This window comes from Sphingobacteriaceae bacterium GW460-11-11-14-LB5 (assembly GCA_002151545.1).
Taxonomy (GTDB): domain Bacteria; phylum Bacteroidota; class Bacteroidia; order Sphingobacteriales; family Sphingobacteriaceae; genus Pedobacter.
Window position 1 is genome coordinate 1,672,472 of record CP021237.1, and the last position, 115,343, is coordinate 1,787,814.

The 115,343-nt window shown below is 39.9% G+C and carries 79 protein-coding genes (2 of these 79 running past the window's edge); 54 read left to right on the forward strand and 25 right to left on the reverse strand.

The features are described 5' to 3' along the window. Both CA265_06760 and CA265_06765 read left to right on the forward strand, forming a co-directional pair. Window positions 1-13, forward strand: the final stretch of a protein-coding gene (locus CA265_06760) for a glycoside hydrolase (GenBank protein ARS39367.1). It extends 1,406 nt beyond the left edge of the window; only the last 13 of its 1,419 coding nucleotides appear in the window; the start codon falls outside the window, past its left edge; the stop codon is at window positions 11-13. Between the two features lie 223 nt (window positions 14-236). Beyond that, window positions 237-584 (forward strand): hypothetical protein, encoded by a 348-nt coding sequence (locus tag CA265_06765; GenBank protein ID ARS39368.1) that lies wholly within the window; start codon window positions 237-239, stop codon window positions 582-584. Between the two features lies 1 nt (window position 585). Here CA265_06765 and CA265_06770 read toward each other — a convergent pair whose 3' ends face one another. Next, on the reverse strand, window positions 586-867 hold the full coding sequence (locus CA265_06770) for a hypothetical protein (protein ARS39369.1): 282 nt from the start codon (window positions 865-867) through the stop codon (window positions 586-588). 267 nt (window positions 868-1,134) lie between these two features. On the opposite strand from CA265_06770, the gene CA265_06775 reads away from it, so the two are divergent. The 8 genes from CA265_06775 to CA265_06810 all read left to right on the forward strand — a co-directional run bounded on the left by CA265_06775 (window position 1,135) and on the right by CA265_06810 (window position 17,290). Beyond that, the gene (locus CA265_06775; protein ID ARS39370.1) at window positions 1,135-1,458 is read left to right on the forward strand and encodes a competence protein TfoX; all 324 of its coding nucleotides are present in this window, start codon (window positions 1,135-1,137) and stop codon (window positions 1,456-1,458) included. 145 nt (window positions 1,459-1,603) lie between these two features. Further along, window positions 1,604-5,722, forward strand: coding sequence for a hybrid sensor histidine kinase/response regulator (locus CA265_06780; GenBank protein ID ARS39371.1), 4,119 nt, complete (start codon window positions 1,604-1,606; stop codon window positions 5,720-5,722). Window positions 5,723-5,813: 91 nt separating this feature from the next. Then, complete coding sequence (locus tag CA265_06785) at window positions 5,814-7,358, forward strand: N-acetylgalactosamine 6-sulfate sulfatase (protein ARS39372.1); 1,545 nt, start codon at window positions 5,814-5,816, stop codon at window positions 7,356-7,358. 42 nt (window positions 7,359-7,400) lie between these two features. Beyond that, the gene (locus CA265_06790; GenBank protein ID ARS39373.1) at window positions 7,401-9,506 is read left to right on the forward strand and encodes a chondroitinase; all 2,106 of its coding nucleotides are present in this window, start codon (window positions 7,401-7,403) and stop codon (window positions 9,504-9,506) included. A 167-nt stretch (window positions 9,507-9,673) separates the two neighbouring features. Beyond that, window positions 9,674-12,823, forward strand: a complete 3,150-nt coding sequence (locus CA265_06795) for a SusC/RagA family TonB-linked outer membrane protein (protein ID ARS39374.1) — start codon at window positions 9,674-9,676, stop codon at window positions 12,821-12,823. Window positions 12,824-12,855: 32 nt separating this feature from the next. Further along, window positions 12,856-14,856, forward strand: a complete 2,001-nt coding sequence (locus tag CA265_06800; protein ARS39375.1) for a RagB/SusD family nutrient uptake outer membrane protein — start codon at window positions 12,856-12,858, stop codon at window positions 14,854-14,856. 19 nt (window positions 14,857-14,875) lie between these two features. Further along, the gene (locus CA265_06805; GenBank protein ARS39376.1) at window positions 14,876-15,910 is read left to right on the forward strand and encodes a hypothetical protein; all 1,035 of its coding nucleotides are present in this window, start codon (window positions 14,876-14,878) and stop codon (window positions 15,908-15,910) included. Between the two features lie 48 nt (window positions 15,911-15,958). Continuing rightward, window positions 15,959-17,290, forward strand: coding sequence for a glucuronyl hydrolase (locus tag CA265_06810; GenBank protein ID ARS39377.1), 1,332 nt, complete (start codon window positions 15,959-15,961; stop codon window positions 17,288-17,290). A 72-nt stretch (window positions 17,291-17,362) separates the two neighbouring features. Here the strand turns inward: CA265_06810 and CA265_06815 are convergent, their stop codons facing one another. After that, a complete protein-coding gene (locus tag CA265_06815) occupies window positions 17,363-18,580 on the reverse strand; it encodes a hypothetical protein (GenBank protein ARS39378.1) in 1,218 nt (405 codons plus the stop codon). Between the two features lie 315 nt (window positions 18,581-18,895). Here CA265_06815 and CA265_06820 point away from each other — a divergent pair, with 315 nt between their 5' ends. Next, the gene (locus CA265_06820) at window positions 18,896-20,776 is read left to right on the forward strand and encodes a gamma-glutamyltransferase (GenBank protein ARS39379.1); all 1,881 of its coding nucleotides are present in this window, start codon (window positions 18,896-18,898) and stop codon (window positions 20,774-20,776) included. A 46-nt stretch (window positions 20,777-20,822) separates the two neighbouring features. On the opposite strand, the gene CA265_06825 is transcribed toward CA265_06820, so the two are convergent. The 6 genes from CA265_06825 to CA265_06850 form a co-directional block, all read right to left on the reverse strand. Continuing rightward, window positions 20,823-21,803 carry a hypothetical protein gene (locus CA265_06825; GenBank protein ID ARS39380.1) on the reverse strand — a complete coding sequence of 327 codons (981 nt, stop codon included), beginning with the start codon at window positions 21,801-21,803 and terminating at the stop codon, window positions 20,823-20,825. 18 nt (window positions 21,804-21,821) lie between these two features. Continuing rightward, complete coding sequence (locus CA265_06830; GenBank protein ARS39381.1) at window positions 21,822-22,766, reverse strand: hypothetical protein; 945 nt, start codon at window positions 22,764-22,766, stop codon at window positions 21,822-21,824. 38 nt (window positions 22,767-22,804) lie between these two features. Continuing rightward, window positions 22,805-23,497 carry a hypothetical protein gene (locus tag CA265_06835; protein ID ARS39382.1) on the reverse strand — a complete coding sequence of 231 codons (693 nt, stop codon included), beginning with the start codon at window positions 23,495-23,497 and terminating at the stop codon, window positions 22,805-22,807. 26 nt (window positions 23,498-23,523) lie between these two features. Next, window positions 23,524-26,439, reverse strand: coding sequence for a hypothetical protein (locus CA265_06840; GenBank protein ID ARS39383.1), 2,916 nt, complete (start codon window positions 26,437-26,439; stop codon window positions 23,524-23,526). An 869-nt stretch (window positions 26,440-27,308) separates the two neighbouring features. Next, window positions 27,309-28,328, reverse strand: coding sequence for a hypothetical protein (locus CA265_06845; protein ID ARS39384.1), 1,020 nt, complete (start codon window positions 28,326-28,328; stop codon window positions 27,309-27,311). Next, a complete protein-coding gene (locus CA265_06850) occupies window positions 28,321-31,053 on the reverse strand; it encodes a hypothetical protein (GenBank protein ID ARS39385.1) in 2,733 nt (910 codons plus the stop codon). The genes CA265_06845 and CA265_06850 overlap by 8 nt, the downstream gene beginning before the upstream one ends. A 477-nt stretch (window positions 31,054-31,530) precedes the next feature. On the opposite strand from CA265_06850, the gene CA265_06855 reads away from it, so the two are divergent. The 9 genes from CA265_06855 to CA265_06895 all read left to right on the forward strand — a co-directional run bounded on the left by CA265_06855 (window position 31,531) and on the right by CA265_06895 (window position 43,706). Then, the gene (locus CA265_06855; GenBank protein ARS39386.1) at window positions 31,531-32,910 is read left to right on the forward strand and encodes a hypothetical protein; all 1,380 of its coding nucleotides are present in this window, start codon (window positions 31,531-31,533) and stop codon (window positions 32,908-32,910) included. A 26-nt stretch (window positions 32,911-32,936) separates the two neighbouring features. Continuing rightward, the gene (locus CA265_06860; GenBank protein ARS39387.1) at window positions 32,937-34,151 is read left to right on the forward strand and encodes a hypothetical protein; all 1,215 of its coding nucleotides are present in this window, start codon (window positions 32,937-32,939) and stop codon (window positions 34,149-34,151) included. A gap of 41 nt (window positions 34,152-34,192) precedes the next feature. Next, a complete protein-coding gene (locus CA265_06865; protein ARS39388.1) occupies window positions 34,193-34,651 on the forward strand; it encodes a hypothetical protein in 459 nt (152 codons plus the stop codon). Between the two features lie 686 nt (window positions 34,652-35,337). Then, window positions 35,338-36,420 (forward strand): efflux transporter periplasmic adaptor subunit, encoded by a 1,083-nt coding sequence (locus CA265_06870; protein ID ARS39389.1) that lies wholly within the window; start codon window positions 35,338-35,340, stop codon window positions 36,418-36,420. Between the two features lie 24 nt (window positions 36,421-36,444). Then, a complete protein-coding gene (locus CA265_06875; GenBank protein ARS39390.1) occupies window positions 36,445-39,615 on the forward strand; it encodes a hydrophobe/amphiphile efflux-1 family RND transporter in 3,171 nt (1,056 codons plus the stop codon). Continuing rightward, window positions 39,608-41,041, forward strand: a complete 1,434-nt coding sequence (locus tag CA265_06880; protein ID ARS39391.1) for an RND transporter — start codon at window positions 39,608-39,610, stop codon at window positions 41,039-41,041. Before CA265_06875 ends, CA265_06880 begins: the two co-directional genes overlap by 8 nt. A gap of 458 nt (window positions 41,042-41,499) precedes the next feature. Continuing rightward, on the forward strand, window positions 41,500-41,841 hold the full coding sequence (locus CA265_06885) for a hypothetical protein (GenBank protein ID ARS39392.1): 342 nt from the start codon (window positions 41,500-41,502) through the stop codon (window positions 41,839-41,841). A 259-nt stretch (window positions 41,842-42,100) separates the two neighbouring features. Further along, complete coding sequence (locus CA265_06890; protein ARS42907.1) at window positions 42,101-42,505, forward strand: glyoxalase; 405 nt, start codon at window positions 42,101-42,103, stop codon at window positions 42,503-42,505. Window positions 42,506-42,569: 64 nt separating this feature from the next. After that, the gene (locus CA265_06895; GenBank protein ID ARS39393.1) at window positions 42,570-43,706 is read left to right on the forward strand and encodes a serine hydrolase; all 1,137 of its coding nucleotides are present in this window, start codon (window positions 42,570-42,572) and stop codon (window positions 43,704-43,706) included. Between the two features lie 19 nt (window positions 43,707-43,725). Here the strand turns inward: CA265_06895 and CA265_06900 are convergent, their stop codons facing one another. Then, window positions 43,726-43,950, reverse strand: coding sequence for a hypothetical protein (locus CA265_06900; GenBank protein ID ARS39394.1), 225 nt, complete (start codon window positions 43,948-43,950; stop codon window positions 43,726-43,728). Window positions 43,951-44,251: 301 nt separating this feature from the next. Here CA265_06900 and CA265_06905 point away from each other — a divergent pair, with 301 nt between their 5' ends. The 6 genes from CA265_06905 to CA265_06930 all read left to right on the forward strand — a co-directional run bounded on the left by CA265_06905 (window position 44,252) and on the right by CA265_06930 (window position 49,550). Then, window positions 44,252-45,463, forward strand: a complete 1,212-nt coding sequence (locus CA265_06905; protein ARS39395.1) for a hypothetical protein — start codon at window positions 44,252-44,254, stop codon at window positions 45,461-45,463. Window positions 45,464-45,566: 103 nt separating this feature from the next. Next, complete coding sequence (locus CA265_06910) at window positions 45,567-45,743, forward strand: DUF3606 domain-containing protein (protein ARS42908.1); 177 nt, start codon at window positions 45,567-45,569, stop codon at window positions 45,741-45,743. A gap of 10 nt (window positions 45,744-45,753) precedes the next feature. Then, the gene (locus CA265_06915; protein ID ARS39396.1) at window positions 45,754-48,450 is read left to right on the forward strand and encodes a DNA ligase D; all 2,697 of its coding nucleotides are present in this window, start codon (window positions 45,754-45,756) and stop codon (window positions 48,448-48,450) included. Window positions 48,451-48,498: 48 nt separating this feature from the next. After that, window positions 48,499-48,795, forward strand: a complete 297-nt coding sequence (locus tag CA265_06920) for a transcription-repair coupling factor (protein ID ARS39397.1) — start codon at window positions 48,499-48,501, stop codon at window positions 48,793-48,795. A gap of 133 nt (window positions 48,796-48,928) precedes the next feature. Beyond that, window positions 48,929-49,249, forward strand: coding sequence for a hypothetical protein (locus CA265_06925; GenBank protein ID ARS39398.1), 321 nt, complete (start codon window positions 48,929-48,931; stop codon window positions 49,247-49,249). Window positions 49,250-49,295: 46 nt separating this feature from the next. Then, window positions 49,296-49,550, forward strand: a complete 255-nt coding sequence (locus CA265_06930) for a hypothetical protein (protein ID ARS39399.1) — start codon at window positions 49,296-49,298, stop codon at window positions 49,548-49,550. Between the two features lie 216 nt (window positions 49,551-49,766). On the opposite strand, the gene CA265_06935 is transcribed toward CA265_06930, so the two are convergent. Further along, a complete protein-coding gene (locus CA265_06935; GenBank protein ID ARS39400.1) occupies window positions 49,767-52,169 on the reverse strand; it encodes a TonB-dependent siderophore receptor in 2,403 nt (800 codons plus the stop codon). Window positions 52,170-52,328: 159 nt separating this feature from the next. Here CA265_06935 and CA265_06940 point away from each other — a divergent pair, with 159 nt between their 5' ends. Next, a complete protein-coding gene (locus CA265_06940; GenBank protein ARS39401.1) occupies window positions 52,329-53,498 on the forward strand; it encodes a hypothetical protein in 1,170 nt (389 codons plus the stop codon). 120 nt (window positions 53,499-53,618) lie between these two features. Then, entirely contained in the window at window positions 53,619-54,764 is a 1,146-nt protein-coding gene (locus tag CA265_06945; protein ARS39402.1) for a hypothetical protein, read from the forward strand. A 55-nt stretch (window positions 54,765-54,819) separates the two neighbouring features. Here the strand turns inward: CA265_06945 and CA265_06950 are convergent, their stop codons facing one another. After that, the gene (locus CA265_06950; GenBank protein ARS39403.1) at window positions 54,820-55,809 is read right to left on the reverse strand and encodes an L-glyceraldehyde 3-phosphate reductase; all 990 of its coding nucleotides are present in this window, start codon (window positions 55,807-55,809) and stop codon (window positions 54,820-54,822) included. Window positions 55,810-56,202: 393 nt separating this feature from the next. Here CA265_06950 and CA265_06955 point away from each other — a divergent pair, with 393 nt between their 5' ends. Next, window positions 56,203-57,375 (forward strand): galactose-1-epimerase, encoded by a 1,173-nt coding sequence (locus tag CA265_06955; protein ARS39404.1) that lies wholly within the window; start codon window positions 56,203-56,205, stop codon window positions 57,373-57,375. A gap of 72 nt (window positions 57,376-57,447) precedes the next feature. Here the strand turns inward: CA265_06955 and CA265_06960 are convergent, their stop codons facing one another. Then, window positions 57,448-58,113: a haloacid dehalogenase gene (locus tag CA265_06960; protein ID ARS39405.1), complete on the reverse strand. Its 666-nt coding sequence runs from the start codon at window positions 58,111-58,113 to the stop codon at window positions 57,448-57,450. A gap of 222 nt (window positions 58,114-58,335) precedes the next feature. On the opposite strand from CA265_06960, the gene CA265_06965 reads away from it, so the two are divergent. Then, a complete protein-coding gene (locus CA265_06965) occupies window positions 58,336-58,944 on the forward strand; it encodes a hypothetical protein (protein ARS39406.1) in 609 nt (202 codons plus the stop codon). Here the strand turns inward: CA265_06965 and CA265_06970 are convergent. Next, window positions 58,941-59,573, reverse strand: a complete 633-nt coding sequence (locus CA265_06970) for a hypothetical protein (protein ID ARS39407.1) — start codon at window positions 59,571-59,573, stop codon at window positions 58,941-58,943. The genes CA265_06965 and CA265_06970 overlap by 4 nt on opposite strands. 549 nt (window positions 59,574-60,122) lie before the next feature. After that, window positions 60,123-60,443, reverse strand: a complete 321-nt coding sequence (locus CA265_06975; protein ID ARS39408.1) for a hypothetical protein — start codon at window positions 60,441-60,443, stop codon at window positions 60,123-60,125. Between the two features lie 225 nt (window positions 60,444-60,668). On the opposite strand from CA265_06975, the gene CA265_06980 reads away from it, so the two are divergent. The 19 genes from CA265_06980 (at window position 60,669) to CA265_07070 (ending at window position 90,010) form a co-directional block, all read left to right on the forward strand. Continuing rightward, complete coding sequence (locus CA265_06980; GenBank protein ID ARS39409.1) at window positions 60,669-61,886, forward strand: sterol desaturase; 1,218 nt, start codon at window positions 60,669-60,671, stop codon at window positions 61,884-61,886. After that, window positions 61,876-62,568, forward strand: a complete 693-nt coding sequence (locus CA265_06985) for a lysoplasmalogenase (protein ID ARS39410.1) — start codon at window positions 61,876-61,878, stop codon at window positions 62,566-62,568. Before CA265_06980 ends, CA265_06985 begins: the two co-directional genes overlap by 11 nt. Window positions 62,569-62,979: 411 nt before the next feature. Continuing rightward, on the forward strand, window positions 62,980-63,588 hold the full coding sequence (locus tag CA265_06990) for a hypothetical protein (protein ID ARS39411.1): 609 nt from the start codon (window positions 62,980-62,982) through the stop codon (window positions 63,586-63,588). Next, window positions 63,585-64,694, forward strand: coding sequence for a hypothetical protein (locus CA265_06995; protein ID ARS39412.1), 1,110 nt, complete (start codon window positions 63,585-63,587; stop codon window positions 64,692-64,694). The genes CA265_06990 and CA265_06995 overlap by 4 nt, the downstream gene beginning before the upstream one ends. 18 nt (window positions 64,695-64,712) lie before the next feature. Further along, on the forward strand, window positions 64,713-66,497 hold the full coding sequence (locus CA265_07000) for a hypothetical protein (GenBank protein ARS39413.1): 1,785 nt from the start codon (window positions 64,713-64,715) through the stop codon (window positions 66,495-66,497). A 3-nt stretch (window positions 66,498-66,500) separates the two neighbouring features. Further along, window positions 66,501-67,946: a hypothetical protein gene (locus CA265_07005; GenBank protein ID ARS39414.1), complete on the forward strand. Its 1,446-nt coding sequence runs from the start codon at window positions 66,501-66,503 to the stop codon at window positions 67,944-67,946. A 22-nt stretch (window positions 67,947-67,968) separates the two neighbouring features. Next, window positions 67,969-68,403 carry a phage tail protein gene (locus CA265_07010; GenBank protein ID ARS39415.1) on the forward strand — a complete coding sequence of 145 codons (435 nt, stop codon included), beginning with the start codon at window positions 67,969-67,971 and terminating at the stop codon, window positions 68,401-68,403. A 5-nt stretch (window positions 68,404-68,408) separates the two neighbouring features. Then, on the forward strand, window positions 68,409-68,867 hold the full coding sequence (locus CA265_07015) for a glycerol acyltransferase (GenBank protein ARS39416.1): 459 nt from the start codon (window positions 68,409-68,411) through the stop codon (window positions 68,865-68,867). Between the two features lie 176 nt (window positions 68,868-69,043). Beyond that, window positions 69,044-69,763: a hypothetical protein gene (locus tag CA265_07020; GenBank protein ARS39417.1), complete on the forward strand. Its 720-nt coding sequence runs from the start codon at window positions 69,044-69,046 to the stop codon at window positions 69,761-69,763. Between the two features lie 6 nt (window positions 69,764-69,769). Beyond that, the gene (locus CA265_07025) at window positions 69,770-71,497 is read left to right on the forward strand and encodes a hypothetical protein (protein ARS39418.1); all 1,728 of its coding nucleotides are present in this window, start codon (window positions 69,770-69,772) and stop codon (window positions 71,495-71,497) included. Between the two features lie 2 nt (window positions 71,498-71,499). Continuing rightward, window positions 71,500-71,778, forward strand: coding sequence for a PaaR repeat-containing protein (locus CA265_07030; protein ARS39419.1), 279 nt, complete (start codon window positions 71,500-71,502; stop codon window positions 71,776-71,778). 1 nt (window position 71,779) lies between these two features. After that, window positions 71,780-72,199, forward strand: a complete 420-nt coding sequence (locus tag CA265_07035) for a hypothetical protein (protein ARS39420.1) — start codon at window positions 71,780-71,782, stop codon at window positions 72,197-72,199. Between the two features lie 3 nt (window positions 72,200-72,202). Continuing rightward, window positions 72,203-75,292, forward strand: coding sequence for a hypothetical protein (locus CA265_07040; GenBank protein ID ARS39421.1), 3,090 nt, complete (start codon window positions 72,203-72,205; stop codon window positions 75,290-75,292). After that, window positions 75,293-79,240, forward strand: a complete 3,948-nt coding sequence (locus tag CA265_07045) for a hypothetical protein (protein ARS39422.1) — start codon at window positions 75,293-75,295, stop codon at window positions 79,238-79,240. Window positions 79,241-79,251: 11 nt separating this feature from the next. Next, window positions 79,252-82,914: a hypothetical protein gene (locus CA265_07050; GenBank protein ID ARS39423.1), complete on the forward strand. Its 3,663-nt coding sequence runs from the start codon at window positions 79,252-79,254 to the stop codon at window positions 82,912-82,914. 4 nt (window positions 82,915-82,918) lie between these two features. Beyond that, window positions 82,919-84,406, forward strand: coding sequence for a hypothetical protein (locus CA265_07055; protein ARS39424.1), 1,488 nt, complete (start codon window positions 82,919-82,921; stop codon window positions 84,404-84,406). Then, complete coding sequence (locus tag CA265_07060) at window positions 84,400-85,752, forward strand: AAA family ATPase (GenBank protein ARS42909.1); 1,353 nt, start codon at window positions 84,400-84,402, stop codon at window positions 85,750-85,752. Before CA265_07055 ends, CA265_07060 begins: the two co-directional genes overlap by 7 nt. Before the next feature lie 2 nt (window positions 85,753-85,754). Continuing rightward, entirely contained in the window at window positions 85,755-89,468 is a 3,714-nt protein-coding gene (locus tag CA265_07065; protein ARS39425.1) for a hypothetical protein, read from the forward strand. Between the two features lie 2 nt (window positions 89,469-89,470). Beyond that, window positions 89,471-90,010 carry a hypothetical protein gene (locus CA265_07070; GenBank protein ARS39426.1) on the forward strand — a complete coding sequence of 180 codons (540 nt, stop codon included), beginning with the start codon at window positions 89,471-89,473 and terminating at the stop codon, window positions 90,008-90,010. 9 nt (window positions 90,011-90,019) lie between these two features. Here CA265_07070 and CA265_07075 read toward each other — a convergent pair whose 3' ends face one another. The 5 genes from CA265_07075 to CA265_07095 all read right to left on the reverse strand — a co-directional run bounded on the left by CA265_07075 (window position 90,020) and on the right by CA265_07095 (window position 100,681). After that, window positions 90,020-91,000, reverse strand: coding sequence for an N-acetylmuramoyl-L-alanine amidase (locus CA265_07075; GenBank protein ID ARS39427.1), 981 nt, complete (start codon window positions 90,998-91,000; stop codon window positions 90,020-90,022). 142 nt (window positions 91,001-91,142) lie between these two features. Beyond that, window positions 91,143-93,524: a penicillin-binding protein 1C gene (locus tag CA265_07080; GenBank protein ID ARS39428.1), complete on the reverse strand. Its 2,382-nt coding sequence runs from the start codon at window positions 93,522-93,524 to the stop codon at window positions 91,143-91,145. Between the two features lie 139 nt (window positions 93,525-93,663). Further along, window positions 93,664-94,344, reverse strand: a complete 681-nt coding sequence (locus tag CA265_07085) for a hypothetical protein (GenBank protein ARS39429.1) — start codon at window positions 94,342-94,344, stop codon at window positions 93,664-93,666. A 16-nt stretch (window positions 94,345-94,360) separates the two neighbouring features. After that, window positions 94,361-94,819: a transposase gene (locus CA265_07090; protein ID ARS42910.1), complete on the reverse strand. Its 459-nt coding sequence runs from the start codon at window positions 94,817-94,819 to the stop codon at window positions 94,361-94,363. 270 nt (window positions 94,820-95,089) lie between these two features. Further along, window positions 95,090-100,681, reverse strand: coding sequence for a hypothetical protein (locus CA265_07095; GenBank protein ARS39430.1), 5,592 nt, complete (start codon window positions 100,679-100,681; stop codon window positions 95,090-95,092). Window positions 100,682-100,894: 213 nt separating this feature from the next. Here CA265_07095 and CA265_07100 point away from each other — a divergent pair, with 213 nt between their 5' ends. Beyond that, entirely contained in the window at window positions 100,895-101,317 is a 423-nt protein-coding gene (locus CA265_07100; GenBank protein ARS42911.1) for a DUF4440 domain-containing protein, read from the forward strand. Window positions 101,318-101,368: 51 nt separating this feature from the next. After that, on the forward strand, window positions 101,369-102,523 hold the full coding sequence (locus CA265_07105; GenBank protein ID ARS39431.1) for an AAA family ATPase: 1,155 nt from the start codon (window positions 101,369-101,371) through the stop codon (window positions 102,521-102,523). A gap of 48 nt (window positions 102,524-102,571) precedes the next feature. Here the strand turns inward: CA265_07105 and CA265_07110 are convergent, their stop codons facing one another. Both CA265_07110 and CA265_07115 read right to left on the reverse strand, forming a co-directional pair. After that, the gene (locus tag CA265_07110; GenBank protein ARS42912.1) at window positions 102,572-102,976 is read right to left on the reverse strand and encodes a hypothetical protein; all 405 of its coding nucleotides are present in this window, start codon (window positions 102,974-102,976) and stop codon (window positions 102,572-102,574) included. Between the two features lie 95 nt (window positions 102,977-103,071). After that, a complete protein-coding gene (locus tag CA265_07115) occupies window positions 103,072-105,633 on the reverse strand; it encodes a DNA topoisomerase I (GenBank protein ID ARS39432.1) in 2,562 nt (853 codons plus the stop codon). A 545-nt stretch (window positions 105,634-106,178) separates the two neighbouring features. On the opposite strand from CA265_07115, the gene CA265_07120 reads away from it, so the two are divergent. Further along, on the forward strand, window positions 106,179-106,691 hold the full coding sequence (locus CA265_07120) for a glutathione peroxidase (GenBank protein ID ARS39433.1): 513 nt from the start codon (window positions 106,179-106,181) through the stop codon (window positions 106,689-106,691). A 71-nt stretch (window positions 106,692-106,762) separates the two neighbouring features. Here the strand turns inward: CA265_07120 and CA265_07125 are convergent, their stop codons facing one another. The 3 genes from CA265_07125 to CA265_07135 form a co-directional block, all read right to left on the reverse strand. Further along, a complete protein-coding gene (locus CA265_07125) occupies window positions 106,763-107,470 on the reverse strand; it encodes an aquaporin Z (GenBank protein ID ARS39434.1) in 708 nt (235 codons plus the stop codon). Window positions 107,471-107,812: 342 nt separating this feature from the next. Next, window positions 107,813-108,649: an MBL fold metallo-hydrolase gene (locus CA265_07130; protein ID ARS39435.1), complete on the reverse strand. Its 837-nt coding sequence runs from the start codon at window positions 108,647-108,649 to the stop codon at window positions 107,813-107,815. 46 nt (window positions 108,650-108,695) lie between these two features. After that, the gene (locus tag CA265_07135; protein ARS39436.1) at window positions 108,696-109,139 is read right to left on the reverse strand and encodes a MarR family transcriptional regulator; all 444 of its coding nucleotides are present in this window, start codon (window positions 109,137-109,139) and stop codon (window positions 108,696-108,698) included. Between the two features lie 170 nt (window positions 109,140-109,309). Between CA265_07135 and CA265_07140 the strand changes: the two genes are divergently transcribed. Beyond that, on the forward strand, window positions 109,310-110,542 hold the full coding sequence (locus CA265_07140; GenBank protein ID ARS39437.1) for an MFS transporter: 1,233 nt from the start codon (window positions 109,310-109,312) through the stop codon (window positions 110,540-110,542). 978 nt (window positions 110,543-111,520) lie between these two features. Here the strand turns inward: CA265_07140 and CA265_07145 are convergent. After that, the gene (locus CA265_07145) at window positions 111,521-112,540 is read right to left on the reverse strand and encodes a hypothetical protein (GenBank protein ARS39438.1); all 1,020 of its coding nucleotides are present in this window, start codon (window positions 112,538-112,540) and stop codon (window positions 111,521-111,523) included. Window positions 112,541-113,000: 460 nt separating this feature from the next. Between CA265_07145 and CA265_07150 the strand changes: the two genes are divergently transcribed. Then, a protein-coding gene (locus CA265_07150; protein ARS39439.1) for a hypothetical protein crosses the window boundary here: on the forward strand, window positions 113,001-115,343 show its 5' portion. 855 nt of this gene lie beyond the right edge of the window; 2,343 of the gene's 3,198 nt are visible here — the first part of the coding sequence; its start codon is at window positions 113,001-113,003; its stop codon lies off the right edge, out of view.

The following is a 115,343-nucleotide window of genomic DNA, read 5'->3' on the forward strand; positions in this document are numbered from 1 at the left end:
CGCAGATAAATAATTAAGGGTTCCCCTAAGCATTAAACCTTTGGCTGTACTTCGGTTAGTCAAGCCCTGCTATGCCCTCAAGTGTCTGTTTAAGGCTTTTCTACTTAAACGTTTACGCAAATAAATACGTCTAAATCCAATTAAAGGCCTGCTTTTTTTAACAACTTCGCTATACCATAATTACTACGGAGGCAATAAGCCGGAAAATAGTAACACTGGTGAGCGGAAAGGAATATATGTTAAAAACGATAAACGTATTGGTTGATTTACCCGATTTTGGTATTGTAGAATTACCGCTGGTTTATGTTATGGAAGGCGATAAGACAGGCGTTTGTTTAGTAAACTGTAAGGTGATGTTGAGTGCCGAAAATCAGCCCGAATGGCTATTAACAACCGCTTTTAATATTGTTTATACCCACGCTGAGGCGGATAACGCAAACATTGTTTCGGTAAGTACCGGTAACGGAACCACAAACCGCTATCATGAAATTATGCTGAGCATTGTATCGTCATACATTAAGCTCAAAGAAGATCGCATTGATTCAAATCAGTCCTTAACAACGACTTCAAGTGTAGTTGAATAAGTTATTGTAATTCAGGCTGCTGTTCTCTTTGTGTAATTTCAGTCATTGCAACAGCGATTTCGTTAAGGGTTTTGACGCTGAAAACATGTCTGCCGGTTAACCACCTTTTGATTTCATCAGGATTAATATCCAGTATAGTCGCAAGATCGTTTTCTGTTGAACTCTTTTCTGCAAGTATGTCTCTGGTTTTATGGGCAACTTCCAGGTTTAGCTGCGTGAGTTGCTCAATTGCAGGATTTCCGGTTTCTTCCAGCCAGATCGAAACAAAATCGTTTTCTTCCATTTTATTCTTTTTTTACGGTTTAGAACAACAATGTACTTAACCATCAACTGTTCATTTGGGCGGCAAATTTAGTGATTAGCCCCATTATTGCAAACCAGAATTAAAAGAAAAGCAATCAGCCGGTGATTAGTCTGCCTGTAGGTTTAATTTAATGGTTGATTGTGCTTATCTTAGTGCAGTTGACTAAATTTGATCTTATATGCACTTAAAAGCTGCTTTTTGATTATTCTTCAACCTTACTCATATTCCAATTAGATCAAATTACAAATGGCATCAGACCAGAAATTCGTAGACTTTATAATAGATCAGATAGATTATTCCGAACAGGTTAGCTATAAAAAAATGTTTGGCGAATACGGCTTGTATTTTGATGGTAAGTTGTTTGCCCTGGTGTGCGACAATAAGCTGTTTATCAAACCAACTTTATCTGGAAAGGCCTATATAAAAGATGTGGTGGAAGCACCGCCTTATCCCGGCGCAAAAAATCAGTTTCTAATCGAAGCACAATTAGAAGATCGCGATTGGCTGAAAAAACTGGTAAGCATCACTGTAGCCGAACTGCCTGAACCCAAACCCAAAAAAAAGAAATAAGAATAGAATTTTGCTTGATTATAAGTAGACGATTTCTCAAAGATGGCATAAGAAAACCGTATAACCTGGTTGATGTATTAGGTATGATGGAAGTATTTTTTGACAAGTCAGGAAAATCTCTATTTTTATTCCCTGAATCAAACCAATGACAAACCGACTGCCCAAACCTATACTCATCTTCAGTGTGCTGCTGCATTTAAGCTTCTTATGCTTGATGAAACCGGTATTTGGACAGCTTTCCTTCGATCACCTATCGGTAAACAACGGGTTGTCGCAAAGTACAGTGCTTTCCATTTGTAAAGATAGCCGTGGTTATATGTGGTTTGGTACACGCGATTGTTTGAACAGATATGATGGGAAGAGTGTTAAGATTTACCGCACAGATCCAGACAATCCAGCCTCTATCAGTACCGAAGATTATATTTATGCCTTGGAGGAAGACCGGCAAAAAAATCTCTGGATAGGAACACAAAACGGTCTAAACCGTTACATTCCCGAAAAAGATGCTTTTGAAAGGATTGCTTTTGATCCAAAAAATGCCAACAGCATTAGCGATAAGATTATTCTTTCTATCTACGCCGATAGGAGCGGAAAAGTATGGTTTGGTACAAACCAGGGCCTAAGCATGCTCGAGAATGGGAGCTCCCGAAAATTTAAAAAGATCTACCAAAAAGACGGTCTTGCCGGAAACTCGGTGTACACTATTTTTGAAGATAGTAAGGGGAATATCTGGGTGGGTACCACCACAGGCCTGAGCCGGTTATCGTTCAAGGAGGGTAAATATCATATCCAGTCCTTTTATCATCGGGCAGGAGATCCCGGTAGTATCAGCGGCAATTCCATCCGCACTATTGCAGAAGATGGAAAAGGACGGATCTGGATTGGGTCAGAATCTGAAGGTTTAAATCTTTTTCTTCCTCAATCGCATTCATTTAAAAGGTTTAGGTACAGTGCACTACAGCCAAATGCTTTAAGTAACGATATTGTCCGGAAAATTATGCCCGATGGAAAGGGTAATTTATGGATAGCCACCATGAATGGCCTCAACATTCTTGATACGCAAACCCTGGGTTTTACTTCCTATAAACATGACGCCGATAACCGGAAAAGTTTAAGTGATAACTCTATTAAAGAGATTTTTCAGGATGATCAGGGATCCATTTGGATAGGGACGATGTTTGGTGGGGTAAATGTAGCCCATCGCAATACAATTCCATTTACCGTATTCAAATACAGTAAGTACCGTAACAGCATCAGTAGCGATATTAGTAGTGTAATAGCGGCTGATAATGATCAGAATTTATGGATCGGAACAGAGGGGCAGGGATTGAATTTCTACAATGTTAAAACCGGACTATTCAAAAAATATATAAACGATCCCCGCGATCCGGGCAGCCTTAGCAATAACACCATAAAAGCTATTTTTAATGATCGTAAGGGCCGGATATGGATCGGACTTTACCAAGGCGGATTAGAACTTTTTATTCCCTCAACAGGTAAATTTAAGCATTATCCGCCCGGCAGAAACGGATTGAGTCAGGGTTACCTCAGCAGCATTAGTGAAGACGACCAGGGAAGGTTATTGCTGGGTACTTCTTCCAAAGGACTGAATATCTTCGACCCTGAAAAAGAAAGTTTCCAGCTCATTGATGATCAACCTGGTCATGGCTTAAAACTAAGCAGCAGTTATATCAGGTTTGCTTATCAGGATACCAAAAAGAATCTTTGGGTGGGTACACCAAGAGGTTTGAACTTTTTACCACCCGGAGCAAATCATTTTAGCGTTTTTTCTAGGGATGATAAAACTAAAGGAAGTCTTAAATCCAGTCAGATTACCTGTTTATGGGAAGATCGCCTGGGACACATCTGGGTGGGTACCATGCGAGGAGGACTAAGTTTATATCATCCCGACTCCAAATCGTTTAGCACTTATACCAGGGCCCAGGGGCTGGCCAGCGACAATATCATCGATGTTTTAGACGATAATGATGGAAATCTGTGGATCAGTACTGATAGAGGACTTAGTAAGTTCGATTATAAGCGTGGTGTATTTAAAAATTACAATACTGGAGATGGCCTTCCAACCAACGAGTTCAATGTAAATTCAGCCTACAGAGATATCCATGGTAAGCTTTATTTCGGGAGTTATGATGGATTGGTGGTGTTTACGCCAAGAGAAATAACCGAGAATACACTTATACCCCGCACGGTTTTTTCAGGATTGAAACTTTTTAATAAACCGGTAGGCATCAATGAGGATAACGGCCTTTTGAAACAAGACATCAGTTTTACCAAAGGGATTACTTTTACCGCCGAACAAAACATCTTTAGTTTAGAGTTTGTATCGTTAAATTATGTGCAGCCACAACGTAACCGTTATGCTTACAAATTAGAAGGCTTTGAAAAAGACTGGAATTATGTAACTATCCCATCAGCAAGTTATACCAATCTTCCATCAGGTAATTATAAGTTATTGGTAAAGGGGAGCAACAATGATGGCTTATGGAGTAAAGCGCCCGTGGTAATGGAAATCCGGGTACTTCCGCCACTGTGGCAAACCTGGTGGGCTTATACCTTGTATTTTATTGCAGGCGGTTTGCTGCTTTATTTTGTGCTCCGCTTTACCAGAAGGCAGCAGAAACTGAAAACAGAGTTGTATTATGAACACCTTAACAGTGAACGCCAGAGCGAACTTTACCAGATGAAACTGGATTTCTTTACCCGTATTTCTCATGAGATCCGTACACCTTTGACCTTAATTTTTGCACCCTTAGAAAAACTGATCAAAATAACCGCTGAAAACGGTGCCGTTAACCTCCAGTTGCAAAATATAAAAAGAAATACCGATCGTTTGGTGCGGCTCATTAGCGAACTTCTTGATTTTAGAAAAATAGAAAGTGGAAATTTGAGCTTAAAAGTTTCAGAAAACGATCTGGTTAGCTTTTGTCGCCAGATCTATGAATCTTATCTCGGCCTTGCAGAAATTAAGAATATAGATTATCGTTTCGAATGCGAAGCAGAATCGATGTTGGTTTACTACGATCCGGCACAAATGGAGAAGGTATTTTATAACATCCTTTCCAATGCTTTTAAATTTACACCTGATAATGGAAAAATAACCTTTAGCCTTAAACAATCAGATGGGCTTGCCAAAATAGCCATAACAGATACTGGAATTGGCATACCTGCCGACCTGCAGGATAAGATATTTACAAATTTTTTTCAGGTAAAAAACGGAGCTGCTGCGACCGAAGGCTGGGGTATTGGTTTGGCATTAGCTAAGAATATTTTAGACCTTCATAAAGGAGAGGTTAATGTATACAGTGAGCCTGCTAACAATAAACGACAGGGCATTACCATTCTTCACGTAAGCTTGCTTTTAGGTAAAAATCATTTTAGCGATGAACAAATTGCATCCAATCCGATCGTGACAGACAAACCTGTAGCGGTTGGCTCATTAGATCATGAATTGGCTAAAATACAACTGGTAGCGCCTGAGGATAAAAAACGACATACAGTGCTGGTGGTTGAGGATAATGATGAACTCCGTGACTTTATTGTACAATCGTTAAAGCATACCTATCATATTTTAGAAGGCAAAAATGGCTTAGTGGGCTGGGAAGTAGCTACGGAACATGTGCCCGATATTGTGGTAAGCGATGTAACCATGCCTGAATTGAATGGCTTTGAACTTTGCCAGAGATTAAAGCAGGAAGAGACCACCAATCATATTCCGGTGATTATGCTAACGGCAATGGCTTCACACGTTCATCAGATAGATGGACTAGAGGCAGGTGCAGACGTATACATTACGAAACCTTTCAGTATTCAGGTACTCGAACTGAGTATCCGCAATTTGTTACAGGGGCGTGAGGAGCTCAGGCAGAAATACATCAAGCAGATTATGCTTAATCCACGGAAATTGGAAACCGCTTCGCCAGAGGAGAAGTTTTTAAACCGGCTGATGCAGTTGATTGAAGATGGAATGGAAGACCCCGAATTTAATGTGGGCGGCCTGGTTGATCAGATCGGCATGAGCCAAACTGTGTTGTATAAAAAAATAAAGGCCTTAACCGGATTATCTATTTCAGATTTTATTAAATCCCAACGACTAAAAAGGGCAGCACAATTACTAAACGATCATAAAATGAATATTGCTGAAGTAGCCTATTCGGTTGGCTTTAACGATAGGAAGTATTTTAGTAAGGAATTTAGGAAGCAATTTGGAGTGGCGCCATCAGAATACCAGCAAAAAACAGATTAATCCCCCTTTTTAAACCGATTTTTCCTCCTTTTTTTATCCGTTAAATTCAATATTTGATCTAAATGAAATATAAATTCACAAAAGATTAAATATGAAAGACCTTTTCATTGCCTTCTCAAAGGCCTGTAGCAGAACATTGATTAATTCTTTTCGAATATTATTGAACTTTTGCGGTCAGGGTAAAAGCCTACATGCGCTTGATACTACTTTTATAAAATGTAAGCGTAGTTATATCCTTATTATATCGGTTCTATTCGTAACATCAGTACCAGGTATTGCGCAAGTAGCCCATCCTGATAAACCCAATGTTATTCTAATTGTAAGCGACGATGCAGGTTATGCAGATTTTGGTTGTTATGGCGGAAAGGAAATACCGACTCCGAATATCGATGCTATTGCCCGTCACGGTGTTCGTTTTACCAGTGCTTATGTTTCAGCTTCAGTATGTGCACCCTCCAGGGCAGGCCTTTTAACTGGCCGTTATCAGCAGCGCTTTGGCTTCGAGCACAATACCTCAACATTGGTTTCGCCTGGCTATACCCTGGCTGATGTAGGAATGGACCCCGGTGAGCGTACCATTGGCAACGAGATGCAGGCCAACGGATATCGGACAATTGCTATAGGTAAATGGCATCAGGGGGATGAAGAACAGCATTTTCCATTGAAACGGGGATTCGATGAATTTTATGGGTTTACCGGTGGTCAGAGGAGTTTTTTCGCCTATAAAGCTAAGCCTGCGCGGGAGAATTTGCTCTACGATAACCATGAACCTGTTCCCGAAAGTAAGATTACTTATCTAACGGATATGCTAACCGACAGGGCGACAAGGTTTATTGAGGAAAATAAAGATCGTCCATTTTTTATGTACCTGGCGTATAATGCCGTGCATAGCCCCATGAACGCCAAAAAAGAACTGATGGCCCGTTATGCCAATATTCCTGATAGTGGACGAAGAGCCTACGCCGCCATGATGACTTCTCTTGATGATGGCATAGGCAAGCTCATGGCAAGTCTAAAAGCGCAAGGACTAGATAAAAATACCCTTTTAATCTTTATTAACGATAATGGTGGAGCGACCAACAATTCATCCGATAATGGTGTGTTAAGGGGAATGAAAGGATCGAAATGGGAAGGCGGTATCCGTGTGGCGATGATGATGAAGTGGCCCGATCACCTTGCAGCAGGTAATATTTATGCCAAGCCCGTAAGCGCATTAGATATTTTGCCAACAGCTATTGCCGCTGGTCATGGCACTCAAAAAGGCATAAAGAAACTTGATGGCGTAAACCTGATTCCTTATTTAAAGGCAGGTAATCAAAATACACCACACCAGGCCCTTTTCTGGCGAAGGGGAATCGCAGCCGCCATGCGAACTGGCAACTGGAAATTGATCCGCGTTAGGGAAAACAGCAAACTCGAGCATGTATTGCTTTTCGATCTCACTAATGACCTCTCCGAAAGCACCGATTTAGCGGCTAAGTATCCAAAACAGGTTAAACTGATGTTGCATAGTCTTGCACGGTGGGAAAATGACCTGGATACACCTCATTGGGGCAGTTCTTATGGTGGCAAGAACCAGATTATGAAACACCGCATGGAAACAAAAGGCAGGGCTATGGAAAGACTGTATCCTTAATCAATCATAAAATAATACCAACTAACCAACCACAAAACCAAAATGAATAAATTATTGAATACCGGTCTGCTTTTTTTATGGATGTGTTTGCCAAACGTAATCAGGGCACAGCAAACGGAAACGACCAAATTAATCATGGACAGGATAATAAACGATCTTAAAAGACCGGCAAAATCTGTTGATGTCGCAGCTGCTGTAAGTTTGAAGACGATACAAGCTGACGGAAGCTGGAAAGATATTCCCTATCAGGATAAGGAGATTACCAAATGGCAACCTGCCAGGCACCTGGTTAACCTTGAAAACCTGATACAGGCTTATGTTGGAAAAGAAAGCCGCTACTTTGAAGATGAAAAAGTATTTGATGGCATTGGCAGGTCATTTCAATATTGGTACGATCACGATCCCAAAAGCAGCAACTGGTGGCACAATGAAATAGCTACGCCACAGGCCTTGGGCGAAATGCTCATTATGATGCGTTATGGAAAGGAACATTTAGATGTGAACCTCGAAAATAAACTGATTGAGCGGATGAAACGTGGAGATATTGGAAAGCAGACCGGAGCTAACAAAACAGATGTAGCTTTACATTATTTTTATCGCGCACTGTTAACGAATAACCAGGATTTGCTTCGTTTTTCTACCGATCAGCTTTTCGAGCCTATCCAGTTGGTATACCGTAAAGAAGGCCTTCAGTACGATTATTCCTATCTGCAGCACGGGCCACAGCTCCAGATATCCAGTTATGGTTCTGTGTTTATCACCGGAGTATTAAAACTGGCTAATTATGTAAGGGGAACTGAGTACGGCCTGAACGGTGAAAAACTGGAGCTGTTCTCGAAATATTACCGCAATAGTTATTTAAAAGCAATACGTGGAAGTTATATCGATTTTAATGTAGAAGGCAGGGGAATAAGCAGACCTAACATCCTGGATAAAAGCAACGAACGAAACAGGCTTCTGGTTGCACAGTTACTGGATTTTAAAAATACCAGCGATTGGAATGCAGCCATTGCAAGGACCGAAAATAAAGAAACGCCAGATTACAAAATACAACCTTATCATCAACATTTCTGGAACGGAGATTACGTTCAGCACGGCAGAAGTACTTATGCCTTTAATGTACGGATGGTTAGTAAGCGCACCAAACGAAGCGAATCGGGCAATAAGGAAAATCTTTTGGGTAGATACCTATCTGATGGAGCCACCAATATACAATTGCGGGGCCCCGAGTATTATAATATTATGCCTGTATGGGAGTGGGACAAAATACCGGGCGTTACCAGTAGAGATTATCTGGTAGACCGGCCGTTAACCCAATTCTGGGGAGAACAGGGTAGCAATGATTTTGCAGGTGGTGTATCTGATGGTGTATATGGTGCCAGTGGGTATATGCTGGATTACGATAGTTTACAGGCAAAAAAATCATGGTTCTTTTTTGATAAAGAGATTGTTTGTCTTGGTGCAGGTATAAACAGTAATGCGCCTGAATCGGTTACGACGACCGTTAACCAATGTTGGTTGAATGGAGAGGTGCTGGGTGCTGATCATGAGCAAATTGCTGGCGGGAAGGTTGCTGTGTTTAACGATAAGCACCCCAGCTGGTTGCTGCACGATGGAGTTGGTTATTATTTCCCTGAGCAAAACAACCTTACTTTGAGTACCGAAACCCAAAAGGGGAACTGGTACCACATTAATAATGCCCATGCTAAAAGCGATGTTTCGGGGCAGGTTTTTAAATTATGGATAAATCATGGCGCTAAACCTGTCGATGCCAAATATTCTTATATCATTTTACCTGGTATAACTAAAGCAGGAGAACTCAAAAACTTTAAAGCCAGTGATCTGATTATTGTAGCCAATACTGAAAAAATACAAGCAGTTTACCATAAAGCCTTAGACATTTTCCAGGTTATATTCTATCAGGCAGGCACCATAACTTTGGCGGGAATGGAAATCAGTACAGATAAAGCCTGTGCGCTAATGGTTAATCATGTTAATGGAAACCAGCTATGGTCAGTTGCTGATCCTTTGCAAAAAGAACTTTTGATTAATATGATTTGTAAAGATGTTAAAACAGGAAAGATAAAAAAACTAAGCGCTGAACTTCCACAGCGGGAACTTGCTGGCTCAACAGTTTTATTACACTAAGACTTTTTCTGAAAAAATCGGTTAATTATGCGCATTAGCCACATGTTAACTTATTATTACCCTTATATAAATTAATTTATACCCCTCGTTTCAGTCGGTTGCTTTGCAAATTTGATGGATTAATCTGCGGATTGATGATGAGAAAACCAAATTTAAACAAATGAAATATGAGAAAGATTTACCTCTTTTTAATGTGTATGATCTACGCCCTCGGTGCCTTTTCACAAACCCGAAAGGTGGAAGGAACGGTGACCGAGCAGGGATCGGGGATAGCCCTTGTTGGGGTGAGTGTATCGGTAAAAGGAACCAAAACTGGGGCCTCTACCGATAAGGACGGTCATTATGCCATTCAAGTCTCCACCAAGGAGAAAAGCACGCTTGTTTTTAGCTATGTAGGCTATCTTCAAAGAGAAATGCCGGTGGGCGATAAGGGCGTAATCAACCTGAGCCTCGCCTCTGACGAAAAAGCACTGGGCGATGTAGTGGTGGTTGGTTATGGAACAAGTAAAAAGGGCGATTTAGTAAGTTCAGTCGGGCAGGTCGATATGAATGATATGGCCAAAGCACCTGTTCGTTCCATTGATGAGTCGCTTGCAGGACGTGTAGCTGGTGTGCAGGTTAATTCTTCTGACGGCCAGCCTGGATCATCCGTAAATATTGTAATCAGGGGTGCGAACTCCATTACCCAGAACAATAGTCCGCTTTACGTGGTTGATGGTTTCCCGATTGAAGGCTTTAACCTGAATGTATTCGATCCACAGGAAGTAGAATCTATTGATGTGTTAAAAGATGCCTCAGCCACGGCTATTTATGGAGCAAGGGGTGCTAATGGCGTAATTATGATCACCACCAAAAAAGGAAAGATGGGTGCACCAGTTATCTCTTTCAGTCCAACGGTAAGTTTTGATAACAATATTAAAACCATGGAGCTGATGAACAGTTACGATTTTGCCAAAATGCAGCTCGAGCTGGTTCCAGGTGCACCAGGTTCGGCAAACGATCCTACACCGATTTATATCTTACTCACCAGACCCGGTAAAACCCTTGAGGATTATCGAAACGCACCGGCAACCGATTGGCAGTCGCCTTTTTTTCAAACCGGTTTAAGGCAAGATTATTCGCTTGCCCTTAGGGGAGGAACTGATAAAACCATTTATGCTTTATCTGGTAACCTGAACGATCAAAAAGGTACCATTATCAATACCGCCTACAAAAGATATCAGGGGAGGATAACCCTCGATCAAACCTTAAGTAAAAAAATAAAAGTGGGTGTAAATGCCAACTATGCTTATTTACTTCGTTCAGGAAATTCGGCTGCGCAAGGCACTGGTGGTAGTGGAACAACCAATATTTTATACAGTGTATGGGGTTATAGTCCGCTAAGTGAGCTCACCGAAGATGAAGCTATTGATGAAACCACTGCCAGCGGTGTAGATTATAAGTTCAACCCGATCATGAACCAGAACAACCTGCTTCGGAATAATAAAACACATAACTTAAATGTAAGCGGGTATTTTGATTATGCCATTACCGATAATTTAAAACTGAAAATAACTGGTGGGATCAATAATACCAGGGTAATTAGCGAAGAATTCAATAATTCTAAAACTTATCCCGGAAGCCCTAATACCACGCCTGGCAGAACCAGCGGTGTAAATGGATCTATTGCCGAAGCCAATACAAACAACTGGTCGAATGAAAATACCTTAACCTGGACCAAAACCTATAATAAAAGCCATAACCTGAATATTTTAGGCGGTTTTTCTACACAGGGCAACACCAGTAACGCTTTTGGTTTCGGGGCTACATTTTTGCCAAACGAAAAATTAGGTCTTAGTGGTTTAAACGAGGGGATTCTGAATCCGGTAACGATAGCAACCAGCTCATTATGGACTTTATCTTCTTTTTTTGGAAGGATTAAGTATAATTTTAAATCTAAATATTACCTCGAAGCCTCTTATCGCGCTGATGGTTCTTCTAAATTTGCCGATGGCAATAAATGGAGTTATTTTCCTTCAATCGGTGGCTCATGGCGTTTTATTAAAGAAGATTTTCTTAAAAATAGCAAAGTATTATCAGAAGGTAAATTACGGGCCAGTTTCGGAAAAACAGGTAACAATAGGGTAAATGATTTTGCTTACCTCTCTTCTAATGATGTAGTGCCTGGAAACTCTTACCCATGGAACAACAGTTATGTAAGCAGTATTATTCCTACCTCACTGGGCAATCCCAAAGTAAAGTGGGAAACTACCGATCAGTACGATGCGGGCGTTGACCTTGGTTTTCTGAAAAACAGAATTTCCTTAACTGCTGATGTGTACAAGAAAAACACCAAAGATCTTTTGCTAAGGGCAACATTGCCTACCTCATCAGGCTATACAAGTGCATTTAAAAATGTAGGTGCTGTTGCTAACCGCGGTCTAGAAATTAGCCTGAGTACAATAAATATCAGCAACAAGAATTTTCAATGGAACAGCAGTTTTAATATCTCCTTTAATAGAAATAAGGTTTTGGCACTTGCCGAAGACCAGCAAACTTTACTTTCGACCACAAATTGGGATAACGCTTATACCAATATCCCTTCTTACATTGCGAAAATCGGCGAGCCTTTGGGGCTGATGTACGGGTTTATATGGGATGGCGTATACCAGTACAGCGATTTTAACCGGACCTCAACAGGAGAGTACCTGTTAAAAGACAATGTGCCCGCTAATGGCAGTGCCCGCCAAAACATTCAGCCCGGAGATATCAGGTACAGAGATCTTAACGGCGATGGGAATGTAAATGCCTCTGATTATGCTGTTATCGGAAATAGTTTGCCGCTGCACACCGGTGGTTTTAGCAATAATTTTACCTATAAACAATTCGACCTGAATGTTTTCTTTCAATGGTCGTACGGTAATGATATTCAGAATATTAACCGGCAGGTTTTTGAAGGAAATGCACTAGGTAAAAGATTTCTGCAGCAATATTCAAGCTATACAGACCGGTGGTCGCCAGAAAATCAGGCATCATCTAATTACCGGACCGGTGGTTTCTCTGTTGCAGGTTATTCATCCAGAACCATTGAAGACGGATCGTTTCTCCGTTTAAAAACGGTTTCACTAGGTTATAATATTCCTAAACCGTTGTTAGATAGGGTGAAAATTAAAACTGCACGTATTTTCGTATCGGGGCAAAACCTCTACACCTGGACTAAATATACAGGATTAGACCCTGAGGTGAGTACTTACAGCTCGGTGCTTACCGGTGGCTTTGATTATAGTGCCTATCCAAGGGCCAGAACCATCGCTTTTGGCGCTAATGTTACTTTTTAAGAACGGAAGACATTCACAGAAATTCAATTGACATGAAAAAGATATTATATTTTCTCCTCATTATATCTACAGGTTTAGGCTCCTGTAAAAAGTTTTTAGCTACGGTACCGACCGACAATCTTTTGCCGGAAGAATACTACGATTCGGAAGCGAAGTTACTTAATGCGCTGGCTGGCGTGTATTATCCATTAGAAACCTCAGCGTTGTATGGGAATTTCCTTAGCAGTGATTATAATATTTCTGATGAAGCATTTTATCAGCGAAGTGCGCAAACTACTGGTGTATCGGTTTATAATTTCGACTATTCTGATGCCAGCGTTGCCGCCTTGTGGCAGCAGTGTTATGTTGGTATTGAACGGGCAAACATGCTTATTGCCAATATCAATGTGGCCAATATTGCAGAGAACAAACGTGCGCCGATTTTAGGAGAAGCGCTCTTTTTAAGGGGCTATTATTATTTCTTACTGGCCAGTAACTATGGCGATGTTCCCCTTAAAACCCTACCTACAAAATCGCCCTCAGCAGAAGATGTACAGGTTCCGCGTACACCATTAAAACAGGTATATGCACAGATACTTGAAGATATGACCAAAGCCGAAGGATTGACCAGTAAAATAACTGATCTGGGCTTTAGCGGCAGGGTAAGCAAAACCACTGTTGAAGGTATATTGGCCAGGGTTTGTCTGACTATGGCTGGTGCTCCGCTTAAAGACGAATCTAAATATGCTGATGCCAAAGCCTGGGCTTTAAAAGTGAAAGAATCAGGCGAACACCGTTTAAATCCAAGTTATAAACAGCTTTTTGTAAACATGCATCAGGATTTGTACGACATTAAAGATAGCATGTGGGAAGTAGAATTTAAGGGTAATGGTGCCGATGGATTGGGCTCTAATGGCAGGGTAGGCAGTTTAGGCGGTATTCAAATGCAGGTTGCAACTGGTATAGGGCTGAAAATCGGATACAGTTATGGCTTTTTGCATACCACCGCAAAACTCTTCAACCTTTTTCAGCCGGGAGATTTAAGAAGAGATTGGAACCTTGCACAGTTCAATTATATTGCCACTTATCCCGATCGATACTACTATAACTATTATACGGCTGCCCAGATATATAACCGCGACGCCGCTAAATTTAGAAGAGAAGCTTATGTGCTGGATAACAAAAACCAGAATACCACACCGATCAATTATCCTTTATTGCGGTATTCGGATGTATTGTTAATGCTTGCTGAGGCAGAAAATCACCTTAATGGACCAACAGCCTTAGCCTACGATGCCATTAACCAGGTTAGAAGAAGAGGATATGGAGTAGATGCGGCAACTGCTGGCGCAACCGTTTCAGTGGTAAACAACATGACGTTAGCTACTGCAGGAAATACCGGATACCTCACCACGGTGAATAATATTCCTGTAACATTATCAGGCGGTGGTGGTACGGGTGCAACTGCCGATGCAACGGTTTCGGCCAGTACAGGTAAAGTAATCGCTCTTGCTGTACTTAATCCAGGCAAAGGTTATACTGCTGCTCCAACGGTAACCATTGGGATGCAATGGCTAAGCAATACAGATTATGCGGTGGGTACACAAATCTTTAATGGAAACAATGTTTATACGGTTACAACGGCTGGTAAATCTACTGCGACGGCACCGGTACAAACTTCAGGGGCTTCTGCTGCGGCAACAACCGGAGCGGTATTTACCTGGACTGGTACACGGGCTACTGCTACGGCTACTATCGCAACAACAGCGGTTGATCTGAGCGGATTAAGCCAAAGCAGCTTTCAGCAGGCCATTGAAGATGAACGTTCGAGAGAATTGTGTTTTGAGGCACTGAGAAAACCCGATCTCATTAGATGGGGTAAGTGGGTTGAAACGATGAATAGCATTGGCGCTGAGATTAGGGCAAACGCTGGTGCTACTTTTTCTTACGGTGGTTTGGCCGGTTCAAACGTATTATCCAAACATCAACTGTTCCCGATTCCGGCAGCAGAAATTACGGTAAATAAGCAGGCTACCCAAAATCCAGGTTGGTAAATTTTAAATAGAAAAGATCATGAAATTATTAAATATCATCATGTTAGCAGGGGTACTAACTTTGGCCGCATGCGAAAAAACGATTGAGTCAAAACCAGTTGTTTTTGATGTCTTCAGTACAAAAACTAATGGCCAGTCTACCGCTACATTTAAAACAACAGACACTATTGTTTATCAGTTGAGTGGCAATGCCGATATCATCACTTTCTATTCCGGAGCAATAGGTCAGCGATATGCGTTTAGGAACAGGACCACAGCAAATGGTACGCCTCAGCTTCAATTTAGTTCGCTGAGGGCTAATGGTACACAAACAAATTCTATACAGTTACTCATCTCTTCTGATTTTAAAGGTGTGGTAGCCAAATCGCAGACCATTACAGGTGTGATTACCAGGGATACAGCGGCAACTAATGCAAATATTGCGGCTGCAGGCTGGACAGATATTTCGGCCCGGGCAACATGGTCAGCAGGAGGAATAACAGCAACGGCATCTGGTATCATCAACCTGTCTGATTACGCCAAACAGGAAAAACCAGTGTTTATCGCTTTTAAGTACAATGCTGCTGCAGGTAGTATCCAGAATAAATGGACGATTACCAATTTTTCACTAAATAATCTTTTGGAAGACAACACCATTTATACACAGGCTAATTTTGCCGCTTCCAATCAGTCTATCACTAATTATGGTGTAAATACCCCGGGTTTAGGCTGGCTTAGCATACTCGATGAAAAAGTGAATGCAAACAAGTACGCCTGGGTGTATACTACCGGTGTTGGAACGGCTGGTTCGCTGGTCATTACAGGTGCTTCAACGGTGGCTACGGCAACGGCTTCTGCTGAAGCTTGGGCCATAGTTGGTCCGGTCGACCTGCGAAAAGTAACGCCTGATGCAGGGGTGGGAATCAAAGATATTACGGCTAAGGTAGCGAGTTATACTGCTGCAACTGTATACCCAGTAGGTAATTACAAGCCAACTTTTGTAGCGACTAATAACACCGTTGATGGAACTTCAGCTGTTGTAAAAGAAATCCCTTTAACAATCATCGCTCCCTAGCCCAATATTCATCATAATCTTTTTTTGAAATTTAAAAATATTACATCTATGAAAAAAAAATATTTTAATAACAGGCAATTGGCTTTTTTCCTTACCCTGTTGTTAATGGTTGCAGTTAGCGCCTCAGCATTTTTATCGCTGTCGCCAAAAGAAGAATTGATCAGGAAAGATTTTAGCGTAGCCGAAGAGCAGTATAAAACCTTACTTAAAACCTCTACCGATCTGACCAGTTTTCCGAGGACAACCAAAAAAGATGGAACGGTTAAAGGAACTGATGTTTGGGATTGGACAGGCGGCTTTTTTCCGGGCGGTTTATGGTATATTTATGAGTATACCAAAAAGCCGGAATGGAAAGCTGCTGCTACAAAATGGACCGAAGCATTAGCACAGGGACAATTTATAACCAAACACCATGATGTAGGTTTTGTAATGTATTGTTCTTACGGCAATGCCATGCGTTTAGAAAAAGATCCGCAAAAATTAGAAAAATACCGTAAGATCCTGATCCAGTCGGCCGAATCTGCACTTACACGTTTCGATCCTAAAGTTGGACTGATCAAATCCTGGCAAGCTAAAAAATCATGGGACAATAAAACCACCTGGCAATATCCGGTAATTATAGATAATATGATGAACCTGGAAATGTTGTGTTATGTTTCGAAAATTACAGGTAACCCTAAGTACAAAGATGTGGCCGTAAGCCATGCATTAAATACGATGAAAAACCACTTTCGTCCTGATTTTAGCACTTATCATGTGGTCGATTATGGTGTCGGAGGCAAGGTGCTGCATCAACAAACTAATCAGGGTTATTCAGATAATTCTACCTGGTCTAGAGGGCAGGGATGGGCCATATATGGCTTTACCATGATGTATAGGGAAACAAAGGATAAACGCTTTTTGCAGGCAGCAGAAAAAGCTGCCGATTTTTATCTGGGGCATCCTAACCTGCCAAAGGATAAGGTTCCGTACTGGGATTTTAATGTTGGCGAGAAAGGTTATACACCAGATTGGGATTATGCCTCACGGAAACTTTCATATATCCCACGTGATGCCTCAGCTGGTGCTTTGGTAAGTTCGGCCTTGTTAGAATTGAGCACATTTTCTGCACAGGGGAGCAGGTATTTTAAATCAGCAGAGCAGATGCTCGAATCGCTTTCAGGAAATGAGTATTTGGCAAAACCAGGTGCTAATTCGGGCTTTATCTTAAAACATAGTGTGGGTAGTTTTCCTCACAACTCCGAAATCGATGTTCCGCTTATTTATGCTGATTATTATTTTCTGGAGGCCTTGTTGAGGTACCAAAAACTGAAAGGACAATCACCCGCACTCAGCGAAACCGGAAAGGCAATCAACTCATCCAATAAATACCAGAAGTAGGTTAGTAGTTATAGTCACTTCATCACTTTAAAAGATAGCAGTCATTAAAAATGGCTGCTATCTTTTTTTTATTTAATAATTGCCAGATTGGTTAATGCCTGCTTTAAGGTTAAGTATACCGTAATCATTGGTGTAAACTCCTCCATTTGCGGCATTAAAATTAGCAACATTAAGGTTATTCCCCGCAAAACTAATGGTTCCATTCGTTACCAGGTTCCCTTCAATGCGGAAAGAATATTCAGTACCTGTGGTATTATCGCGGTAGTAACCTATTCCATGATAAATATCATTAACATTAGTGCCAATATTAATGGTATTGTTGAGTACAATAACATTGTTTAAATACGGATACGCGGGCGTATTTGCATATTCGTAAAGTAGAATCCCTGAGGTATTAAAAGTATTGCCAGAAATGGTTACCTGTTGTCCGTTTCTTGCTTTTACCGCACCACCATCGGCGTTTGGCGGCCACCCTGAAATCGTATTGCCGCTTATTGTTAAACCATTAAAGCTATGGGCATAGATGCCATGGTCGGTTTGTGCTAAATCGGTGTTTAAAGCGGGGTTTCTATTGGCTACATTGTTGATGATCAGGCTATTGCTTTCGCTGTTGTCGTTAATTGCAGTAACAAAATAACCCGTTGTGCCGCCATTGCCAAAGGTGCAATTTAAAATTTTACTGTTAGTGGTGCTTTTTAGCCAGATCCCTCTTCCACTATTATTCTCCCTTCGTGAAAAAGTACAGGTATTGATCAATGAAGAATCGGTATCACTGAATTGAAGGTAAGCATCCGAATAATAGCTTTCAGTGGTTCCAGCCTTTCTTCTTCCATAATCAAAAATGCAGTACTTAAAGGTTACTTTAGCCGCATTGGCTATTACGAACCTGTAATTCCAAAAAGTGATCCCCGAAAAAACACAGTTGCTTAGTTCTGTTCCATAACTTGCAGCGAGCAGGTCGGTAGTGGTTGCTGTAGCATCAAAAATAGGGTTGGTGGCCGTTTTTTTAGCCAATATCACACCGGTTTTCATTACCACTTTACCGGTAATAGCATAGGTGCCGGCTTCTACCCAAACTGTATCTCCGGCTATTGCAGCGGCAATTACCTGATTAATCTGTGCAAGGGTCATTCCGGTGTTAATGGTTAAATCGCTCACCGAACTTGTCTGACTTTCCATCATCGATACCTTTTTTGCATCGAAGGTTGTGGCCTGCTCCTCATTTTCTTTTTTGCAGGATAATAAGAGAAGGCTTAAAGCCAGGCATAGAAATTGGGTTTTTCTTTTCATTGTTTTTTGAGATTAGTATTTGGTTAAGTTTTAATTGGTTGCGTATGGATGGTACACAATGGTTGTGGCTGGCAACCAGGGTGATATACTAATTTCAATGAAAAGCCAAAAAGCATAGGGTCAGGAATCGGTTTAATGAGGGGGATAAATCATCACCATACGCGAAAGGGTAATGTGCTGGTGAAGATGCATGTGTGATGATAATTTGTCTGCATAGCACTTAAATTTGTAACAAGCTTGTTTTAATGCGCTAAATGGAGGAATGGGGTTTGAGTATAGTACAGCTATGGTTCATATTTTGGCTATATTGGAGCTATGAAAAATTTAGCCATGTTTCTGCTATTATCACTCTCTCTTCAGCCTTTATTTGCACAGCAAACGCAAAAGCCAATGCTTTACGGCAACAGTTGGATGGCCATTACCGGAAAGCCGATGGCCGCAACGGCAGGATCGATGATCTTTCAGCAGGGTGGGAATGCCGTTGATGCGGCATGTGCCATGCTGGCTGCCACTTGCACCATGTGGGATACCCTGAGCTGGGGAGGAGAAACACAGGCGCTGATCTATAACCCGAACACAAAAAAGGTGATCGCCATTAATGCCATGGGTGTTGCGCCAACAGGTGCAACTGTAGCCTTTTTTAAAGCGAAAGGTTATAACTTTCCACCGGAATATGGTCCTTTAGCCGCAACTACCCCAGGTACACCCGGCGGACTGATCTACATGCTCAGTAAATATGGCAGCATGAGCCTGGGGCAGGTGCTGGCACCTGCCATGCATATGGCTGCAGGTTATGCCATAGAAGCACAGGCGGCAAACAGTATGGAGCGTGATAAAGAACTAATTAAAACCTGGCCTTACAGTAAAAAAGTGCTGTTGCCACATTTGGGCGAAAAACGTGAAGCCCCGGAAGCAGGAGAGGTTTTTATTCAAAAAGAATTGTTGGCCACGCTAACCAAAATGGTTGAAGCAGAGCAGGCTGCGCTGAAGAAAGGTCGCTCGCGACAAGAGGCTTTAATGGCTGCTTATGATCGTTTTTATAAAGGAGATATTGCACAGGAGTTTGTTCGTGGAAGTAAAGAACAAGGTGGCTTAATCACCATGGATGACCTAGCTAAATGGAAACCGGTTGAAGAAGAAGCACTAAGTACCGATTATAAAGGCATTAAAGTATATAAATTAAAACAGTGGACACAGGGACCGGTTTTACTTCAGGCTTTGAATATATTAGAGAATTTCGACCTAAAAGCAATGGGTTACAATAGCTCAAAATATATCCATACGGTTTATCAGGCCATGAACCTGTCTTTCGCTGACCGTGATTTTTATTATGGCGATCCAAACCAAAATCCTGCTGAGCCGATAAAAGGCCTGTTGAGTAAAGATTATGCAAAACAACGGGCATCGCTTATTCAGACTGATAAAAATGATGCAAGCATTGGCCCTGGCGATCCTTACCCATATGAGGGCAGGAAAAACCCGTACTTAAATCTGTTAAAAAGCAGAGGTTTTAATCCCGATACAGCTAAACGGAACTTTGCACCGAAACACGACCTGGGTAACCATACACCAAAAGAAATTTATGAAGACCGTTTATGGCGGGGAACAACATCGATAGAAGCTGCCGATAAAGCGGGTTGGGTGGTATCGGTTACGCCAAGCGGAGGCTGGCTTCCGGCCTGTATTGCTGGTAATACAGGTATTGGGATGAGTCAGCGCATGCAAAGTTTTGTGCTCGATTCTGCCTTAAATCCCTTTAATGTTGTTGCACCGGGCAAACGGCCAAGGGTAACCTTGTCGCCCTCATTGTTTATCAAAGACGGCAAACCTTTTGTATCGGCAGCAGTGCAGGGCGGAGATACCCAGGACCAGAATTTGCTGCAGTTCTTTTTAAACATGGCTGAGTTTGGGATGAATGTTCAAAGGGCAACCGAAGCGGCTAATTTCAACACCAATCAGCTTTGGCTTTCACTTGGTGGGACTAAAACGAGTGATAGGGAACCAAAGCCCGGTCAGATCTTGTTAAATACCAATACTAAAGAGGAGGTACGTAGTGAACTGAAAAAAATGGGTTATACGCTCAGTTTTTCAGAGCGCACCAGCGGGCCTATTAATGCCATTTATTTTGACTGGAAGCACAATAGTTTGCAAGGCGGATCGAGTAACCATGGCGAAGATTATGGTATTGCATGGTAGGGGATTAATTTAATAAATGATCTGTATCTCCCGCTTTCATTAAGCGCTAAAAATAACACTTTGGTCTTCGGCTCTTTTTGGTTTCGATGTAATAACCGACTGAGATTTCGTGCGATCCGTAATCATAATTGCTCAGTTTGTTGAGGCTGTAATCATAGCCATAGCCAATGCGTAAATTAGATCTGATGAATAATTCGCTGATGAAACCAACGGCGGCTCTGCTGGTTAATCCGCGCTGCAGGTTCTCTTTCGGGTAAATTTTTACCGAAGTGCGATAAACTGCCCCTAACCAGAAACGCTCTTTTACCAGTAGAAAGGCATTTAAATCTAACGAAGTTGGTCCGTGTAAATCGTCTTTAATTAAAAAGGTTGGTTTAAAAACAAAATCATCATTTACCGGTAAGGCCACTCCTGCACTGAGGTAAAAATGCGGTTGAATTTTTACGTTAAGTGAATTATAATCGCCAAATACCGATAAGGGTTTTGATAAGAGGTTATTTGCCGAAAAGCCAATAAAAAACTTCTCATTTGAATAATGGATGCCAGCGCGTATGTCAGGCATGGTCTGGCTTATTGATCCCGTAGGGATGCGGTTATCGCCCATTTCAATAGGATCTAACATACTGCCATTTAGAGAGGCTTGTATTACGCCTACGCCTAAACCGAAAGCAAGGATGTTGGTTTCAGTACGATCGAGTTTTATCCGGTAAGCAAAGTTTGCCGATGCATTCAACGTATTTTGTGCCCCTATTTTATCTTTGGTTACAATCATCCCAATGCCAAGGCTTTCATCATTTACAGCTTCATCAGCCGATATAGAAAGCGTTTGTGGTGCACCCCGAACACCAGTCCATTGTGCTCTGGCAAAAGCCTGGAGGTAAAGCTCTTCCTTGTAGCCCGTGTAGGCAGGATTGATGTACATGCCATTAAAAACATATTGCCCAAACTGGGCATCTTGCTGCGCAAAAACCTTAACAGCTGATATCGTAATGATCAAAACAAAAAATATCCTTTTCAAAATGTTCATGTCTGTATTTCGTTTTATTTACCTGATTACGGTTACATAACCTTTGTAATCTTGCCAGGTGGCTGTTCCATTTCTAACCTTAACCACGTAGAAGTAGGTTCCGTCTGTTAGCCCCGGAGCAGTCCAGTCGTTCTGGTAGTGATTGGATTGATAAACCGTACTTCCCCAGCGATTGATGATCGTTACTTCGTTCGATTCAAAAGATTCCAGGTGTTCAATATAAAAAGTGTCGTTCTTGCCGTCCCCATTGGGCGTGAAAACATTTGGTATTCTTAAGCCTGAAATCTCTTTATTATCGGTTGATGTATTGTTAGCCAGATTAGGATCAAATTCTGTTGCCGTTACAGTGGCGGTATTACTCACCATTCCTGATTGTTTAGATTTTACCCTGATGATCAGTTCGGCAAACTTACCATTGGCGAGTAACGGAATGTTCCAGTTGATGGTTCGGTTTAGCTGATCGTATGTGGCTACTCCATCTGTGGGCTGGGCCAGGTTTTCTAAAGAAAGGTTATCCGGAAGTGCATCTTTTATCACCAGCTGGGTGGCATCATCTGTACCATTATTTCTAACATTCAGGTAATACTCAAAAACCTGATCGCTCACGACAATCTTTGATTCTGATCGCTTTGTTATGGCTACATCTGCAATAAGCTGTGGCAATACCATCACTTCTATTTCATCTGAGATATCGGAGGTACAACCAAATTTATTTACCGTAGCAACTTTATAAATACCAGCGGTTGCCGTAATAAGTGTTGCTTTATTCTGGCCGTTCACTAACACATCATCCTTGTACCATATATACGAAGCTGCCCCAACCGAATTTGCGCGCAAAACCACTGACGACCCTTGCCTGATCGTAATGCTTTGCCGCCCTTTGGGAGCAATCTGGCTTATCGCTGTTTGAATAAAAAACAACATCAAAGCCAATGACAGAAAGGAGGATATCCTTAGCTTCATTGAAACAATAATCTTCAGAAAACGAACGAAACTTTAGCCTAGAAAGTAACTGCTGTTGCTGTACCGGTGATGGTTCCTGGCGTAATGGTTGGTTTTACAGGTTTAGCCGTTACCGTAACATCATGATCGGCCATCTGTGCACAATATTTATTGCCATTGATTACATAACCTACTTTTAAGCGATGCGTTTTTGTTCCAACTGTCGCCGGCGCCGATGGTGTATAATCTTTTGTTGTAGCACCTGATATAGCCGTTTCTACCCCGCCGGTTACGGTATACCATTGATAGGCCAGTGAGGTAATCGTTGGATCTTCAGGATTGGTCACTGCACCAACCTGGGCTAATGGACTTTCAAGACAGAAATTAGCTGGCGTAAAATCAACCACTAAAGGTTTAAGCACATACACCGGAATTTCCTGTAATTCTGACTCGCAAGATCCTGGTGTGGTTGATTTAGAACTTAAATAATAATAACCTGTGTTTAAATCGGCTGCCGCAATTTTATTTCCCGAAACTAAAGTAATACCGGTACTGGGTGTGGTGGTTTGCGTTGCGCTGTATTTAACAATCCAGTTTTCTCCGGATGGTGCAGCAGGTAAAGTAAGGTCAGACCCTTTGCAAAATAAACTTACGCCACTTGTGGTGGGTAATACCTGGGCCGATACTGTTGAAAATGTGCAGATTAACAGAAAGGTAATCGCTAAAATTGTTTTTGTAATTGAATTGTTCATGGGGACGATTTTTTTTGTTTGTTTAATTAATATTGTGATGAAGTGGGCACCAATACATGTGGTGCTGATGGTTTTGGATTTATTTTAATGTTAAAATTAATTTGCGTACTGCAACCCGCCGGATTTTTAATGGTCAATATGCCAGAATGAATCCCTAATGCTGCATTTGCAGGGATGCTAATCGGAATGTTTCCTGCGGGCAAAGGCTGGTTGTTAACCGGATCAAAACCTGCCGTATTCCAGCTAATGTTATAGGTTGTGGGGTTGTTTAATGCATTGGTGTAACTGAGCGATGAAGTGGTAAAACCCTGGCATATTTCAGGATCATTGCCTAAGGTTAAGTTGGGTAGTGCACTTACGGTGACGATAAAATCGGTTGTTTTCTCCACACAGCCTTTTGCGGTAGCCGTTATGGTGGCTGTCCCTGTAAATGTATTATCCCAGGTTACTTTTCCACTGTTTGCATCTATAATACCTGCCGCTAAAGGCAATATGGAATAAACGATGCTTGTGGCATTTGTTGCCGTTGCAACATAAGTATCAGTTCCGCTACCCGTACAACGTTTATCCGTTAATCCATTATTAAAAACCGGACTGCTTACATTTCCGTTTACGGTTATCTTTCCCGTTGTAGTGAATGGAGTTCCTGTAGTGTTGGAAACCGTATAAGTCATTGCCGGACCTGCTGTAGTTGGCGTGCCTGAAATGGTAAGTTTTCTAGTAGATGAATTATAGCTCGACGTTATTCCGGTTGGTAAACCTGTAACTTGAATACCGTTTGAGCCTGATGGAATATTGATGATGATATCGTCTATGGCTGTACCCACACAAACTTCTCTATCTTTAGAACCAGTTATGGTACTCACCGAGCTCTGATCGTTATTGGTTACCTGATCGGGTTGCGAGCCAGTAATCGTTGCTGTATTAATATTAGTTCCTGTTGTTACAACTTTTGCGGTGATGCTTAAGGAAATACTGGCATTACTGGCCAAATCGCCAATGGTCCATATACCTGAAATAGGATCGTAACTCGTGCCTGATGGCGCTACGCTAGATACATAAGTGAAACCACTGGGAAGCAGGTCGTTAACCGATACTCCAACCGCATTACCATTACCTAAATTTTCGGCCTTAAGCGTAAATACGACATTGCTGTTCAATTCCGGATAAGCTACATCAACCGTTTTAGTAATAGAGCGGTCGATATTACAAAGGGAAACCTTTAAGGGTAGAGAAGGTGCACTCAGTCCGCAATCTAAACTATAACTAACCGAATAATTACCCGAAGCACTAGCTACATAAGTATTGGAGTTTGCTCCATTTATCGGGCTTTCGTTAAGGTACCACTGATAATTGGAAGCATTGGGATTTGCTATAAGAGTTGCTGATGCGCAATTGGTTTGAGATACCAGTGGTTGATCGCCCTTTTCAGGGAAACGGGAAATAAAGTTCGACATCGAGAATCCATCACCTTGTTGCACCATCGAAACCGTGAGCCGCTCTGCACTGGTAATGGTGATTGCCTTTGGTGAGCCAATATCCGCTTTTGTAAAACTGATTAAATATAAGCCCGAAGTTCCCAGTGTTTTACGGTTTCCTATACCTGCTATACTTTCAATATCAGTATTGGTATAATTGGTTGTACCAAACTGGGTTGTGAGGTAGATTTTGGCCGTGCTTTTTGTAATGATGTAACCAAAATAAGATAAATCACTATTGTTATAATCGGTAAACTTATTGGTTTCAACTTTTTTAGATCCCGAACAGCTGGATATTGGTACCAAAGTAGCAACATCTACCTCGCAACCACCGCCGCCAGAAATACCAGCTGTACCTGAAAATACACCCACATTTTTAGTGGCTTCAATTCTTGAAGATGAATACCTCCCTGTATTTATGCCCGGCGGATTTGCCGCGCTATAGGTTCCGGAAACAAAACCATGCTCGAATGTTTTAAAATCGCCAGCTTGTGCCAGTGTAAAGTTAGTGGTAGTTTTCTGAGTACCGTTAAGGTCAAAACTGGTAACCGTAACCACGGTGTTAGCCTCTGTTGCAATCACTGTTGTTTGCTCGGCAGTTGAATTACCCTCGCCTCTAACCACTACATACTCCCGGCCTAGTGATGCTATTGGTGGAATTGGATTGTATGCACCATCTCCACAGCCTCCGGGAGCATCCAGATCTGCAGCGGTATTCATTACAGCAGCCCCTGAAGATTCTACCAAAGTTCCCATAGGCGCAGTAAATAAATAACTCTGTCCGGCATTTAATGTTGCCTTTGCTACACCAGCTATTTTAACAATCGTGTTATTTTCGGTAGCCATAATGCTATAGATCGGTGGATGTGTACTGGCAAGATTACCATTCCTATAGTAACCTACGCGGAAAGAGGTTCCGATTGCGGCATCACCAAAGCTGAAAAGAGAGGCATTACCCTTAATATCCGTATCCGTACCATTAGTTCCTAAATCATCTGATGCTACATTTCTTAAATTCACTGAAATAGATCCGGTAGCTTCTACTATTAATCCGGCTCCGGTTAGTACAGTGTTTAGCTGATGCGCAGGTACATCTTTAGGTAGTCCGGTAAAGCGATAAACAAAAGGCGTTCCCTGCACACAGGTAAAAGTGGTAACAACAGTACCGTCGCTTTTATATATTGTTCCGGTAACGGTTCCGATATCTGATGTAATCACAATTTCATTGGCCTTACTCCAATATTGCCAGGGGGCAGGCGCAATATAATGTTTAGTGTAACTAATTGCAGGTAAGTTTTTTATGGTTCTGGCACTAGCTTTTGAAGGAGAAGGGATTGGTAAATTGCTAAAGCCCGCGTTGGTTACGCTTTTAATTTCATGGCGCGCAAATGCAATATTTGCTGAGCATAGCAATATTAATCCCAGTAACCCGTTAAATAAAAACAGCAGAAAAGCCTTAATCATAAATAACCTGTTGTTAAACCCATATGTTGCTTAACATGGACCTAATCATTCATTAAAGGCTGATGGCGTTTTAATAAATTTTAGCATAATAAATCACTTGCCTATGTAGGTTAGGTTTGATTTATCGTGTAGTTCGAATGTGTCAGTTTGTTGGGTTCTTTGGTCGAAAGTAATTAAAAAAATGCACTAAAAATTACCCTCAATATTAATTTTTAATGCACTTTAAAGCTGTTTAAAGGCATTTTTTGCATAAAAATTAGCACCTGTATTTCTACTGATACACCTTTAATTAAAAACCGATTATCTTCTTTTAGATTATTAGAATTTGATTGATGGGTAACTGATTTGTAGTCAATTAATTATGATGCTGTAGCAAGTCTAAAACTACAGCGGAAAGCGTTTGTATGAGAAAAAATGATTTTTTTTATAAAAACTGGAAAATTAAAAGAAAATATGAGCTCATTTTTCGAGCCCAGATTGTTAATTTTCATTTCGAATAAACCAAAGGTTTATAATGATCTTGCGTTGGTAGTTGATCAGTTTTGTTTAGTTCACGCTAAAAAGTCAAACCGAAATTTCTTGACGTAACAAGGTATAATTCACCCCAGTTTAATTGAAGATTAATTTTAGTTGGTGTTGTCCGGCTCAGGCGTATTGGGCGTTTCATCTAAGGCTTCTATTCCGCAAGCTGCCCAGATAAATTTAAAAATATTTAGGAATTCACATTGGATATCCCTGTCAGATTGTATTTCGTTTTCCATGTTGTGCCGCTTTAATCTTTATCGAAACAAAGAAAGGCTGGTTTTGTGTTAACGAAGGTAATCCTTTAATGTAAGTTTACTGTTGTCTAAATGTTAAGGATCATGTTTTTAACCATTAACCGTTTCGGTGTAATATTGATTTAACTGGCTGACCTTATTCCGGAAAATCTGCCGGAACCATTGCTGGTAATGCGCACTAGCAATGCTTTCTGAATGTCCTTTGCTCAAAATGCCGGCAATCGTATCGGCCGCAAAAATGCCCGACATTGCAGACATCAATATTCCCTGACCAGATGAAGGATCTAATAGTCCTGCTGCATCGCCACATAAGAAAGTGCGATTGCTATAAACCTGATCGTATAATCTCCAGCGCATGCTATGCACTTGAATTGGAGAAACCAGCAGGGCATTCGATAAAACTGCCGGAACCTCGTAGACTTTGTTTTTAGTAGATGATACCTGTGTCCAGGTGCAATAATGATTAATTTCTGGTGCCAGCCATAGCCAGTTCTGCCTATCTTTCTGGAAAGATGTTTTTAAGCTGGCCATCAGCTTGCTATCGCTTATCCGGCTAAGTCCGCTCCAGCAAATAATTGGATTGGAAAAGTTGGTTTTACTGATTTTAAATAACTTGCCTGCCAGCTGCTCTTTACCGCTGCCATCGATCATAAATCTCGATCTGATCTGGCTTCCATTTGACATGCTTACCTCGATATAATCTTTTTCCCTTCTGATGGTTCTGATCTTTTCATCAGTTATGGTAGCTAATCCATAAGAAAGCGCAACCGCAAAAAGGCTTTTTACAAATCCAGGTTTATCGATATGAGTTCCGGTCCAGGCGCCATTTTCATCCCGCCCCAATTCCTGAAAAGATTCACCGTCATAAATCCGGGTATAACTACCTCTGGCATTTAAAGTAATTGCTTCATGGGCAGAAAGCATGTTCATAATCGTGTCCAGGCCAGGATGAACACTCTCAGCAGGTGTAGACTGAAAAGGATAATCCAGCCTGGTGATATCTTTGGTTATCATCACACAGGTCAAGTCCTGTTGCAAACAGCGTATGGCCGCAGAAATACCTGCGGTGCCTCCACCAATAATAATAACATCGTAACATTTTTCAGGCATACTTCCAATTGAGTTGAGGCTGGCCACCAAGATCTTTAGGGAGGAGTTTACACCAGGCTAAGCGATTTTGGGTAACCTGACAAATAACCAGGTAGTCAAAACCCATTCTTCTGCGTTTGCTATCAGGTGCTACCCAATGGTAAGTTTGCGGATCATCCTGTTTATCATATTGCGGTTGAGCGAACAAATAAAGATACCCGCTGCCTTGAATGCCGTCTTTTGCCTGTGTTGACCATTGTTTCGACAGGCCAATCAGATTGTCAGGTATGCCAATTCCAAGCGCGCCCGTGCCCCAATCGGATACTTTTTCAGCACTAATTAGCCAGTGTTTTGAAAATCGAAAGGTATTGCCCTCCACAGCGGTTTTACATTTTCTAAGGCATTCTATACGGGCCATCAATTCCTGGCAATCCATATTTCTGATTAAGGACATGTTGAATCCAACGGCAGGATTTAGCAGGTTTTCTACATAGTCAGCTCGCCCGATATCGGTAAAATTGATCTGGAAACTACCCTTAGTATATTCTAAAAAAGGACCTTGTTCTCCATCCCAGCCATAACATTCCTTAAGCTTCGTTCTGGGGTCAAAAAGCCCGGGATGCCCTTGATGGATGCCGATTTCCTCATCAAGTAACGGAATAGCTGTAGGCGGAACGGTTGTATCGGTTAAATGAAGTCCTTTTTTTTGTGGGGTAGGCAATGCCGATAAGGAACCTTGAAATGTTCTCGCCGCATCGGGCGAAGCCACAGGCCACATGCCATTGGCTGCCGCACAAAGTTTCATATCCTCTGGAAAGGGCGAACCCAATCCAAATGTGGCGAGAAAGGGATGATTTTTGTCATTATCCGGAGAAGAATAGGACGCTTCCCAGCCTGGGGCAAATACAAAAGCTGCGGTATCGGGCAGAAAACTGGTGGCCATATAATCACGTAACTCAGGTGATTGATATTTCGCATCACCCTCATAGTTGGCATTACAGGTTTTTCCCGCACTAGATACGATGGCCAGCATGGTATGTTGAAGCTGATAGGCATTAAGGTTTTCCTGAGCCGAAAATGCAGGCTTGCTTTGGTTAACAGGATCTACAATGGATGGGTTTGGCTGAAGACGGCAATAACTCAAATTTTCAATTCCACCTTCTAAAAAGCTGGTGTCAGTTTGATCATATTTAGTCAGGTCGTAACTATCGGCAAAAGGGAAGAAATCTGGTGCAGCAACAAGCGAATATGCCGGCAGGATTTTATCGTCGAGGTTTACCGCCGGGCTTCCCTTTATCTTACAGGAAATACTGCCTTCACAAATATTGTCTTCAAATAAGGCGGTTTTATAATTGCCATTTTTAATTTCAGATTCAAAATTACTGGTACCTGCGCCCATATTTTTATATTGCCGGGAATCTGCCGAGACTTTATTCCTGATGTTTAAAAACATGGGAACATTTCTGGGCGCATTAAACCGGGTGGCTTTTAAACTCGGATAAATTCCCTCCGTGAGGATGTAGTCAAGGATGTTTAAATTTTTATTTTCCAAAAGTTTAAGCGATGTATATCTTCTGTCAGACCTTAATCCTGTACCTTGCTTCGGTTTTACATTAATGCTTACAATTAATCCATCTTGTTTGGCAACTGATAATAATTTGGAAGGAAAAGAACTTACCAGCAAAGAAGAACCCTGCTTTTCAAGATCAACCAACTGGTTGTTGCTTGCAGGTTGTAAAGTTCCATCACTGCTCGATCTGCTTTTGCGAACAAATGGGGCTTCATTGGTTCGGTAAGCAGCAGACATGTCTACCTGTTTGCTAACAGCCAGTTTTCGTAGTTTTTCGTTCAGGTGTGTCTCGTAAAAAACAAGTTCCCCGCCGTTAATTAATAGGTCTGAGTTAAATACCTTACGAATGGGCTGTAAGAAGCTGCGTTGCCGGAATAATTTATAATCATCAGATTCTTCGCTGTAAAGTTTGACTGCCCTGCAAGGAACAACCTTTGCAATGAAAAGCCCAAATCTTGATGGTGTTACTGCTATTGCTTTCTGATCGATGCCGTCAGATGGGGCATTAATAAAACAACGTTTTTCGGCATCATAGTTTTTGCCATATTCGCCGATTCTCGAAATACCCGTTCTCGAAAAAACCAAATCGGCATAGGGTGCTTTATCGGGTGTTTTATACGCCGGACGGTATTCGTAGGCAAACATGGCCAGCACATAACCTGTCGGTAATTGGTTTAACGGGTATTTAAAGGTCTGTAACGAATAAATATAATCTTCCAGCTGATCAATTTGCTGGAGTGAGGGATATTGTGCAGGAGTAAATGGGACACCATCCAAAGTTGGACGTACCCGTGGACTGGCCAGTGCATGGTATAACAAACTCATCGAAGGGCGGCCAGCTTCAATCAAACACATCCCTGCAAAATCTTCAAATCCTGTTGGAGTACCGATGGGCTGGAAGGGCTGTGTCAATTTATGGGCAAGTTCAGTATCCAATTCATCGAGTTCAATGCCTGTGATATTTTTAAGATAGGCAATCCATTGATTGTTTTTCAACCATGCTAATAGTGAGATAAAATTTGCATGCACCACTGCAGGAGAGGTAGAGGATGTTAAAAATTCAAAAATATCATCCTCCTTCTTCGCCTGAGAGCTGGTTGCCAAAACTGCTGAAGGAACTGCGCCAGCGAGCGTCAAGCCAATTCCTAAGTCCTGAATAAATTTTCTGCGTTTCATTTAGTTGTTGGTTTAAGCGCGTTAGAGTTTAAATTTTAATGATGCCTGTGACTGAAAGTTGATCAGCATGATAACGAATAACAACGGTCTGTTCCGGTTTGTCTCCTGCATTATTCTAAGTTATCGTCAGGCATAACAGTAGTATGTATTGGTTAGGCCAATTTAACCAATGTGGTGCAGAATGCAAATACCCAATAGCCGGTATTTACGGTATTTTTTCGATACGGTACAAATGGATTTATACCCAGTAGCGGGTATTGGAATCTATCAGCTGTTCCGTTATATTTACGTATTCGATAACTGTTCACTTTTAATGTAGAAGCGTCACGTTATCTGCCGTTTAAGTGCTGTTTTCTTTTGAATTAATGTTACCAGTATATCCCCAAGCGGATTTTGTGCAGTGCCTTAGGGCGTATTTCATCTAAAACCTTTCAGCTCATGAATATCTCCATTGCAGATTTACATTGCCATCCTTCGATGAAACCTTACGGACGTAGCTTTCCCGATAGGATACCTGGTGCAGACCCTTTGGTAAAAGACTGCATATATTACTATGGTAATCCGCCCTTTGTTAAAAAGATTCTCAATAAAATTTTAGGTATCACCAGCTTTCCCCAGGCAGGTATTCAGGCACTTGAACAAGGAGGCGTCGGACTTGTTTTCTGTTCACTTTATCCTTTCGAAAAAGGATTTGTGCGGAAAAATGCCTTACCTGGTGATTTGGTTACAGATAGTGTAAATCTGGTTACTGGCATTGGAAAAGAACGCATACATTATATCCAGGATCAAAACAATGGGTATTTTACCGACCTCGAAAATGAATATGCTTTTTTAAAGGCTTTAGATGGAAGGGTATTCACCTTTGGATCGAAGAAACTTAGGTATGTATTATTAATTGATTTCCAGCATATCGCCCAGAGCACCGATGATGAGGTGTATACCGTGTACATTGGATTATCTTTTGAAGGGATGCATGCGCTTTACAATCGATTTGAGGATGTGGGAAGCGATGATCCTTTGGTAAAACAAAGTTTAATGGATAACCTGGCTAAGGTAAAAGCATGGCCACACTGCCCTTTGTTTGTTACTTTTGCCCATCATTTTTATAATGGTTTATGCGGGCATGCAGCTAGTTTAACCGATTTTTCTGTGAAACTGATCACCAATCAAAGTGTGATGCTTGGAACAGGTCTCAATGCATTGGGCAAGGATATGATCAGGGCTTTGTTGGCTAAAACAAACGGTAAGCGAATCCTGATCGACATTAAACATATGAGCGTTGCGGCCAGAAAAGAATATTTCGAACTTTTAGACGAGGAATATAAAAATGAGCACATCCCCATAATCGTTAGCCATGGTGCAATATGTGGCGACGAATATGCTTACAATTGGTTTTTAAGTGCAGATATCAACTTTTCTGATCGCGAAATTGTACGTATCGGGCAAAGTGAAGGGCTGTTCGGGATACAGTTAGATGAACGGCGTATTGCCAGTAGTCATGAAATTGCTCTCTTTAGAAAGCACCTTGGGACAGAGGCCATCTTGCTCCATGCGGCACTATTTGTGTGGCGGCAGATCCGTTATATGGCGGTGCTGCTTGATATCAATAGACTTCCGGCCTGGGATATCCAATGTTTGGGGAGCGATAATGATGGTATTGTTAATCCTATTGATGGGATATGGACTTCTGCTGACTTTGGATTGCTCAAAGACAGACTTCTTGTTCATGCAAATGCCTTTGTTGAAAATCCAGATTACAGCATGTCGATGCCAGGCAACCTCATATCAGGAGCGGAAATTGTAGAGAAGTTTATGAGCAGGAATATGCTCAGCTTTATGGAGAAAAATTTCAGGTAATCACACATTAACCTAAAGAAAATGATATGAACAACGATCTTGAAACCATGGACCCTAAGATAAAAAAAGAGCTTATCGGTAAACTGCTCAATAACAAAATTTCGGTTAGCGAACTCATTAAACTGCGGCCTGAAATTAATGAGTTTGATCTCTCTGAAATTATTCAACACATCTACGACCTTAATCTGGAGCAGGTACGGAAAATAGCGGCACTGGAACCCGTTATGGCTAAAGTAGATGCATTGAAAAACAGTCAGCGTAATACCCGTTTTATCAAAAAGGTAAAAAATAACTTTCGTAAACATACGGCCAAACATAATGGACTTAAAAACAGGGTGGTGGTAGTAGAGGGCGATTCTTGGTTTAATTACCCCATTCTTTTGAGCGATGTGATCGACTGGGTTTCTATGGAAGAGAATATGGCGGTTTATAGCCTGGCCTCAGGAGGCGACTGGCTGATGAATATGGTAAGTGCCAAAAAATATGTCGAACAGCTTTCTACGCTGCAACCGGATGTATTTATCATTAGTGGGGGAGGAAACGACCTGGTTGGAAACCGAAGGATAGCAGCCATGGTTACCCATAAAGGAGACTCTAATGAATTTGAAAATAGTGAATTCGCTAAATATCTGTATCAGAACGCGGCTAAGGCGCCCGATAATCCAGCAGATTTTAAGCGGGGCACCCAGTTCATATCTAAAGATTTTTATGCTTTGCTGGCTTTTTTTCAGCTTCAGTATTACTTTATTATAAATGGAATTCTCACCGGAGGTAAAGGAAAAGGTGAAAACGGGAAATTCCCGGGCATACAGATTATTACACAAGGTTACGATTACGCCATTCCCAGTGATAAAAAGATAGCCGGATATAATCCACTCAAATGGTACCGGTTGTTTGCACGAACTTTTCTCGGCCATGGCGGATGGCTAAAAACACCCTTACAACTCAGGGGAATTTACAATCCGGAAGATCAGCGAAAGATTGTTTATGCTATGATTTATCTCTTTAACGAAATGATGATCGATATCGGTCGCGTTTTTAGCGAAATGTTAGGGGAGAATCGGGTATTCCATATCGATTCAAGAGGGTCAGTTGGTCAAAACGGTTGGACAGATGAATTGCATCCATTACCTGCTCACTTTAAAAAAACAGCAGCAGCCTTTATCCATTGTATAAATTATCCGAATAAAAGCGGAAGTGCAGTTATCGAAGTGGTAAAACAGGAAGGAGGCCAGCGATGAAAAAGATATTGATTTTAGGATTGATCATCGTTTGTGCTGTGATGTCCTTTCAGGGAAACATCCTTCAGCGCTTTAGTGGGAAAGGAATTGTCAGCTTAGAGCTTGCCAATAAAGGTACAGGAGTAGAAATTATTGGGCTTTGGAGCGATACGCTTTATGGCGACCAGACACTTTTAAACCTGGCTCAAAAGAATACACACCTAGATTTTCTGTTTATTTTGGTATATGTGCTGCTGATCATGACTTTATCCAATGCGCAGATGCAAAGAGAAAAAACAAGCTGGCTAAATGAATTGCTGCGGCTTAATTTATTCCTGGCATTTTTGATTGGCGCACTTGATGTTATTGAGAACATCAGGTTACTCCACAGTTTTCATCACCCGGGAAATCTGGATGAATTTTGGCGAACAGATTTTATCGCATGGCCTAAATTTGTGATGGCTGGCTGGGTAATTCTGGTCTATCTTTTCTCCGTAATTAAGGGCTACTGGCGTAAGTGATTTTGGTTGTTGTGGATCATTAAGAAATTAAGATTATTGATGTAATTCTGGTCTAATGTTAAATAGCCCTGATCGCTTAGCAGCCCTGTGCTCCAGTAATCCATCGGGTCCGCTATCATTGACAGACCCTAATAGAATGATCGTCATTCCCGCGCAGGCGGGAATCTTATAGTTTATTAGATTACGATTCCTTAAAAATGTATTAATTCAATTCATTAAAATTCACTGTCATTCGTATTCATTTTTATATAAAGATGATGTTTGTAGGTTAACTTATGTAAGCTTATCGTCAATAAATCCAATTTATTCTTCATTCTGAAAATTACTCAAAAATGGTTTGGGACGGAGCCATTGTATTAAAAATCGTAATTTCTCTATCTAAATCTTTCTGTTAATTAACAATCCGTTCAAAAAAGTAGGTTTAATGTGCTGGTTGTATCAATAAATCATCTTTTGCTTGATTTAAACACAATTTCGCTCATCCAAACCTGAAGTTCAACTTCATTATAACTTCATAAATCTGTATTTATTTCGCTTTCGAATTAAATCATTGCGTAACCATAATTTATTGAAGTCAATTGGGTATCTGCACATCGGTTGTAGGCTACTTTTCATCATAAATTGGTTGCCAAGGGAAACTAATTAGAAAAAAAATAAATCAGATTAAAACCATTCAACAAAAAAAGATGAAAAGAGTTGTCATGTGCTTAGGCTTATGTACTTTGCTTTACGTAACGGGTTGTACTTCGAAGAAAGAAGAAAAAGAAGAAGTAGCTACTTATGCGGTAACCACGCCGTTAAAAATGGATACTTCGTTTACCAAAGAATATGTTTCGCAGATTAAATCTGTTCGGAATATCGAAGTTAGGGCCCAGGAAAAGGGTTATCTCCAAAATATTTATGTAGATGAAGGTCAGCATGTAAAAGCAGGCCAGCTGTTGTTTAAGATTATGCCTAAAGCAGCACAATCTGAGCTGTTAAAAGCACAGGCAGAAACAAAATCGGCAGAAATTGAATTAGAAAACACGAAACTATTGTCTGATAAAAACATCGTTTCTAAAAATGAACTGGCTATGGCTAAAGCCAAGCTGCAATCGGCAAATGCCGAAACTTCATTGGCCAAATTTCATTTATCCAATACCGAAATCAGGGCGCCTTTTGAGGGTACCATCGATCGTATTCCTTTAAAACTGGGTAGTTTGGTTGATGAAGGTGCATTATTGACCAGCCTCTCAGATAACAGTCAGGTTTTTGCCTATTTTAATGTTTCAGAGCCAGAATACCTGAACTACCAAAGTACAGCAAAAGCAAAGGGGCAGCAGGAAGTTAGCCTGTTATTGGCGAATAATGAGTTGTTGAAATCGAAAGGAAAAGTTGAAGTAATTGAAAGCGAATTTGATAACGAAACAGGAAACATCGCTTTCAGGGCCAGGTTTAACAATTCTGATAACCTATTGAGAAACGGTGAAACGGGCAAGATCCAAATGGTAGTGCCTTTAAAAAATGCCTTGGTAATTCCGCAAAAGGCTACTTATGATATTCAGGATAAAACTTATGTTTTTGTGATTGATAAAAACAATAAAGTACATTCCAGAGCAATCACCATCGCAGGCGATCTTCCTGATTTATACATTGTAGGTGATGGCATCACAACCGGCGACAAAATATTGCTTGAAGGTGTGCAGAAAGTTAAAGATGATGATAAAATCGCTTTCAAATTTCAGCAGCCTCAGGAAGTGATGAAACAATTAAGATTGAAAACAGAATAATCCAGCACCCTCCATACTTATTTTATGTTTAGTAAATTCATACAAAGGCCCGTCCTTTCTATTGTCATATCGCTTATCATTGTGTTTCTTGGGGTGTTGGCCATCAGCTACCTGCCTGTTACACAATTCCCTTCTATTTCGCCGCCTAAAGTTAATATTACGGCAGAGTACCCAGGGGCAAATAACGAATTGTTGATCAAATCGGTGGTTATTCCACTCGAACGTGCACTCAACGGTGTACCGGGCATGAAATATATCGCTTCTGATGCCGGTAACGACGGTGAAGCCTCTATTCAGGTGGTATTTAACTTAGGTACTGATCCGAATCAGGCCTCGCTCAATGTGCAGAACCGTGTAGCGGCTGTTACCAACAAACTTCCTCCTTTAGTGGTTCGTGAGGGGGTAAAAATCACCCGCGAGGAGTCTAACATGTTAATGTACATCAATTTGTACAGTAAAGACCCTAAAATGAACCAGAATTTCCTGTATAATTATGCCGATATCAACTTGCTTTCTGAGTTGAAAAGGGTTGATGGTGTAGGTTTTGCCGATATTTTGGGTGATAGGGATTACGCCATGCGGATCTGGCTTAAACCAGATCGTATGCAGGCCTATAAAATCTCTGTGGATGAAGTGATGAAAGCACTGGATGAGCAAAGTTTAGAAGCTTCTCCGGGTAAAACCGGCGAGAGTTCTGGTAAACGCTCTCAGGCTTTCGAATATGTGTTAAAATATTCCGGACGTTTTAGTACCAAAGAAGGGTATGAAAATGTGGTGCTAAGGGCCAGTGCAAATGGCGAATTACTGCGTTTAAAAGATGTGGCAGATGTAGATTTTAGTGCTTCTGCTTACAATTTATATTCTACCTTAAACGGAAAGGCTTCAGCAGCTATTGTATTGAAACAATCTTATGGTAGTAACGCCAGTCAGGTAATTAAAGATGTGAAAGCGAAAATGGCCGAGATCAAATCGAGCTCTTTTCCTAAAGGGTTGGATTATGAAGTAAGTTACGACGTTTCCAAATTCCTGGATGCCTCCATTGAAAAAGTGATTCACACCCTGGTTGAAGCCTTTATTTTGGTGGGTTTGGTGGTGTTCCTGTTCCTTGGCGACTGGCGGTCAACGCTCATTCCGGCTATCGCTGTTCCGGTATCCTTAATCGGAACCTTTGTGTTTATGCAGTTCTTCGGTATTACGCTCAACCTGATTACCTTGTTCGCCTTAGTATTGGCCATTGGGGTAGTGGTAGATGATGCGATTGTGGTAATTGAAGCGGTGCATGCCAAGATGGAGCACAACAGGAAGCTCTCCGTGCTGAAAGCTACGCAACAGGCTATGAAAGAAATTGGTGGGGCAATTATCGCCATTACCTTTTTAATGGCATCGGTATTTATCCCGGTTGCTTTTATGTCGGGGCCGGTGGGTATTTTCTACCGTCAGTTCTCGATCACCATGGCAACGGCAATTATCCTTTCGGGTATTGTGGCATTAACACTAACCCCGGCATTATGTGCCATCATGTTGAAGAATAATCATGGATCGAAGAAAAAGAAAACGATTATCGATCGCTTTTTAGACGGTTTCAACAATGGTTTTGCTAAACTTTCGGGTAAATATGAACTGGTATTAACCAAGGTAGTAAGTCGCAGGATCTTAACTTTTGGAATCCTGATCGCCTTTTGTTTAGGTGTTTGGGGATTAAGTGGAAGTGTGCCATCAGGTTTTATTCCGAATGAAGATCAGGGGATGGTGTACGCCATTATCCAAACCCCTCCGGGATCTACTTTAGAACGTACTGATCAGATTTCAGAGAAACTGCAGAAAATGTGCGAAGATATTGATGGTGTAAAATCCGTTTCATCTCTGGCCGGATACGAAATTCTAACAGAAGGTACCGGATCGAATTCGGGTACCTGTTTAATCAACCTGAAAGATTGGAGCGAGCGTAAACACTCGGCCGTAGAGATTATTGAGGAGCTTGAAGAGAAATCCAAATCTATTCCAGGTGCAACCATCGAATTTTTCCAGCCACCAGCTGTTCCTGGGTATGGTGCTGCGGGCGGTTTCGAGCTTCGTTTACTCGATAAGGCAGGTAGCGGCGATTATAAAAAAATGGAAACTGTTGCCAACGATTTTGTAAAAGAGCTGAATAAACGTAAAGAACTATCATCGGTATTTACTTTTTACAGTGCAAGTTTCCCTCAGTACATGTTAGATGTCGACAACGATATTGCGCAACAAAAAGGGGTGAGTATTGATAATGCCATGAATACGCTATCAACTTTTGTAGGGAGTAATTATGAAACCAGTTTTATTAAATACGATCACCAGTATAAAGTAATTGTACAGGCATTGCCTCAGTACAGGGCCTTACCAGAAGATATTTTAAAACTTTCGGTTAAAAACGACCGCGATGAAATGGTGCCTTTCTCGGCCTTTATCAAAATGCGGAAAGTGTACGGTTTATCTGAGATTACGAGACACAACATGTACAATGCCTCGGAAATCAGCGGACAATCTGCTCCTGGTTACAGTTCTGGTGAAGCCATCAAAGCCATTACTGAAGTTGCCAAGAAGTCACTTCCAAGAGGATTCGGTATCGACTGGGCGGGTATTTCAAAAGATGAAGTATCAAGAGGCAACGAAGCTATTTATATCTTCCTGATCTGTTTAGGGTTCGTTTACCTGGTGCTCGCAGCCCAATACGAAAGTTTTATCCTGCCACTTTCTGTGATCCTTTCTTTACCTGCCGGTATTTTTGGCGCTTTCTTGTTCCTGAAATTATTGGGATTGGAAAACAACATTTATGCGCAGGTGGCGATGGTGATGTTGATTGGCTTACTCGGCAAAAACGCCGTATTAATTGTGGAGTTTGCTGCACAACGGCATGCCCAGGGTGCATCGGTATTAAAAGCAGCAATGGAAGGTGCAAGTGTACGTTTCCGCCCGATTTTAATGACCTCTTTTGCCTTTATTGCAGGTTTAATTCCTTTAATGATTGCTTCCGGACCAGGGAAAATCGGTAACAGAACGATTGGCTCGGCTGCTGCCGGTGGTATGCTTTTCGGTACCATTTTCGGCGTGGTGATTATTCCCGGATTGTATTATGTATTTGGAACAATAGCAGCCAGGCACAAGCTGATCAAAATTGAAGAAGAACATCCATTAACTGAAGAAGTAGAAGATAATGTTTAAGAATAATATTTATAAAGGCCTTGGTTTAGTGCTGATATGCGCCGCATATACTGCCTGTAGATTACCAGAAGTGGCCCAACGCACCGAAAATAAAAATGTTCCTGTGGCCTTTGGTAGCGCGCAGGATACTGTAAGTACAGCCAGTATACAATGGCGTAAGTTTTTCACCGATCCAAATCTGGTCAACCTGATCGATACAGCATTGAAAAATAACCAGGAGCTGAATATTACGCTGCAGGATATCGAAATTGCGAAAAACGAAATCAAAGCGAAAAAAGGAGAGCTCTTGCCAAGTGTAAACTACCGTGTTGGCGCTGGTCTGGATAAAGTTGGCCGTTACACCAGTTCGGGTGCCGGCGATGCTTCAACAGAAATTACACCGGGCAAAGAAGTTCCTGAAATATTGCCGGATTATACTTTTGGTTTGCAAGCCAATTGGGAAGCCGACATCTGGCACAAATTACGCAATGCGAAAAAAGGAGCTATAAGTCATTATTTAGCGACAGTAGAAGGTAAAAATTTCGTAGTAACCAATTTAATTGCGGAGGTTGCAAATTCATATTACGAGCTGCTGGCTGCCGATAATCAGTTAGAGACGGTGAAAAAGAACATTGAGCTGCAGAAAAACGCCTTAGAACTGATGAAAATCCAGAAAGAGGCCAGTAGGGTTAACGAACTTGCCGTGCGTAAATTTGAGGCTGAAGTGTTAAGCTCTAAGAGCCTGGAATTCGATATTCAACAGAACATTACCGAAACGGAGAATAAAATTAATTTCCTGCTAGGCCGTTTTCCTCAGCTCATTATAAGGGATAAATCGAGTTTTACTGACCTGGTACCACCAACCGTTCAAACAGGTTTACCTTCACAATTATTAGCCAACCGACCCGATATTAAACAGGCGGAGTTAGAACTCGCTGCGGCTAAATTAGATGTTAAAGTGGCTAAAGCTCAGTTTTATCCTTCTTTGGGTATTTCGGCAACTATTGGTTATCAGGCATTTAATCCATCGTATTTATTAAGAACGCCAGAATCTTTAATCTATTCATTAGCAGGAGATTTGGCTGGACCGCTAATTAACCGCAACGCCATTAAAGCGGAGTATTTAACCGCAAATGCAAAACAATTGCAGGCCGTTTACGATTACGAAAAAACGATTCTGAACGGTTATATAGAAGTGGCCAACCAGATGTCGAAGATCAGTAACCTGCAAAAAAGCTACGATCTAAAATCGAAACAGGTCACTGCACTAACCCAGTCGATCGATATTTCTAACGATTTGTTTAAATCGGCAAGGGCTGATTATTTTGAGGTATTGATGACCCAGCGCGATGCTTTGCAATCGAAGTTAGAGTTGATCGAAACCAAAAAACAGCAGTTAAATGCTGTAGTCGATATTTATCACGCCCTTGGTGGGGGATGGAATTAGAAGAATAATCACAATTCATATCGTTATATTTCTGTTAAGGCTGCTTAGGGTTATTGAAGCAGCCTTTTTTTTGTTTTAACACAGGGCACATTGTTGCTATGGATAAAACTTTGTCACCCTGAGCGGTCAGTTTTAGAAAAAAAACAAAGGACTTGGATGACAGGTTAAGATAAATCGTCATCTCGACCGCAGTGGAGAGATCTTTTAACATAGACCAAAGATCTCTCCACTGCGCGTTGCTCCGGTCGAGATGACGACCGATTTTCTAAACCTGTCAATGGTAATGTAGTTGAAGGGCCCTTACTGATTTCTATGTTAAACCTATTTCAGAAGATCGCAGACTAAACGCGTTGATTTTTTCTTCTCACAGCGTCTTCCTGAACTTGTTTCAGGATCTTTCCAACTCTGGTATTAAACATAAAATTATTTAGGTGTACATCCTTTTTATCTCCCGAAATATGCTACCGTGTGGACACATCTTTTTTAAGAATAGTTTAGGCATAATGCTAACCAACTTTAATAAAGCACGGGTTTTAACCAAGTACGCTGTCAATCCCAAGAGCCGGAAAAATCAAAAAAACAGGTGCTGTCTAGGTCAATTAGTACTAACAAGCCTGAAACGCAGTGGTTTTGTGTTCACTAACGATGATTTAACTTTTTTTAAAAAAAAAATATTGAACACAAAACGAAGTGCCGCTGTTTTTTTGATGTGCATGGGATTGTGCAAACGGCTCATTGCTGGATTGACAAAGCGTTTTGGGTACTTTGGCGCTCCAAAGTACCATGCCGCCGCGGCATAGAGCGGAAAATAAATAAATATTGGTGTCGACACTCGATAGTTTTTTTAGAATGAGGGGAGCCTCCGTAGCATGACGATCGATCTAGAGAACGACGCTAAAAACAAATGTAAATTAACAGAAATGAGTCCATACAATAGGAAAGATCAGGAAAGAATGTTTAACTTTTATTAAAATTATTCCTTTATAAATTTGATATTTAAACATGAAAAAAATCTTCCTGTTTACCATCATCTTATTTTCTATCACTTTTCAGAAAGCCATGGCGCAAAATAAAATCGAAAATTTACCTGCTGTTTTAAATCATATTGCAGTTTATGTGGCTGATTTGAGCAAAGCAACCACTTTTTACGAAAGTGTGTTCAACCTTAAAATCATTCCCGAACCTTTTAAAGATAACCGCCATACCTGGTTTAGTTTAGGCTCAGCCGGACAATTACATTTAATCCAGGGTGCAAAAGGAAATGAAGTTTTCGATAAAAACGGACATTTATGTTTCAGTGTTCCATCTGTTGACGATTTTGTAAAAAAACTGAATGCCAAAAATATCAGCTTTGAGGATTGGGCCGGGAAAGAGAAAGGAATCACATTACGCGTAGATGGCGTAAAGCAGATTTATTTTAAAGATCCCGATGGACATTGGCTGGAAGTAAACGATGCCAGATAAATTTCCGGTAGCGCAGTGCTTTGTTTTAGCAAAACATTTCTATTTATTTCTTATCCCATAAGCTATGAAACTTAAATATTTTTATGCATTTATCCTGATCGTTGGTTTAATCACGCAATCAAAAGCGCAAAATGAAAAAGCTGAAGCAGATTTCAGGCAAATCATGGAGAAATTTAGTGCGGTAGGAGCTGCTGTAGCCGTGGTTAAAGATGGCAAGATCATTTATACCCATGCTTTTGGCTTAAAAGATTTAGAAAATAAAAAGCCTTTAACCGAGCAGGATATTTTCAGGATTGCTTCGATCTCTAAATCTTTTTCGGCAACATCCATTATGCAACTGGTAGAAGCAGGTAAAATTTCTTTAGATGATGATTTTGGTGATCTGGTGGGATTTAAAATCAGGAACCCAAAATTTCCAGATAACAAAATTACCTTAAAAATGGCTTTGTCACATACTTCAAGTTTAAACGATTCGCAGGGTTATTTAAACCTGGATGTGATTAATCCGGCTAAAAACCCAAACTGGGCCAAATGTTATAACGATTATGCTCCTGGAAGCAAATTTGATTATTGCAACCTGAATTTTAACCTGATTGGCACCATCATCGAAAAGAAATCGGGTGAACGCTTTGATAATTATGTGAAAAACCACGTATTGAAACCATTAGGACTTTACGCCGGTTATTGCGTCGATTCTTTAGATAGTACACGTTTTGTTAATTTATATGAGTATCATGCCGATACGAAGACTTATACACTCTCACCAATGGCATATGCGCCACGAAGGGCAGAAATTGCAAATTATATCATGGGTTATAGTACACCTGTTTTTTCACCCACAGGGGGCATGAAGATTTCGGCAACTGATTTAGCTAAATACATGATCATGCACATGAATTATGGTCGATCAAATGGTGTGCAGATCATTAGTAAAAAGAGTGCAAAAAAGATGCAGACTGCCTTAACTGATGAGGAAGGATATGGCCTTGCCATCAGGACTGCTGACCAGCTTATTCCAGGTGTAAAACTGAAAGGACATACAGGTTCAGCTTATGGCCTGTTCAGCACCATGTTTTTTAATCCGAAAGAAAAGTTTGGCTTCGTTATCATTACAAACGGTATAAACGCCACTTATACCGATGGCTTCCCTGATTTTAGCAGGGCGGCTATCAATAGTTTATATCAGGCCTTTATTAATTAAACTGAAATTAATTTTAAACCTATGAAGGGTTAAGAAAACGTTGATAAGCATTTCCGGATTTAATTTTTTCCATTGTTAAATATTCTTTTACAATAGAAAATTCCATGCTCTGGATCGCTTTAACTACCGATTTTAATTTTTCAGCTGTAATGCCTAATCTGGCTGCCCAATAATTGCGATCCTGCTCATCAGCGATCTCAATAAACTCTTTTCTGGCATTCATCGAATTAATTTGATATTCCATCTTTTACCGATTTTTTGGTTAGTTAATATGTGATTACAAACACCGCTAATTCTGATTTGGTTTTGGAGTTTTGCCAAAAGATTGTCAAATATAAAGCTACAAGGGCTTTAATAGTTAACGATTTGGATCGGAATCGAATGTTTATCTTAAACCAATTGCCAAACTGTTCTTGAAAATCGATTTAGGTGTGTCATTTAAAGCAGATATTTTTATCCTAAAAAAGAGTAACATTTTCCTTACAAAAACACTTGGTTTTGTCATTTAACATATTTATTATTGTATTGTAATATAATTTTTACAAATGTTAAGCCATCCCATACCTGACACTCCCGGTCTATCTCCGCGTCAAAAATTTTATCAGGACAATCGTTTTGTATTATTCCTTTGGGTACTCATCACACTTATTTTTGTGATCGATTCGTGGGCAACACACAGGTATAATAACTACCTCATTTTTGAGAATACCTTCAGGAATCTTCTTCAGGAAAAATCTCTTTACGCCCCTTATCCGGCTTATCACGAAGATGCCAATCATTACGGCCCCGTTTTCAGTATTTTAATGGCGCCCTTTGCTTTAATGCATAACTGGGTTGGCTTACTCTTTTGGAACCTGTTTAATTGTTTCCTGCTCTTTAAAGCTGTTCAAACTTTACCTTTAAGCGAGGATAAAAAAGTTATTATCGGTTATATTGCCATTCCCTGTTTAATAGAATCGATGCTGAATCAGCAGTTTAATGCAGGTGCCGCGGCCTTAATGATACTAAGTTATACGCAAATAAATAAAGATAAAGGAATATGGTCTGCCCTTTGTATTGTGCTGGGTACATTTATTAAACTTTATGGTATTGTAGGTTTAGTATTCTTCTTTTTTGCGAAGAAAAAGCCTGTTTTTGTTTTGTGGTTAATCATGTGGTCGATAGTGATATTCTTACTGCCGATGTTATTGGCCGATCCGGATTTTGTTGTACAAAGTTATATCGATTGGAAAAACTCGCTGATCGGGAAAAATATGCTTAATGTTTCAGGTGAAGGAATAGATATTTCGATTATGGGTTTCTTTAGGCAGCTTTTTGATCAGCCGGGAATATCCAATTCTCTCTTTTTAATCATCGGTTCTTTGATATTTATGCTGCCTTTTAGTCGTACAGCAAGTTTTTCGAAAGCTAAGTTTCAATTCATGATCCTGTCTTCAGTGATGCTGTTTCCAGTATTATTTAGTACCGGAGCTGAAGATTGTACTTTTATTATTTCAGTAATAGGCGTGGGCATCTGGTATGTTAAAGAAAATAATAAGGCCATGAAAAAAGTCTTGTTACCCGTTTTACTCGTCATTACCTGCAATTTCCCGTTATTGCTGTTCCCATCCTTTGCAAAAGCCCATCCCTTGTCGCTCGCGATCATTAGCTTTCCTTATTTTTTGGTGTGGTTAAGGGTCATTAATATGGCCACCATGAATAAGTTCGCATATGAGGAAGAAACCAAACCAGAGATGGTTACTGCGTTTGTAGATTAATATTTAAATTTTATTTTTTTAAGGTTTTAATATCCGTTTGTAAAAAATGGCTGTTAAAACCTTTTTTGTTATTGGGCTGTTTTATAACCGTCTAATCAAAATAATTATGGATGATAAACTAAAAAACGGTAGTGCTGATCGGGCTAAGATCAACATTAACGAAGGTTATGAGCTGGATTATTGGTCTAACAAATTTGGGGTGAGCAAAGATAAACTGAAAGCCGTGGTGCAAACAGTTGGTACCTCTGCCCGTGAAGTGGAAAATTATTTAAAAAAGTAAAACCTGGGTTATGAGTCTGAAAAAGTATGTTGCCAAACGCGATTTCTCCAAAACTACCGAACCAAAATCGGGCAAAAGCAGCGATCGGAATAAATTACATTTTGTAATCCAAAAACATGATGCTTCGCGGCTGCATTACGATTTCAGACTCGAAATGGAAGGTGTGCTAAAAAGCTGGGCCGTACCGAAAGGCCCCTCAACCGATCCAAAAACCAAACGTCTGGCCATGATGGTAGAGGATCATCCATACGATTATAAAGATTTTGAAGGCATTATCCCACAAGGCGAATACGGTGGCGGAACCGTTATTGTATGGGATGAAGGAACTTATGAGCCTATTGAAACGATTAAGGGCAAAAAAGCACAGGAAAAACATTTATTAGGTCAGTTAAAAGATGGTTCTTTAAAAATCAAGCTCAACGGAGAAAAACTTCATGGCGAGTTTGCACTTGTGAAAACCCATGGGATGGGCGAAAACGGCTGGCTGTTAATCAAACATAAAGATGATTATGCTTCTGTAAAAGACATTACCAAAGAAGATAAATCGGTGCTTTCTGGAAAAACAATCGAAAAGATGGAAAAAACATCCGATAAGGTTTGGAAAGAAGGGAAGGAGCAGGATTTAAAAACTGAAAAAAAAAGCCCGAAAGGAAAAGTAAAGAAAGAAACCAAAGCGGTGGGTGATGACGTCGTGGTAGATGTAAAAGCCATACTGAAGAAAGCCCCTAAAACCGCTATTCCAAAAGGCATAAAACCCATGCTGGCCACCTTGGTTGACGAACCTTTCGACGATCCTGATTGGCAATATGAGGTAAAATGGGATGGTTATCGTGCCCTGGCCTTTGTCAATAAAGGAAAGGTTGATCTGTTGTCAAGAAATAATAAATCCTTTAACGAAAAATTTTATCCCATTTACGATCTGCTTTTGGGCTGGAAAATGAATGCGGTATTGGATGGTGAGATTTTGGTTTTAAATAGCAAAGGTGTGTCTAATTTTGGCTCGCTGCAGAACTGGCGAAGCGAAGCTGACGGAGAACTTGTTTTTTATGTGTTCGATATTCTCTGGTACGATGGTAAAAACCTGATGGAACTGCCACTTTACCAGCGACAAGCCATATTGAACGAGGTACTGCCAACTGATGATGACCGTGTGCGCCTTGGGAAAGTTTTTAAAGCCAGTGGAGTAGACTTTTTTGATGCGGCCAGCAGAATGGGCTTGGAAGGCATTATTGCCAAAAAAACGGATAGTATTTATGCAACAGACCGGAGATCGAAAGAATGGCTGAAAATTAAGGTACAGAAGCGGCAGGAAGTGGTTATTGCCGGTTTCACCAAAAACGCCGATACTGCTAAATCTTTCAGCTCTTTACTATTAGGCGTGTATGAAAAGGGAAAACTACAATATGTGGGCAAAGTAGGGACTGGTTTTTCAGATAAACTTCAGAAAACCATGATGGAGCAGTTTAAGCCGATTATTATCGATAAAAGCCCCTTCGAGAGTATTCCTGATGTAAATAAACCCTCCCGCTTCAGGCCAAATCCACCAAAAGCACAAGCCACCTGGTTAAAGCCAGAATTGGTATGCGAGGTTGCTTTTACTGAAGTAACGGAAGATGGTGTTTTCCGTCACCCGTCTTTCCAGGGCATGCGTGAAGATAAAAAAGCCAAAGAAGTGGTAAGGGAAGCCGAAATGCCTACAGATCAAATTGTCGACGACACTAAAGAGAAAAGTCCCCATGCAGCGGCAATAAAAGCTCCAAAAGGTAAAGAACCTAAAACTTTGTTAAATCCGAAAGATGAAACACAGGTCAGGAAAGTTAAAGGCCACGAACTTAAATTCACCAACTTAAGTAAAATATATTGGCCCGAAGATAAGGTAACCAAAAGAGATATGTTTAACTACTATTACCAGGTTGCTGAATATATAATGCCTTACCTGAAAGACCGGCCTCAATCGCTTAACCGCTTTCCGGGTGGAATACATGGTCCGAGTTTTTACCAGAAAGATGTAAAGGGAAAAGCACCAGACTGGGCCGAAACTTTCCCCTATGAAAATGGCGAAGGTGAAAAAAAAGAATACCTGGTGGGAACGGATGAAGCTTCATTACTCTGGATGGCCAGTTTAGGCTGTATAGAAATGAATCCCTGGTTTAGCCGGGTACAAAGTCCCGATAATCCAGATTACTGTGTAATTGATTTAGATCCCGATAAGCATACTTTTGATCAGGTGGTACAGGCCGCTCTGGAAACTAAAAAAGTATTGGATGCCATAAATGTTCCCGGTTATTGTAAAACCTCAGGTTCAACCGGAATGCATATTTACATTCCCTTAAATGCCAAATATACTTATGAGCAAAGTCAGATGTTTGCTAAAATAGTGGTCAACCTGGTGCACAATCAAATCCCTGAATATACTTCGCTCGAGCGGATGGTGGCGGCCAGAAAAGGTAAAATGTATTTAGATTTTTTGCAGAATAGGCCAGGGGCAACCATTGCCGGACCTTATTCATTGCGCCCGAAAATTGGTGCAACCGTATCAATGCCTCTGCATTGGGATGAAGTTAAACCTGGCTTGAAAATGAAAGATTTTAATATTTTTAATACCATCGATCGCTTAAAAGTGGAGGGAGATTTGTTTAAAGGTGTACTGGGCAAGGGAATTGATTTAATGAAGGCCATTGATAAAGCCAAAAGTGTTTTTGGATAAAACTTATGATCTTTTCCGGCTTTCCTTATATTTGGAAAAAATTAAAAAATGATCGCACACCACGTTTTATTCTGGCTCAAAGCCGATACCACCGATGAGCAGAAAATTGCTTTCCGCAATAGCTTACAAACATTAGAGAACATTGAAGTTGTAAAAACTTTTCACATTGGCGTACCGGCACCGATTGAGCGTGCTGTGGTAGATACCACTTATACCTTTAGCCTCATTCTTTTCTTTGAAGATTTGGCTGCACATGATGTTTATCAGGTACACCCACTACATAAAGCTTTCCTGGATGAATTCAGGGTTTATTTCGAAAAGGTTGTCATTTACGATGCAGCATAATAGAAAATACCTCCGATGAAAATCGGAGGTATTTTTTTTTGGCTTTTATTTATAAATTGAATTTATTATTTGGAATTATTCTAAATAATAAGATATTTGTTAAATCTATCGATCAATATTAAATGTAAAGCCCATGTGTAAAACAACTGTACTTGCTCAAAACGAAAATATCACCATCGCACAATGCAATAATTGTAAAGTTTTAAATATATGGCGCTCGGGTGTTTTAATGAATTTTTCTTTTGATCAGTTTGATGCTTTTTATGTGGCTACCAAAAAACTCGATTTCGATGATTATTTAGAGAACAGGCCAGATGGGAGGCAGGTTGTGATTTTATCGACACCTTTCCCTGACATCAGTTTAGTCTTTACGCGGGAAGAATGGTATGAGTTTTTTACCAAGATAGACGAAGCCTTATACATGAAAAGAGTTTATGAGATTGTGTATTGCTAATTAACACTACAATTTTGTATGTTTGATACTTATTAGTAGGTAATTTATGAAACTACAAAACCTAATGGTTTTTAGTTACGTAAATACTTCAAACTGCAATCTTATGGAAAAAACAGCTACATTAATTAAAAGAGCATCCCTTAACGTAAATCAGTTAGATAACATTAAAATTGGCGATTTATTAGCTGATGAGTATGGCAAATCGGGTAAGGTATGCGAAATTGAAAAAGTCAACCGCCACGGGGAATATCACTACTATTTTAAACTGCTGAAGTCAGGCACCATCCTGATTATTCTTTAATTCTTTCTTAGCTTAACAAATGGATAGTGTGGTTATGAGGATATGTCTTGTAACCATTGGCTTTGCTTTGCTCATCAGTGAGGTCATTAAAGCATAAATTCAGCCATCGAAGACCACATACCAGCAAATGGATATTTGAGTAATAGGCCAACCACGTAAAAAGCAAAAAGCTCCAGATCAACCGACCTGGAGCTTTTTATTTAACCTATTTTTTGATTAGAATCTATAAGACAGGGTCGTTACAAACTGGCGTGGGGCAATAGGGTTTACGCTATAGTTTTCGTGAACGAAATAATTCAGCTCATTGGTAATGTTCGAAACTTTAGCAAGAAGCGAGAATTTTTTCCAGTTATATCCTGCAGAAAAATCCAGGGTGGTAAATGCACTTAGTGGAATTAACCTCAAAGTTGGTGCATTTTTAGCATCGTTCCAACCTCCATTACGTTTGCCCGTATAAAATGCAGAGGCACCTAATTTTAAGCCTTTAACCGCACCGTCCTGGAAAGTGTAAAATAAAGTCGCATTCGCCGTGTTTTTGGTTGTACCTACTAAACGAACATCCTCAATCATCCCGGTAACATCAGCTGTATTGGTGTAACGCATAAAGTTATAACTATAACCTAATAAAAAGTTGAGTCCTTTAGCGAGATTTCCGTTAACATCAAGTTCCAATCCATCACTGGTTGTTTGACCGTTTAATTGTTTATAAACACTGCTGGTCGTTCCGTCTGGAAGTATAGCGGCCTGTGAAATATTATCATTGATTATTTTATAATAAGTTAGATTGGCTGATAACTTCCCGCCGAAGAAATCATTTTTAAGTCCAGCTTCGTATTGATTTACAGTTGATGGTGGAAGTGCATTATTGTTAATATCAACACCCGTATTTGGAATAAAGTTATTTGCATAACTCACATACATTGACATGGTTTTGAGGGGTTGATAAATTAAACCCAATTTCGGAGAAAAAGCATCATCAAACTTTGTAGCACCTGGTGCTGTTATTCCACTTTCTATGTTTAAAGCCCTTGAACTTGCATTTTTCTGATCTGTATAACGTAAGCCTGCCAATACTTTAAATTGTTCAGTTACTTCGATTAAATCCTGAAAGAAAGCACCATATCTATAAATTGGTGCAAGTGTGCTTGTTATGGCAAATGCTTCAGGCATTAATCCCGAACCGTAATAAGTAGATTCATCGAAAACGTTAACATTACCATAATTTAAAGTAGTAATGTAAGCACCTTTAGCATCTTTGCCATAAGCGAATGCATTGCTGGTTACTCTCGATTGATCTGCATCTACCCCAAACAAAACAGTATGTTTAATGCTTCCTGTGCTAAAACTTCCGTTAATGTTAATTTGTTGGTTGTAAGTATATTCTTTACTTAGTGCTCTGGAAAGATTTCTTGCAGAAATACCTGCTGTATTGGCCTGGATGCGGTCTGATCCATAATAATTACGATTATAAGCCTGGAAAGATCCAATTGCATTTAATTTCCAGTTTTCGTTAAATTTATGCGTTAAATTGGCTTGGGCAGTAGTGGTATTTGTTTTATTGTAAGCCCAAGGGGTATTAATGAATTTATCGCGGCCAAAATCTACAATCTGACTATTCACCGATCCTACACCAAAATCTGGAGTGAAATCGCTTTTCAAATAATCACCTTGAACCAAAACCTCAGTTTGCTCACTTATCTTATATAATAATGATGGGTTAATGTAAATACGTTTTGATTTTACATAATCTCTAAAGCTTCCGGCATTTTCGTAAGTACCAATTGCTCTAAAAGCAAGTTTCTTTGATATTGGACCATAAAGATCAACCATTGGTTTGTATTGATCATAACTACCTGTTCTCATACTTACCTCACCACCGTTTTCAAATTTAGGTTTCTTGGTAACCATATTCACAACAGCTCCACCACTAACACCACCATAAAGTAAAGCGGCACTTCCTTTTAAAACCTCTACCGATTCTAATGTACTTGCCTCAGGGCTGCCACCAATAGTTGTTCTTGCTCCATTTTTGAAAATGTTATTGCTTCCTAAGCTATAACCCCTTGCAAAGAAATTTTCGCCAACTGCACCACGATTAGCACCTAAGGCTACACCATTCACATTTTTCATTACGTCGCCCAAACTATTTACCTGCTGATCCGTAATGATCTGCCTTCCAATAATCTGCACTGCCTGTGGAAGATCCATAGGAGCAATGGCGATTTTACCTAAGTTAGCTGGCTTTCTGTTAGGTGTTTTGTATCCGTTAATGGCGACTTCGTCCAATTGCGATGAAGATTCTGCAATGGTGAAATCAGCATTTGCAGTCGCACCAGCAACAACAGTAACTGATTTTTCCTGTGCAGCTACACCTATAGCTGATGTTTTAATGGTATAAGTGCCTGGTATTACATTTTTGATCGTGAAATTACCTTTCTCATCAGTTTGTGTCGTTTTACCGGTATTTTTTAAACCCACACTTACATAACTTGCCGGATTGCCATCGCTGGTTTTAACCGAACCTGAAACAGATCCGTTTTTGCTTTGTGCCATTGTATTTCCTGCTAAAAGCAGAAAAAAAGCTATAATATTTAAAAAAAAAGTAAATTTTTTATCCATTTTTATTTAGATTAATTCTTAGTTGGCGCAAAGGAAGGGTTTTTGCGTCTAAATAGCAAAATTATTTTTATTTGTTCTAAATAAGATTTGTTATTAGTCTCCCGATTAGAAAACTTAAATTTTTCTAATGCGTATATTAGAGCTGTTCCATATTCAATTATGTCAAATAACGAAGATCATTTCTATTCCAATCTGCCCGTTCATAAAATGCCTTTGCATCAGTTATTGATTCAAAATCGATTATTTGAAAAAGTGGTTGCAAGCTGGTATGTCATCATCACTGATATCAAAAGTTCAACAGCTGCAGTCAATCTGGGACTGCATGAAAATGTAAATCTGGTGGCAACGGGTAGTATTGTTGCGGTACTTAATATTGCGTTCAAAGCAAATATTTCGGTACCATTTTTCTTTGGTGGCGATGGGGCCACTTTTATTGTTCCGCCCGGTATTGTGGATGATGTGATGAAATCGCTGCTGAAATACAAAGACAATACCTTGCAAAATTTTAACCTCGAATTAAGAACTGGTATTATACCTGTTGCCGAAATTTATAAAGAAGGCCACAGCCTTAACATTTGTAGATTTAGTAGTGCTGAAACGTTTTCCATACCCATTGTTTTAGGCGATGGCCTGGCCTATGCAGAACAGGTTATCAAGGGAGAGCATTACCTGCTAGCCGGCCATGATACCGCAAGCGATGAAATCGATTTAAGTGGTATGCAATGCCGCTGGGACAAGATCGAACCACCCGAAAACAGTGATGAAGTAGTTACGTTGATTGTTATAGCTTCAGAAACGGAGCAACAGGCCAGCGTTTTCAGCAAAGTGATCCATCACCTCGATCAAATTTATGGCAGCCCGGAAAAGCGTCAGCCCATTTCTGTTTCTAAATTGATTTTCAAAACGAGCTTTAATAGTTTAGGGAAGGAGATGAAACACCGGCTTGGAAAAATTAAGTTTTTTGAACTCCTAAAATCGTGGTTCATTAATATTTACGGATATATCTATTTCCGAACAGCGCGTGGTAAAAAATACCTTAAACAGCTTGTAGAAATGTCGGATACGCTGGTGATAGACGGAAGGATAAACACGGTCATTACCGGAACTGCACAGCAGCGCCTGGCATTACAGAAGGAGCTTAACCAGCTCGAAAAGGATAATAAAATTTTATATGCCCTTTACGTCAGTGGCGAATCGATTATGTCTTGTTATGTTAGGGACCTGGAGGATGACCATATCCATTTTGTTGACGGAGCAGATGGCGGATATACCCAGGCCGCAGGCATACTTAAACAGAAAATACGCGATAAATTAAGTGCCGGCCAATAAAATTTAATAATAAAACGGGACTAACCAAACATTTGTAGGGCCAACTTGTATGATAAGGAGTACGATTTCATTTTAATCAAAAAAATATCAGCATAGTCGGGTTTTAATTTTAAAATATAAATGGGAAGTTATTCAAAGGTTTTAAATAATAATCAACTTTTAGAGGTGCTTTCCTTATCAAAAGATGCTACAGCCATATACACATCAGAGCAAATTGTAATCGAAATGGCCAACGATGCGATGATTGCTTTTTGGGGTAAAGACCGCTCGGTAATCGGTAAACCTTTAGAAGATGCCGTGCCTGAGTTAAAGGGGCAACCTTTTATCAATATGCTGAAAAATGTGTTGCTAACTGGGATTACAGATAAAGGTGATGCTATTCCGGCTGAAACAATAAGAAACGGGACGTTACACACCGCTTACTATGCCTACGAATACCGGGCCATTAAGGATGAAACCGGACTGCCTTATTGTATTCTACATACCGCAAGTGATGTGACCGATATGGTTAAGGCTAAAAATGCCATTAGAGAGACTGAATTACAGCGGGAGGCACTAGATCAGGAACAGGTTTTAATCAGCATAAAGGAAGAGCGGCAAAAGAATGATTTTATCAGCATGATAAGCCATGAGTTAAAAACACCCATAACCTCTATTAGTGCTTATGTTCAATTAATGCAGAACCGAAGTTTAAACGATCTTTTTATTGTAAATACTTTAGATAAGGTCCAAAAGCAGATCCGGAAAATGAGCACCATGATCAGTTCTTTTTTAAACGTATCCCGTTTAGAATTTGGAAAAATCCATTTGAACCTATCCGATTTCGATCTCAGTAAACTGATTTTTGAGGTTGTAGAAGATTTGGGATTGATCCATTCCACTAATCAGATTACTTTTGTAGCAGGAGCGCCTAAATTGATTAATGCTGACAGAGATAAAATAGGTTCAGTGATTTCAAATTTGATTAGTAATGCCGTAAAATATTCAGATCATGGCAGTACTATTTTGGTCAAATCAGAAGTCATAGGAGATAAAATGCATGTTTCTGTAACCGATAACGGTATAGGTATTCAGTCTCATGAGCTGGACAAACTTTTTGACCGGTTTTACCGGGTAGAAAACCAGCAAACTAAAACCATTTCGGGCTTTGGGATAGGCTTATACCTGAGTGCAGAGATTATAAATTTGCACAATGGTAAAATCTGGGCAGAAAGTGATTATGGTACTGGTTCAACCTTTCACTTTTCACTACCTGTAGGTCAGTGACAAGTGATTTTTAAAATCGTCATCCTCAATAGCTTTGAGAATGACGATTAGTTTTTTAACTTAAAATTTCATCAATCAGTTTTACTTCCGCATCACTAAATTCGATATTATCTAAAGCTTTAATTGAATCCGTAATCTGTTCTGGTTTACTGGCACCTATTAAAACTGTGGTAATTCTATTGTCTTTCAATATCCACGATAAAGCCATATGTGCTAATTTTTGTCCGCGTGATTTGGCAACATCGTTTAATTTGGCAATGACAGCTAATTTTTCGGGTGTGATGTTGCTTTCTTTCAGGAAGATACCACTGGTTGCTACTCTCGAATCGGAAGGAATACCGTGTAAATATTTATCGGTAAGTAAACCTTGTGCCAATGGTGAAAATGGAATACAGCCTACACCATTTTGGGCCAAAACATCAAGCAAACCATCTTCAACCCAACGTTCAAACATCGAGTATTTAGGCTGGTGGATTAAACAGGGCGTGCCGTTATCTTTTAAAATTTTAATTGCTTTTGCAGCTTCTTCTGCCTTATAATTCGAAATACCAACATACAAAGCTTTTCCTTGCTGAACCAGGAGACTTAAGGCACCCATGGTTTCTTCAAGCGGGGTTTCAGGATCAGGACGGTGGTGGTAAAAAATATCAACATAATCCAGTTTCATGCGTTTTAAGCTTTGATCTAAACTGGAAACCAAGTATTTTTTCGAACCCCAGTCGCCATAAGGACCATCCCACATGGTATATCCGGCTTTGCTTGAAATAATCATTTCATCACGATAACCTTTAAAATCTTCGTGAAGGATTTTTCCGAAAACTTCTTCAGCCGACCCGGGAGGGGGACCATAGTTATTGGCTAAATCGAAATGGGTAATGCCATTGTTAAAAGCGGTATAAATTAAGTTTTTGCTGTTTTCAAAAACGTTTACATGTCCGAAATTATGCCATAAACCCAACGATATTGCGGGCAATTTTATGCCGCTGTTTCCACAACGGCGATATAACATTTTGTCGTAACGATCTGTTGAAATGTTTTGATTCATATTTGGGATTTGATAGCAGCAATAATAATCAGTTTTAGTGGATTTTAATTGATATTAGTTAATATATTATCTTCAAATCAATAAAATTCAGAAAGTTCAATTCAAACGTATGATCCATCGTCACGCTAAACCTTTCATTATCTTTTCCTCATCTTCTTAAGAAAACTGAAATAAATCCGATCACTATCCGATCAGGATATAAATAAATCAAAGATTATTAATCATTCTACATTTTGTTATCACCACTTCTACAAATTGTATCATGATGGGTGTGTAAAAAAATTATTCTCCAACTTATGCATTTGGATTCTTCTAAATCGTTTTATTTATCAAGTTAAGTGCTATCTTTATATTTAAAACTTAATTAAAAAATCTAAACCAAGTATCCATTTTATGAAATTACAATCATTCACCAGCCTCGGTGTACTGGCTGCAATAGGCTTTGCATCTTGCCAATCCGGAACCCACAAGACTTCATCAACAGATAGCTTAAAAAGCGACTCGGTAGCAGTTGTAAAACTTGTGGCCGATTCGTTTAAAAAGGAAATTGATGGTAAGCAAACCGCATTGTATACCTTAAAAAATAAGAATAATGCGGAAGCTATTTTTACCAATTACGGTGGGCGCCTGGTTAGCTTATTGGTACCTGATAAAGCTGGTAAGTTAGTTGATGTGGTAGTGGGTTTTAAAAGTGTTACTGATTACGAAAAATCAACCGAGCCGTATTTTGGGGCAACTATTGGTCGCTATGGTAACCGCATAGCAAAGGGTAAGTTTACGCTTGAGGGTAAAAGCTACTCATTATTCACCAATAACGGGCAGAATACCCTTCATGGTGGAAAAAAAGGTTATCAATATGTAGTTTGGGACGCCAGTCAGCCCAATGATAATACTTTGGTGCTTCATTATTTATCAAAAGATGGTGATGAAAATTTTCCGGGTAATTTAGATGTTAAGGTAACTTATACTTTAACGGATGATAATGAGTTGAAAATGGACTATGAGGCTAAAACCGATAAAACCACTATCGTAAATTTAACCAACCACGCATTCTTTAATTTAAATGGCGATGGAAGCGGTGAGATTTTGAACCACAAGGTGCAGATTTATGCCGATGAATATACACCGGTTGATTCTACCTTGATCCCGACAGGAAAAATTGAAAAGGTTAAGGGAACGCCGTTCGATTTCACCACAGAAACGACTATTGGTGCGCGTATAAATGATAAAAACGAACAGTTAACTTTTGGGAAAGGTTATGATCATAACTATGTGCTGAATAAAACCAAGGCAATGGGCATGTTTCATGCAGCTACTGTTAAAGGAGATCAGTCGGGCATCGTGATGGATATTTATACACAGGAACCAGGCTTGCAATTTTACAGCGGAAACTTTATGCAAAGTAAAAATACCTTTAAAACGGGTGCTAAAGATGATTTTAGAACAGCAATTGCATTAGAAACACAACATTTTCCAGATTCACCAAATCAGCCAAATTTCCCATCAACGGTTTTAAAGCCTGGGCAAGTGTATAAAACGAGCTCGTTATATAAATTTACCAAATAATTATTTTGGTGATCACCATATTCCAGCAATGAAAAAATAAAAACGGCCTGTAGAAATGCAGGCCGTTTTTATTTAGAAAAGCTCCTGTAAAACAGGATCTGTATAATTGTCTATAAAAGCTATAATGTTCGTGTAAGCTGCAAATTCTTCCTTGGTGTGCATGGTTGTCAGTGCAACACACCTCATTCCGGCATGCAGTGCTGCTTCAACACCTTTTGGTGCATCTTCAAAAACAATACATTCGCTGGCTGCAACACCTAAAATTTCAGCCCCTTTGCTAAAGGTTTCAGGATCTGGTTTACTGTTTACCACATCTTCGGCGCTTACTATAGTTTTAAAATAAGAGCGGATATTTAAATTATCGAGTACGAAGTTGATATTGAAGGGAATAGCTGCCGAACCAATTGCCATTTGAACGCCTGATTGTTTTGCTTTTTCTAAAAAATCACCCAGTCCGGCTATTAACGTCAAATGTTTTTTATACGCAGCCTGATACCTGTGTTCTTTTTCGATAGAAATCTGATCAATCTGTTCCTGTGAGAAATGACCAACACCAAAAACACGTTCCAACAAATCCTGGTTTTTACCATACATCTGTTTTTTAACGGCATCGAAGCTTATGCTTGCACCTAAATCCTGTGTAAGGATATTATGCCAGGCATGGTTGTGGAAAGCCATATCATCAATCATGGTTCCATTCAGATCGAAAAGGAAAGCTTTAGGTTTATTGTTCGTCATGGCGGCAAAATTATCAGATTTTTTTTAGGATTAAGTCAAAATACCGTGATCAAAACGAAAATTTAATGAATAATTTATTCCTTAAAGTGGTGCCAAAAACAAATGTTGTGGAAAATAAATTTTCCACAACTGTAATTTTTAGGTTGTTATACTCGTTTTCATATTTGGAAATCCGGTATTCAAGTAATAGCTTGCATAGTTTTAAAACCCGGGATAAATATTATGACCGCTGCCCATCATGAAAGTGATCCGCTTATCAAGTATTTAAATGAGTTGCAGCCATTAAAAAAAGAAATAATAGAGCGGGTAAAAACCGAAACATTTAAAATCTCTGTTCGCAAAAACGAGGTTTTGCCTAACCTGAGCGATATCAGTGGCGATTGTTTATTCTTTATTGTTAAAGGGCTGGTACGGGCTTTTGTGCTTGATGAGGGGAAAGATATTACCGCATGGTTAACCGACGAAAACCATCTGATTGGCAGTATTCGAAATCCAGGGACACTTACGCCAACTTACCAGGAAGAATATCAGGCACTGGAAGATTCGGAATTACTTATACTTCCATATCGTTTTATTGATGACATGTACGCACAATTTCCTGAAACGAACATTTTAGCTAGAAAATTATTGGCTATACATTACCATATGTCGCAAGAGCGATCTATCTTATCCCGAATCCCTTCAGCAGAAATCAGGTACAAACAATTTAAGATCGGATATCCTACAATAAAGTCCAGGGTTCCGTTAAAATTTTTGGCCAGTTATCTGGGAATGCGGATTGAAACCTTAAGCAGGATCAGAAAGAAAGAAAAACTGGAAGAAAAGCGTTAATCTGTTTTCTTCTTGAAGTAAAAATAACAAAGCGGGAAAAGGCAAATTAAACCCAGCAGAAAACCACCAACGGTATCCGTAAACCAGTGTGCACCTAAATAAATTCTGGATGGGGCAATGGTAATCATCAAAAATGCTGATAAATAAGTGACTATATTTCTGGTGAGCTTAGGCATGTTTTTCAGCGTATTCATCAAAATAATTAAGAAGCCAAAAAAGAGCGTATAAGAAAGTACATGTCCACTGGGATAGCTCTGAAACCGGTTTACCTCCACCAATCGTACATAAAATGCAGTAGGACGTGGGCGGTTAATTACATTTTTAATCCCCAGGATAATTAATCCGGATAGTAAAACCGTTGAAATGAATAAACCTTCGCGTTTATATTTCTGCTGATAGAATATAACAGCCACCACTACTACTGAAAGTAATGAATAGGGGAGTTCGCCAAAAAAACTGATGGCCAACATCAATTTATCCAACCAATCTGCATGGTATTGCTGAATAAATAACGATGTTTTAATGTCAAAATCAAATAGGGGGTGCTGCGCAATAAAAAAACTTAAATAAGTAAAAGCAGCAACCAGTATGATGAGTATAAAAATGAGTGTATTTCGTTTTAAAAGCATAGGTATAGGTTGATGAAAAACCAAAACTATGGATTTTATGGCAATAGATGCAAAATTTTCAGCTTTTTAGCAATGGTGCGATTTGCTCATCTAATTCATGAAAGGGTGACTTTGAGTATAAGAAAAACTACAAGACCAAAAATATTCATCAAGGAAATAAAACGATTCATCAAGGAAATATGCCTATCTGTATAATCTGTTATGATATGTAAAAATGATTTTTAATCTTCGAATCAGATAATAAGGATATCTATGCTTACGAGGTTGGCAGGATTAATTTCCTGCCGACTGAAGAGGCACTCCATTCGAAAATTTAAACATAAATTATACTTTTTGTATTAACGCTCCAGCCGAAGCCTACCTCCTTTCAATGAGGAGGTGCTTAGGTTGATTCATATGGTGCCCTTTCTACCACCAATTTTCCGCAATTGATGCTGTGTTTTTCTGAGGTACGGAGCTTAGACAATATAAAGATGAGCGATTAAAGCCGCGCGGAGGAAAATGTGCTGGTTTTTACGCCACAGCACTAGAAATTATATGATGGTTTAATTATTTTACAATAATCTGCTTCGGATCGGTAACTAAAATCTGTTTTTTGCCCTTGTAATCAGATACGATTCCGGTAACACAAATTTTATTTCCCATAAACATGCTTGAAGGTTCTGAAGGAAATTTACCCAGGTCTTCTTTATTGATCACTACAGTAATTAGCTCTTTTGGATAGGCTCCACCTAAATTAATTAAGGTTAATTTATCTAAAGCCTTTGCACTATATACCGAATCGCAAATAGTTACATTTTTACCGATATATTGAGCGGCGTCTTTGGCTAATACCAGCGTTTGGCTCTTTGCATAAAATGCTGTCGCCATTAGCAAAAGAAGGAGAGATAATTTTTTCATAGATGGGATGATTTAAATGAAAATTTAATAACGCCAAAAGCATGAGTTTAGCCTTTCAAAGGTAAGGTGAATTTGACAGAAATCAATAACTAAAACCAAACAAGCACAAATATTACAAGAATTAGATTTTAGGTTGACCTGAAAATTTTCTAAATTGTAAAGTTAATATCGCTGGCCAAATATTTTTTTGTTGATATGAAAGTAGACTACATCGCCTTATCTGTACCGGTTTTTTTTATACTGATCGGAATAGAATTGGCTTATAATTTTTATAAAAAACTAAATTATTACCGGCTTAATGACAGTATTGCGAATTTAAGTCAGGGTATAGGGCAGCAGCTCACCGGGATTTTTATGAAAACCGCATTGTTTTTTGGCTACAAATATATTTTTGAACACTGGCGTTTATTTGAATTACCCAAAACAATATGGGTTTGGATACTGCTGTTTATTGGAGTCGACTTTTTCTATTATTGGTTTCACCGGATGAGCCACGAAGTAAATGCTTTATGGGCAGCGCATATTGTACATCACCAATCAGAAGAATATAATTTAACCGTGGCTTTACGTCAAAGTTGGTTTCAGGGCTGGTTTAGTTGGGTATTTTATCTCCCTTTGGCATTTATTGGTTTTGATCCGATCATGTTTTTAACCTTAAGTTCGTTCAATACGTTGTATCAGTTCTGGATTCATACCAGGGCCATTAAAAGTATGGGCTTTTTAGAGTATATTTTAAATACCCCTTCACATCATCGCGTACACCATGGTTCTAATCCGAAATATATTGATAAAAACCATGCCGGTACGTTAATTATCTGGGATCGCTTTTTTGGAACTTTCCAGAAAGAAGAAGAAGAGGTTTATTATGGAATCACCAAACCGCTGGCCAGTTGGAATCCAGTCTGGGCAAATCTTCATTATTGGGACGATCTGGTTAAAACTGCAAAGCAATCGCCAAAGTTCAGCGATAAAATTAAAGTTTTTCTTAAACCACCGGGCTGGTTTCCTTCACACCTCGGTGGGTTTCAATCTGCACCTGAAATAAATGTAGAAACCTATAAAAAATATAATCCAGTATATCAATCTAAGCTTACAGCTTATGTTTTAATGCAGTTTTTGATTGCTTTAAGTGCAGGCGCTGCGATATTGTTTGCTTACCATAAAATGGAAACCATTACTTTGGTATCTGGAGCTGTTTTTACCATATTCACCTTAATTACCTGTGGTGCTTTATTAGAACAAAAGGCGTGGCAAATCAGGTTTGAGTATTTTAGGTTATTGTTTGGTGTTTTGCTGGTTTTGTTTTTGAAATTTCCAGTCGGATATCAAGTAATTTTTGTGGCTATCCAGTTAATATCCGTAATTTGGTTTTTTAATTTGCAAAAGGCAAATCCCGACCCTGATGAAGACTAAGCTATTTTCATTTATATTTTTCCTTGTATTTGTAATTCAGCTATATGCAGAATATGCCAATAACATCGAATTACGTAATTTCTCCAAGCCACTAATTGTAGTAGTACTTTTAGTATGGCTATACCTCAGTACAAATTTGAAGGGGCGTTTCCACAAAAGAATTTTTACAGGATTAATTTTTGCCGGAGTTGGCGATATTTTGCTGATGCTTCAAAGCGGTAAACCAGGTTTTTTTATTTACGGGTTAATCGCCTTTCTAGTCTGCCATATTTTTTACATCAGGGCATTTACACTCGATCATAAATCCAATCCCAGTCACAAAACGCCTTATTTTTTATGGGCAGTTGGGGCCTTTGCTATTTTCTGCTCAGGCTTATTTTTTTACCTCCAGCCAAAATTAGGTGCACTACAGTTTCCGGTGCTGATGTACGCGATCATTATTTGTGTAATGGCACTTATGGCGGTTAACCGTTACGGGAAAGTGAATATTTTTAGTTTTAAACTGATTCTCTATGGTGCACTGTTTTTCTTATTGTCAGATAGTGCATTAGCAGTGAATAAATTCGCTCAACCCATCCCACAAAGTGGCGCTTTAATTATGGCCACATACATGATTGCGCAGTACCTGATTGTTTATGGAACAATTTCTCGGCAGCTGGTGGTTAAAAGGACCGAAATTTAGTTTTGGTCATTATCCGTTTGTTATGTAATTTGTTGATAATTAACGATATAGTTGGTTTTAATCATTCTTGAGTAGTATTTCTAATACGTGTGATATCTTTTTTGTTTCAGTTTAAGTAAGTTTTATTTGCTCAAATTTGTAATTGGTAGAAGTAATCAAGCTCTTTTGCCATCAAAAAGTATTTATTCCTGTGTGTTGTTTTTAACAAATTGATTTTCAGTGTGTTAAAAACTGACTTCTTAGTAAGTTTATTTTTCATAAAAATTACGTCTGCGTCTTCCAATCGCCACTTTTCAGTTAGCGAATCTGTTAATAACTTTTTTTTGTAATTGTTAATAACTATCGGTGTTTTCCTGTCTAAGTTTATGTTAATCCTTTGAATACCAATAGTTCCAAAACGAATTTTTATCTATGATTAACGCAGCATTAGATTTTTTTTCGAAAGAAATTAATGGCTATCTAAACAATATCGCCAACACCACAGGTGAAGATTATATCGTGGTGAGCAGTGTGGTTTCGGAAGGAAAACTTGCTATACCCGAAAAAACGATGGGCATCACTTTGATGAACATTGAAGAAGACAGGGTTGTTAAAGATCAGCGCGTTACGGTCAAAAATATGCTCGGTGATATTGAAACAAGAAACCCCGATATCTACCTCAACCTTTACGTACTCATTTCAGCAAATTTTAACCATGCTGATACCGAATCACCAACCCTCGATTATTTGGAAGGTTTAAAGAAACTCTCACAGGTAATTGCTTTTTTTCAGGGTAAAAATGTATTTACACAGGCCAATTCGCCTTTGCTGGCCACTATTGATAAAAATATTGAACGTTTAAGTATCGAGCTTTTCAGTTTCAATTTTGAACAGATGAACCACTTTTGGAGCATCATTGGTCACAGTTACCTGCCATCGGTGTTGTATAAAATCAGGATGATTACCGTGCAGGAAAATGTACAGCTGGCACCAGATGGATTAGTTGAAAACATTTTGTTAAACACAAGAACCAAGTTATGAGTGCATACCGTAAATTACTTTCTGTTGGTGTAAACCACAATTATTACGAGGATAACCTTTGCGATGATTTTGGATTCATGCCTACCAGTGCCTCAATAGCTATCATGCGCAATCAGCGCTGGTTATTTAAAACATTTGGCTCGGGGTTTAGCGTGATTACAGAAATAGGCGCCGACTTAAAAAATAAGATCGATCTTTTAGATACCACGCTGCATTTTGGTATCAACTTAAATAATGCCGCCAAATTTTTAGCCGTTACACAATTAAATGAGATCGCACCGAATAAGGATTTTTTGAGTAATAAAAAGGTTTATTTTTCTAATAATGCGTTAAATCCCAATCTCGAATACCAGATTATTGACAGCATTGTTGGCGACCTGATGAATCTGAACTTTACACTTCCACCTGTAAATACAGAAGTAACGCTAAGGGTAAACTCCCTAACTGAAAATAACCTAATAGTGGATTTCGACAGCGAGGGACTACCTGTTAACGGTCCTTATAAAATTAAGCTCAACGGCAATAAGGTTTTCGAAAAACCGATCAATTTTGGCAAGTTGCCCGATGGACTTTACCATATATCCATCAAAAATGCAGCCGATACCGGTAACGATTTGTTGAGTTATAAAATTTTTAAAAGCAACGAATTAAGTGCACAGTCTATTTTTGGTGTACTGGAAATTAAAATGCCTGCAAGCAATGCCGTAGTTACCGAAACCAGGTTTTTGATCAGTTTTTCAAGGAAATCAACCATCTGGAAATATTATATCATTAACCAGAGCGGTATCGATTTGGATGATTTTGATTTGTTTGTAAAAGATAAGAGTCAGGATGGTACACCAAGCGGAAATCCGGTTTATGCCAAATATACCTTTACCGGAAATCCGGTGCCTGCCAATGATCCCGACCCGATAAATAAAATTGCCGATGCCGATATACTGCTTTTTAAAAGCAATGTAAAGATCCCTTTTTTTCAAAAAGTAAAACTGGGTATAGAGCTGAGTAAAAAAGACACCGGCGCAGAGGTGGTACTAACCAGGAATTTGCCCAATCCGGTACCCGAAAAGCAAGCAGGTGATGAGAGTAAAATATATGTATATGTTTAAAAAATAATTAATCATGATATGGCGCTAACATATAAACATCCAGGGGTTTACGTTGAAGAGATTTCGACTATCCCGCCTTCTATTGCACAGGTAGATACGGCCATCCCCGGCTTTATCGGTTATACTGCAAAACGGGAAAAAAATGGTGTAGCCTTTGCTGCTAATACACCGGTACGCATTACCTCATTATTAGAGTTTGAGGTTTTCTTTGGTGGTGCCTTCCCTGAAGTACTCGAAGTAACCATCAATGAGCCCGAAAAAGGTAAATTGACACCAAAAATTGATGTAAGCGCCGCAACAACAGTTACGGGTGTTTCGGGCTATATTTTATACTATCATGTAAAAATGTTTTACGAAAACGGCGGCGGTCCATGTTGGGTAATTTCTGCAGGTACGTACAATAGTACGCCGGCAATAACCAAGGCTGCTTTAAAACTCGGTTTGCAGGCCTGCGAAAGGGAAGATGAAATTACCCTGCTGCTCATCCCCGAAATTACAGCATTAAGTTCTGCTGCTGATATTAAAGAATTAAACGATGGCATGCTCGCACAGTGCGCCAAACTGCAAGATCGTTTTACCATTATAGATGCCCCACAGGTCAATTTATCAACAACCTATTCGGATGCCGATAAATTCAGGAACGACCTGGTAAGTGCCGATAACCTTAAATATGGCGCCGCATATTACCCGCAGGTACAAACTGGTGCAAGTTATGGCCGGGTAGCCAATGAAGATATTAAAATAGCGGCCGATAACCGAACAGGTGCCAATAATGGAATTTATAAAAAAGTTGGCTCTACTAAAAAAGCAATTACGAAGATTACCGATAAATCTGTAGCGGCTGTAAAAGCTTCGGCAACCATCACCTTTGATGGTTTAGCCATAACGGGTCATTCGATTTCCATAGCCGGCTTTAGCTTTACTTTTGGTCCGACTGGAATTGCAATCGGTGCAAGCACAAGTATAACGGCGACGGCTTTAAAAACGGCAATTGATGGCAATACAGAACTGGCTGCGCTGGTAGAAACTTCGGTAACAACATCGGTATTAACTGTAAATGCTAAAACTGCAGGTAACGAAGGCAATGCAATTTCCATTGTTTACGATCCAAAAGGAACTACGCCTCAGATTACCTTAAGCAGTTCATTGCTAACCGGAGGCTTTGATAGCACAGACTTTGGCTTGTTTAATCAGATCCAGGCAGCGCTTGATGCTTATACCGTTCCGCTTTATCCTTCGGGCATTATAGCTGGGGTTATGGCACGCGTTGATAGCGACCGTGGGGTGTGGAAAGCGCCCGCAAATGTAAGTTTATTAACCGTTGATAAACCTTTACTTACCGTAAGCGATGAGGAGCAGGATTATCTTAATGTAGATGCCACATCGGGCAAAAGCATCAACGTAATCAGGAAATTTGCTGGCCGGGGAACTTTGGTTTGGGGAGCCAGAACATTGGCTGGTAACGATAACGAATGGCGTTATGTTCCTGTAAGGCGTTTTTTTATCATGGTAGAAGAATCGATCAAAAAAGCAACGGAGTTTGTTGTTTTCGAACCAAATGATGCCAGAACATGGATGCGCGTAAAAAACATGTGCCAAAATTACCTCACGGTATTATGGAGGCAGGGTGCATTGGCCGGAGCCAAAGCCGAAGATGCATTTTTTGTCAATGTGGGTTTGGGCATCACCATGACCTCGCTCGACATTCTGGAAGGACGCCTGATCATAGAAATTGGAATGGCCGCCGTTAGACCAGCAGAGTTTATTGTCCTTAAATTTTCTCACCTATTAGCAAAATCTTAAATTATGGCAACCAATTATAAAACCCCTGGCGTTTACATAGAGGAAATAAGTAAACTGCCGGCATCAATAGCAGCAGTTGAAACGGCTATTCCTGCATTTATCGGCCGTACCGAATTTGCCAAAGATGAAAATGGGAACGATGTTTTACCTGCTGCGCCAACGAAGTTGCCAACCCCCATCCGGATTACTTCGTTTCTTGACTATCAAAAATATTTTGGCGGTGCCAATTCAGAAACAACGGTTTTCGAAACCAGTGGTATACCCACTATAACCGACACTGAAGTTGACGGTAAAATAGTAAAACGGGTAATAAGCTGTGATGCCAAAAAAAGCGAGACGAGCGGTAAATACATGTATTATGCGATACAAATGTTCTATGCAAATGGTGGCGGAGCCTGTTATATTGTTTCGAGCGGAAGTTACAGTACCGATTTAACCACAGATGCTGCCAAAGCGGGTTTAGATGCAATTGCAAAAGTTGACGAACCAACGATGCTGGTATTTACCGATAAGCATAAATTATTAAATAGTACCAAATCAGGCTATAAAGATGTTTATGATTATGCATTAATGCAATGCGCGAAACTGCAAGACCGTATAGCCATTTTTGATGCCTGGGTATTATCCGATTCTCCCTATGCCGATGCCGGTATTGTGCGGAACGATATTGGTACAGCAAATTTAAAATATGGTGCCGCTTATTATCCCTGGCTGCAAAGTACATTAAGTTATGCCTATAACGAACAGGTAAAAGTAAAACACCAGGTAAATGCCGGTAACGGACCTTATAACGATCTAACCTTAGCTGACATTAAAGCCCTGGATTTAAGTACCTATCGTGCACTGGTAAACGAAATGGATAAAAATGTAATCGATTTGCCGCCTTCGGGCGCAGTAGCAGGGATAATGGCAAGGGTTGATAACAACCGTGGCGTTTGGAAAGCACCGGCTAACGAGAGCGTAAACCTGGTTACTGGCCCCTCATTAAAAGTTACCGCACAACAGCAGGAAACACTTAATATAGACCCAACTACGGGTAAATCAATTAACGTAATCCGCTTTTTTACAGGCAAGGGAACTTTGGTTTGGGGAGCACGTACCCTGGCAGGAAACGATAACGAATGGCGGTACATTTCGGTAAGGCGTTTTTATAATTTTGTTGAAGAGAGCGTTAAAAAAGCCACTGAGTTTGTGGTTTTCGAACCCAATGATGCCAATACCTGGCTGCGCGTAAAAACCATGTGCGAGAATTTCTTAAACCAGCTCTGGCGTCAGGGGGCATTACAGGGCGCAAAACCCGACGACGCCTACTTCGTGCGCATTGGTTTGGGGGTAACCATGACCTCGCTTGATATCCTCGAAGGCAGAATGAATGTAGAAATCGGCATGGCAGCCGTGCGCCCGGCAGAATTTATCATCTTAAAATTCTCACATAAATTACAAGAATAATTCATCATAAATTATAAAAATTATGGCAAATACTTATCCATTGCCGGTGTTTCACTTTCAGGTGGAATGGGGCGGTTCGCGAATTGGTTTTACAGAGGTTAGCGGTTTAACCGTTGAAACCCAGTCTATTGATTATCGCGAAGGAAACTCGCCAGAATACCATGTTACCAAAATGCCCGGAATGCAGCAATATACTGCCATTTCGATGAAAAGAGGCATAACAAAAGGCGATAACGAACTTTTTCAATGGTTTAATACCGTGAGTTTGAATAAAATTGAACGCAGGGATTTAACAATCAGTTTGCTTAACGAAAGTCACGAACCGGTGGTGGTTTGGAAAGTTAGGGGCGCATGGCCGTCAAAAGTAGACGGGCCAACATTAAACTCTACCGGTAACGAAGTCGCCATAGAAACGGTTGAACTGGCACACGAAGGTTTAAGTATTGAGTTTACCTAGCTGTTATGAAGATTGTAAATCCTCCTGTTGGTTTCCATTTTTTGCTCCGCATAGAAGGTTTATCTCCACAATATGATGGCCTGCCCGATATTGGTTTTACGGATGCAACGGGTTTTGAGGCAAATATTGCGACAGAAGAGTATAAAGAAGGAGGAGAAAACCGCTTTGCACATAAATTGCCAACTGCGGTAACTTACAGCAACCTTACATTAAAAAGGGGATTGTTGATTGGCTCGGCAGCAATGAAATGGTTTAAAGAATCGGTAGAGGCGTTTACATTCAACCCTAAAGATATTACCCTGATTTTGCTGAACGATGCACATGTTCCCCTGCAGGCCTGGAATTTTGTAAATGCTTATCCTGTAAAGTGGTCGGTAGAGGGTTTTAATGCACAGCAGAACGGCCTGGTAATAGAAAGTATAGAGTTTGCACACCAGTATTTTAGAAGGATCGAAATTTTTTAACCACAAGTACACATGCCAGTAGAAATTAGGGAACTGAATATTACAGCAACCGTAACCAACAATGTTGCCAGATCTGCGCCACCAAGTGCAACCGGACAAACGGCTACGGATAAGAAATTAAAGAAGGCATTGGAGGAGTTGAGATTACAGATCAAAAATAAGAATGAGAGGTAACTATGGCTTTAAGTCAACTGCATGATCGATTGGGCAATCTGGAAAAACTCGTCATAGATGTTTATTCAGATAACAATTTTTCGGGTTCACCCATCGAAACTTTTAAGGTGTTGTACAATCCCAATACTTATTTTATCGATTATAAAAACGAACTCGATCACGATGCACCGGTAAATGCTGCCGATGGGGTTGGGGAGTTTAAATCGTCGAGGGGAAAAGAGCTTAATTTAGACTTGCTTTGGGATGCCACATCTGCTTCTTATTCGGGCAGTTCAACCTTTCAGGCCGATGTACAAAATGATAAGACCGTACACAAGGTGATCGAGCATTTTATCGATAGCTGTTTCAAGATTAAGGAAGATACGCATCAGCCAAACTTTTTGAAAATACACTGGGGCGAGCTTACTTTTCAGGGTATGCTTACCGCGGTTAAAGTTACCTACACGCTGTTCGATAATAGCGGAAAACCACTTAGGGCAAAAACCGACTGCACTTTTACCAGTTATACCTCACTCACCGAACAATCGAACGAACAACGACGCAGTTCACCCGATTTAACACATTACAGAAATGTAGAGGGCAATAATCCGCTGCCTTTAATGACATACCATATTTATAAAAACGACAGGTATTATTTGGAAGTGGCTAAGGCCAACAGTCTGAATAATTTTAGAAAATTAAAACAGGGAGCGCGTATTACGTTCCCTCCAATCGAAAAATAATTTACCATGCCAGCTAATTCAGGTGCTCAGAGTTTTAGTATTAAAGTAAACGGACAGGCTTTGTCTGATGCGGTTGGTATTTTGGAAATTGTGGTTACCAACCTGGTTAATGCCATACCAAAGGCCAGGGTGGTGGTGATGGACGGGAGTGCAGCAGCCCAAAATTTTGAATTGAGCAATGGCACAGATTTTATACCCGGAGCCGAAATTGAGATTGCCGCTGGTTACAACGGCGAAAATGAAGTGATATTTTCAGGTTTAATCATTAGTCAAACCATTAAAGCCAACGAAAGTGGCAGTCAGATGGAAATAGAATGCAGGGATAAAGCCGTTAAACTTACCGCAGGACGTAAAAATAAAATCTGGGAAAACACCAGTGATGCTGATGCCATTACCGATCTGGCTGGGCAAAATGGCATTACTGCCGATATAGATGGATTAGACTTGCAGCACAAGCAATTGGTACAGTTTAATTGCAGCAATTGGGATTTTATTGTTACCCGTGCCGAATTAAATAGTGCTTTGATCATAACTGAGGCAGGAAAACTAAGCATTGCCTTGCCCGATGCGGGGCAGGAGATTACGGCTACCTATACTTATGGCTCCGAAATTTACGATTTCGAAGCCCAGATGGACGCCCGTACGCAATATCCTCAGGTGATTACCAAAAACTGGAATTATACCAGCCAGGAAGTAAAAGAAGAAACATCAACAGCAAAATCGTTGCCCCAACAGGGAAATATTTCGGGCGATGATTTGTCAGGTGTACTCGGATGGGAAGATAACAGTCTTTATCATTCGGGCAATGTTGCCGAACAGGAATCGGCCGAATGGGCAAGTGCACAACTGTTCAGGAGCAGGTTAAACAGGCTTATCGGCAATTTTAGGGTGCAGGGTGATCATAAGTTGAAACCTGGAATTATTGTGGAACTGTTGGGCATAGGTGAACGTTTTAGCGGTAAATGCTGGGTAACCGGTGTAATCCATTCCTATTCAGGCGAAGCAGCGTGGTACAGTCATGTCCAGTTCGGACTTGATAAAAACCTTCACAGCTACAGCTTCGATGATATTGTAGAAAAACCTGCTTCCGGAATCATTCCACCGGTAAATGGATTGCAGATCGGTATCGTTACCCAGCTGGAAAGTGATCCCGATGGTGAAAACCGGATCAGGGTGCGTTTGCCTACCGTTGAAAAGGAAGGTGATGGGATTTGGGCCAGATTGGCGGCCGTAGATGCCGGGAAAGACCATGGATGGGTTTGGAATCCCGAAATAGACGATGAAGTAATTGTCGGTTTCATAAACGACGATCCGAGGGATGCCGTGATTTTAGGCCGATTATATAGCAGTTCATTTCCACCACATGTAGAGGCTAAAGATGATAATTACCTGAAGGGATTATCCACGAAATCGAAACTGCAGTTATCGTTTGATGATGAAAAGAAAATCATCAAAATAGAAACACCGGGAGGTCATTCCATAAAGCTCGATGAAGACCAGAAACAAATCGCTATTCAGGATATGAATGGCAACAAAATAGAAATGGGAGAGGACGGGATCAAGATTGAAAGTATTAAAGACATTACGCTAAAAGCATCAGGCGATTTAAAAATCGATGGAACAAACATTACGACCAACGCCAATGCACAATTAAAACTAAGCGGAAGCGGAGGCACCGAATTAAGTTCGTCGGCGATTACAAAAGTGAAGGGAAGCATGGTTCAAATTAATTAAAAATGGCAAACGCAGCAAGAGTAACCGATACCACTAACCACGGTGGAACTATAATTGGCCCTGGGGTACCTACCGTTTTAATAGGTGGCATGCCTGCCAGCGTGGTTGGCGATAACCATGTTTGTGTATTGCCGCCAAATAGTCATCAGCCAACCGTAAGTCCTTTTCCGGCAGGTAGTGCAACGGTATTTATTGGTGGTTTGCCTGCGGTAAGAACCGGCGATAGCTGTATTTGTGGCGCAAGTGCCGTAGTGGGCTGCCCAACTGTAACAATAGGATAAAATGGATACTGAAAATAACTTTTTAGGCAAAGGCTGGACTTTTCCGCCAGTAATTACCAAGTATGAAGGTACCGATCGCTTTGCAACCGGCATGGTAAGCGACGTGATTGATATTAACCAGAGCCTCGAAATCCTTTTTGGTACGGCAGTGGGCGAAAGGGTAATGCAGGCCGAATATGGTTGCAATGTGGAAGATATGATTTTCGAGCCCATTAATGTTACACTGGTGACCAGGATCACCGAAAGGATAAGAAGGGCCATAATTTATTACGAGCCACGCATTAAACTCGATAAACTGGATGTTTTTAAAAATGAAGAAAACGGAATCATCAACCTGGTAATAGAATACACCGTCAGGAGTACCAATACCAGGAACAATATTGTTTACCCTTATTATTTAACCGAAGGCACAAATATTTAAGAAATGAGTACCAACTGCAATAAAAATAATGACCCAAGAAACGGAACCAACCGTTTAAACCGCTTACCCAAAGCCTTGGATACATCTTTTATTGCTATTGATGAAAGAGATAAAAAAAGCCTTTATCAGTTTTGCGATAACCTTGCAGCCTATATCAATTACTATTATTATGATGGGCTGGAGAAAAAAACCGACTGGCAAAGTGTTTTCAATATAGATGAATTAAAAAAAGATGGTACTTCCGAACCCCATCTGGCGCTTTTCGATTCTTTCCTCGAATTATATGCCATTGCTCAAAAAGACCTTAACCAGTTTACCGGCAAACATTTGGATTATTTCTTCGAAACCGTTTTGGGTTTTGAAAAAAAGGCTGCCGCCCCCGATAAAGTATACCTCATTGTAGCGCTGGCCAAACACATATCGCAATATGTTTTAAACGATAAAACGGAATTTAAGGCGGGTAAAAACAGTAAAAAACAGGAGCAATTTTATAAACTCCTGTCTGATTTTAGCTTTAGCCATGCACAGGTAGCCAGTATTAAATCTATTTTGGTTGATCAGACGGAAAAGTCAAGGATTAAGGCTTCGCCGGTTGCAAATTCGGGCGATGGCATTGGTGCAGAAGTGGTAAACCAAGATGGCAGCTGGGATACATTTGGTAACGAAACGCGGCCTCCCGCCAATATCGGTTTTGCCATCAGTTCTCCTTTATTCAGGATGGCCGAAGGAAAACGTAAAATAACCCTGTCATTTAGCTATCATGCACCTTATCTGGTAGCGCCGGTAATTAAACCCGAAAATTTTAAGGCCAGTATTACCGCAGAAAAAGGATGGACAACAGTAGAAATTACTTCGGTAACATTTCCCAATCCTGGCTTGCTCGAAATGGTACTCTTCGCCGACGAAAGCATACCTAAACTGGTCGATTATAGTCAAAAACTTCATGTAGAGGATTTCAGGACCGATTTCCCGGTATTAAAAGTGGAATTACTACCGGCACCAAACCTTTATGCCGGTTTAACCTTTGCTGCAATTGATAGCGTAGCTATTAAAACGGATGTTCAGGGCGTAAAAAACCTATTCGTACAAAACAGTTTGGGTAAGCTGGATGCCGCTAAACCCATGGAGATTTTTGGTCCGGTACCAGGTGTAGGTGCCAATTTTTATGTAGGCAGCAACGAGGTTTTTCAGCATAACCTCAGCAGCTTAAGGTTGAATTTCGAATATTTAGGTTTACCTGCCGTTACTTTTGCCACATACTACGATCTCTATGTTAATCTGGCTAACGACAGTAACGGACGTGATAAATCCACTTACGTTAAAAACAGCGATTTTAAAGCCGAAGTTTCCTTTCTTTTACACCGCAATTGGATCAATTCGACAGCGCCAGAGGTTGCACTTTTTACTGCAGCAGATGGCGATGCACCCAATGCATTGTTTTCAACAGATTTAAGTATACCAGCTGATTTTGAAGCAGATTACAACACCAAAGTAAACGATGCTTATAACCTCGAAACCGAGCGCGGTTATTTAAAACTTAAATTCACCAAAGGTACATTTGGCCAGGCTGATTATCAGCTGGTATTCAGTACAGCTGTTATAGGCAAAACCACGGTACCTAAATTGCCCAATCCACCCTATTTGCCGCTCATTCAGAATTTAACAATCGATTATAGCAGTGCAGCAACAATAGATCTTTCGGTAAGTGCTGATGTTAAATCAACTTATGATAACCGCATACACCGGTTTTATTTTATCGAACCTTTCGGCCTTGCCGAAGCGCATCCGTTTACCCATGGTGCCGTACAGTTGCTTCCTGTTAAACCTAATGAAGGTGAACTGTATATGGGTTTAAGTGATGCTATTGTACCGCAGAATTTAAGTTTGCTGTTTCAGGTAAGCGAGGGTAGTGCCAATCCTGATTTTGATAAGGCAATAATCAAATGGGCCTATCTTCAGCATAATATCTGGATAGAATTTGAAAAAATAAACATTTTAAGAGAACAAACCAACGGACTTTTAACCACGGGCATTGTTACCTTAAATATTCCTAAAACCGTAAATACTGATAATACACTCCTGGCAAATGGCCTGTTATGGATCAGGGCTGCGGTAACTGCAAATGCCGCTGCCGTATGCGATATTATTTCCATCACAACCCAGGCTGCAGAAGCCGAATTTGAAGTTTACAATGACGTGGTGCCCGAAAAAATTGCCATCGAAGCAGGCGTGATTTCAAAATTAAAAGACCCCGATAATGCAGTAAAAAAAGTAGTACAGCCCTATGGTTCTTTTGATGGAAAAGGAACCGAAAATGCCAACGATTATCATTTGCGTGTGAGCGAAATATTAAGGCATAAAAGAAGGGCCATCACCCAGTGGGATTACGAACGCCTTATTTTGGCACAATTTCCCAATGTGTATACCACCAAATGCATTAACCATACTTTTTACAACGGTAACGTGAGCAGCTACAACGCTTTGTCGCCGGGCGATGTAACCATTATTGCCGTACCTGATATAGCCATCAGCAATGCGCCAAACCCGTTAAAACCAAAGGTTTCTAAAAATACTTTGGAAATGATTAAAGCATACCTGGCCAAAACCAATTCGGCATTTGCGAGGCTGAATGTTCAGAACCCAATTTTTGAAGAAATAAAGCTGCATTTCCATGTAAAACTGAGAGACGGTTACGAAGAAAATATTTACCTCCCACAACTTAAAAACCAGATCAGGTTGCTTTTGGCCCCCTGGACAGGCAATGCTTCCATTCAAATGGAATTTGGTGGTAAAATAGAAAAATCGACCATCATCTATCAGCTGGAGAAGTTGGCTTATGTAGATTATATTACCTGTTTTAAAATGTACCTCTACCGGCCTGCAGGATTGGAAGATATCTCGTCGAAAGATTTGGAAACAGCAGAAACAGCTACAGCAGCAAGTATTTTAACTGCTTATCCCGATCACTCCATTATCAACATCAACGACATTGCCGGAATCAGCAATCCCGATTGCGATTGTGTGGATTGCAATGATAATACCATTATAGCAAAAGGTGAATTTGTTCCCGTTAACGAATGCGGTTGTAATTAAATGAGCGATTTAAAAACCATATCGAAAAACAGTCCTCAACAGGAAAGCATGCAGTTTGATAAACTGCGGGAAATGGGTATTAACCGGATACAGGCTTTGAGCCAGCAAAACTGGACTGATTATAACCTGCACGATCCGGGTATCACTACGCTTGAAGCACTGTGTTATGCCATAACCGACCTGGGTTACCGTTTAACTTTCGATATGCAGGATCTGCTGGCCAATAATCCCAATATTGACCAGGTCGATTTTCATAACTTTTTTACCGCAAGGCAGATTCTGCATAATGCGCCGGTTACCATTAAAGATTTCAGGAAACTGTTAATGGATGTGGCCGTACAGGTTGATCAGGAAACTTTGGGCATAAAAAACGCCTGGGTGATTCCTGCTGAGGATGCCGAAATGAAAATTTACGTAAACCAGGCACAACAAAAACTGGAGTATTTCCCTACCGCAACAGATGGGACAGGTTATTTTGTAAAGGGCCTGTATAATTTCCTGATCGAGTTTGATCAATCCATTATTTATGGCGATTTAAACTCCAATGCCATGGAAGGAACCTACATCATTAATAATTTTAGCAGCGATTTATGGTTGGAAGGTGTAGAAATTAATGTAACCATCCATTTTCCCCGCTGGGATGATCTTACTATAGATTTTAATAGTGATACAAACATTATCAATAACATTAAAAGTCTTAAAATCAAGGCTGAGAAACTTCCGACAGGATATGAATTGATTGATAGTAACGATCTGGATCATACGGTTACACTTGCAGGAACCAAGAAAGTGGCTGGGGTACCTGTAGCCATTACCGGTTTGAGCGAAATAGATACTGAACTGAATCATTTCATTTTTGATGCGCCAAATGGACTGTTACAAAGTTATAAACGCAAAATAGCCATCATTAAAAACATCATTAAAAAGGCAGAAGACAGGTTAAATGATAACAGACCGCTATGCGAGGATTATTTCCAAACCCGGGCTTTAAAAGTGGAAGAAATAGCAATATGCGGCGATATTGAGATCGATCCTTTTGTTGATGCTGCTACTGTTGCTGCCGAAATCTATTTTCAGCTGGCGCAGTTTCTTTCTCCGGATGTATATTTTTACAGTTTACCTGATATGAAAAATAAAGGCAAAACTACTGAAGAAATTTTCGACGGACCTGCTTTAACACATGGTTTTATCGATGATGACGAGTTAAATGCTTCTGAACAGCAATGTACCATCCATGTAAGTGATCTGATCAGGATTATTATGGATGTTAAAATTGATGGTAAACAGGTGGTGCAATCCGTTAGTGGTTTGCAGCTGGCTAATTTCCCTGAAGATAATGGCAGTAATGATATTACCCAAAAAAGTGTAAAATGGTGCCTTTCATTAGCCATCGATAAATTTTATGTGCCAAGGTTATCAACCGAGCTTTCCAATTTGTCGTTTTTCAAACACAAACTTCCTTTTGCTTTCGATCAGCATGAAATGGAAGCCAGATACAGGGGACTTTTCGCAACCGCAAGAAAACGTTACCCCGAAAATCCAATTCTGGATAGGGCTTTGCCCATCGGGAACTGGCGTGAAATAACTGATTACACCTCTGTACAGGAAGATTTTCCTTTAATATATGGTGTAGGCAGTGAAGGTATTCCTAATTTACCAACTGTAGATGATGAAAGAAACCTGCGATTGGCACAGGCCAAGCAGTTTAAAGGTTTCCTTTCTTTTTTCGATCAGTTATTGTACAATTACCTGCAGCAGATAAACGGTTTAAAAGCCTTGTTTAGCCTAAACCAGGAACTTGATGAATTTGGTCAGCCTTTGCTGAATAAAACTTACTTCAGTGAGTCTTTAATAAAAACAGCCGTGCATGCCGATATCGTGCCCCATGCTACAGATCAAAAGATTTTCGTAAATGATTACGCAACCAGGCTACAGGGCATTACCGAAAGTAAAAGCGTTTACGAAAAGCGTAAAAACCGGTTTCTCGATCATCTTTTGGCGCGTTTTTGTGAACAGTTTAGCGATTATGCACTCATTGCTTATACCAACGAGGGACAAAAAGCAGGGGCGGAACTGATTAAAGATAAACTTTCATTTTTAAATGCCTATCCCGAAATCAGCAGTAATCGCGGGAAGGCTTTTAATTACAAAAATGAACTGAACTGGTTTTATCAAAATGTTTCAGGTTACGAAAAACGTGTGGGTATGCTCCTTGGGATTGATGCTAAAAAAACTGATGATTTACATTTTTCTAATGCTTTCAGGATCCTGCCTGTAAGCAATAAATGGAGCATCGATACCAAAGTATCTACAAAAATCCTTTTCGAAGGCATCAATAGTTTTAATGATCAGTTATTGGCAAAAGCCGCAATGGAAGAACTGATCAGTGCTGCCGTACACATCAATAATTATAAGATAATCGCAGGAACTGCTGCGGGCAAATTCCAGGTTTTGCTTTATGCCGATTTAATTGAACAAAAAGTTATCGCAAAAAGTAAAAATACCGCATTAACTAAAGCCGATAGCAATACGTTAATTAATAGTCATAGTGATCTATGTACTAAAGAATTATGTGGTAATATTTTAAGCAATCGTAAAAATTTAGCTGCGCCCATATTTAATTATTTCGAGGTTACTTCTCACACCGTAGATGGCACTACAACGCCGCCATTGCATACGATTAAATATGAACTGTTCGATTTGCCAACAGAAGATGCAGGTAGAAAAGTAATCATCACCGGAGAGGTTGAAGGCCCGGAAGTAAAAGGTGCTGATGCTGCGGAAACCACCAGTAATACCATTGCAAATTTACTTTGGAAATTTATCCGTTTCGCTTCAGATGAAGATTATTATCGTTTTGTGCCCGAAAATGTAACAGTGTACGATCCAAATTACCATTTCGAAATATTCGATATTTACGGCGAAACATTGGGCAAACATAAAGGCAAGAATTATAACCATCAGCTGGCTGAAATTATTGAAGACAGCACAGCCTCTCCAGTAGTTAATATTGTTGATTCTCTATCCAATAATGGCACTTATACCGTGAAAAATACGGTGGCCCTTGGGCCAAATATTAAAGTAGAAATTAATGAAACACTACCAAATAATTATCCTGATGGTAAATTAAGCTTCAGCGAAACATTTAACGCTTATATATTCGAAAATGGCCGCAAGCTTACTGTTACCGGCAGCGATTTAACCAACAGGCTGCGCATAGGTGATAAAATGAATTTCATTATACCTTCAGCAGAGAGAACTGAATTCGAAATATTGAACATCAGTTTTGCCAATAATAAGACCACTATTATTTCGGATATCCTGCTCGATTTTGTGGTAGCGCCAAAATTGAGCTACACCAAATTGTTCGAAATCAAAAATGTAACGCCTAAAACCATTATCATCAGGGCCGGTATGGAAAAATTGGCCAGACTGGATATGGTGAATTTCTTTAACAGGATATTTATCGATCGTGAAGGACTACATTTGATCGAACATCTACTCTTAAGACCTAAAAAACGTGATTTTGATACTTTATTGGATATCCACACGGATGTAGATTGTGTGCAATGCAAAATTGCCGATACCTACAGTTTCGTGATGACCGCGGTATTACCTTATTGGCCAAACCGTTTCAGGGAACGGAATTTCAGAACATTTATTGAAAAAACGCTGAGAGAAGAATGCCCGGCACATGTAGTACTCAATGTATGCTGGGTAAACCCCTTACAGATGAACCAGTTCGAAACAGCCTATAAAAACTGGCTGATCCAGATCAATACAAGCAGTCCAGGAGACGCAGAAAGGGTAAAAGCGCTGAAAAACTTTATAGAAGCAATTCAGGGTTTAAGAAGCGTTTATCCATCCGGCAAACTGCATAGCTGTAACGAAAACGAAGTGCAGAAAAATCCATTAATCCTAAATCAAACTAACATTGGTATTTTTTAACTAATCTAGCTATGGAACTCATTAATAAAACAACGGTTTTTGAAGAAAATCAGGTACTAACAGCAGGTCAGCTGAATAATACACAGCAGTTTTTGTTTCAGGAAAGCAGGTTAACCAGGATTAGATTGATCGGCAGGGGGATCGTTTGTGGTCTACATGCAAGCTACGGCGAAAATACCGTACACATTTCAAAAGGGCTCGGCGTAACTTCATGGGGTTTTCTCATTTCACTTGGCGATTGCGATTTAACACACTATAAACCTTATACCTTACCCGATGGCTTAGATTATAAATATTTTAATAATGCCCCGCTTTTAGAATTGGTTACCGCAGAAAATGCGGCTGCCATGGGAGCCGGCCCAATTACTGGTGCATTGGTTTTGAGCGATTATGTAGTGGTTTTATTTTTGGAATCGGCAGCCCGCGACCTTAAAAGCTGTTTGGGCAAAAGCTGCGATGACCTTGGTAAAGAAAATACCTTTACTATCCGCAAATTGCTGATCAAAAGAACCGATCTGATCAATATCAATACCTCAAATAAAAATAAAGGCGGCGCTATGTATCCTGCTCTGTATGAGTTGGAAACGATCGATTATCCAAGGGCTTTAATTACACCAATTGCTGCAGCTAATTACCCTGCTTTGGTTAATACTTATCTAAGTCCGGTTGCGGCAATACTAGAGAAGCTCACCAAACAACTGGCGATTATTTATAGTGAACTGCCGGCACTGACTCGCCATTTTCCCAATTACGATTTTGATAGCATACGCGCCACATGGGAGGCAAAACTGATCGAACTTTCTGCGCAGTACCTAAGCGGTAAGGCTTATGGATTTCAATACGTGTACGATGCCTTTGAAGATATTATAAAATCGTACGAAGAGTTGCGCTGCATCGCCATGCACCTCAACAGTGTTTGTTTGCCCGATGAAGATGCTTTCCCTATGCATTTAATGTTGGGTAGCGATACCTGTCCGCCATCTGTTTTTCGTCAGGAGTTTGAATACTCGCCGTTATTTAACGAATATAAAGACTGGAGCAAAAAACTGGTTACGGTTTTCGGAAGAACCCTGAACATGTTAACAGGTTTTTACGATAGCCAGAACGAAAAAAACGACCGCGGTATTTTGGCTACCCCGAGTAAAGAAAAGTGGCAAAATATAGGCAAAAGGGCTTTGCCGATTTACTTCGACCGCGGTATTGCCGATTTTGAAACTTACTGGAACGAATCTTTATGCCATGGCTGCGATAATGGCAAACCGCTCAGCTACCATTATCAACTGCCCTTAAATTTACAGACTTACGGTAAAAGCAAACTGGAGGCACCATTGCTTTACAATTTTTCTGACACCACATTTTTTAGGATGGAAGGTCACCTGGCCATTGAAGAAGATGTGGCAGTAAAACAGTATGAAAGACTACAGCGTAACCTGAACCTTCCTTTTAAGGTACGTTCCATCTTTATGGGCGAGGGAGGAACAACAAAAAACATTTGCCGTTATCCCGATCTCGATTCGCAGTACCTGGTGTGGCGGAACGTAATGCTGTATTATCTCAATAACCTGATCAAATACAGTACCCTGGCCGAAAAAATGATCGCAAGGTTTGATGATGTAAAAGATGCGGCAAAAGATGCCGTTGTTGGTGTAAATACCAAAAAAGAAACCCGTTTTAATGCAAAAGCTGGCGGAAACGAAACTTTTAACGATACAAACGGCCAGACAGAAAAAACATCTACTTTCGGCAACATCAACAATGTTTTTATTAAAGCCGGCATGGTTAACGAACGGATAAACCAAGCCAATTATTCCAGAATAAATAACAGTAAAGGAAGACTGGAAGAAACGCCCAATGACCTGCAGCGTGATGCGTTGAATATGGTTGCCCAGTTTAACGATAACATTGAAGAACTGATTGCCACCCTCACCCTGGAATTTTCCGACTTTGACGAAAACCGTTTCAAATCGGTGTATACAGGTTTAATTTCGCTTTATGTGAAGGGAATGAAACTCATGGTCAAAATCATTAATAACGAGGGCAATGTAGAACTGATGGCTTATCTCATGGCGGCAACCATTGTGCACAGGGCGCTAAATGTATTTATGATCAGGCCTTATATCAATATTGGTACTTTAACCGATATCAGGTCGCAGCGGAACAAAAGCCTCGGTACAAATATTTCGTTTTATGATTATATCAGAAGGGCGGGTGCGGTAGAACATTTGGCCGGTGTAAATAAGGGCAATACGCTGTTATTGCTCTACCATACAGGTCGTGAAATCGAATACCAAACTATTGGCAAAGCACCAGTGGCCGTGCCAGTTACGCATAAAGAGACTGAAATAGCAGAAATCACGAAGGCTGAAAAAACGGTGAAGGCAAATTATGAAACCCGGTCCGCTGAAATAAAAACACGCATAGAGGAACATGAAAACGAACTTGGCCAGGTTAAAATCCAGTATAAAGAAGCTTTAGCAGGTAGGATCGAAGAAATTAATAAGCGTAAAGTGTTTACAGCTGATGAAATCAAGAAAGAAGAATTAGCCATAAAAAGCGAGCTTGAAAATAAAATAAGAAGTTTAAAATCTACAGGCGAAGATGCTGTTAAAACTGAAGCACTCGAAAAAGAATACAAAGAAAGAATAGTCTTATTAAGGAAAAATACCGAAGCCGACAAAACAAAAGAGCTGAAGGAACTTACCGGGACTATGGAATCAGAGCTGGCAGAAAAACTTAAAGTCAGCGAAGAAGTGATCGAAAAGGCCAGAAAAGAAGAGGCCGAGGCTTTAAAAGAATACGAAGGTCATTTAAAAGTGCTTACAGAAAAACGTAAAGCTGTAGAAAAAGGCAGAGAAAAAGAGCTTGAAGAAATCATTGTTACGGGAAAGCGAAAAAGAGGAGATTATTTAAGCAAGTTCGAAGCCAGTTTTAACGAACAGTATGATAAACTGGTAGAAGAAATAGGTAGGGAAGGATTGCCAAACATTGCCGATAACGTGATTGCCGATTTTACACTTTACGAAGATGATGGCTGTTGCGAATGCGATGCAAAAGATTACCGCAATAAAGAACTTACACCTTTGGTAGCGCCCATTTCGCGTTTTGTGGTCTATACTCCAAGCAGAATTAATACCGCTAAAATACAGGTACTCAATAATCTTTACCATCCCGGCGATTATAAGGTTATTGTTAAAAACGGGCCCAATTTGGGATCGGTAAAATTTGAGGAAGAAGTTTATGAACCTAAACCAAACCTGAATAAACAGATTTTGGTATATACCCTCGACCCGGAAAAGGTTGCAAAAGATAGCCGTGCCAGAAGATCGGTAGTTGCTGTAGATGAATTGGAGTATGCCGTTATCGAAAGCGAAACCGGTAATGAGGTAGGTACAGCCTTGATTACTTTCTTTATTGGCGTTGGACGTATTGGTCAGGATACTTACGAATTAAGTGGTAACGTGGCTTATGCTAAACAGTTTAAAATTACAATCACAGATGCTGCTGGCGCACCGATACAGCAGGGTGAGTTTACAGGAAACAAATACAGTTTTAATTTAAATCCAGGCAAATACCATATTGTAATGGAAGGAATTGCACCTCAGGGAAGACAAGAAAGAGATACTGAAATTGTTGACGAAGATGTTGTTGAAAATTTTGATTTAGGAAAAAAATAATGTGATGAATAAACACCTCATCCAATCGCAAAAAATGTTGCTCACTGTTGCCAGTCAACAGGATTGGGAAAAGGTGCAGGCAGAAATCGGCGATTTTTGTAAAACAAGATTGCCCGATATTTTCAATTCTATCTTTGATGAATTTGCATTCAACCAAACCATTCGCATCGATCAGTTAAATATAGATCTGGGAAATTTATCTTTAGATAAACTGATTCAAAATATTGAAGAACAGATTGTTATTCAGGTGTGTACTTATTTTAGAAACCAGAATTATCATAAAGAAGTTAATATTGATATTCTTGGACCGGAGGTTCAGGCATTTATAAAGCACTTAGCACGTCAAGAGAATCTTTTTGCAAAAGATCAATCTGTTTTACCTGATCGCGCAGCAGAGGCCGATAATTATGAATCCTTAGCCTTTTATTGTCAAACCGGTTTAAAACCCTGGTGGCTGCCTGATGGAACAGCATTTAAGCCTGCCGCGGTTTTAGTCAAACTTTTTAATAACGATCGACAAATTTTCAGCCAGTTTATCCAGCTCATAAAACGTAATACCCTTAGTTATAAAAGATTAATGCAGCTGGTAAACAGGCAGTTGTTTTTTTACCAGCTTCATAATTTTAAAACAGATATTTCAATTTTAAAATATTTAGAACCAAATATTAATGCTCATTTATATCATGTAATACTTGAAGTCTGGTTCGGTGCTTTAGAAGAAGAAAAAAATAGTATTGAAATCGATGATTTTGGCCTGTGGCTTTTTAACCTGGTTCAGGAAAATCCGGCATTAAAAGCTAAATTAATAACAAGTTTAAAATTGGCAGTTACCGCTGCCGTGCTTAAAAATGAGGCTATAACAATAATCGAACGGTTTAATAATTTAATCGCTGCCATTCATAAGCAGCAGGATGTAACAGCAATTAAACCAAAATTTAAAGAAAAGGAAGACTTAGTCAATCCGAAAAAAACTGGTGAAATTAAAAAGGAAGCTTCGGTTTTAATCGAAAATGCAGGTTTGGTTTTGCTTTATCCATATTTTAAAAACCTGTTCAATTTTCTGCAGTTGTTAAATGGCCATGCATTTATTGATGAAAAGGCTATGAATAAAGCCATTGTATACTTGCATTATTTAATTTACAACGAAATGCCCGAAGACGAAACGCTGTTGGTTTTGAATAAAATATTGTGTGGTGCTGATCCTGAAACGGTAATCCATCTACACGAGATCACCTTTACGGAAGAAGAACTCGCAGAAGCCAACGAATTAAAAAGGACAGTAATTCAACATTGGTCGAAACTTGGATCAACAACGGTACAGGGTTTTACCGATACCTTTTTAAAACGTGACGGAAGTTTAATTTTCCGTGCCGGCGATTACCATTTATATGTAGAAAAAAAGGGTTTTGATGTTTTATTAGACACTTTGCCCTGGCCGATATCAATAATACGCTTACCATGGAACAACTATTTAATCAACCTGAACTGGTAAACAATAACCTGCAGGCAAATGCAGATGCACTTTTAGCCGAATTAAACTGGTTTGAAAAAGTGTTGCAGTTGCGTAGCGCCATTAATGCCGGTAATGTGGCTGCTGGTACCCGTATTTTTGATGCCCACCCGCCCGATTTAAGCAATTTCGATAGTAGTTATGCGAGGTTTCTGGCTAAGTATCAGTTTAAATTTGCCGAGCGTTTTTTGCTTTTCCTTTCCATGGTGAGTCAGATAAAACCACAATGCCTGGATATTTTCCTGGTGAACAATCCACAAACCGGGCAGATATTTACGGAATTTGGCGGTAAAAAAGGAAACGTTTTTAGTGGTTTTTTACCCACAGCCGAAACTTTTTTGTTTTTGCTTGCTTCCGATAATTTAATGCTGCGCTTTGATCTGATGAAATTATTTGATGCCCGAAATCCGCTTTTCGCCTTAAATGTACTGGAGTATGAGCCGCTTCCACCTGGTGAACCTATTTCGAGTATCCCATTACACATTAGTAAAAACTGGTTCGAAGAGTTTACCACAGGCGAAAGAAGCAAACCCCGTTTTTCAACTGATTTTCCGGCTCACCTGATCGAAACCAATATGGAATATGGCGATCTGGTTTTGCCCGAGCATACCCGCGAACACCTGGAGCTGTTAAATGCATGGTTACAGCATAGCCCGACCATGATGAACGATCTGGGGCTGAAACATAAGATAAAACCCGGTTTCAGAACGTTATTTTACGGTCAGCCCGGCACAGGGAAATCTTTAGCAGCCGCTGTTTTGGGTAAAAAGCATAATTTACCGGTTTATCGCATCGATTTAAGCAGGATAGTAAGCAAATATATTGGCGAAACCGGTAAAAACCTGGCCAAGGTATTCGATGCTGCCGAAAATCAGGGTTGGATATTGTTTTTTGATGAAGCTGATGCGCTTTTCGGAAAACGTACCAATGTAAGCGATGCAAGGGATAAATATGCAAATCAGGAAACCAGTTACCTGCTCCAACGGATTGAAGACCACAATGGCCTGGTTATTCTCGCCAGTAATTTTAAACAAAATATCGATCAGGCATTTTTGCGCCGTTTTCAATCAGTAATCGAATTTCCGATGCCAGAGGCCAGTCAGCGGGCCCTGCTCTGGGAACAGGGCTTTTCGCCATTTACAAAAATGGAAGCAAAGATAAACCTCGATGAGATTGCCCAGAAATTTGAACTTACCGGTGGTGTAATTATTAACGTGGTGCAGTATGCCACCATGCAGATGCTTAAAGAAGGGGGAAAAGAAATCAGGCAAAAAGATATTATTGAAGGCGTTAAACGCGAATTAAAAAAATCAGGGCGAACATTATAGGCATGAGCAGCATATTGGCATATCGAAATTCTCCATCCAGGTCTGTAACACACAGCAGGCCAGGGAATAGTGCTATCCAAACCAAGCTGAAGGTTGGGGCTGCAAACGATCCGCAGGAGAAAGAAGCCGATCAGGTTGCAGAAAGGGTCATGCGGATGCCATCGAATGCGGGCTTTGCCATGGCTGGTACCGGTGGTTCGTTATCTGCTATGCAGGTACAACGAAAATGCTCGGGTTGTGAGCAGGAACAAAAAGTTTCCCGTAAGGAAAGCAGCATCATGAGGTTGGCTGCCAGGCCTGCTGTACAGCGTAAATGTGCAACCTGTGCAGATAAAGAAAAAGCATCTCGTAAAGAAAAAACTAAGCTCCAACGTAAATGCGCCAGTTGTGCAGAGAAAGAAAAAGTATCGAAAAAGGAGAAGGTAACACCAGAAAATAAACTTCAGCGCAAATGTAGTTGTGAGCACGAAGAAGAAGTATCGCGTAAACCAGAAGAGTTAAAAGATATAGATCAACCCGAGGTATTACAGGCCAAATCAGAATCGGCTTCTGCGGCAGGAGGAATTGCGCCATCGGGTGTGCAATTGGGTATTAACGCAACGAAAGGTGCCGGTACCACCTTACCCGGAGACGTGAGCCGCGATTTAGGCAGTAAAATGGGAGGTGATTTTTCGGGCGTGAGGATTCATGATACTTCTTACTCTGCGAAATTGAACGATAGTTTAAATGCTAGGGCATTTACCGTTGGCAATAATATTTATTTTAACAAAGGTGAGTATAATCCAAATTCGCAAAGCGGAAGGTTTTTACTGGCACATGAGTTAACGCATACGATGCAGCAAGGGGCTTCGCCCGATATACAGCGCTACAGTTGGGATGAATTTACAGGGGATGTTGCCGGCGGTGTTGATGCCGTAGGAGAAGGACTGAGCGATGCAGCTGGTGCTGTTGCCGATACGGCCAGTGCAGCTGCAGGAGCTGTAGCAGATGCCGCCGGAACGGTTTATGACGCAGGCGTAGAAGCAATAGACTGGCTGGCAACCGAAGCCGGACAGGCAGCCCAGGCATTGGCCGATGCTTTAGGTGTTGACGTAAGAATAACCACCAGTGGTTTGGAAATTGATATTCCTGGTGGTTGCCCGTTGGATGGACATAGTCAACAGTTTACGCTCGATGCTATAGAGGAAGATTTAATGATCCCGATTTTTGCCATGCCAATCGCTCCTGATGTATTCATTTCGGGCGAAGTCGGCATTACAGGAAGCATTACACCAGAAGTTCAGGTTCAGATCGGGCCAATTTGTTTCGACCCGACACATATTTTAATCAATCCTTTAACCAGTAACTACAGCATCAGCGGTGGTATCAGCATTACCAGTGCTTTATCATTAGGTGCAGAATTGCGGGGAGGAATAAAAGGTGAGCTTAGTTTAAGTGGAATTATACCAGTTGGGCCAGTGCCTGTACCGGTAAGTATTCCGCTTTTAAGTGCCGAAGGTGGTCCGGCTGTATTTGTTAGAGCTATCGGCATGCAAACCACACACATTGGTGGTTCATTATCATATGGCGGAGGTACCATTACGGCCAGCCCTGATGTAGATCTGGATTTTGGTGTCGCTGCTGATTTATTTGCCGGTGCTTATGCGCAGCTGAGCGTGCTTGGCTTTAACCTATGCCGGATATACTGGCAACCTTACGAATGGCATGGTGATGCTGCGGCCTCACTTGGTTTATCGGGTAGCATTAGCGGTGTTCCTGGCGTTGGAATTACAGGTGTAAGCGTAGCTACACCAACTTTAACCGGTATTCCTTTTGATAATATTGGATTGGCTATAGATCGAAGTGAGGGTTTTACAGATGATTGCCCGTTGATTTCAGGATTATGTGGTATTTTAAGAGCCTTGCATTATTTACCATCGCAAAATGGTGGAAGCTGGGATTGGAGCGCAACAGGTGCTCCTGGAAGTGGTTCATATGGCCCTGGTCCCAGGTTAGGTGGACCTTTAGAAGCTTATCAAAAAAAACCACCACTAGCCAGTGGGTCTGAATGTAGAGGCGCTTGCGGACCTAATTGCGATACATGCCAGCATGAAGCTATACATCATGAAATTGATCCAGCTACTGGGACACTTTGGGAATATACCATGTTCGAAAACTGCCATACCCATGATGGCTGTAGAGAACACGATGCTGGATTTGATTGGGCTGCCGATGTAAAAGGGGAAACAGGTTCTTGGGCAATGATTTTGCCTTGGCACATGGCCGCAAATATAGAGTGTGCCTGTAATAATTTGGCTGGTAATTGCCCGGCATGGGCTTTTGGCTTACCACCTTATGATCCTCGACCTATGTATTTTGCAGAAACCGCCAAAGCTATTGGTTCTGCAACACCAATAACACCGCATGTTCCACCAGGCGGTGGTGGACCAAATAATGAAGTTGGACCAGATTTTTATCATTATAGTATTAACCCACCGTCGGGAGATTTTGCTGCAGGTGGTGAAAGATGGACAGATTATAAGACGGATTGTAGGGCAGAAGCGCAAGCGGCAACAGGTGTTCCTGATGATTTACAATATATTTCTACCCTACCAGATGCCGTGGCAGATACCTATATCGACAGGAGCAATTTTACAGTAAGGCCAAGAATGTCGGTAGTTCACGGCATCATGTATCCTTATTATCACTATCGAAACCATACGGTAATTCCTGCTGGCACATACACAACCGTTGCTTTAACCGTATTTTCTCCAAACTGCGAATCACCATTAGGCTTTAACGATGATACCTGGTACGATAGGACCGAGCCATTTGATGATGTAAACAATGAGCATCATTTAATTTTTATAAGGGGTACCGAAGGGAATCGGGTAGAAATGATGGCCAGTGAGCCAATTACTATCGAGAAATTTTTACAGGATATTATAGATACAACTTCGGATACAGATCCAAAACATATTCAGGCTGTTACCGCACAAAATTTATACCGTACAGGCGTAGCGCCAAATCTGCAAAAATTAAATACCATTAAAGTTGATGACAATACAGGTAGAGCAATAGATCCAAGTAAACAAGCAGATCTGGAAAAATATGCTAGCGATTTTTGGACAAATTCTATCGCTTTAACCACTATTTTGAGGTCGTTAATAGGAAGAGAAAATTTATCAGATGCCAGAGATCGTTATGCCTTAGAAGGTTTGGCCGGCACCTATGGAAGTGTACCAATACCAAAAGGAGATCAAATGACGGGTGATCATCAACCTCAGGCAGCCGCACTCATTTATTCGGCAGCGCAACCTTATTTCCCGCCAATTAATCCTATAAAAGATGTTTTGGACGGTAGCCACGCACCTTCGGCCTATGTAATTAATCTGCACAAATACAGGCACGAAGCAGGTAGGACTTTTGGTCATAAAAGTAATCCGATTTTGAAAGCCTTTACGGCTGCGGTTGATGCCATCAGGCATGATAGAACTAAAACGCCTAAAGAAAAACGGTCGGATAATGTAGATCTATTGAAAAAAGAGCTGGGTGCAGATGTTCAGGCAATGAGGGGAGTGGTTAATCAGGCAGAAACCCACGATAATTGGAAAGATTTGGGAGAGGTGGGCTTTACAGGTACCGATAAAACCGATTTATACAATGAATTAAAAACACGTATTTTACAAGGAGAACAAGCTATGTTAACACAAAATTTAGATCGATACAAAACATAGATATGGAAAATCTCATAATTAAATTCCTGGCTTTTTTGAATAATCAGGAGGGCTTTTTAGTTGATTTAGAGCCTGCTGACAATAGCATATTAACTAAATTAATAGCCAATTATAACGCAAAAGATTTGGAAGTTTTCGCAGAGTCAAATAATGGTTCTGCCTGGGCAATCTGGAAGCATGAAAATGCCTTGCCAGTTGTATTAATAAGTTCTGAAGGCATTCCTTTTGATATTGCAGCCAGGGATTTTGAAACTTTTTTGGCCTTATTATACTATGGTACAGGCTTAATGTACCAATGCTTAACTTTTCTGGATTTTGCAAAACGGATGGGGCAAACAGAAAAGCAGGCCTTAAAACGTTTTGATAAAAACTATCTCGAAAAGGAGTTACAAAGGTTTCATACAGACTATCAGGATTATAATGTGTTGTATAATTTTATTGATGAACAAGGTGTTGGTAAAATGGAAGATCCAATACAAAGTTTTTTAGCTACTTTTAAATTAAGAAAAGCTTTTAGCGAGTGGAAAGAAAATTTTCAGTAGCCAAATAAATTAATTCAAAAATTCCTTCTTTACCCATTTGTTATCGCTACTTATTTTACGCCAGCCATTACTTTCTTCAACGATAAAAACTTCCTGATTTTTTGTGAGTGCAGAAATTTTTGGAAAGTTGGTGCCTGGTCCGCTTCTTACATTTAAGGTCGTGGCTTTAACAGTTGCCCTGGTTACATTTTTGGTGAAACTTCCATTAACCCAATGCTGTTGCGATGCTGATATTTTATACCAGCCGTTTTTCGCTCCATATACACGCAGAATAGCCCCTAATGTGGCTGGCTCAACTCCTGTAACTTTTTTACTTTGGGCATTCGCATCTTCCCTGATGTTTAGGCTATCGGCCGTAACTGCAACATATTTTAGAATATTTTGCGCAGGTTGCGGAATAGTCCCATTTAAAGCTGCAATTACCAATGGCAGGAAATTTTGATTGCAATTTTCAACTTTGTTACCACCAAAAAAATTAGTGCCCGGGCAGGTTTTATTATTACCTGTTCCATTGTTTCTTACGCCGGTGGTTAAATTAAACCAATGGTGGTAAACTACATTGTCGCTGTTAACTGCGATACCGAATTTTTTACATAGCGCTGCCGTTATCCTTATGATTGTATTTTTGTGCTCAGCGGTCATTGCATCTTTTCCCGTGTCGAAATCCCCAAGATTTTCAATGCAAATGGCATTCGTATTAAAGCCCAAAATACAAGCGGGCGTATTTTCAAGGCTTCTACCCGTTAAAATTGTACCATCGGGAAAAGTGGTAAAATGTTGACCGATATCCATCCAGCCATTATGGCTAACATGGTAACTTTTCATTCCTTGCTGTAAATCAAAGTGATTATTGCCCTTAAAATTGATGTAACTAGGGCTCCAGGTATGATGCTCTTGAATGTGTATGATGGTGCGGGCAACTCTTAAATTTGAAATCCACGTTTCAAATTCATTGATATCCATTTTGGTAAAACCGAATTTACTAGTCATAACAACATTGGTTAAGGTAAAACTTAATTGTTAGAAGGATGAAAATTTTGAAATTCTAAATGTTCTACTAAATATACTTAAAGTTTTTATAATCTTTTTAAGATCAATTGGTTATGTTTTGTATTTTTCGGTTAAATTGCCTTTATCTGTTGTTTTTTTTCTCTTTATCCAAAACCGTAAAAGTTTGTACCAGCCTTTCACCGTTTTCATCCACTAAGGTTAAAGTATGTTTACCTGGCGACGGACTAATAGCCAATTGATGAAAATTAGTGGTGGTGCTCACGTATTCATTATCGATATGCCAATATATTTTAGCACCTGGATTTCTGTGCGCTGCATTAATCACAATTTTACCTCTTGTCCCGTCCAGCTCCAAGGGAATATAAACTATGGCGTTATTTTTAGGGTAAATTACTTCCATTACGCTATTACCGCCTGAAAGGTCACAGCCATCTTTAAAAGGAGGGAGGGATTTGTAATCGCTATTTTTTATTTTGTAGTAATATTCCATTGCTGGTGGTAAAATAAACCAGCTTTTGTGTTGCATATGGGTAATACTTTCACATTGATCGGTTACCCGGTAAGTACCGGTATGGTCTAAATGAACCAGTTTATGGAAGGGGCAAACTGCCGTTTTTTCTCCTGATACAGGCACCAATTCTTCTGCAACATTGGTACAGTATTCTCCAGCTTTATAACCACTCTGCTTGCAGATTTTTATCTTTTTTAATTTGGTGGTTGGTGTTTCAAACCATTTTCCGTTGGGCAATAACCTGAAAATATCGAATAAAACTGGAGCAGCGGCTTCAATTCCAACCAGGCCAGGTCTTCCCTCGCCATCGGCATTGCCTACCCAAACACAAACCACATAATTTGGCGTTAAACCAATGGCCCAGGCATCGCGAAAACCAAAACTTGTACCTGTTTTCCATGCTACTCTTTGCGATGAAGAAAATTGTTCCCATAAGCCTTCATCACCTGGACGCATTACCTCTTCCATTGCATTAAAAGTTGCCCAAATGGAGCCGTGGTCTAAAAAGGATGTACGTTGATAATCTTTTTCATCTTTACCGTCGTTATTGAAATAGCTTGCAGGTTTATAATCTTCAGGATTATACAAGCCTTTATAGGTGTTAAAATGATTCAGGGTGCGTACCATTCCCATATAGGTATTGGCCAGGTCCCACATCGTCACTTCGCTACCGCCTAAAATTAACGACAAACCATAATGATCTGCCGGCTGGTTCAGCGTTCCTATGCCCAGTTTTTTGAGTTTATCATAAAAACGTTCATACTTGTATTGTTGCAGCATTTTTACCGCAGGGATGTTTAGCGAACGGCTCAACGCTTTATCGGCGGCAATGGCACCATCATAACCCAGATCGTAATTTTGTGGCGAATAACCCGCTATTTGAGTCGGGATATCAGGAATTAAGGTGTGCGGCATTATGAAGCCGTCATTCAGCATACTGGCGTAAAGCAAGGGTTTTAAGGTACTGCCAGGACTGCGTGGTGCCTTAATCATGTCAACATGACTTTGTAGGTCGGCATTTTCCGGTTGATAGATATTGCCTACGTAACTTACCACCCGGCCAGTTCTGGCATCGAATACCAGGGCCGAAATATTGTTAATGTCGTTTGCCCGGTAACGGTTATTGTATCGTTTTAATATGGCATTGACTTTAAGTTGTATATTTTCATCTAAGGTAGATGTGATTCTGGTGGAAGGGATTTTAAGACTTGCCTGTTCTACCTTAAAGCGGTTTAATAAATGCGGCGCATTTTGTGGCAAGGGCATAGGCTTGCCCGGAACAGGTTCCAGCTTAGCTAAGTTCGCCGTTGCCTGATCGATGTATTTTAGTTTTGCCAGCTTATCTAATAAATCGTTTCTCTTTTTAATTAATCTTGTCGAGTTTTTACCAGGATGAACCAATGAAGGACTATTTGGGAGTACGGCTAATGTTGCCATTTCGCCCCATGAAAGGGTTTTGGCATTGCGACCATAATAGCGCCAGCTCGCTGCTTCTAAACCGACAACATTACTTCCAAATGGGGCATTAGCGGCATACAAACCAATAATTTCTTCTTTCGAATACCTTATTTCTAAGCGTAGGGCTAAAATCACTTCCAAAAATTTTTGCCAAAGCGTTCGGTCTTGTTTTCGCGATAAACGGACTACCTGCATGGTTAATGTGCTGCCGCCACTGACCACAGCCTTTGCCTTCCAATTTTGCCGCATCGCCCTGCTCATGGCCAAAAAATCGATGCCGAAGTGGCTATAAAACCGCTTATCCTCGAAAGCAATAATGCAATCCTTAAATTTTACCGGAACACTGTCTGCAACAGGGAAGCGCCATTGTCCATCGCTGGCAATGGCTGCACTTAATAAATTGCCATTGCTGGCTTCAATTACAAAGGAAGTAGGCGTTTTGAATAATTTTGAGGGCAGCGAAAAGAGAAATGCCAGAAGCAGGGCAAAGCAAAAAAGATCGGAAATGAGGAAAGCTTTTGGGATTTTGTTCATTTAATTTTTAACGCTGGTTTTATCGCCTCGTTAAGACGTTTATTATCTTTTTATTTTCGAAAGTCGTAGCGTGACGCTACACTAGATACAGTCTTAAAATATTTGATCTCGATTTGGTAAGCTTAGGCGCTTGAAAAATTTATTTATCAAGTGCCTTAATTAATATGGCTTCAAAAACAGGCTGAAAGTGGATTAAAACTTTATCGTTTATAAGTTTGTAATTTTCTTTATCAAAAACCACATCATCGAATTTTTGATTTTTGTAACCAGGCTCCAGGAGTACTTTAAAATCATTGCTTCCTTTTAAATACCTGATGATCGAAAAATTATAGAACAACATCGGTCGTTTATCATACATGCTCAATGTTGCAATGCCAAAATCGTGATCGAAACCAAAAAACATTTGCATAGGATCTGTTAAGGTGTAGGCATTTTTTGTTCTGATAATGATAATCTGATCCAGGTTATTTTTAATACAGAAATCTTCAGCATAGGCAACCATTTTTTTGTATTTATATCGCTGAGAAAAATACTCAAGTTCTTTAAAATCAAAATTTTCTAATTCCTTATTTTCAATATTTTTTTTATTTAGATAAGTAGTCAAATAAGTTAACAGATTAAAATTTAGGTCATTTTCGGCAAGTACTTTTGGCTTAAATGCCCCTTTAAGGTAAACATATCCCATCTGGTAGTTACTGTCGGATACAATTGCGGTTTTTTGTGCGATTGAACACAAGGGAATAAAAAAAACAAGAATTGTAAATATAATTTTCATTTGGGCTGATTTCTGTTTTGCTATTGCAATGGTTTGTGTCTCCACGAACCACTTTATGTGTTTATAAAAATTCTAATCTTAAATCCCTTAAAAACGAATAATTAGTTTTGTTCTTTTCGTAAAAGGAAGCTGATGAGTATAAATAATCTTCTGGTTCTGTTGCTAATTGCCAATGCTCCGTACAAGGGTTATTATGCAAATAATCCAGTTTTTGATATGCAACTTCTGGAGTATATAAATGTATTGCTAAAGGATCTCTTTGCCAAAATTCATAATTTTTATTAATGGAATTTGTATGATAATTATTGAGCTCATTTGGACTTAATAGTTTTTTGAACTCATGCGCTGAGTATTTTAAAAAAGAGCCTTGTGCTGTTTCTTTCCCATTTAATTCATTGATTCTCCATATGGTGTGAATATGATTAGGCATAATTACAAATGCGAAAACATCAATCTTATTTAATCTACTCAGGTATTCAAATGAATTCAATATGATGTCCTTAAATTCATTTCTATACAATAATTTTTGCCATTTATTTATAGTTGCTGTCCAAAAGTAAATTTGTCCGATTTCAATGTAATTCTTTCTTCTGGCTTCAAATAATTTATCCATTGTCATTAAATTTCGGTTTACGGAGATACAATGTGGACTGGCTGTGTTTTTTCAAGTTTCGGTTCGCGGAGACACGAACCGAGGCTTTAGAAATATATTAAAACTTTATGCCAGAAATAAAAACTTTATGCCATGGTTCGTGTCTCCACGAACCATTAGCAATTTATATTAATCTTCTTACTTCACCACTTGCACCCATTTACCCGCTTCTGTGGCCGAGATATCATTATTGTACATCGCTTCGCATTGAACGGCTGATAAATAGTATTTCCCTAAATAAGAAGCATTAAGCAGTACTTTATACACCAGGCTTTCACCTTCTCTTACATTAAAATAGGTGAAAACACGGTCATCTCTGATATCCTGATAAGTAAACGGCGAAGAAGCTAAAATACTTTGGTTATCGTTAACGCGGGTATTGATGATTTCCCAGCCTGAAGGGAAAATCTGCGTCAGCGCCATTTGTTCGTAATAACCCATTCTGCCAGGATTTTTTACGGTTACTTCTGCATAGAAATCAGTTCCTTGTTTTAAAGTTGTAGGATCCAGGACCTTGCCATTTAAACGTTTGTAAGTGACGTTCATATCCAATACCTCCGGACGGTTTGGCAAGAAATTATTCTGACCGGCAATTGGTTGTCCTTCTAAAACCAAACGAACAAACAATACATTATTGCCGTTATTGGAAACCGAAGCCATGTTGCCTTTAAAGTTTATTGGTGTACTGTTGAGGTATTGGTTTGAGTTTACAGGTACCGATTTTCCATCCAGTACATACTGATATTGCAGTTTATTTGCCGATTGGTTTGAACCACAGAATTTGGCAATGGCCAATAAACTATAAGCGGTTGTTTGTGTGCTGTACCAGGTATTTTCGCCCAGTTTAGCCGCTAAAGGTTGTAATAAACTGGCAGCTTTTGCTTTCTGACCGAGTAGGGTTAGGGTTTCTAAAATCATGGCCTGATCACGGACATCGGAGCCATAAGTTCCGCCCAATTGTTTATAAGCCTGGATGGAGGTATCTAAACCTCTGATCATATTTTGGGCAACATCATTTTGTCCGGCCAGTTTATAGGCCGCTGCCAATCGCCATTTTGCAGCGATTGATAAGTATTCAAAAGCTTTTAAACGGTTCATGGCTGCCATTTCTGGTTTTTTAGCTAAGGCAAGCATGTACAAACGATAAGCCTGAGACAAATCTCCGCCATAAAAATTATTACTGTTTGGTGCCCAGTTTGCTGCTTTTGATTTTTGAAAGCGTAACAGTTCATCCAAAAGACCAACAGGCAGGGTATAACCCGCATTTTGTGCTTCAACTAAGAAATGACCGGCATAATTGCTTCCCCATTCGTCAGAAGTACCTTCGCCAGGCCAGTAAGATAAACCGCCATCTGTAGTCTGGAAACCTTTGATTCGGTTTATTCCGGCTTTAATATTTTTCTCTGTTGTTGCTTTTTGCTGTTCGTTTAATGGACTCAACCTATCTAAAAATAGTTGAGGGAATATACCCGAAGTAGTCTGCTCAATGCAGCCATGTGGATATTGAATGAGGTAACCTAATCTTTTACCAAGGTTGATTGCAGGTATCGAAGAGACTTCTAGTGAGCCTGAATTTGTTCCCGTCATGCCGATTGGTAAATAATTTACTGCCCATTTGGTATGAGGCTGAACAGTTGCCGACACCACATTGGTTACGTAAGGATTTGGATTTCTGATATCCATTTCCACATCGTAAACCGTTTTTTCAGCTCCGCTTTGTGCAACCACTTTTACTTTGGCGATACCCACTGTGTTTGGCGCTTTAACTTCAAAATAGGTCATCTGTTCGCCTGTTTGTTTGTAGTAAAGCTGTTGTTTGTTGCTGCCCTGAACAATTAAATTACTCGCCTGGAGTTGTACGGACACATTTTTAAGGTTGTTCTCTGTGGCAAAAACGGTTACTGGTAAGGTGAAACTTTCTCCCGGACCAATAACCCTTGGTAAGGTAGCTAAAACCATTAATGGCTTTTTAACCTGAACCGATTTTTCGGTAAAACCATAGGCCGCATCTTGTCCGGCAACGACCATAGCCCTTACTGCTCCAATGTACTGTGGTAAGTTAAATTTGTGTGTTTTACTTTCGCCTTTACCAATAGTAAATGGCCCCATAAATTTAACCACTGCTTTAAAACGGTTGGCTTTTGCAGGATTTAAGTTCTTGTTGATGCTGCCATCACCACCAATACTTAAAATACGTTCCAGATTTCCTCCCCATGCACCTAATACATAGTCGAATAAATCCCAGGTTTTAACGCCTAAACCTTCGCGGGCATAAAATGCACTGTGTGGATCTGGTGTTTTAAAACGGGTTAAGTCCAGCAAACCTTCGTCAACCAAAGCAATGGTATAGGTCATCGCTTTACCATTCTGCTCGCCGACAGTGATGCTGTTTTCAGTTTCCGGTTTGATTTTATCGGCCATTTTAATGGTCGGTTTTAGAATAGTTTGCGGATCTTCTACAGAAAGCGGAATAGCACCATACATCCTGATCGGTAAATCGTTTACCGTTTGGGCATGAGGTTGTAGTAAAGTGATATTGGCAAAAACGTTAGGTGCCATTTCTTTCTCTGCCTTAAATTTAAATTGCGTTTGTCCGGCTTTGGTATCTACCCAGAAGGTTTTTAATACACGGCTTCCATTTTCAATAGAAATTAATGCCCTTCCATTTTTACCCGTTGGGATAGTTAATGTAATATCTTCTCCAACGGTGAATTTTTCTTTGTTGGCTGTGAACGATAACATAGAGGCTTCTGTTGGATTGCTGCCTTGCTCACGCTGTGCCCAGCCCGGCCAATCTACATAAACAGATTTCCCGGTAACATGTCCGCCATTAACGTCGCGTACCAAAATCAAATAACGGCCCCATTCCGGTTCATCTACGCGTAAATTCCAGCTTCCTTTTCCATTAAATAAATTTAACTGATGCGTTTCTACTAATTTGTTAAACTGGTTTTGGGTAAAGTTTGCGTAAGTGTACTGGTCATCTTGTTCCCACCACCAGCGCCATTGTGTTTTATATAATTCTACTTGGACTGTTTTAGTACCGCTTAACAGTTTTCCGTCGGTATTTACGTTTACGATTTCTATTTTATGGTCTTTGCCCGTAACCAGCATACCGCTTAAACGATCACCTTTCTCCGGACGGATGCCTAAATAACTGCTGTATACATGATAAGGGATGCTGAAATTATCGATGCTGAAATTGCCGCCTGGTTCGAAAACTTTCGTGGTGAAATTCGCCCTCAACACGCCTGGTGCCGTATTGTTTTCGTTTAAATTGGTGTTAATCTGCGCTGTTCCAGCTGCATTTAACGTGCCTTCGAAAATGGTTTTAACCTGCGATTCGAAGTTAACCGTAGGATTATCGAAACTAAACCCCTCAAAGCCCTTAAATTTGGTTTCAGTAGTATTTAAGTTTACATCAACCTTGGCTTTTAAATTCTGTGCAACGGCACCAAACAGCCATTTGGCCGATAGGGTAGCGGCTGATGTTCCTGCGCTTAAATATGTTCTATTGCCTACATTGAAATCAATTTTCAAACGGTTTGGCATAACGGTTTCAATTTTTAAGGTTTTGGTAAATGTAGCACCACCGGCTTTAACTTTCGCCATCCAGTTACCAGTAGGTGCTGTACTTTCAGTAGCGGTTTTGAAGGTATAAAATCCATTTAAGGGTTTGCCATTAATCAATCTTTTGTAAAGCTGACCTTTAGGGTTATAGAACTCCATGGTTACCGGATAATTCGCAGGAAGTTTTTTGAGTTTGTCTTCCAGAACGAAAGAAACAAATAAACTGTCGCCTGGTCGCCAAACGCCGCGTTCGCCATAAATAAAACCTTTTAAGCCACTTTGGACTACGTCACCGCCCACATCGAACCTGCTTAAAGGAAGTGAGCTCCCGTCGTCTAATTTAAGGTAACCGCGCTCTGAGCCATTTTTAGCAATCAATAAAAAAGGTTGGCGTTTCAGGTCAAAACTTGCAAAACCGTCGCCATCTGTTTTAGTGGTGAAAATGATCTGTTTCTGGTAATCCATTAATTCCAGGTTTACACCACTTAATGGTTTTGCTGTCAATAAATCTGTAGCAACAATGAGCATACTGTTATCGTTACCGCGTTTGGCTACCAAACCAATATTCGAAGCAATTAAGTTTCTGCTTGCCCAGCGCTGGTTGGTATAAAATGATGGTGTACATGGATTGTCTTTATCATTCCACCTGTAATTTGAAGGGTAATAATTGTTGTATCGCTGCCAAAAATCATCATCTTCATCAATTTTTTCGCCGTAACCTTCGTCATCTCCGTATTCACTTTCTTCTTCACCATCACCAACTTTTTCTTCTCCTGTTTTACAATTGTAGGCATTGTATTCCTGTCTGAAAGCAATGGTAACACGGTACATCGCACCTGGCTCGGTACGGATCATCTTGTCAAGATCGAGAGTAAAACGGTTCTTTTTATGGAGGTTAAGGGCTTTATCTTCATCTAATCGTATCGTTTTTTGCAAAATAGGTTTTGCCACCCTTCTCAATTCGTTACCATCTTTATAACTATTGGTTTGAAAAAACTGCGGGATGTTATTTTCGTAAATTTTGATGACGGTAACATCAACAGCCTTTAAATTAATCGCTTCGAAAGGTAGAACCAGCTTTCCGGAGTTGGGTAAAATCGTACCCGCACCAGCAATGGTAACTGCCGGTAATTTATCTTCGAAAACAAGATTGGCCATTTTGCCATTAGCCAGTTTCTTCGCATTGATATTCTCGATCCCCGCATTTACATTCAGGCCATAATTTCCTTTAAGTTCTTCTGCGGCATAAACTTTAACCTGACTGGCATCAATGGTATATCTTAAGTCACTCAGATTGCCGAGTGTGATCATGCCTGTTAAATCCTGTCCAACACCAACTGGTTCTGAAAACTGTACCAATGCATAATCTTCTTCGCCCTGAATGGCCTTCATGTCCAATATTTCGAATTTATTTATGGCCGGAACGCGGATGTCTACTTCTCCCTTTTGTTCAGCATCAATGGCGTCGCCATCCCAATCTATCTTTAAAGTTTGGTCGCTGCCAGTCTTTTTGATGCTGTCGATGGTAAATTTTGAGGTGTTTTTCGCCAGATCGTGCTGCCATTTAATTTTTAATTTTTGGTCAAAATCCAGTGAAACCGTTTTCTCTATCTTGCTCGTTTCTTCCACATCAGCAGTAGCCACTTCCCCGGTTAATTTCATGTAATCGAGCGCCGTATTGTTCTGCGAAACCAATCCGTTTTGAGAGAGCATCATGCCCGGGGTAATTACTTTAAACTCAAAGTCGAAATCTTCCAACCCTTTTTCTGTAGCAGAAACTTCCGAAAGTTTGAATGTAGCTTCGTAGTTTTTACCCGGTTTAAGATTGTCATCAGGTCTAAATTCGACAGTCTGTGGATCTATCCAATAGGTTTTGCCCGAGATAGAAGGGGAGAAGTCGAAAAGCTCCCGTGTATCTGCTTTACCCAGGTCCTGCATGCCCGTTGCCGCATTGGCCAGGTGAACCCTGATAAAACTCTTTTTAGAAATGGTTCCAGAGGTATAGGCTTCGACATATTTTGCATAAGCCTGATTTTCTTCATGGTTTTTTTTCTTTCTATTAAAATAGATAAATACAATTGCCGCTATGGAAACAGCAAGTAATCCGATGAAGATAAATTTCTTTTTGGAGGATGACTGGTAGGTGGATGGTTGTTCCATGTTTGAAATTCGTTAAGATAAATGGGAATATAATGTTCCGGTAAAAGCAATTGATGTGCCGCAATTGTCCTTTGTAACTAACAATATTATATTCCATCCGAAAATTAACTAAAATTCACGTTAAAATAAATTATGTTGAAAATTAACGTTTATGGTTTGTTCCTTTGCATGGTTTTGGATAAGTTTACAGCATCAACCTCAATACAACCAGATATGATAAAGAAACTCTTGATTTTTTCGGGCTTATTAATTTCCACCAGCTTTTGTTTTGCTCAAAAAACAGCAGTAGAAGATGCTGTAACCAAATTAACAAAATTAATGGTTAGCCCTGATAGTTCGGCGCTTGATAAAATAATTTTGAATAACCTAAGTTACGGCCATTCGAGTGGAAAGATTCAAACCAAACAAGAGTTTATGCACTCATTGCTTTCCGGCGAATCTGATTTTGTGGATATTAATTTAACCGATCAGACGGTTGTTGTTCAAAATAAAACAGCTTTGGTACGTCATACGCTAAATGCCAAAACAAATGATAAAAATGTTCCCGGAAATGTGAAATTGTATATTCTTTTAATCTGGAGCAAAGAAAAATCAGAATGGAAATTAATTGGTAGACAAGCAGTTAAGGTATTATAAATATTTTTTTTACAATTTCGGAAATTAATTCCGAAATTGTAAATTTATAGTATGATTGAAAGAATTGCTAAAAAAGAACTACTTGAGTTAAGTGACCAGTTTAAATCAATAGCTGTAATTGGCCCAAGGCAATCCGGCAAAACTACCTTAACCAGAAATGTTTTTCCAGATAAACCTTATGTTTCTTTAGAAAACCCGGATACGCGCTTGTACGCTGAAGATGATCCACGTGGGTTTTTGAGTCAATTTCCTGATGGCGCTATCTTAGATGAAGCGCAGAGAACTCCTAAACTCTTTTCTTATATACAACAAATTCTGGATGAATCGACATCTAAAGGGAAATTCATCATTACAGGTTCTAATAATTTTTTACTTCAGGAAAGCATCGTACAAACCTTAGCGGGTAGGGTAGCTTATATTAAACTTTTACCGCTTTCTATCTCAGAATTAAAATCAGCAAACATGTTTAATGAAAATGTTAACGGCTTTATTCTAAAGGGCGGATATCCACCTATTTATGATCAAAATATCCCGCCTAACAAATGGCACCAAAACTATATAAATACATACTTGGAAAAAGATGTGAGGCAGATAAAGAACATTACCAATTTGTCATTGTTCGAAAGGTTTTTAAGACTATGTGCGGGTAGGATTGGACAATTATTAAACATGAATAGTTTAGGGATTGAAGTTGGTGTAGATAGTAAAACAATAGCTTCGTGGATTGGGGTTCTTGAAAGTAGTTTCGTGATACATTTACTGAAACCTCATCATCAAAATTTTAATAAACGCATAGTTAAAATGCCGAAATTATATTTTTATGATACTGGACTGGCAACTGCCTTACTAGGGATACAGAATGAACTACAATTAGATACTCATCCAAGTAAGGGAAGTCTCTTTGAAAATATGGTTATTATTGAAATGCTGAAATCAAGATTTAATTTGGGACTACCCGATAATCTATATTTTTGGAGGGATAATGTAGGCAATGAGATTGATGTTTTAATTGATGAAGCAGGTACGCTTTACCCAATAGAAATTAAAGCTGGTAAAACGATAAATACCGATTACTTTAAGGGAATTAATTTTTGGAATAAATTAACATCTGGAACAGGGGGAACAATAATATATGCAGGAAGTGAATCGCAGATGAGAAGTACTAATATTAATATCTATCCCTGGAACAGTATGGGCTGGGAATAACAGTAGCCTTTTATCGCGGTTTTAGGACTGAGGACTTAAGGCTCATGACTATTTAATCATCACCCCGGGCCGGTTTACCAATGGGATTTTAATCAGATTGGAATCGATGATGCTTTCGGGTAAGAAAATAAACTTTTTATCGTAAATGGTGTCGCCAATGTAATAGCTTAGCCAGTATTCGTTAGTTAAGCCAAATACTTCAGGATCGATGGCTTCCACGCCTGCAAATGAATTGGCTTCCATGTCACCTACAAAGTGTCTTAAAACAGAAGTTTTCACCTGTTTACCGTCTTTTTCACCATAACCTTTAGAGCTGATCAAAACATTGGTTATGGGCTCGTTTTTTAAATTAACGAGATAAACCGTCCAGCTTTTTACTTCTGGTGTTTCGCCCATTAATACAACGGCCATCGCAATATCTTCAACTGTATTTTCTGGTAAATCTGCTTTCATAACCATTATTTGTCGTCATGCTGTCCCGAATTTTTGGGATCAGCATCTCTCGCAAACAGAGACCCTGAAACAAGTTCAGGGTGACGCGCTGTTAATTACTTTTTCTTCGCTACAGCCTTTTTAGCGGGAGCTTTTTTCTTCGCCGGTGCTTTTTTCTTCGTTTCGAAAGCGTTTGGCACCTGCTCTACAATCATTTTTTTAACTACTTCCAAATCAATATCCACCAATTCTTCTGGTGTATACTTCTGTTTGGTCGCCTCGTTGTTTCTTAATTTAAGCATCAGTTTGCCAAAACGGATAAACGGTCCCCAACGGCCATTTTCGATAGAAATTTTTTCAGCATCCCAGGTTTTAATGTACCTGTTGGCCTCTTTTTCTACTTTTTTGCCGATTAAGGTATTAATGTCTTCTTGTGTTAAATTATCGAAATCGTATCCTTTTGCAGGGATATTGATAAACAGGTCGTTCCATTTAATAAACGGACCAAAGCGGCCTTTTCCTTTGGTTACGCCTAAACCTTCATAATAAGCAATAGGTGCATCATCGTCCATTTTCTGGCGGATAATTTCAACTGCTCTTTCATATGTTACCGATAAAGGTTCCTCGTTTTTAGGAAGGGAAATAAAACTTTCACCCCATTTAACGTAAGGGCCAAAACGACCAACCCCGATCATTACTTCTTTCCCTTCAAAATCAGGTAGTTGGAAAGGAAGTTTAAATAGCTCCAGCGCATCATCTAAAGTAATGGTTGCAACAGACTGTGTCCGCATCAAACTGGCATACCGGGGTTTTTCCTCTTCATCAAGCTCACCAATTTGAACCAATGGCCCAAATTTACCAACCTTGGTGTATACATTTTTACCAGTAGCAGGGTCTAAGCCCAATAAGCGCTCGCCAGTGGCACGTTCTGCCGTTTCAAGCGTCGTTTCTACTTCGGTATGAAATGGATTATAGAACGAGTGCAGCATTTTGGTCCACTCTTGCAAACCCTGTGCAATTTCATCAAATTCTTTCTCCACCTTGGCGGTGAAGTTAAAATCGACGATTCCTTTGAAATGTTCGACCAGGAAATCGTTTACCACCTCGCCAATATCAGTAGGGAAGAGTTTTGATTTCTCTGCACCGGTAATTTCCGATTTTGTTTCTTTTTTTACCTGCCCATCAGCCAAAATGATAGAAGTAAACTTACGTTGTTTACCATCTCTATCTTCTTTAACCACATAACCACGGTTTTGTACTGTAGAAATGGTGGGTGCATAAGTAGACGGGCGGCCAATGCCCAGTTCTTCTAGTTTTTTAACTAAACTGGCCTCTGTATATCTTGCCGGCGGGCGCGAATAACGCTCGGTTGCCTGCATTTCTTTTAAAAATAGTTCTTGTCCTTTGCTTAGAGGAGGTAAAATTGCGCCACCTTCTTTTTCTTCGTTTTCTTCATCGTCAGTCGATTCCAGATAAACCTTTAAGAAACCATCGAATTTTAATACTTCACCTTCAGCAACTAAATATTCTTTTCGGGTGGAGGCCGTAATCTGAGCGGTTGTTTTTTCGAATAAGGCCTCACTCATTTGCGAAGCTATTGAACGTTTCCAGATTAAATCGTATAAACGTTTTTCTGAAATATCTCCATCTACACTATGTCTGTCAAAATAGGTTGGACGGATGGCTTCGTGAGCTTCCTGTGCACCAGCCGATTTTGTTTTGTAAATGCGTTGTTGGTGGTATTTATCGCCATAAGCAGATTTAATCTCTGCAGCAGCTGCATTTAATGCCGTTTCTGATAAGTTTACAGAGTCTGTTCTCATGTAGGTAATCTTACCCGCTTCGTACAGTCTTTGTGCAACCTGCATGGTTCTGGCTACCGAAAAACCTAATTTTCTGGAAGCTTCCTGCTGTAAGGTTGAGGTGGTAAACGGCGCTGCCGGATTACGTTTTGCAGGCCTTGTTTCTAAACTCGTAATGTCGAACCTGGCATTTACACAGTCCTGAAGAAATTTTTCAGCATCAGCCTCATTTTCGAAACGTTGTGGCAATTCTGCTTTTACCAGCTCTCTTCCTTTGCCGGTAGAAAACTGAGCCGTGATTTTATAGGCTGCAGCTGCATTAAAATTTAAAACTTCTCTTTCTCTGTCAACAATTAAACGTACGGCTACTGATTGTACACGGCCTGCAGATAGTGATGGTTTTACTTTTTTCCATAACACCGGAGAAAGTTCGAAACCCACCAAACGATCTAATACACGGCGTGCCTGTTGGGCATTTACCAGATTATAATCGATGCCACGCGGACTTTCTATAGCTTTTAAAATGGCTGGTTTGGTGATTTCATGAAAAACGATGCGTTTTGTTTTCTCCACTTTTAGGCCTAAAGTTTCGAATAAGTGCCAGGAAATAGCTTCCCCCTCGCGGTCCTCATCGGATGCCAGCCATACCATTTCGGCTTCCTTGGCTAGTTTTTTTAATTCGGCGACCACATTTTTCTTGTCGGCAGGTACCTCGTAGGTTTGGGCAAAATTATTCTTGATATCAATCGCCATATCGCCTTTAACTAAATCCCGGATATGGCCATAGCTAGATTTCACCAGGAAATCTTTACCTAAATAGCCTTCTATAGTTTTAGCTTTTGCGGGTGACTCGACGATTAATAAATTTTTGGCCATGAAATACGTTTTTGTGCAAATAAAGCTATAATTAAAGCATAAATCCAAACCTGAGGAGAATTTAATACAATTTTTTTCTGAAAGGTTGTCGAAATATGTTGATTTCCTGGGGGATTTTAATGTGGTTTTAATATTTTTTTGTTTTTGAAAAGCAATAACAATGCTATTGGGCTAAGGTTGTTCCCGCCCCCGTTTCTGCCGATGAAAAACCGGCATCTCACTTCGGTCGGGTTTAGGTGGCTAGGCTAATGCTGCTATTTAGGTTTTAATAGCGTTGTGCCAGGCATCAAACTTGGTTCATTAAACCCGATAAAGCGCAATAGCCCACAGCGCAGTGAGGACTATGAGCGATAGCGGGACTGTAAATGCCAAGAACCACTGCCTTCAATTTCCTGATCAAAAAAAAGACGCTTGTTTGCGTGCTGAAATAACCTGCTTTCGTTTTCAACCTTAAACGCTTTAATTATCCATATCACATAATTTACAACAACATTACGTTAACGAAACCTATTTGTAACTATATTCGTATATAAAATAAAACAACGATGATCAGCACAATTTTAATTCTATTAAACTTATTGGTGTCGCCACCAAAAAATGTTTACGATTTCAGCTTTAAAACCATTGATGGTAAAGAAATTAAGCTATCGCAATTTAAAGGCAAAAAAATCTTAATTGTTAACACGGCTTCTAAATGTGGTTTCACTCCACAGTATGAGGATTTAGAAAAACTTCAAAAGCAATACGGTAAAAAAGTAGTACTAATTGGCTTCCCTGCCGGTAATTTTGGTGGACAGGAGTTTTCTACCAACGCAGAAATTAAAGAATTTTGTACCGGAAAGTATAACGTTTCCTTTTTGCTTGCAGAGAAAAGCAGTGTTAAGGGTGATGATATCAGTCCTTTATTCAAGTATTTAACTTCTCAGACCAATACCGAAGAGCAGGGTGATATTAAATGGAACTTTGAGAAATTTTTGATCAACGAAAAAGGAGAATTGGTACACCGTTTCCGTTCAAAAACAAAACCAACAGACGAAGCGATTGTAAAGAACTTATAAAGAGTAGGGTTTAGGGGTTAGTGTTTAAGCGCTAAACCCTAAACGCTAACCCTTAAACAATTCCATTTAGCCTAGCTTTTCTCCAGTACCGTTTTCCAAATTAAAGCACTAAGTGCTGCACCAATAACCGGTGCTACAATAAAGAGCCAAACCTGGCTTAATGCCTGTCCGCCAACCAATAGGGCAGGGCCGATACTTCTGGCAGGATTTACCGATACTCCTGTTACCGGGATCCCAACAATATGAATGAGTGTTAAACTTAAGCCAATTGCCAATCCCGCAAAGCCTCCGTTGATGTTTTTAGTAGATGTGGAGCCGAAAATAACCAATAAGAAAATAAAGGTGAGTACAATTTCAGCAATGAAACCAGCCTGTAGGCTATAATGTTGTGGAGATAGTGCGGCAAAACCATTTTGCCCTAATCCATTTGCTGTTAAAGAATATTCTGGTTTTCCTGAGGCAATTTGCAGCAAAATAAATGCTCCTACAATACCGCCCAGTATCTGCGCCACAATATAATAGGCTGCTTCTCCAATTTTCATGCGGCCTGCTATTACCATTCCGATTGAAATGGCCGGATTAATGTGACAGCCTGAAATGTGGCCTATGGCATAAGCCATTGCGGTAACGGATAAGCCAAAGGCAAAAGATATGCCCAATAAGCCTACGCCTGTGGTTCCGTTTGCTCCTGCTATAACTGCACTACCACAACCCATCAAAACCAACACGAGCGTGCCCAGGAACTCGGCACTGAATTTAGAAAGTTTACTTGTCTCCATATCATTTAATATTTAAAGGTTTAAATGTGGTATCAGGATGATTGTCAATCGAATATAACTAAAAAATTAGAATATCAAATGGATAAAGTATTGTTGGTTTGACCTTAGTTGTTGTGAAATTTTAGGCAAGAGAAAGGGGCTTAAATCCATAAGCCCCAATAAACCAAACAAACTATTTATGAAGTTTATATATAACTCCTGTTTAAATAAAATGTTTTTGTAAAAAGTAAATTATTTGTGCTTCATTCTGGATTTACTGGTTTAATTGCAGTTTACTGCCCAAAATGTATATGAATGTAACTGAATTGATAGAAAACAGCGATTTGTTTTAGGTTTAATACCCTAAAACAGGTTAAGTTGTTCCGGTTGGTATAAGTTAGGGTCGAAACTGTAAGCTTCAGGTATATTTTGAGTATTAGATATGTAAAAAAGCTCAGTTTCTTCATATCTCGAAGCAACTTTAACAAAGGTATTGCCGGCAACATTTTTAAAAAGATTTTCAACCAACTGTGGGTCGTTGTTATCCTTTGATAAGTGGCTCAATAATAAATGACTCATGTATGGGGCTTTATGGTTGGTGAAAAGCTCTAAAGCCTGTGCATTACTCAAGTGACCATGCCCACTCATAATTCTTCTTTTCAAAAAATAGGGGTATCTGCCATTTTCCAGCATCTGCGTATCGTAGTTTGCTTCTAAGAAAGCAGCATGGCAGTTTTTGAAATGTGAGATTAAACGGTCGCATACAGAGCCTATATCAGTAAAAACACCAACTCTTACGTTATTGCATTCAACGGTAAAGCTGTAAGGATCTGCTGCATCGTGGAATTTAGAAAAGGCAGAAATCTTTAAACCGCCAATCTGAATGTGCTGTAAATGATTTAATGAAAAGGTATTGTTTGCATCCAATAATAACCGGCTGCTTTTTAAGGTCGCAGTACTAATGTAAACCGGGAGTTTATGTTTTTTAGCAAAAACGGAAAGTCCCTTAATGTGGTCACTATGTTCGTGTGAGATAAAAATGGCTTTTACTTTACTGATCGGTAAACCCAAACGGTTCATCCGGGTTTCAACTTCTTTGCAGGTTAGGCCAACATCAACCAAAACAGCTTCATTATCATTACCTACATAGTAACAATTGCCATTACTGCCCGAATTAATTGATGTAAAATATAGTGCCATTTTCAGCCTGCAAGATAAGGCTTATTTGGCGAAGGAAAAAGGAAAACTATACTCTTGTTCCATTGTATTCTACCAGGCGTGAAAGAAGGGGCAGGAAGGCCTGAATCAGGTTGATTTCTTCCGAAGAAAAGATTTTTTCCATGGTTTGTACCAGCCATTCTTCTTTTATTTTTCTGCTGGCAATAATGTGTTTTTCGCCCAGTTTGGTTAAGCCGATAAAAACCTTTCGTTTATCCGCTTCGCTTGGAAAGCGCTCTACACATTTGGCATCGAACAGGCGGTTAATGATTTGCGAAATAGCTTGTTTTGATACCCTTTCCATATCTGCCAGCTCGGTAGATAACATTTTGCCGTGTTGTTCGAGCAGCGACATGGTTAATAGTTCAGCGTTGCTAAAGTCTGAACTTACATTCTGCTTGCGTAACTGTCGGGTTAAGCGAGTAACGGTGCTTCTGAGCTTTGCGGCAATCTCTTGTGTTTGAGTAGGCATCTTAATGGTAAATAAACTTTACAAATATAAGCTTTTAATTTTGTGGATGAACTAATATTGTTTTTTGTTTTGTGTGAATTATGATTATATCGTGATAAAACTGCTTATTTTTTGTTTTATAGTTCGATTATAATTTTTTACTTTTGTAAAGTTACTTTACTATTTTAAACATGAGTATTTTTCGTTCATTAAGGCATTACAATTACAGGTTATTTTTTACAGGTCAGGCTATTTCATTAATTGGTACATGGATGCAGCGTGTAGCCATTAGCTGGCTGGTTTACCGTTTAACCGGATCAGCTTTTTTGTTGGGATTGATTACTTTTTTAAGTTTAATTCCTTCGCTGGTGCTGGCGCCATATGCCGGGAGTTATGTAGACAGGCATAATAAATATAAAATATTGGTGATCACTCAGGTAATCCTGATGTTGCAGGCCGGTGCCCTGGCTTTGATGATCTGGTTTAAGGTGTACGATATGGTCTGGATTGCAGCCCTTTCGCTGGTTCAGGGTTTGGTAAATGCTTTTGATGTTACTGCCCGCCAATCGTTAATGGTAAATTTAATTGATGATAAAGAAGATTTACCAAATGCCATTGCACTCAACTCTTCCATGTTTAATGCGGCCAGGCTAATCGGGCCGGCCTTGGCAGGGGTAATTTTGAGTACCCTGGGTGAAGATATCTGTTTCCTGATCAATTTTGTAAGCTTTATTGCGGTATTGGGTTGTATGGTCATGATGAAACTTAAACTCACTGCACATCAAAAATCGAAGGAAAATATCTGGATCGACCTGAAAAAAGGTTATGATTATCTTAAATCATCTCCAGATTTGGCATCGATGGTACTAATGATGGCTGCATCGAGTTTATTGGTAATTCCTTTTACTACTTTATTACCTGTATTTGCCAAAGATATTTTTAATGGAAATGCCACCACATTTGGCTGGTTTGAAAGTGCCGCAGGATTTGGGGCCTTCTTTGGTGCCATTTATATGGCTACTTTAAAGGTGAACCAGAATCTGCAAAAGATTGTGATGATGTCGGGTATTTTGCTGGCCATTTCGGTTGTCGCGCTGGCTATATCACCATCACTTATCCTGGCTTTAATTTGTACTGGTTTAGCTGCTCTGGGTTTAATGGCGCAAACCTCGTCAATCAATACTTATTTGCAAACGCATGCCGATGATGTAATGAGGGGCAGAACCTTAAGTTACTATATCATGGCCTACCAGGGTGTATTGCCAATAGGGAGTTTATTAATGGGTTATTTGGCACATCTTTTTGGGACGCAGGTAGTCGTTGCTTTTGAAGGTATAGCTGGTTTGTTGATTGTTGCGGCCTTCGTATACAACGAAAATCATCGTAATCAATTGAAGAATAAGTTTTCTCTTTTTGGAAGTTAGCTCATCATATTCTCTTAACTACCTTAACTTCTTAATGGTGTGCGCTATAGAGAAGGTTTTTTACCATTAAGGAATTAAGAACATTAAGGTTTGGAGCAAAGGTTTCCCGCAGATTAAACAGATAAGGGCCGCAGATTTTAGAATGGGTTAAAACGCCAAACGCCTCTCGCCAAACGCTTACCCCTGTACAATTTGTATATCACGAAAACCATCGTAACCAGTTAAAGAATAAGTTTTCTCTTTTTGGAAGTTAGCTCATCATATTCTCTTAATTACCTTAACTTCTTAATGGTGCGCTATAGTGAAGGTTTTACCATTAAGGAATTAAAAACATTAAGGTTTGGAGCAAAGGGTTTCCCGCAGATTAAACATATAAGGGTTGTAGAATTTAGAATAGGTTAAAACGCCAAACGCCTTTCGCCAAATGCTTACCCCTGTCCAATTTGTATATAACAAAAACCATCGTAACCAGTTAAGAATAAGTTTTCTCTTTTTGGAAGGTAGATCATCATATTCCCTTAGCTACCTTAACTTCTTAATGGTGTGCGCTATAGTGAAGGTTTTTAACATTTAGGAATTAAGAACATTAAGGTTTGTAGCAAAGGGTTTCCTGCAGATTAAACAGATAAGGCCGCAGATTTTAGAATTGGTTAAAACGCCAAACGCCTCTCGCCAAACGCTTACCCGTGTAAAATTTGTATATCACGAAATTCATCGTAACCGATTAAAGAATAAGTTTTCTCTTTTTGGAAGGTAGCTCATCATATTCTCTTACTACCTTAACTTCTTAATGGTGTGCACTATAGTGAAGGTTTTACCATTAAGGAATTAAGAACATTAAGGTTTGGAGCAAAGGTTTCCCGCAGATTAAACAGATAAGGGCCGCAGATTTTAGAATAGGTTAAAACGCCAAACGCCTCTCGCCAAACGCTTACGCCTGTACAATTTGTATATAACATTGGTTAAAACCCCAAACGCCTACTCGTGTACAATCAACTTACAATCGACCATTATTTTTTGGTAATGTTGGATATCGATTTCTTTGTTGATTAATTGTATCAATAGTTTAATTGCATTTTCTCCTACCGATTCAGGATTTTCTTCAATAGAGGCAATAGGTGGTGAATCGAGATAACCGATGAAAGAAGTGTTCCCAAATCCTATACACTCAATTTCGTCAAATTTGGGGTGGTTTATCGACCTCAGGTATTTTATCGCATCGAATAGGATCGGTTCTTTAAAAGCCACCAGTGCAGTAGGCATATTATCTGGATTGGCAAATAAGTTCTTAATTGCTGAAATTGTATTTTCTTTATCAAAATCGGTATAAGCAACCAAATCTGATGAAAAAGGTACTTGATTGTCTTTTAAAGCATTGATGTAACCATTAAAACGATCGTGCGTAAAATTAATCATTTTTGGGCCGCCTAAATAAGCAATCTTTTGATGCCCCCTGTCTATTAAAAACTTTGTAGCCTGATAACAGCCCTGAAAGGTATTGCCCAGTACTTTATGGCAGTTTAAGTTAAAACTCGGGTTTCGGGTATAATATACCACCGGAATGCCCATGTTTTCGAACTGGTCTAAATGCCCAAAATCTTGTGTATGTTTTGAAATAGCTACAATTAAACCATCAACCCGGCTCCGCAACAACATATTAGCAGATTGGATCTCTTTCTCCAGTTCATCGTGAGATTGACTAATGATCACATTGTATCCGTTTTGCGTAGCAAACTGTTCCACACCATAAATACTTCTGGTGAAAAAGTGATCTAAAAGATTGGGTAAGATAATACCAATAATGTGCGATTTCTTTTCCTTTAAATTAATGGCTGATTTATTGGGCGTAAAATGCAAATCGCGAGCCATTTCCTGAACACGCTGTTTGGTGTATTCGTTTATGGTTGGGTAGTTGTTAAGGGCTTTTGATACTGTTGATACTGACATCTTTAACTTTTCAGCCAAGAATTTTAGTGTAACAGGGGTATTGTTCATCATCTTTTCCAATCTCAATGCATAGTTAAGAAAAAAAACGCAATTATTTCAAACGTTTGAAATGTAGTTTCAGTGGATTTTATTGCGTTTTGGCCTATTTTAAAACGTTTTAATCTTTTAAGCTTTTCTAAATTCGTTATCACTAAACACAAACTAACCAAATAAACATGATGAAATCATCCCGTACTTACTTCAGTTTTAAAAGGGCATTTACTGAAGGATCAAGTTTAGTTGTTAAAACTAACTACATTTTGTCGCAAAGATATTACGAATTAAAGACAAAATCATACAATTCCCAAGACGCTTAACCGCAAAATTCAAACATTTTCCTGATCGCTTCTCTTGCAGCTGCTGAGCGACATTTTAAATTAAATTAATTGGATCTGTACAGTTACAAATCTACTTAATATGGGCTAGCTACGCATTAAATTTCAACAAAATAAATTTAGTATTTATTATAATTATGGATAGACTTTACAATTTTAGAAGCATTTTACCATCTGTTGGGTTTGAGAAAATCCACTGGCTTAAGGTGCTCCATACTTTGGCTTTTATTTTACTCACTTCCTTTACTGCATTTGCGCAGGGAACGGTAACCGGTACGGTAAAAGATAACAAAGGAGTTACCTTGCCAGGTGTTAGTGTTAGGGTAAAGGGTACCACCGTAGGGGCGGTAACTGATAACGATGGTAAATTTTCGATTAAAGCGGCTGACAATGCGACTTTGACCTTTACTTATATTGGCTATATCAACAAAGAGGTTACTGTAAACAGCAAAAGCAGTATAACCATTGTATTGGAAGACAATTCTCAGGGTTTGGATGAAGTGGTTGTGATTGGTTACGGTGCGCAGAAAAAATCTACCTTAACCGGAGCCATTGCCCAAATCAGTTCTGAAGAGATCATGAAATCCCCAACGCCAAACCCCACCAATAGTTTAATTGGTCGTTTGCCAGGCTTATTGGCCGTACAAACGAGTGGCCAGCCAGGTGCAGACGGTGCTCAACTAAAGGTGAGAGGTGTGGCGACATATGGCGCCAATAATGCCGCTATTGTGGTGGTTGATGGGGTAGAACGTCCGAGTTTCTCAGATGTTGATGCAAATGAAATCGAAACCATTACCGTGTTAAAGGATGCTGCTTCAACCGCTATTTATGGTATCCGCGGGGCGAACGGTATCATTGTAATTACAACAAAACAGGGTAAAATTGGCGCGCCAAAGGTTACTTATACCGGAAATTATGCCTTACAAACTTATACAGGATTAGCGGTGGGGCTTCCTGCATTCGAGAATGCTTCTTTGTTGAATCAGGCTTATAAAAATGATAGTTATGGCTTATCAGTGCCGTTAACGCCGCCATTTTCTGATGCTGCGCTGCAAAAATTCAAAGATGGGTCTGATCCAATTGGTTATCCTGACGTACAATGGTTCGACTATTTAACCAAAAAGTATTATTCTCAAACGCAGCATAATATTAATATTAATGGCGGAACAAAAGTTGCCAAATACTTTGTATCAGCTGGTTATGCTTTTCAGGATGGTATTTTCAAAAAGTTCGATTCACCATATGGAATCAACACGGTGCCAAATTATAACCGTTACAATTTCCGGTCAAATGTAGATTTAACTTTAAATAAGGATTTTACTGTAGGTATTAAATTAGGCGGCCGTTTTGCCGACCGGTACCAGCCTGCCGGTTTAAGGTCTTCATCTGCTTTTTCATATGATACGATTGAGGGGATGATCTCCCGTATTTTACAGGTACCTGCTTATGCTTATCCGGTTACCTTACCCGACGGAAGAATAACCGCCAACCCGAATGTGGGTACAAACATCTGGAATCCTTATGCCGTTTTAACCCGTTTTGGAACACGTAATGATGATAACAACACGATCGAAAGCACATTCAATCTAAATTACAAACTCGGTTTCATCACCAAAGGCCTGGGTTTTAAAACAGTATTTGGCTACGACTCGTACTACAACAATATCGAAAGAAGAAACGCAAACTGGGCAGCCTATGTGTATAATCCCATTACTAAGGAGGTTACCTTATCAACCGATACCCGTAACCGCGATGAGCCTTTAGGTGCTGTACAAGACGGTGGTGTTACTGAAGGAAGTACAAACATGAACATACAGTCGGGTTTTGATTATAACCGCGATTTTGGTAAACACAGTATTGGCGCTTTATTGCTGGGAACAAGGCAGTTAATTAAATCAACAGGTAGTACCGCATTTACTGCGCCTCCAAGAGCATCACAGGGTATTGCCAGCCGCGTTACCTATAACTATGATGAGCGTTATTTTGCTGAATTTAATGCTTCATACAACGGATCAGAGAATTTTGCTCAAGGCTTACGTTATGGTTTCTTCCCGGCAGTATCAGCAGGATGGACATTAACGAACGAGTCATTCTGGAAAAAGAACGATATTTTAACTTATTTAAAAATTAGAGGTAGTTATGGTTTAGTGGGTAACGACCGCATTTCGGATAGCCGCTTCCTGTTTTTAACCAGCTATTCTACTTATACTACAACTACAGCTGGTGGCCAGGTAGCGCCATTTGGAAACCCGAACTCGATTACCAATTATCCAACTATTCTGATCAGGGATCCTCAGTTTTTCGGTGCTACGGGAAATGATTTAGGGAATGAGCTGGTTACCTGGGAAACGGGTACAAAACGTAATATTGGTTTTGAAGCCCGTATGTTAAAAGATAATTTAAAAGTCACTGTTGATTTATTTGATGAAACCAGAAGAGACATCCTTACACCATCCTTGAGTGGATCAGCGCTTTTTGGG

Bases quoted from the DNA above. Each gene is read 5' to 3' on its own strand.
- CA265_06765 (ARS39368.1), top strand. From the start codon at position 237: ATGTTAAAAACGATAAACGTATTGGTTGATTTACCCGATTTTGGTATT.
- CA265_06770 (ARS39369.1), bottom strand. From the start codon at position 867: ATGGAAGAAAACGATTTTGTTTCGATCTGGCTGGAAGAAACCGGAAAT.
- CA265_06775 (ARS39370.1), top strand. From the start codon at position 1,135: ATGGCATCAGACCAGAAATTCGTAGACTTTATAATAGATCAGATAGAT.
- CA265_06780 (ARS39371.1), top strand. From the start codon at position 1,604: ATGACAAACCGACTGCCCAAACCTATACTCATCTTCAGTGTGCTGCTG.
- CA265_06785 (ARS39372.1), top strand. From the start codon at position 5,814: ATGAAAGACCTTTTCATTGCCTTCTCAAAGGCCTGTAGCAGAACATTG.
- CA265_06790 (ARS39373.1), top strand. From the start codon at position 7,401: ATGAATAAATTATTGAATACCGGTCTGCTTTTTTTATGGATGTGTTTG.
- CA265_06795 (ARS39374.1), top strand. From the start codon at position 9,674: ATGAGAAAGATTTACCTCTTTTTAATGTGTATGATCTACGCCCTCGGT.
- CA265_06800 (ARS39375.1), top strand. From the start codon at position 12,856: ATGAAAAAGATATTATATTTTCTCCTCATTATATCTACAGGTTTAGGC.
- CA265_06805 (ARS39376.1), top strand. From the start codon at position 14,876: ATGAAATTATTAAATATCATCATGTTAGCAGGGGTACTAACTTTGGCC.
- CA265_06810 (ARS39377.1), top strand. From the start codon at position 15,959: ATGAAAAAAAAATATTTTAATAACAGGCAATTGGCTTTTTTCCTTACC.
- CA265_06815 (ARS39378.1), bottom strand. From the start codon at position 18,580: ATGAAAAGAAAAACCCAATTTCTATGCCTGGCTTTAAGCCTTCTCTTA.
- CA265_06820 (ARS39379.1), top strand. From the start codon at position 18,896: ATGAAAAATTTAGCCATGTTTCTGCTATTATCACTCTCTCTTCAGCCT.
- CA265_06825 (ARS39380.1), bottom strand. From the start codon at position 21,803: ATGAACATTTTGAAAAGGATATTTTTTGTTTTGATCATTACGATATCA.
- CA265_06830 (ARS39381.1), bottom strand. From the start codon at position 22,766: ATGAAGCTAAGGATATCCTCCTTTCTGTCATTGGCTTTGATGTTGTTT.
- CA265_06835 (ARS39382.1), bottom strand. From the start codon at position 23,497: ATGAACAATTCAATTACAAAAACAATTTTAGCGATTACCTTTCTGTTA.
- CA265_06840 (ARS39383.1), bottom strand. From the start codon at position 26,439: ATGATTAAGGCTTTTCTGCTGTTTTTATTTAACGGGTTACTGGGATTA.
- CA265_06845 (ARS39384.1), bottom strand. From the start codon at position 28,328: ATGCCTGAAAAATGTTACGATGTTATTATTATTGGTGGAGGCACCGCA.
- CA265_06850 (ARS39385.1), bottom strand. From the start codon at position 31,053: ATGAAACGCAGAAAATTTATTCAGGACTTAGGAATTGGCTTGACGCTC.
- CA265_06855 (ARS39386.1), top strand. From the start codon at position 31,531: ATGAAACCTTACGGACGTAGCTTTCCCGATAGGATACCTGGTGCAGAC.
- CA265_06860 (ARS39387.1), top strand. From the start codon at position 32,937: ATGAACAACGATCTTGAAACCATGGACCCTAAGATAAAAAAAGAGCTT.
- CA265_06865 (ARS39388.1), top strand. From the start codon at position 34,193: ATGTCCTTTCAGGGAAACATCCTTCAGCGCTTTAGTGGGAAAGGAATT.
- CA265_06870 (ARS39389.1), top strand. From the start codon at position 35,338: ATGAAAAGAGTTGTCATGTGCTTAGGCTTATGTACTTTGCTTTACGTA.
- CA265_06875 (ARS39390.1), top strand. From the start codon at position 36,445: ATGTTTAGTAAATTCATACAAAGGCCCGTCCTTTCTATTGTCATATCG.
- CA265_06880 (ARS39391.1), top strand. From the start codon at position 39,608: ATGTTTAAGAATAATATTTATAAAGGCCTTGGTTTAGTGCTGATATGC.
- CA265_06885 (ARS39392.1), top strand. From the start codon at position 41,500: ATGCTACCGTGTGGACACATCTTTTTTAAGAATAGTTTAGGCATAATG.
- CA265_06890 (ARS42907.1), top strand. From the start codon at position 42,101: ATGGCGCAAAATAAAATCGAAAATTTACCTGCTGTTTTAAATCATATT.
- CA265_06895 (ARS39393.1), top strand. From the start codon at position 42,570: ATGAAACTTAAATATTTTTATGCATTTATCCTGATCGTTGGTTTAATC.
- CA265_06900 (ARS39394.1), bottom strand. From the start codon at position 43,950: ATGGAATATCAAATTAATTCGATGAATGCCAGAAAAGAGTTTATTGAG.
- CA265_06905 (ARS39395.1), top strand. From the start codon at position 44,252: ATGTTAAGCCATCCCATACCTGACACTCCCGGTCTATCTCCGCGTCAA.
- CA265_06915 (ARS39396.1), top strand. From the start codon at position 45,754: ATGAGTCTGAAAAAGTATGTTGCCAAACGCGATTTCTCCAAAACTACC.
- CA265_06920 (ARS39397.1), top strand. From the start codon at position 48,499: ATGATCGCACACCACGTTTTATTCTGGCTCAAAGCCGATACCACCGAT.
- CA265_06925 (ARS39398.1), top strand. From the start codon at position 48,929: ATGTGTAAAACAACTGTACTTGCTCAAAACGAAAATATCACCATCGCA.
- CA265_06930 (ARS39399.1), top strand. From the start codon at position 49,296: ATGAAACTACAAAACCTAATGGTTTTTAGTTACGTAAATACTTCAAAC.
- CA265_06935 (ARS39400.1), bottom strand. From the start codon at position 52,169: ATGGATAAAAAATTTACTTTTTTTTTAAATATTATAGCTTTTTTTCTG.
- CA265_06940 (ARS39401.1), top strand. From the start codon at position 52,329: ATGTCAAATAACGAAGATCATTTCTATTCCAATCTGCCCGTTCATAAA.
- CA265_06945 (ARS39402.1), top strand. From the start codon at position 53,619: ATGGGAAGTTATTCAAAGGTTTTAAATAATAATCAACTTTTAGAGGTG.
- CA265_06950 (ARS39403.1), bottom strand. From the start codon at position 55,809: ATGAATCAAAACATTTCAACAGATCGTTACGACAAAATGTTATATCGC.
- CA265_06955 (ARS39404.1), top strand. From the start codon at position 56,203: ATGAAATTACAATCATTCACCAGCCTCGGTGTACTGGCTGCAATAGGC.
- CA265_06960 (ARS39405.1), bottom strand. From the start codon at position 58,113: ATGACGAACAATAAACCTAAAGCTTTCCTTTTCGATCTGAATGGAACC.
- CA265_06965 (ARS39406.1), top strand. From the start codon at position 58,336: ATGACCGCTGCCCATCATGAAAGTGATCCGCTTATCAAGTATTTAAAT.
- CA265_06970 (ARS39407.1), bottom strand. From the start codon at position 59,573: ATGCTTTTAAAACGAAATACACTCATTTTTATACTCATCATACTGGTT.
- CA265_06975 (ARS39408.1), bottom strand. From the start codon at position 60,443: ATGGCGACAGCATTTTATGCAAAGAGCCAAACGCTGGTATTAGCCAAA.
- CA265_06980 (ARS39409.1), top strand. From the start codon at position 60,669: ATGAAAGTAGACTACATCGCCTTATCTGTACCGGTTTTTTTTATACTG.
- CA265_06985 (ARS39410.1), top strand. From the start codon at position 61,876: ATGAAGACTAAGCTATTTTCATTTATATTTTTCCTTGTATTTGTAATT.
- CA265_06990 (ARS39411.1), top strand. From the start codon at position 62,980: ATGATTAACGCAGCATTAGATTTTTTTTCGAAAGAAATTAATGGCTAT.
- CA265_06995 (ARS39412.1), top strand. From the start codon at position 63,585: ATGAGTGCATACCGTAAATTACTTTCTGTTGGTGTAAACCACAATTAT.
- CA265_07000 (ARS39413.1), top strand. From the start codon at position 64,713: ATGGCGCTAACATATAAACATCCAGGGGTTTACGTTGAAGAGATTTCG.
- CA265_07005 (ARS39414.1), top strand. From the start codon at position 66,501: ATGGCAACCAATTATAAAACCCCTGGCGTTTACATAGAGGAAATAAGT.
- CA265_07010 (ARS39415.1), top strand. From the start codon at position 67,969: ATGGCAAATACTTATCCATTGCCGGTGTTTCACTTTCAGGTGGAATGG.
- CA265_07015 (ARS39416.1), top strand. From the start codon at position 68,409: ATGAAGATTGTAAATCCTCCTGTTGGTTTCCATTTTTTGCTCCGCATA.
- CA265_07020 (ARS39417.1), top strand. From the start codon at position 69,044: ATGGCTTTAAGTCAACTGCATGATCGATTGGGCAATCTGGAAAAACTC.
- CA265_07025 (ARS39418.1), top strand. From the start codon at position 69,770: ATGCCAGCTAATTCAGGTGCTCAGAGTTTTAGTATTAAAGTAAACGGA.
- CA265_07030 (ARS39419.1), top strand. From the start codon at position 71,500: ATGGCAAACGCAGCAAGAGTAACCGATACCACTAACCACGGTGGAACT.
- CA265_07035 (ARS39420.1), top strand. From the start codon at position 71,780: ATGGATACTGAAAATAACTTTTTAGGCAAAGGCTGGACTTTTCCGCCA.
- CA265_07040 (ARS39421.1), top strand. From the start codon at position 72,203: ATGAGTACCAACTGCAATAAAAATAATGACCCAAGAAACGGAACCAAC.
- CA265_07045 (ARS39422.1), top strand. From the start codon at position 75,293: ATGAGCGATTTAAAAACCATATCGAAAAACAGTCCTCAACAGGAAAGC.
- CA265_07050 (ARS39423.1), top strand. From the start codon at position 79,252: ATGGAACTCATTAATAAAACAACGGTTTTTGAAGAAAATCAGGTACTA.
- CA265_07055 (ARS39424.1), top strand. From the start codon at position 82,919: ATGAATAAACACCTCATCCAATCGCAAAAAATGTTGCTCACTGTTGCC.
- CA265_07065 (ARS39425.1), top strand. From the start codon at position 85,755: ATGAGCAGCATATTGGCATATCGAAATTCTCCATCCAGGTCTGTAACA.
- CA265_07070 (ARS39426.1), top strand. From the start codon at position 89,471: ATGGAAAATCTCATAATTAAATTCCTGGCTTTTTTGAATAATCAGGAG.
- CA265_07075 (ARS39427.1), bottom strand. From the start codon at position 91,000: ATGACTAGTAAATTCGGTTTTACCAAAATGGATATCAATGAATTTGAA.
- CA265_07080 (ARS39428.1), bottom strand. From the start codon at position 93,524: ATGAACAAAATCCCAAAAGCTTTCCTCATTTCCGATCTTTTTTGCTTT.
- CA265_07095 (ARS39430.1), bottom strand. From the start codon at position 100,681: ATGGAACAACCATCCACCTACCAGTCATCCTCCAAAAAGAAATTTATC.
- CA265_07100 (ARS42911.1), top strand. From the start codon at position 100,895: ATGATAAAGAAACTCTTGATTTTTTCGGGCTTATTAATTTCCACCAGC.
- CA265_07105 (ARS39431.1), top strand. From the start codon at position 101,369: ATGATTGAAAGAATTGCTAAAAAAGAACTACTTGAGTTAAGTGACCAG.
- CA265_07110 (ARS42912.1), bottom strand. From the start codon at position 102,976: ATGAAAGCAGATTTACCAGAAAATACAGTTGAAGATATTGCGATGGCC.
- CA265_07115 (ARS39432.1), bottom strand. From the start codon at position 105,633: ATGGCCAAAAATTTATTAATCGTCGAGTCACCCGCAAAAGCTAAAACT.
- CA265_07120 (ARS39433.1), top strand. From the start codon at position 106,179: ATGATCAGCACAATTTTAATTCTATTAAACTTATTGGTGTCGCCACCA.
- CA265_07125 (ARS39434.1), bottom strand. From the start codon at position 107,470: ATGGAGACAAGTAAACTTTCTAAATTCAGTGCCGAGTTCCTGGGCACG.
- CA265_07130 (ARS39435.1), bottom strand. From the start codon at position 108,649: ATGGCACTATATTTTACATCAATTAATTCGGGCAGTAATGGCAATTGT.
- CA265_07135 (ARS39436.1), bottom strand. From the start codon at position 109,139: ATGCCTACTCAAACACAAGAGATTGCCGCAAAGCTCAGAAGCACCGTT.
- CA265_07140 (ARS39437.1), top strand. From the start codon at position 109,310: ATGAGTATTTTTCGTTCATTAAGGCATTACAATTACAGGTTATTTTTT.
- CA265_07145 (ARS39438.1), bottom strand. From the start codon at position 112,540: ATGATGAACAATACCCCTGTTACACTAAAATTCTTGGCTGAAAAGTTA.